This is a genomic window from Pontibacter aquaedesilientis (assembly GCF_014773225.1).
In the GTDB taxonomy this organism is placed as follows: domain Bacteria; phylum Bacteroidota; class Bacteroidia; order Cytophagales; family Hymenobacteraceae; genus Pontibacter; species Pontibacter aquaedesilientis.
The window spans coordinates 57,672-173,014 of record NZ_JACXAJ010000002.1; the positions used below are offsets into that span (position 1 = coordinate 57,672).

94 protein-coding genes and 1 other RNA gene (2 of these 95 cut by a window edge) are annotated in these 115,343 nt (G+C 50.6%); 45 read left to right on the forward strand and 50 right to left on the reverse strand.

The window, feature by feature from the left end:
* The 6 genes from H9Q13_RS05215 to H9Q13_RS05240 all read left to right on the forward strand — a co-directional run.
* A protein-coding gene (locus tag H9Q13_RS05215; protein WP_191182729.1) for an amidohydrolase family protein crosses the window boundary here: on the forward strand, positions 1–42 show its 3' end. 1,179 nt of this gene lie to the left of the window's left edge; only the last 42 of its 1,221 coding nucleotides appear in the window; its start codon lies off the left edge, out of view; its stop codon occupies positions 40–42.
* Positions 43–269: 227 nt separating this feature from the next.
* Complete coding sequence (locus H9Q13_RS05220; protein WP_191182730.1) at positions 270–1,328, forward strand: class I fructose-bisphosphate aldolase; 1,059 nt, start codon at positions 270–272, stop codon at positions 1,326–1,328.
* 183 nt (positions 1,329–1,511) lie between these two features.
* Positions 1,512–2,411, forward strand: coding sequence for an acetyl-CoA carboxylase, carboxyltransferase subunit beta (accD, locus tag H9Q13_RS05225; RefSeq protein ID WP_191183326.1), 900 nt, complete (start codon positions 1,512–1,514; stop codon positions 2,409–2,411).
* A gap of 275 nt (positions 2,412–2,686) precedes the next feature.
* A complete protein-coding gene (locus H9Q13_RS05230) occupies positions 2,687–3,448 on the forward strand; it encodes an OmpA family protein (RefSeq protein ID WP_224744098.1) in 762 nt (253 codons plus the stop codon).
* 328 nt (positions 3,449–3,776) lie between these two features.
* Positions 3,777–4,442, forward strand: coding sequence for an OmpA family protein (locus H9Q13_RS05235; protein ID WP_191182731.1), 666 nt, complete (start codon positions 3,777–3,779; stop codon positions 4,440–4,442).
* A 68-nt stretch (positions 4,443–4,510) separates the two neighbouring features.
* The gene (locus H9Q13_RS05240) at positions 4,511–4,909 is read left to right on the forward strand and encodes a hypothetical protein (RefSeq protein WP_191182732.1); all 399 of its coding nucleotides are present in this window, start codon (positions 4,511–4,513) and stop codon (positions 4,907–4,909) included.
* Here the strand turns inward: H9Q13_RS05240 and H9Q13_RS05245 are convergent.
* Positions 4,906–5,568, reverse strand: a complete 663-nt coding sequence (locus H9Q13_RS05245; RefSeq protein ID WP_191182733.1) for a DUF2238 domain-containing protein — start codon at positions 5,566–5,568, stop codon at positions 4,906–4,908. The two genes, H9Q13_RS05240 and H9Q13_RS05245, sit on opposite strands and share 4 nt — an antisense overlap.
* A gap of 125 nt (positions 5,569–5,693) precedes the next feature.
* Complete coding sequence (locus tag H9Q13_RS05250; protein ID WP_191182734.1) at positions 5,694–6,386, reverse strand: MBL fold metallo-hydrolase; 693 nt, start codon at positions 6,384–6,386, stop codon at positions 5,694–5,696.
* 202 nt (positions 6,387–6,588) lie between these two features.
* Here H9Q13_RS05250 and H9Q13_RS05255 point away from each other — a divergent pair, with 202 nt between their 5' ends.
* Positions 6,589–7,296, forward strand: coding sequence for an endonuclease III domain-containing protein (locus H9Q13_RS05255; RefSeq protein ID WP_191182735.1), 708 nt, complete (start codon positions 6,589–6,591; stop codon positions 7,294–7,296).
* Between the two features lie 101 nt (positions 7,297–7,397).
* Here the strand turns inward: H9Q13_RS05255 and H9Q13_RS05260 are convergent, their stop codons facing one another.
* The 4 genes from H9Q13_RS05260 to H9Q13_RS05275 form a co-directional block, all read right to left on the reverse strand.
* A complete protein-coding gene (locus tag H9Q13_RS05260) occupies positions 7,398–7,619 on the reverse strand; it encodes a hypothetical protein (protein ID WP_191182736.1) in 222 nt (73 codons plus the stop codon).
* 41 nt (positions 7,620–7,660) lie between these two features.
* Positions 7,661–7,978, reverse strand: a complete 318-nt coding sequence (locus H9Q13_RS05265; RefSeq protein ID WP_191182737.1) for a hypothetical protein — start codon at positions 7,976–7,978, stop codon at positions 7,661–7,663.
* A 206-nt stretch (positions 7,979–8,184) separates the two neighbouring features.
* Positions 8,185–8,691: a hotdog family protein gene (locus tag H9Q13_RS05270; protein ID WP_191182738.1), complete on the reverse strand. Its 507-nt coding sequence runs from the start codon at positions 8,689–8,691 to the stop codon at positions 8,185–8,187.
* Positions 8,692–8,801: 110 nt separating this feature from the next.
* On the reverse strand, positions 8,802–9,701 hold the full coding sequence (locus tag H9Q13_RS05275) for a S66 peptidase family protein (protein WP_191182739.1): 900 nt from the start codon (positions 9,699–9,701) through the stop codon (positions 8,802–8,804).
* Positions 9,702–9,866: 165 nt separating this feature from the next.
* Here H9Q13_RS05275 and H9Q13_RS05280 point away from each other — a divergent pair, with 165 nt between their 5' ends.
* Positions 9,867–11,393, forward strand: a complete 1,527-nt coding sequence (locus H9Q13_RS05280) for an AbgT family transporter (RefSeq protein WP_191182740.1) — start codon at positions 9,867–9,869, stop codon at positions 11,391–11,393.
* Between the two features lie 73 nt (positions 11,394–11,466).
* On the opposite strand, the gene H9Q13_RS05285 is transcribed toward H9Q13_RS05280, so the two are convergent.
* Positions 11,467–12,069 carry a porin family protein gene (locus H9Q13_RS05285; protein ID WP_191182741.1) on the reverse strand — a complete coding sequence of 201 codons (603 nt, stop codon included), beginning with the start codon at positions 12,067–12,069 and terminating at the stop codon, positions 11,467–11,469.
* Between the two features lie 145 nt (positions 12,070–12,214).
* Positions 12,215–12,601, reverse strand: coding sequence for a RidA family protein (locus H9Q13_RS05290; protein WP_191182742.1), 387 nt, complete (start codon positions 12,599–12,601; stop codon positions 12,215–12,217).
* A gap of 273 nt (positions 12,602–12,874) precedes the next feature.
* Between H9Q13_RS05290 and H9Q13_RS05295 the strand changes: the two genes are divergently transcribed.
* Together H9Q13_RS05295 and H9Q13_RS05300 are read left to right on the forward strand one after the other, a co-directional pair.
* The gene (locus H9Q13_RS05295; protein WP_191182743.1) at positions 12,875–13,855 is read left to right on the forward strand and encodes a radical SAM protein; all 981 of its coding nucleotides are present in this window, start codon (positions 12,875–12,877) and stop codon (positions 13,853–13,855) included.
* Between the two features lie 246 nt (positions 13,856–14,101).
* Positions 14,102–14,623 (forward strand): gamma carbonic anhydrase family protein, encoded by a 522-nt coding sequence (locus H9Q13_RS05300; protein ID WP_191182744.1) that lies wholly within the window; start codon positions 14,102–14,104, stop codon positions 14,621–14,623.
* A 9-nt stretch (positions 14,624–14,632) separates the two neighbouring features.
* Here H9Q13_RS05300 and H9Q13_RS05305 read toward each other — a convergent pair whose 3' ends face one another.
* Entirely contained in the window at positions 14,633–15,970 is a 1,338-nt protein-coding gene (locus H9Q13_RS05305; protein WP_191182745.1) for a hemolysin family protein, read from the reverse strand.
* A 207-nt stretch (positions 15,971–16,177) separates the two neighbouring features.
* On the reverse strand, positions 16,178–16,489 hold the full coding sequence (locus H9Q13_RS05310) for a hypothetical protein (RefSeq protein ID WP_191182746.1): 312 nt from the start codon (positions 16,487–16,489) through the stop codon (positions 16,178–16,180).
* Between the two features lie 498 nt (positions 16,490–16,987).
* Here H9Q13_RS05310 and H9Q13_RS05315 point away from each other — a divergent pair, with 498 nt between their 5' ends.
* Positions 16,988–19,183: a protein-disulfide reductase DsbD family protein gene (locus H9Q13_RS05315; protein ID WP_191182747.1), complete on the forward strand. Its 2,196-nt coding sequence runs from the start codon at positions 16,988–16,990 to the stop codon at positions 19,181–19,183.
* Between the two features lie 121 nt (positions 19,184–19,304).
* On the opposite strand, the gene H9Q13_RS05320 is transcribed toward H9Q13_RS05315, so the two are convergent.
* The 3 genes from H9Q13_RS05320 to H9Q13_RS05330 all read right to left on the reverse strand — a co-directional run bounded on the left by H9Q13_RS05320 (position 19,305) and on the right by H9Q13_RS05330 (position 21,109).
* The gene (locus H9Q13_RS05320; RefSeq protein ID WP_191182748.1) at positions 19,305–19,913 is read right to left on the reverse strand and encodes a superoxide dismutase; all 609 of its coding nucleotides are present in this window, start codon (positions 19,911–19,913) and stop codon (positions 19,305–19,307) included.
* Between the two features lie 87 nt (positions 19,914–20,000).
* Positions 20,001–20,444: a nucleoside deaminase gene (locus H9Q13_RS05325; protein ID WP_317173884.1), complete on the reverse strand. Its 444-nt coding sequence runs from the start codon at positions 20,442–20,444 to the stop codon at positions 20,001–20,003.
* A 116-nt stretch (positions 20,445–20,560) separates the two neighbouring features.
* Entirely contained in the window at positions 20,561–21,109 is a 549-nt protein-coding gene (locus H9Q13_RS05330) for a hypothetical protein (RefSeq protein ID WP_224744099.1), read from the reverse strand.
* A gap of 210 nt (positions 21,110–21,319) precedes the next feature.
* On the opposite strand from H9Q13_RS05330, the gene H9Q13_RS05335 reads away from it, so the two are divergent.
* The 3 genes from H9Q13_RS05335 to aspS all read left to right on the forward strand — a co-directional run bounded on the left by H9Q13_RS05335 (position 21,320) and on the right by aspS (position 25,393).
* The gene (locus H9Q13_RS05335) at positions 21,320–21,763 is read left to right on the forward strand and encodes a DUF937 domain-containing protein (protein ID WP_191182750.1); all 444 of its coding nucleotides are present in this window, start codon (positions 21,320–21,322) and stop codon (positions 21,761–21,763) included.
* 705 nt (positions 21,764–22,468) lie between these two features.
* Positions 22,469–23,386 (forward strand): glycerophosphodiester phosphodiesterase, encoded by a 918-nt coding sequence (locus H9Q13_RS05340; RefSeq protein WP_191182751.1) that lies wholly within the window; start codon positions 22,469–22,471, stop codon positions 23,384–23,386.
* A 249-nt stretch (positions 23,387–23,635) separates the two neighbouring features.
* Positions 23,636–25,393 carry an aspartate--tRNA ligase gene (gene aspS / locus H9Q13_RS05345; protein ID WP_191182752.1) on the forward strand — a complete coding sequence of 586 codons (1,758 nt, stop codon included), beginning with the start codon at positions 23,636–23,638 and terminating at the stop codon, positions 25,391–25,393.
* Between the two features lie 133 nt (positions 25,394–25,526).
* Here aspS and H9Q13_RS05350 read toward each other — a convergent pair whose 3' ends face one another.
* From H9Q13_RS05350 to nuoK, 4 genes are read right to left on the reverse strand one after another with little or no spacing between them, the layout of a single operon-like run.
* Positions 25,527–26,918, reverse strand: coding sequence for an NADH-quinone oxidoreductase subunit N (locus H9Q13_RS05350; protein ID WP_191182753.1), 1,392 nt, complete (start codon positions 26,916–26,918; stop codon positions 25,527–25,529).
* Positions 26,919–26,951: 33 nt separating this feature from the next.
* The gene (locus tag H9Q13_RS05355) at positions 26,952–28,412 is read right to left on the reverse strand and encodes a complex I subunit 4 family protein (RefSeq protein WP_191182754.1); all 1,461 of its coding nucleotides are present in this window, start codon (positions 28,410–28,412) and stop codon (positions 26,952–26,954) included.
* Between the two features lie 12 nt (positions 28,413–28,424).
* Entirely contained in the window at positions 28,425–30,386 is a 1,962-nt protein-coding gene (gene nuoL, locus H9Q13_RS05360) for an NADH-quinone oxidoreductase subunit L (RefSeq protein WP_224744100.1), read from the reverse strand.
* 45 nt (positions 30,387–30,431) lie between these two features.
* On the reverse strand, positions 30,432–30,761 hold the full coding sequence (gene nuoK / locus H9Q13_RS05365) for an NADH-quinone oxidoreductase subunit NuoK (RefSeq protein ID WP_191182755.1): 330 nt from the start codon (positions 30,759–30,761) through the stop codon (positions 30,432–30,434).
* A gap of 318 nt (positions 30,762–31,079) precedes the next feature.
* Between nuoK and H9Q13_RS05370 the strand changes: the two genes are divergently transcribed.
* The gene (locus tag H9Q13_RS05370; RefSeq protein WP_224744101.1) at positions 31,080–32,129 is read left to right on the forward strand and encodes a DUF6929 family protein; all 1,050 of its coding nucleotides are present in this window, start codon (positions 31,080–31,082) and stop codon (positions 32,127–32,129) included.
* 57 nt (positions 32,130–32,186) lie between these two features.
* Here the strand turns inward: H9Q13_RS05370 and H9Q13_RS05375 are convergent, their stop codons facing one another.
* The 14 genes from H9Q13_RS05375 to H9Q13_RS05440 form a co-directional block, all read right to left on the reverse strand.
* The gene (locus tag H9Q13_RS05375; RefSeq protein ID WP_191182756.1) at positions 32,187–32,705 is read right to left on the reverse strand and encodes an NADH-quinone oxidoreductase subunit J family protein; all 519 of its coding nucleotides are present in this window, start codon (positions 32,703–32,705) and stop codon (positions 32,187–32,189) included.
* A 4-nt stretch (positions 32,706–32,709) separates the two neighbouring features.
* The gene (locus tag H9Q13_RS05380) at positions 32,710–33,219 is read right to left on the reverse strand and encodes a NuoI/complex I 23 kDa subunit family protein (RefSeq protein WP_191182757.1); all 510 of its coding nucleotides are present in this window, start codon (positions 33,217–33,219) and stop codon (positions 32,710–32,712) included.
* A 73-nt stretch (positions 33,220–33,292) separates the two neighbouring features.
* A complete protein-coding gene (gene nuoH, locus H9Q13_RS05385; RefSeq protein ID WP_191182758.1) occupies positions 33,293–34,354 on the reverse strand; it encodes an NADH-quinone oxidoreductase subunit NuoH in 1,062 nt (353 codons plus the stop codon).
* Positions 34,355–34,357: 3 nt separating this feature from the next.
* Positions 34,358–35,338: a 2Fe-2S iron-sulfur cluster-binding protein gene (locus H9Q13_RS05390; RefSeq protein WP_191182759.1), complete on the reverse strand. Its 981-nt coding sequence runs from the start codon at positions 35,336–35,338 to the stop codon at positions 34,358–34,360.
* A gap of 206 nt (positions 35,339–35,544) precedes the next feature.
* Positions 35,545–36,891, reverse strand: a complete 1,347-nt coding sequence (nuoF, locus tag H9Q13_RS05395; RefSeq protein ID WP_191182760.1) for an NADH-quinone oxidoreductase subunit NuoF — start codon at positions 36,889–36,891, stop codon at positions 35,545–35,547.
* A gap of 63 nt (positions 36,892–36,954) precedes the next feature.
* Positions 36,955–37,482, reverse strand: coding sequence for an NADH-quinone oxidoreductase subunit NuoE (nuoE, locus tag H9Q13_RS05400; RefSeq protein ID WP_191182761.1), 528 nt, complete (start codon positions 37,480–37,482; stop codon positions 36,955–36,957).
* A gap of 123 nt (positions 37,483–37,605) precedes the next feature.
* Complete coding sequence (nuoD, locus tag H9Q13_RS05405) at positions 37,606–38,856, reverse strand: NADH dehydrogenase (quinone) subunit D (RefSeq protein ID WP_191182762.1); 1,251 nt, start codon at positions 38,854–38,856, stop codon at positions 37,606–37,608.
* A 15-nt stretch (positions 38,857–38,871) separates the two neighbouring features.
* The gene (locus H9Q13_RS05410) at positions 38,872–39,378 is read right to left on the reverse strand and encodes an NADH-quinone oxidoreductase subunit C (protein ID WP_191182763.1); all 507 of its coding nucleotides are present in this window, start codon (positions 39,376–39,378) and stop codon (positions 38,872–38,874) included.
* A 5-nt stretch (positions 39,379–39,383) separates the two neighbouring features.
* Complete coding sequence (locus tag H9Q13_RS05415) at positions 39,384–39,938, reverse strand: NADH-quinone oxidoreductase subunit B (RefSeq protein ID WP_007655226.1); 555 nt, start codon at positions 39,936–39,938, stop codon at positions 39,384–39,386.
* Between the two features lie 80 nt (positions 39,939–40,018).
* The gene (locus tag H9Q13_RS05420; protein WP_191182764.1) at positions 40,019–40,393 is read right to left on the reverse strand and encodes an NADH-quinone oxidoreductase subunit A; all 375 of its coding nucleotides are present in this window, start codon (positions 40,391–40,393) and stop codon (positions 40,019–40,021) included.
* Positions 40,394–40,538: 145 nt separating this feature from the next.
* Positions 40,539–40,721, reverse strand: coding sequence for a hypothetical protein (locus tag H9Q13_RS05425; RefSeq protein ID WP_191182765.1), 183 nt, complete (start codon positions 40,719–40,721; stop codon positions 40,539–40,541).
* A 418-nt stretch (positions 40,722–41,139) separates the two neighbouring features.
* Positions 41,140–42,774, reverse strand: coding sequence for an L-glutamate gamma-semialdehyde dehydrogenase (pruA, locus tag H9Q13_RS05430; protein ID WP_191182766.1), 1,635 nt, complete (start codon positions 42,772–42,774; stop codon positions 41,140–41,142).
* Positions 42,775–42,892: 118 nt separating this feature from the next.
* On the reverse strand, positions 42,893–43,594 hold the full coding sequence (locus H9Q13_RS05435; protein ID WP_191182767.1) for a YjjG family noncanonical pyrimidine nucleotidase: 702 nt from the start codon (positions 43,592–43,594) through the stop codon (positions 42,893–42,895).
* A gap of 137 nt (positions 43,595–43,731) precedes the next feature.
* Positions 43,732–44,118, reverse strand: a complete 387-nt coding sequence (locus H9Q13_RS05440; protein ID WP_191182768.1) for an ArsR/SmtB family transcription factor — start codon at positions 44,116–44,118, stop codon at positions 43,732–43,734.
* Positions 44,119–44,216: 98 nt separating this feature from the next.
* Here H9Q13_RS05440 and H9Q13_RS05445 point away from each other — a divergent pair, with 98 nt between their 5' ends.
* Both H9Q13_RS05445 and H9Q13_RS05450 read left to right on the forward strand, forming a co-directional pair.
* A complete protein-coding gene (locus H9Q13_RS05445) occupies positions 44,217–44,864 on the forward strand; it encodes a carboxypeptidase-like regulatory domain-containing protein (RefSeq protein ID WP_224744102.1) in 648 nt (215 codons plus the stop codon).
* 243 nt (positions 44,865–45,107) lie between these two features.
* Positions 45,108–46,454 (forward strand): NAD(P)/FAD-dependent oxidoreductase, encoded by a 1,347-nt coding sequence (locus tag H9Q13_RS05450; protein ID WP_191182769.1) that lies wholly within the window; start codon positions 45,108–45,110, stop codon positions 46,452–46,454.
* A gap of 138 nt (positions 46,455–46,592) precedes the next feature.
* Here H9Q13_RS05450 and H9Q13_RS05455 read toward each other — a convergent pair whose 3' ends face one another.
* A complete protein-coding gene (locus tag H9Q13_RS05455) occupies positions 46,593–48,932 on the reverse strand; it encodes a M1 family metallopeptidase (RefSeq protein ID WP_191182770.1) in 2,340 nt (779 codons plus the stop codon).
* Positions 48,933–48,995: 63 nt separating this feature from the next.
* Positions 48,996–49,589 (reverse strand): HupE/UreJ family protein, encoded by a 594-nt coding sequence (locus H9Q13_RS05460; RefSeq protein ID WP_191182771.1) that lies wholly within the window; start codon positions 49,587–49,589, stop codon positions 48,996–48,998.
* A 219-nt stretch (positions 49,590–49,808) separates the two neighbouring features.
* Between H9Q13_RS05460 and H9Q13_RS05465 the strand changes: the two genes are divergently transcribed.
* Positions 49,809–51,032: a lactonase family protein gene (locus H9Q13_RS05465; protein ID WP_191182772.1), complete on the forward strand. Its 1,224-nt coding sequence runs from the start codon at positions 49,809–49,811 to the stop codon at positions 51,030–51,032.
* A 13-nt stretch (positions 51,033–51,045) separates the two neighbouring features.
* Here H9Q13_RS05465 and H9Q13_RS05470 read toward each other — a convergent pair whose 3' ends face one another.
* The 6 genes from H9Q13_RS05470 to H9Q13_RS05495 form a co-directional block, all read right to left on the reverse strand.
* Positions 51,046–51,885, reverse strand: coding sequence for an alpha/beta hydrolase (locus tag H9Q13_RS05470; protein ID WP_191182773.1), 840 nt, complete (start codon positions 51,883–51,885; stop codon positions 51,046–51,048).
* A 204-nt stretch (positions 51,886–52,089) separates the two neighbouring features.
* A complete protein-coding gene (locus tag H9Q13_RS05475) occupies positions 52,090–52,386 on the reverse strand; it encodes a hypothetical protein (RefSeq protein ID WP_191182774.1) in 297 nt (98 codons plus the stop codon).
* Positions 52,387–52,527: 141 nt separating this feature from the next.
* The gene (gene clpB, locus H9Q13_RS05480) at positions 52,528–55,146 is read right to left on the reverse strand and encodes an ATP-dependent chaperone ClpB (RefSeq protein ID WP_191182775.1); all 2,619 of its coding nucleotides are present in this window, start codon (positions 55,144–55,146) and stop codon (positions 52,528–52,530) included.
* A gap of 249 nt (positions 55,147–55,395) precedes the next feature.
* Positions 55,396–55,776: a GxxExxY protein gene (locus H9Q13_RS05485; protein WP_191182776.1), complete on the reverse strand. Its 381-nt coding sequence runs from the start codon at positions 55,774–55,776 to the stop codon at positions 55,396–55,398.
* Between the two features lie 86 nt (positions 55,777–55,862).
* Positions 55,863–56,546, reverse strand: a complete 684-nt coding sequence (gene nfi, locus H9Q13_RS05490; RefSeq protein ID WP_191182777.1) for a deoxyribonuclease V — start codon at positions 56,544–56,546, stop codon at positions 55,863–55,865.
* Positions 56,547–56,706: 160 nt separating this feature from the next.
* Positions 56,707–57,390, reverse strand: a complete 684-nt coding sequence (locus H9Q13_RS05495; RefSeq protein ID WP_191182778.1) for a hypothetical protein — start codon at positions 57,388–57,390, stop codon at positions 56,707–56,709.
* A gap of 163 nt (positions 57,391–57,553) precedes the next feature.
* On the opposite strand from H9Q13_RS05495, the gene H9Q13_RS05500 reads away from it, so the two are divergent.
* A complete protein-coding gene (locus tag H9Q13_RS05500; protein ID WP_191182779.1) occupies positions 57,554–58,237 on the forward strand; it encodes a dienelactone hydrolase family protein in 684 nt (227 codons plus the stop codon).
* Between the two features lie 169 nt (positions 58,238–58,406).
* Entirely contained in the window at positions 58,407–59,024 is a 618-nt protein-coding gene (locus H9Q13_RS05505) for a phosphoribosyltransferase (protein ID WP_191182780.1), read from the forward strand.
* A 9-nt stretch (positions 59,025–59,033) separates the two neighbouring features.
* Here the strand turns inward: H9Q13_RS05505 and H9Q13_RS05510 are convergent, their stop codons facing one another.
* Positions 59,034–60,365: an SGNH/GDSL hydrolase family protein gene (locus H9Q13_RS05510; RefSeq protein ID WP_224744103.1), complete on the reverse strand. Its 1,332-nt coding sequence runs from the start codon at positions 60,363–60,365 to the stop codon at positions 59,034–59,036.
* Between the two features lie 144 nt (positions 60,366–60,509).
* Positions 60,510–61,346, reverse strand: a complete 837-nt coding sequence (locus tag H9Q13_RS05515; RefSeq protein WP_191182781.1) for an SGNH/GDSL hydrolase family protein — start codon at positions 61,344–61,346, stop codon at positions 60,510–60,512.
* A 281-nt stretch (positions 61,347–61,627) separates the two neighbouring features.
* Here H9Q13_RS05515 and H9Q13_RS05520 point away from each other — a divergent pair, with 281 nt between their 5' ends.
* Positions 61,628–63,856, forward strand: coding sequence for an NADP-dependent isocitrate dehydrogenase (locus H9Q13_RS05520; RefSeq protein ID WP_191182782.1), 2,229 nt, complete (start codon positions 61,628–61,630; stop codon positions 63,854–63,856).
* Positions 63,857–64,479: 623 nt separating this feature from the next.
* Here H9Q13_RS05520 and H9Q13_RS05525 read toward each other — a convergent pair.
* Together H9Q13_RS05525 and H9Q13_RS05530 are read right to left on the reverse strand one after the other, a co-directional pair.
* Positions 64,480–67,428 (reverse strand): M16 family metallopeptidase, encoded by a 2,949-nt coding sequence (locus tag H9Q13_RS05525; RefSeq protein WP_191182783.1) that lies wholly within the window; start codon positions 67,426–67,428, stop codon positions 64,480–64,482.
* Positions 67,429–67,560: 132 nt separating this feature from the next.
* Entirely contained in the window at positions 67,561–69,459 is a 1,899-nt protein-coding gene (locus tag H9Q13_RS05530) for a DNA polymerase III subunit gamma/tau (protein ID WP_191182784.1), read from the reverse strand.
* A gap of 353 nt (positions 69,460–69,812) precedes the next feature.
* On the opposite strand from H9Q13_RS05530, the gene H9Q13_RS05535 reads away from it, so the two are divergent.
* Positions 69,813–72,614: a T9SS-dependent M36 family metallopeptidase gene (locus tag H9Q13_RS05535; RefSeq protein WP_191182785.1), complete on the forward strand. Its 2,802-nt coding sequence runs from the start codon at positions 69,813–69,815 to the stop codon at positions 72,612–72,614.
* A 163-nt stretch (positions 72,615–72,777) separates the two neighbouring features.
* Here the strand turns inward: H9Q13_RS05535 and cfa are convergent, their stop codons facing one another.
* Positions 72,778–73,899, reverse strand: a complete 1,122-nt coding sequence (cfa, locus tag H9Q13_RS05540; RefSeq protein ID WP_191182786.1) for a cyclopropane fatty acyl phospholipid synthase — start codon at positions 73,897–73,899, stop codon at positions 72,778–72,780.
* A 530-nt stretch (positions 73,900–74,429) separates the two neighbouring features.
* Here cfa and H9Q13_RS05545 point away from each other — a divergent pair.
* The 6 genes from H9Q13_RS05545 (at position 74,430) to ssrA (ending at position 78,769) form a co-directional block, all read left to right on the forward strand.
* Positions 74,430–74,990: a fasciclin domain-containing protein gene (locus H9Q13_RS05545; protein ID WP_191182787.1), complete on the forward strand. Its 561-nt coding sequence runs from the start codon at positions 74,430–74,432 to the stop codon at positions 74,988–74,990.
* An 84-nt stretch (positions 74,991–75,074) separates the two neighbouring features.
* Positions 75,075–76,223, forward strand: coding sequence for a CHRD domain-containing protein (locus H9Q13_RS05550; protein WP_191182788.1), 1,149 nt, complete (start codon positions 75,075–75,077; stop codon positions 76,221–76,223).
* 75 nt (positions 76,224–76,298) lie between these two features.
* Positions 76,299–76,715, forward strand: coding sequence for a c-type cytochrome (locus H9Q13_RS05555; RefSeq protein ID WP_191182789.1), 417 nt, complete (start codon positions 76,299–76,301; stop codon positions 76,713–76,715).
* 32 nt (positions 76,716–76,747) lie between these two features.
* On the forward strand, positions 76,748–77,296 hold the full coding sequence (locus H9Q13_RS05560) for a YceI family protein (protein ID WP_191182790.1): 549 nt from the start codon (positions 76,748–76,750) through the stop codon (positions 77,294–77,296).
* A complete protein-coding gene (locus H9Q13_RS05565) occupies positions 77,280–78,182 on the forward strand; it encodes a DUF5777 family beta-barrel protein (protein WP_191182791.1) in 903 nt (300 codons plus the stop codon). Before H9Q13_RS05560 ends, H9Q13_RS05565 begins: the two co-directional genes overlap by 17 nt.
* A gap of 217 nt (positions 78,183–78,399) precedes the next feature.
* Positions 78,400–78,769: a transfer-messenger RNA gene (ssrA, locus tag H9Q13_RS05570) on the forward strand.
* Between the two features lie 198 nt (positions 78,770–78,967).
* Here the strand turns inward: ssrA and xylA are convergent.
* Together xylA and H9Q13_RS05580 are read right to left on the reverse strand one after the other, a co-directional pair.
* A complete protein-coding gene (gene xylA / locus H9Q13_RS05575) occupies positions 78,968–80,299 on the reverse strand; it encodes a xylose isomerase (RefSeq protein ID WP_191182792.1) in 1,332 nt (443 codons plus the stop codon).
* Between the two features lie 33 nt (positions 80,300–80,332).
* Positions 80,333–81,817, reverse strand: a complete 1,485-nt coding sequence (locus tag H9Q13_RS05580; protein WP_191182793.1) for a xylulokinase — start codon at positions 81,815–81,817, stop codon at positions 80,333–80,335.
* 312 nt (positions 81,818–82,129) lie between these two features.
* Between H9Q13_RS05580 and H9Q13_RS05585 the strand changes: the two genes are divergently transcribed.
* The 3 genes from H9Q13_RS05585 to H9Q13_RS05595 all read left to right on the forward strand — a co-directional run bounded on the left by H9Q13_RS05585 (position 82,130) and on the right by H9Q13_RS05595 (position 84,392).
* Positions 82,130–82,666 (forward strand): YceI family protein, encoded by a 537-nt coding sequence (locus tag H9Q13_RS05585; protein WP_191182794.1) that lies wholly within the window; start codon positions 82,130–82,132, stop codon positions 82,664–82,666.
* A gap of 134 nt (positions 82,667–82,800) precedes the next feature.
* Positions 82,801–83,736 (forward strand): ring-cleaving dioxygenase, encoded by a 936-nt coding sequence (locus H9Q13_RS05590; RefSeq protein ID WP_191182795.1) that lies wholly within the window; start codon positions 82,801–82,803, stop codon positions 83,734–83,736.
* 32 nt (positions 83,737–83,768) lie between these two features.
* Entirely contained in the window at positions 83,769–84,392 is a 624-nt protein-coding gene (locus H9Q13_RS05595; protein WP_191182796.1) for an alpha/beta hydrolase, read from the forward strand.
* 137 nt (positions 84,393–84,529) lie between these two features.
* On the opposite strand, the gene H9Q13_RS05600 is transcribed toward H9Q13_RS05595, so the two are convergent.
* Positions 84,530–86,113 carry a hypothetical protein gene (locus H9Q13_RS05600; protein WP_191182797.1) on the reverse strand — a complete coding sequence of 528 codons (1,584 nt, stop codon included), beginning with the start codon at positions 86,111–86,113 and terminating at the stop codon, positions 84,530–84,532.
* A 432-nt stretch (positions 86,114–86,545) separates the two neighbouring features.
* On the opposite strand from H9Q13_RS05600, the gene H9Q13_RS05605 reads away from it, so the two are divergent.
* The 14 genes from H9Q13_RS05605 (at position 86,546) to H9Q13_RS05670 (ending at position 110,640) form a co-directional block, all read left to right on the forward strand.
* On the forward strand, positions 86,546–88,966 hold the full coding sequence (locus tag H9Q13_RS05605) for a glycoside hydrolase family 2 protein (RefSeq protein WP_191182798.1): 2,421 nt from the start codon (positions 86,546–86,548) through the stop codon (positions 88,964–88,966).
* 24 nt (positions 88,967–88,990) lie between these two features.
* Entirely contained in the window at positions 88,991–90,145 is a 1,155-nt protein-coding gene (locus H9Q13_RS05610) for a galactokinase (protein ID WP_191182799.1), read from the forward strand.
* Positions 90,146–90,196: 51 nt separating this feature from the next.
* Positions 90,197–91,222 (forward strand): UDP-glucose--hexose-1-phosphate uridylyltransferase, encoded by a 1,026-nt coding sequence (locus tag H9Q13_RS05615; RefSeq protein WP_191182800.1) that lies wholly within the window; start codon positions 90,197–90,199, stop codon positions 91,220–91,222.
* 104 nt (positions 91,223–91,326) lie between these two features.
* Positions 91,327–92,904: a sodium:solute symporter family transporter gene (locus tag H9Q13_RS05620; RefSeq protein ID WP_191182801.1), complete on the forward strand. Its 1,578-nt coding sequence runs from the start codon at positions 91,327–91,329 to the stop codon at positions 92,902–92,904.
* Positions 92,905–93,267: 363 nt separating this feature from the next.
* The gene (locus H9Q13_RS05625; RefSeq protein ID WP_191182802.1) at positions 93,268–94,539 is read left to right on the forward strand and encodes an exo-beta-N-acetylmuramidase NamZ family protein; all 1,272 of its coding nucleotides are present in this window, start codon (positions 93,268–93,270) and stop codon (positions 94,537–94,539) included.
* A gap of 596 nt (positions 94,540–95,135) precedes the next feature.
* The gene (locus tag H9Q13_RS05630) at positions 95,136–98,243 is read left to right on the forward strand and encodes a SusC/RagA family TonB-linked outer membrane protein (protein WP_191182803.1); all 3,108 of its coding nucleotides are present in this window, start codon (positions 95,136–95,138) and stop codon (positions 98,241–98,243) included.
* An 11-nt stretch (positions 98,244–98,254) separates the two neighbouring features.
* The gene (locus H9Q13_RS05635) at positions 98,255–99,844 is read left to right on the forward strand and encodes a SusD/RagB family nutrient-binding outer membrane lipoprotein (protein ID WP_191182804.1); all 1,590 of its coding nucleotides are present in this window, start codon (positions 98,255–98,257) and stop codon (positions 99,842–99,844) included.
* A gap of 12 nt (positions 99,845–99,856) precedes the next feature.
* On the forward strand, positions 99,857–100,660 hold the full coding sequence (locus tag H9Q13_RS05640; RefSeq protein ID WP_191182805.1) for a DUF4397 domain-containing protein: 804 nt from the start codon (positions 99,857–99,859) through the stop codon (positions 100,658–100,660).
* A gap of 206 nt (positions 100,661–100,866) precedes the next feature.
* Positions 100,867–102,408: a glycoside hydrolase family 10 protein gene (locus tag H9Q13_RS05645; RefSeq protein ID WP_191182806.1), complete on the forward strand. Its 1,542-nt coding sequence runs from the start codon at positions 100,867–100,869 to the stop codon at positions 102,406–102,408.
* A 10-nt stretch (positions 102,409–102,418) separates the two neighbouring features.
* A complete protein-coding gene (locus H9Q13_RS05650; RefSeq protein ID WP_224744104.1) occupies positions 102,419–103,033 on the forward strand; it encodes a peptidoglycan recognition protein family protein in 615 nt (204 codons plus the stop codon).
* A gap of 292 nt (positions 103,034–103,325) precedes the next feature.
* Positions 103,326–105,182, forward strand: coding sequence for an outer membrane protein assembly factor BamB family protein (locus H9Q13_RS05655; protein ID WP_191182808.1), 1,857 nt, complete (start codon positions 103,326–103,328; stop codon positions 105,180–105,182).
* 50 nt (positions 105,183–105,232) lie between these two features.
* Entirely contained in the window at positions 105,233–106,045 is an 813-nt protein-coding gene (gene murQ / locus H9Q13_RS05660; RefSeq protein ID WP_191182809.1) for an N-acetylmuramic acid 6-phosphate etherase, read from the forward strand.
* A 229-nt stretch (positions 106,046–106,274) separates the two neighbouring features.
* Positions 106,275–107,801 carry a sodium:solute symporter gene (locus H9Q13_RS05665; RefSeq protein ID WP_191182810.1) on the forward strand — a complete coding sequence of 509 codons (1,527 nt, stop codon included), beginning with the start codon at positions 106,275–106,277 and terminating at the stop codon, positions 107,799–107,801.
* Between the two features lie 13 nt (positions 107,802–107,814).
* The gene (locus H9Q13_RS05670) at positions 107,815–110,640 is read left to right on the forward strand and encodes an FAD-binding and (Fe-S)-binding domain-containing protein (protein ID WP_191182811.1); all 2,826 of its coding nucleotides are present in this window, start codon (positions 107,815–107,817) and stop codon (positions 110,638–110,640) included.
* Between the two features lie 71 nt (positions 110,641–110,711).
* Here the strand turns inward: H9Q13_RS05670 and H9Q13_RS05675 are convergent, their stop codons facing one another.
* The 3 genes from H9Q13_RS05675 to H9Q13_RS05685 all read right to left on the reverse strand — a co-directional run.
* Entirely contained in the window at positions 110,712–111,455 is a 744-nt protein-coding gene (locus H9Q13_RS05675; protein ID WP_191182812.1) for a DeoR/GlpR family DNA-binding transcription regulator, read from the reverse strand.
* 404 nt (positions 111,456–111,859) lie between these two features.
* On the reverse strand, positions 111,860–113,035 hold the full coding sequence (locus tag H9Q13_RS05680; protein ID WP_191182813.1) for an acyltransferase family protein: 1,176 nt from the start codon (positions 113,033–113,035) through the stop codon (positions 111,860–111,862).
* A 90-nt stretch (positions 113,036–113,125) separates the two neighbouring features.
* Positions 113,126–115,343: the 3' portion of a glycoside hydrolase family 3 N-terminal domain-containing protein gene (locus H9Q13_RS05685; RefSeq protein ID WP_191182814.1), read on the reverse strand. Its footprint extends 830 nt past the window's final position; the window shows 2,218 of its 3,048 coding nt (coding positions 831–3,048); the start codon falls outside the window, past its right edge; its stop codon occupies positions 113,126–113,128.

Genomic DNA, 115,343 nt, shown 5'->3' on the forward strand with positions numbered 1-115,343 from the left:
GTAATCATTAATGGGAAGGTGGTAAGCGAAGAGTGCCGTTAAGGCTATGCCTGCGCTCCTGCAGGGTGTGATGTTTTTGGTGATCTGTACAAAGAGAAATTTATGAGCAATTGGGGTAACCTTTGGGGCTAGACTCCGGTATGTGCTTGCGATAATTTGTTTCGTTTAAAGCAAGCCACCCCAGTTAAATTCGCGGTAGGCAGATATGAAGCAGCTATTATATTCAATTCCCGATTCTAATACTTCCCTTTATTTTAAATCAATAAAAAATGTCGTACGAGAACATCGTTTCCCTACTCGGATCTGAAGCAGAAGGTCTGCTGCAGTATGAAAGCAAAGCAATCTCCAAAGACCTGATCCATGCCCCCGGTCCTGACTTCGTCGACCGGATATTTGCCCAGTCGAACCGTAGCCCGCAGGTATTGCGCAGCCTGCAGCAGCTGTTCAACCATGGTCGCCTGGCCGGTACAGGCTACCTGTCCATTTTGCCGGTAGACCAAGGTATAGAACACACCGCAGGTGCCTCCTTTGCCCCGAACCCGATTTACTTCGACCCGGAGAACATCATTAAACTGGCCATGGAAGGCGGATGCAATGCGGTGGCGACCACTTTCGGTAACCTGGCCATGATGTCGAGAAAGTATGCGCACCGCATTCCGTTTGTGGTGAAGATCAACCACAACGAACTGATGACCTACCCGAACAAATATGACCAGATCATGTTCGGCTCCGTGGAAGAAGCCTGGAACCTGGGTGCCACCGCTGTAGGTGCTACGATCTACTTCGGTTCGGAGGAATCTTCGCGCCAGATCATGGAGGTGGCCGAGGCTTTTGAGAGAGCGCACCAGCTAGGTATGGCCACTATCCTGTGGTGCTATACCCGCAACAATGCCTTCAAAAAAGACGGCGTGGACTACCATGTAGCCGCTGATCTCACGGCGCAGGCCAACCACCTGGGCGTAACGATACAGGCCGATATCATCAAGCAGAAGCTTCCTGAGAACAACGGCGGTTTCAAGGCGATCGGTTTCGGCAAGACGCATGAAAAGATGTACACCGAACTCTCATCCGATAACCCGATTGATCTGGCCCGCTACCAGGTGGCTAACTGTTACATGGGCCGTGCCGGCCTGATCAACTCTGGCGGTGAGTCTAAAGGCGAGTCAGATCTGGCGGATGCCGTGCGCACAGCCGTTATCAACAAGCGGGCGGGCGGTATGGGCCTGATCTCCGGCCGTAAGGCATTCCAGAAAGACATGAAAGTTGGCGTGGAGTTGCTCAACGCGATCCAGGACGTATACCTGGCAAATGATATTACACTTGCATAAGCTGTAGCAGAACTGCCGATAATTAACTAATTTTATGGCCTGCTTTAGAAAACGCCTTTAACTGGGCGTGCTAAAGCGGGCCATATTGCTTTATATTTTGCTGGATATAAGTTATTTGCAGTAATTTTGCAGCGGTAAGCAGAACAACCATTTAAAGTGCAGCATGCACGACCGAAAATTATGATGCCTTGGTTTAAACGAGTAGAGAAAGGAATTATCACGCCAACGGAAGAGAAAAAGGAAACTCCGGACGGCCTGTGGTATAAGTGCCCCGAATGTAAGACGGTTACAAGCATGGCGGAGCACCGTAAAAGCCTGAACACGTGCGTAAAGTGTAACCATCATGACCGCATAGGTTCCAAAGAGTATTTTGCTATCCTATTTGATGATAACAAGTTCACGGAACTGGATGAGAACATGACTTCTGGTGACCCCTTAAACTTCGTGGACTCCAAACCATACCCGGAGCGCACAGCGGCAACGCAGCGTAAGACCGGCCTGAAAGACGCCGTGCGCACAGCCTATGGCAAGTCTGGAGGCCTGGACATTACCATCGCCTGTATGGATTTTGCCTACATTGGCGGTTCTATGGGTTCTGTGGTAGGTGAGAAGATCGCCCGCGCCATAGACCATGCCCGCAAGACCCGTACGCCTTTCCTGATGATTTCTAAGTCTGGTGGTGCCCGTATGATGGAGGCAGGTTTCTCATTGATGCAGATGGCCAAGACCTCTGCCAAACTGGCATTGCTTTCCGAAGAAAAGTTACCTTACATTTCGTTGTTGACAGACCCAACAACCGGAGGAGTAACGGCATCTTATGCCATGCTGGGTGACTTCAATATAGCTGAGCCTGGTGCGCTGATTGGTTTTGCAGGCCCGCGTGTGATCAAAGAAACAATTGGCAAGGACCTGCCCAAGGGCTTCCAGAGTGCGGAGTTCGTGCTGGAGCATGGCTTCCTTGACTTTATAGTGGACCGCAAGGAACTGAAGCAGCGACTGAACGACCTGCTGGGCATGCTGGTTGAAACAGGAGACCAAGGCGGCATCGAGGCGAAGCCTGAAAGGGCCGCAAAGACTTTGTAAGAATTGCACCCGAAAATAGAACCAACAAAAGCCTGTTATCGCACGATGACAGGCTTTTTTGATCACATTAATCCAAAACCGGATAATTTGCAAGGCTGACTGTAGGAGGATATTATAAACTTTTTACGGCAAGAGAAGTAATAGTTGTCGTAAAGCACAATATAGTGCCTATGTTTGGCATTAGTATTGCAAAGACGATAAAAGCGGAATTTTAGTCCGATCTTTTCACTACTATTATCAAAAAAACAATTAAAAATTAAACACAATCCGACACTATGAAATTAGTAAAACTATCGTTGACATCCATGCTGGCCGTAACCATGTTGTTCTCTTCATGCCAGGGCACACGCCAAACTACTTCCGGCACAGGTGATACATCTACTACGACAGGCAATAAAACCGAAACAAGCACGACCGGCACTGACAAGCCAGGTATGAACAAAACCACTAAAGGCGGTATCATTGGAGCCGGTTCAGGTGCTGTGATCGGTGGCGTGATCGGTAACAGAATGGGTAACACGGCTGCTGGCGCTATTATTGGTGCTGCCGTTGGTGGTGCTACCGGTGCTGTAATTGGCCGCCGCATGGACAAGCAGGCCGAAGAGCTGGAGAAAAGCATGGAAAATGCCAAAGTGGAGCGCGTAGGCGAAGCCATCCGTGTTAACTTTGACTCTGGTATCCTGTTCGCCGTGAACTCTGCTGAGTTGAGTGCTTCTGCCAAGAAGGATATCGATAAACTGGCAGAGACGCTGAAGAAGTATGAAGGCACTAACATCATTATTGAGGGCCATACTGACAACACAGGTAGCCGTGAACTGAACCAGGGACTGTCTGAGCGTCGTGCGCAGGCGGTTGCAAACTATGCCCGTACCCGTGGCGTTGACGCGTCGCGTATGCAGGCCAAAGGCTACGCTTTTGACCAACCAATAGCCGATAACACAACCGCAGAAGGCCGTCAGCAGAACCGCCGTGTAGAGGTGATCATTGTCGCCAGTGAAGAGTTGAAGAAAGCTGCTGAGAGCGGTGAGCTGAAATAAGTAAGCTGAAGTAAATCTTTTGAGAGAGGCGTCTGTCGGGTATACCTGGCAGACGCTTTTCTTTTAAACTTGTTATATCCCGATATTCCTCTTTAAAGTGCAACGGGCACTATCAACGTGTGTCTTGGTAAACTTGATATTCTTAAGGCCGTTAACGTATACTATATAGAAAATATAAGTAGCTGATCATCAGTTGTAACTATTCTGGCTGTAATGCCCCTCACATTCAATGCACACCAAACTCTATATATAGATACAACATTTTACCGCCATTTGAGTATTAAGCTCTTGATCTGAGAACATTAAACAGACCATAAAATTTAAGACTATGAAGAATATCAGAATTTATCTTGCAGTGCTTGCCATATTTGGCTTTTTGTTTACCTCATGTAATGCCAGCCGTACTGCCAAAGGCGGTGCGATCGGTGCCGGCTCAGGTGCCGTAGTGGGTGGCGTAATCGGTAAAGTAGCCGGAAACACAGCAGCCGGTGCCATTATAGGCGCTGCCGTTGGCGGTACAGCCGGTGCCCTGATCGGTCGCCGCATGGACAAGCAAGCCGAAGAGCTACGCCGTGACCTTGAAAATGCGAAAGTAGAGCGTGTTGGCGAAGGCATCAAAATCACTTTCGACTCCGGTATCCTGTTCGATGTGAACTCTTCTGATCTGCGTTCTAATGCACAGGCCGACATTGCGCGTCTGGCAACGACACTTAAAAAGTATGAAGACACCAATGTGATTGTGGAAGGCCACACCGATAACACCGGTAGCCGAGAGCTGAACCAGCGTTTGTCTGAGCGCCGTGCACAATCAGTGGCCAACTATGCTGCCGCGCAGGGTGTTGCCCGTAACCGTATCACGACACAGGGCTGGGCTTTTGACCACCCGGTAGCAGACAACTCAACGGCAGCTGGCCGTCAGGCTAACCGCCGTGTGGAAATTGCCATCTTCGCGAACGAGAAGATGAAGAAAGCCGCAGAAAGAGGTGAATTGTAAATCGAAATAAATAACCATCAAGCCAGTTATACCGAACAGGTATAGCTGGCTGATTTTTTATAAGAGCCATGAAAAGAATCATATACCTGGGCGCCTTCAGCATGCTGATAGCCTTGGGAACTACCGCTTGCGAGCGAATGGACCGAAACACCGAAGCCGACCTGGAGGCCAATGCACCTGTAGAGCGGGAGGTGGAGAAAGAGGAGCCGGTATCAGTGCAGGATGCCCTGCGTGCTGATGCCAAATTAGCCCGCTCTATGGGGCTGGAGAAATTTGCAAACTATATGAAAGGCCGTCAGGCTTACTACCAGCAGTTTGAAGAGGTGAAGTACGAAGATGACTTCGTGAAGATCAAGATGGAAGATGACGAACTCAAAATCGAGACAGCTCAAGGCAAAGCCAAGTTTGAGGAGGACGAGTACAAAATTAAGACCGACACTTACAAGAAGAAAAGAGAATTGAACTAATGATTAGCCGGGCCTTGGCGCTTTTGCTTACGAACCAGGAGCGCCAGGCCCATGGCTATTATTCCACCCACAAGCGCCAGCGCCATATCCTTTTGCGCATCCCAGATATCACCCTGCATACCTAGGTAGGCCATTCCCTGCGCATCGCCCTCATAAACCAAATCGGCCACAATCCATTCCACCACTTCATAGACCGCACTCAGCGACAATATAAGCGATAAAGAGAGCAGACAACTCAGAAACACACTCGCTTTGAAGCCACGGACCGCAATTTCGTAGAGTGGGTACGTGAGCAGCAGCCCGAAACCGAAATGCACCAGCCGGTCATAATGGTTGCGGCTGGCGTTAAACTGCTCTTTCATCCATTCTCCGAAAGGATTATCGGCATACTGGTAATAACTGCCATACACATGCAGCAGCAAGAAAAGAAAGATCAAGGTATAGCTCGTGTCAGAGAAGCGGAAGATGTTGTAGAAAGCCACCAGTATGACGACCATCGAGAGCGTGAGTGAGTTTTCGAGGAGCCAGTTGAGTTTGTCGGGTGTCGTAATGCCGGTGTAGGCCCAAAACACCATAAACAGGACTGCATACGCCATATGCAATGGCTTTTGCAGAAAAGGGGCTTCCTTCTGGCGATTTGCTGACATCGTGAGCGTCATGTGCTTTTAGTTTTAGTGCATTGTTGCAGCATTAACCTAAAAGTAATACACATGTTTAGTGAAAATTGATACAAGGCATAAGCACTTAAGGATGGCTATACCTGTTTGGGCCTCACCGGAATGGCTTATGCCAAGAGCTCCTTCTGGTAGAACACCAGTCTGATCGGGTTGTCGGGAGGGTTTTGGGTAGGGTCGCAGTGGTAGCCAAACATCTCTACCCCGTTCATGAAAGGCAGCAGTTTTTTATAATAGGTATGGCCCGTGTTTTCTGTATGGAATGTGATGTCGTGGTAGACGCAGGTGGGCAGCGAGCGCATGCGGCTTAGCCGATCAAACAGAACCTCTGGTTTGCCCAGGTCGCCGGAGTACACAATACGGGAGTCTTCTTCTTCAAAAATATAGGCATAAGACTGTAGTCCTTCTGAGTGCTGTCCGTACGTGTCAACTGCCTTTATTCCATCAAATTCCTCTAGAGGCATAAATTCTGCATACTTGTCGGGGTCTTTCACCTGGATCTTCAGGAACTCGTAGATCTGGTTTTTGAATTGCTCTGATGGATATAGGATAGTAGGCGGCGCAGCCCGGTCGACAATGCTCCTGTGGAGCAGCACATTGGCTAGGCTGCCACTATGGTCGTTGTGGAGGTGAGTGAGCAGAATATATTGAACGCGGTGAATCAGGTTTTTCTGTACCAGTGTTTGGTATACCGTAAAGCCGCAGTCTATGAGCAAGCATTCGTCCCTGAATGCTAACATAGCAGCTGAATTGAGATAATCCACGTCAAAAGCACCACCTGTCCCTAAAAATTTAATTCGCATTGGATTTTTTCTTTACCTCCGATCGATGTTAAAACTACAGGTATAGCGCGACTAGGAATAATTGGTTGTATTATTTGTATTCTTTCTTGAAAAACTAAGGAGTTTTAGTGACTTTCTGGAAGCCAGAAATAAGTTGCGGTTGGTAAAAACGAAGGCAAGTCAGTGGCCGTTTAAAGGAGGCCAGCCAGACTTAAAAACAACTATGGAAGGACATGAACTGCCCGCAGCAGAAAAAGCCCTGATTACTCATGAGATACTCAACCAGGAGTATAAGCGACTGGAGCTTAACCCGCGCCGCAGCCACATGCAGGAGCTAATCTCTACCATGCTCTCGCACCGCACCAACCATGCCGACGAGCAAAAGGCTTATTATACCATGCTGGATCGCTTCGGCGATTGGGAAGGCGTATTGAACGCTCCGGAGGATGAACTTGCCGAGGCGGTGAGTACTACCCGCTATCCTTTGCAGAAAGCTCCGCAGATACAGCAAACCCTGCGCATAATAAAAGAGGAGCGGGGCGAAATGAATATCGACTTTCTGGAAGATTTGCCCATCGAGGAAGCCATGGCCTGGCTGACGCGTCTGCCCGGCGTAGGGCCGAAAACGGCAACTTTGCTGCTGCTGTTCAACTTCAAAAAGCCGGTGCTGCCCGTCGACACGCATGTGTTTCGGGTGAGCCAGCGGGTAGGGATGATCGGAGCCAAAGTAACGGCCAACAAAGCCCACGACATTCTGCTGGAGATGTTGCCAAAAGATGCCACCGAGCTGTTTAACTTCCACAAGCACTTGTTCTGGCACGGGCAAAGGGTCTGCACCTGGTCATACCCAAGATGTGAGAAATGTGTGCTAAATGGGATCTGTAATTACTATAATCAGGTAAGGGTGAAGGGTGTGGATCGGGCTGCGTAACGGACTTGTGCAGCATATGGGTGAGGCAAAGCCGAACATAAATGCTGCACGTGGTTGGCGGATGCTATTCTTCTAATAGAAGCAACTATAATTAGAAGTAACTATAATCTTCTTGCTTTTCTAGTATGAGTAAGCTCACTTATATACTCTTGAAGACGTCGTTCTGATTCTCTAGCATTTTCTACTAAGCTTTCTAATTTGTCTTCTTTTGTTTTTGGACTATCATGCCAAGGGTAATGAAGCAATCCTATTTTCATGATAAAGCTATCGAAGTCTGCTTGAGCTTTATCTATATCTTTTTCTATTTCATATATTGTTCTCATAAAGCTAATTGGGTTACGTGAAAAGATTTGGCTTTATTAACTTACGGTTCATGAAGAGTACCAACCATAGTATAAATGCCCTTCGTTAAAGATGTGTCCCAAATTATTGGGTATATAGTGTCTCCACGAACTTGGTATGTTAACCATGTTGTTGGAGTAACAGATATATAATCTTGATTTTCCTTTATATCTCGGGAGAGAAGCTGAACTATACCTTCGTTACTTAAAGTAATTTTAATAATAGCACATATATTCTCTTTAAATACAAGTGAAACCTTCATGCTAGCTTCAGGAATCTCATACTTTATTTCTTCATTATAGATACTATCATAGTAGCTGCTTCTGACAAAGTTCTTCATGTGCTTTAGCTTGATAACCTTACTTAAAACTTCATCATAACTTTCACCGAAGATTTGCTGAATTTGAAATTGCTCTTGGGAAAGAACTATAGAGGGAAATAAGGTAAGGACTAAAACAATACAGTAGCGGTACATTCTATTTAAGTTATTTACTAATCAACTATATCTCTTTTATAATTTATTGACATACTTAGAGCCTAAGCGAATCAATTTTGTATTATAGCTTTAGCAATACCTTCTGCTGCGTAACGAGCAAATTTATCGTTGTTCTTAAAAGTTGCTACTCTATCACCATTCTTGATTTTCAAACGGGCTATAGTTTCCCCCTTCTTATCAAGTAATGTAACTGTTAAAACTTGAAACCCACCATCTCCAAAATGGATTGGGTGCAACTGTATAATACCAGTTGTTTCAGTTGAAGCTTTACTCATTGGAATTGAGTAATTATCTTTTAATGTATAATACAAATCGTCGCGTAACTGAAGGTCACTAGATGATTGCCCTTTATTGATTACTTTTCTCTCATAGTCTCCACTACTTTTTTGTAATTCTTCAACTGAACCTGTTTCGTAGGCAAAATCTATAATCCAATTATTAATGCTTTTGAGTTTCGATGATTCATAGACTTTAGAATTTACAGATGCACATGAAGAAATGCAAAGCAAAACTGCTGCACTTAAGCAAAACACTACTTTATGGTACACTTTACTCATTTGATTTTTTAGTTAATTTTTTAATTATGAAGTTAAATTTCTTTTATAGCTAGTTACCGCCAACTACTGTGTAAACGTCATTGTGACGTTTATCCACCTAATATAGCATGTTATGTGTAATAAACATACTCCAGCCTAACCCCACTCTCTCCAACTTCTAGCCTAGCCTTTCTCCCACAGACCAAGGCCAGATTATCCGGCTCGTGGCCAGTCGGGAAACCGTAGCAAACAGGGTAATTATATTTAGCAGTATGTTCGGCGATGATCTCGTAAGCATCTTTGCCGAAAGGAATGGCATTGTCTTTCATGAGGCTGAAGTGGCCCACGATGAGGCCGGCGAGATCTTTCAATTTACCGGCACGGTCGAGGTGCACCATCATGCGATCGATGCTGTAGAGGTACTCATCCACGTCTTCCAGAAACAGGATCTTGCCCTTGGTCGTGAAGTCGGAACTGGTGCCAGAGACATTGTGCAGCAGTGCCAGGTTGCCGCCAATCAGTTCGCCTTCGCCAGTACCGTTACGGTTAAAGGCATGCGGCGCGGCACTGTAGCTCAGGTCATCGCCAAAAAGCACGCTTCGCAAACTGTCGAGCGCAGCCTCGGTGCCGCTCGGGAAAAGCAAGGGCATGATGCCGTGCACACTTTCTATACCTAGGTTGTGGATGTGGCAAAGGAGGGAAGTGATGTCGCTGAAGCCGACTACCCATTTCGGATGCTTCTGAAAACGGCTGAAGTCTACCTGATCGAGGATGCGGGTGGTGCCGTAGCCACCACGGGCACAGATGATGGCCTTGATATCGGGGCGGTCGAGGGCCTGTTGCAGGTCCTGCAGGCGCAGGGCATCATCACCGGCAAACACGCCATATTGGGCACCTACCGTGGGGCCTACTTCCACTTCAAGTCCCCACCCTTGCAGGATTTCGATGGCGGCGGCAATTTCTTCGCGGCTAATGAGTCGGGCAGTGGCGATAATGGCGATTTTGTCGCCGGGCTGAAGTGGTGTAATCATAGTAATCTAATTTTTGATGATAAACGAAGGTATAGCTTTTTGCTAAAATTTGCGAGGCTGCAAAATTTTGGGCAATTTCGGAACCCCGTTTGCTTTGGCCTCTGCTATCCGGCACCTGTACCTAAGCTGCCGCTGCTTGGACGGGAACTTTAAACTAACCTTTTTATGACTGAACTTCAGAAAAAAAAGTCGGGAATTGACAAGTTCCTGTCGGTGGTGGAGCGAATCGGTAACGCGCTGCCGCACCCTGCCACGCTATTTGCTGGCTTCGCGCTGCTCGTTGTCATCCTCTCCTGGGTAGCCAGCCTCTTTGACCTGGCGGTAACGCACCCTGGTACCGGCGAGACCATAACACCGGTTAACCTGCTTTCGACAGAGGGCCTGCACATGATCCTGACCAAGATGGTGACCAACTTCACCAGTTTTGCGCCGCTGGGCACAGTGCTGGTGTCGTTACTGGGTATAGGTATAGCCGAAGGCACAGGCCTGATCGGTGCGGTACTACGCTTGGTTGTTTTGTCATCGCCTAAGAAACTGCTCACGTTCGTGATCGTGTTTGCCGGCGTTATCTCCAACACCGCTTCTGAAGTTGGTTATGTGCTTTTGGTGCCATTGGCGGCGGTTATCTTCCTGGCGGCCGGCCGTCACCCGCTGGCTGGTCTGGCGGCAGCTTTTGCTGGTGTGTCGGGTGGTTACAGCGCTAACTTGCTTTTGGGTACAATCGATCCGCTTTTGGCCGGTTTGTCTACAGAGGCGGCCCGTATCATTGACGCGGATTATACCGTGAACCCAGCGGCCAACTATTACTTCATGTTCGTTTCTACTTTCCTGATCGCTGCTTTGGGAACCTGGGTAACGGAAAAGGTGGTACTGCCACGACTTGGAGAGTATACCGGCGACGAGAAGCCACAAAGCATCGACAGACTCAACAAAGACGAGAAGAAAGGCCTGCTATACGCGACAATCGCCATCGTGGCGTCGATTGCTTTTATCCTGGGCGGTTTGCTTCCGGAAGAAGGTTACCTGCGCAACCCGGATACGGGAGAGGTGCTGAACTCACCGTTCATGTCAGGTATAGTAGCCTTCATTTTCCTGCTTTCTGCCATTGCAGGTATAGCCTATGGCGTTGGTGCCAAAACGATCAAGAATGACAGCGACGTGATGCGTGGTATGTCCAAGTCCATGGAAACGCTGGGCTCTTACATCGTGCTGGTGTTCTTCGCGGCGCAGTTCGTGGCCTATTTCAACTGGACCAACCTTGGCCTGATCCTGGCAATCAACGGGGCTGATGTACTCAAGACGATGGGACTGAGTGATATTCCGCTGATGGTGATGTTCATTTTGGTAGCGGCTGTCATCAACTTGGTAATGGGCTCTGCTTCAGCCAAGTGGGCTATCATGGCGCCGGTGTTTATACCGATGTTCATGCTGCTGGGCTATACCCCGGAGTTCACGCAGGTGGCTTACCGCATCGGCGACAGTGTGACCAATATTATCTCCCCGATGATGTCCTACTTCGCCCTGATCGTGGCCTTTATACAGCGCTACGACAAAAACGCAGGTATAGGTACCGTTATCTCAACCATGCTGCCATATTCTGTAGCCTTCTTTATCGGTTGGGTTATCCTTTTGATTATCTGGATATTGGTTGGCTTACCGATTGGGCCAGGGGCGGAAATGTACATGCCTTAACCGATTCAATCAGACCAATAAAAAAGCGCCCGTGCAGACTTATGTTGCACGGGCGCTTTTTTATACTTTTACTTTAAAACAGTTTCAGCCCCAGGCTGAGCAAAAATTGCTGGTTGGCCAGATTGTAATTGCTTTGGTCAGATTCGTTTTGATAGTTGCGGCTGATATGCTCGTAGCGCAGGTCGACGGTCATCCTTTTAATGTCGAGTCCTATACCTGCCTGATAGCCCCAATCTGATTTTTCCAGGAAGCTCTTTATATCCTGATCGTCTTGGCGGGCACTCAACAGCGTAGAGGCCACCGGCCCTGCCTGAATGCGCACTATGTTGCCAAAGGTTATGCCTGCCATAATAGGTACGTCCAGTCTGTTGAATTTGAGGTCAGCCACTTGGTTAGCTAAGGTAGCGTCAGGTCCTGACTGCAATCGCCCCCCTGTCTGGGTAAAAATGGCTTCAGGTTGTATAAAGAAGCCCATAATGTTTAGGCGGGCATAAGCTCCGGCATGATAGCTTGTCACAGATTCCTTTTTAGCATACTCTGATGGGTTGCTGATCACGTCCTGCACATCCACACTCGATGAACCAACACCAGCCTTCACACCACCGGTAACAGTCTGTGCCTGGGCTGCCGTACCGATAGCAATAAGAGTAAATATAGTTAGTAAAGGAATCTTCATTGTTGTCTTCTTAAATTTAACCTTGGCTTATACATGCTTTCAAAGCAAAAGTATAACGAATTGCAAATAGCTAGTTAGTACGTAGCCTGATAAATATAAACTTTAGTGTGCGGTCTTCTGTGCTGCTGACTTTCAGCTTGGGGTATTAAACGGGAAGTACGGCTGTGGCTTCAATTTCTACAAGTAAGTCCGGATTGATAAGCGCCTTTACCTCTACCATGGTAGTGGCTGGTTTTATGTCCTGGAAGAACTCGCCATGAGCGCGGCCAACTTCTTCCCACTGGCTGATGTCAGTGACGTAAATGCGGGTACGGATCACGTCTTGCAGTGTAGCTCCGGCCTGTTGTAATGCCTTCTCAATCTTCTTGAGCGTATACCTGGTTTGCTCATACGGGCTACCTATACCTGTTACCTGGTCGCCATCGGTTGCGGTGGTCCCGGCTACTTCTACTACATTACCAATGCGGACCGCGCGACTATATCCTACGATGTCTTCCCATACGGCGCCAGAGGATATGTTTTGTCTTTTCATAAGTTTAAGAATTTGAGAGTTTGGAAGTTATAAAGTTTTGAATTTAGAAGTCAGAAAGGTGAAAGGTTTTGTAAGGACAGGTTGTGACCTGTCCGAATCGTGCACCGGAATTATTTAATCAACCATTAAACAATTCAACAATTTAACCCTCCTTCGGTCAATAATAAACACATTCATATCACTGATTTATCTTAGGGGTGGCAAATTCATCGGGCTTCCTATACCTGATACTCCCGCATAATCCTTAATTTTGAGTTTATACTGCTCCACCGAATGCGTCTGAGATCTAAACCTGTGCTTTGCAACTACTACGTTACGTACCGCTGTAACGCAAAGTGCTCGTTCTGCGACATCTGGGAGAAGCCTTCGCCTTACATTACTTTGGAGGACGTCGCCCAAAACCTGCGTGACCTGAAACGGCTGGGTGTGCAGGTAATCGACTTCACAGGCGGTGAGCCCTTGCTGCACCGTGAGATAGACCAATTTCTGGGGATGGCGCACGATATGGGCTTCATCACCACGCTTACTACCAACGGGCTGCTATACCCTAAACTGGCCGATCGGCTCAAAGGCAAGATAGACATGCTGCACTTTTCGCTGGACTCGGCTCACAAGCAAGAGCACGATACCGGCAGGGGCGTGGCCTGCTTTGACTTTGTGATGGAGTCGATACAGGTGGCGAAGCGGCTCGGGGAGCGGCCCGATATCCTGTTCACGGTGTTTCGGCACAATCTGGACCAACTGGAGGAGGTATACCGCACCATCACGCAGCCCAATAAACTCATGCTGATCATCAACCCGGCCTTCGAGTACAACGATGTGGCCGTGGGCGAACAGCTAACAGAAGAAGAACTCAACTACCTGACTGCTTTCGGCAAACGCAGGGGCGTATACCTGAACGAGGGCTTTGTACAGCTACGACGCGATGGGGGCAACCATGTGGCTGACCCAGTTTGCAAAGCAGCCAGCACCACGTTGGTGATCTCGCCTGAGAATGAACTGGTGCTGCCCTGTTACCACCTGGGCACCAAAAGTTTCCCGATAGAAGGCCAACTGCATGCGCTATACCTGAGCCAGGAGGTGGAGGCGCTGAAAAAACTGGAAGGAAGACTGCCTGCCTGCGAAGGCTGTACCATCAATTGCTACATGCAGCCCAGCTTCGCCGTAGAAATAAATAAATACTTCTGGAAGGCCCTACCAAGCACACTCAGGTATAACCTAAGCAAAGGCACCTGGAAGAGGCTTTTGAATTGATGAATGGTTAAATTGTTGATTGTTAAATGGTTAAATTGCTGATTGTTGATCGTTTAGTGTACGACTTGGGCAGGCCGGTTTCGTTGTTCGTTACCCGTTGTTCGTTATTCGGCAAGAATCACCGGGAAGGTCGCTACTTGCCCTCATAACGTACCACTAACTCAGAACTCAGAACTCGTGACTCTTAAACTCTCTAACTTCTAAACTCTCAAACTTCCAAACTTTCTAACTTCTAAACTAAAAAATATGCCTGTAATACTTCCTGTGAAAGGTATAGCGCCTCAGTTGGGTGCTGACTGTTTTGTTGCTGAAAACGCCACCATTGTGGGCGATGTGGTACTAGGAAAGGAGTGCTCGGTGTGGTTTAATGCCGTCATTCGGGGCGATGTGAACGCCATCCGTATCGGTGACAAGACCAACATCCAGGACGGTGCCGTAATCCACTGTACCTACCAGAAAGCGGCCACCACCATCGGCAGCAACGTGTCGATCGGTCATAATGCCATTGTCCATGGCTGCAGCGTGGAAGACAATGTACTGATCGGGATGGGGGCTATTGTAATGGACAATGCGCTTGTGCAGAAAAACTGCATTGTGGCAGCCGGAGCCATCGTGCTGGAAAACACCGTTTGTGAGTCGGGCTACATCTACGCAGGTATACCTGCCCGAAAGGTGAAGCAGTTGAGCCAGGAGCAGATCGACGGCCTGGACAAAGTAGCCAACAACTATGTGATGTATAGTGGCTGGTTTACAGGGCAGGAGGTATAGCTGTCTGAATTAGAGCGTTGGAGGTTCTGACTGCGGCTCAATCTGATATTGGAAATCTTCCCGAATGGTAAAGAGCACCCACTCCACACGGCGGTCAGATTTTTCCAAAACCCGGATTTCGTACTCATTGAAATCCGCCATTTCGTTAAGGTCGTCTGGTATGTGGCCATAGATCATGGTGACAAGTCCGCCTACGGTTTCGTAGTCATCGCCCTCCGGAAGCGGGAAAGGCAGGTAATCGTTGGCATCGGAAATAGGGGCGGCACCGTTCACCCGGTACTCAAAATCACTCACGCGCTCTACAACCGGTACCTCCTCATCGTACTCATCCTGAATCTCGCCTACGAGTTCCTCAATGATGTCCTCGATGGTAACGATGCCCGAGACACCGCCAAACTCGTCGGTAACGATGGCCATGTGCATGTGGCGGCGCTGGAACTGCTGCAGGAGGCGCGGAATTTTCTTGGTTTCAGGCACGAAGTAAGCCGGTCGCATGAGTTTCTCGATAATGATCGGTTCGTTCAGGCGCATCATGCTCAGGATATCCTTTACGTAAAGCACACCTACAATATTGTCGATGGCCCCATCGTAAACCGGCAGCCTGGAGTAACCTTCCTCAAAAATCACCTCCATCAGCTCAGGCTCAGGTATGGTTAAGTCGATCGCCACCATGCGGGTGCGTGGCACCATGACCTGCTTGACCATACGCTCATTGAACTCAAACACATTCTCCATAAGCTCATGCTGCGAGTCTACCAGCAGGCCCCCCTCTGCGCTTTGCTCAAACAGCAGGCGCAGTTCTTCGGGGGAGTGCACTTCGGAGCCATGCACAGGACGTATACCCATCGAGCGCAAAACTAAGTTGGCAAAACCGTTGAGAATCCAGATAAATGGCCGGAACAGGTAGTAGAAAAAACGGAGCGGCAGGGTAACGGCTAAGGTGGTAGCCTCAGAGCGCTGTATGGCAAGCGATTTAGGGGCTAACTCACCAAACACGATGTGCAGCACCGTAATGATGGCAAATGAGATGGGCAGCGCGATTTTGTGAGCCAGGGCCTCAGTACCCTGAAATCCGAAAAACTCCATGACGTTGATCACGATCTCGGACACAACGCTCTCGCCGATCCAACCCAGTCCCAGCGAAGCAAGCGTTATACCCAGCTGCGTAGCCGACAGGTAAGCGTCGAGGTGGGTGAGCATGTGTTGGGCCAGTTTGGCCATAGAGCTTCCCGCCTGCGCACGCAGCTCAATCTGTGAAGCCCTCACTTTAACAATCGCAAACTCTGCGGCCACAAAGAAACCGTTGAGCAATACCAGAAATATAGTGAGTAGGATGTTCAGAACCATAGCGTGTCTTAGCAGTTTTGCTGCCTGCAGCGTAAAATTAAGCTAAAATACGTGCTTTTGCTATATATGTACAAGCTATGTGAAATAATACCTACCAAAGGCAGAAAATTATGGTGTGCAAATAGAAAGCAGGCGTGCAAAACCAGCAACAGTGAAAACATAAAAGGTGTCGTACGACACCTTTTATGTTTGACACTTCTCAGGCAATCAGGAAAGAGTGCGCATAATGGGAGCCTGGGCGGTGTAAAACAACTCGCGGGCATTCTCCGGCGAAAGACGGTCAAGGAAAATGGTTTTGGCCTCTTTTTCGGAGATCAACTTGTATGCATGGCCTGAGGAAGTGTCCTGGAAGGGATTGCAAAAGGAATAAATATACTGGTTGGAATAGGTCTTATACACGATGTGGAAATTGTGACGCTCGTCTTGAACGAGTTTGATAGCTTTAAACAAATGACCAAACTCTTTCCCACACTCGGTTTTGATAGCAGAAGATTCCTGTGGCTGCAAGTCTGTATTCATAGTTTGGCAGATAGTAGTTGTGAATAATCGTATAGGAATTATACACATCGCAAGTCCTATAAATTCCTGCAAAATGCCAGATAACTCGTTTTATCCGTGAACGGTTATAATCTTGGTGTGAAAGTGTTTTTGTTGATTATCAGTTGTTTAGCTATGTTTAAGATGGTTGATGGCATGGTTGGCTGGTAGGGTCCTCCTATGGTTTGAGTAGCAGCAGAACGCGGGGGGTGGAGTTGGCTAGCAACGATATTTTTTATTCCCTTAAGAGCCTGTATGTGGGGTGGCTTGTTATTTGTAGCAACTGAATGCATATTGGAAGGTATACGGAAGCTTTATGTCTGCGGAAAGGTAGAGTATGGGCTCTAAGGTATCGCATTCAGCTAAAAATCCATACTTTTGTAGTTACAAAGCGCTTATATTGGCCTGCCAGCAAAAGGATTGGCTGCCAGTTGGAGAGGCTCTCATTTATGCCCGACATACTACATGAAATATACCCTTATGAAAAATAACCTGAGGCAGCTGCTGACCACCTTGTTGCTGTTGCTGACAGTCACTGTTGTGGCGCAGGCGCAAGTACTGAAACCGGCCACCTGGAGCTATGATGTTTCTAAAAAAGAAGTAGCAGTAGGCGATGAGGTAGAACTGATCTTCAACGTTAAAATCAACAAAGACTGGTATCTCTACTCCTCTGACTTCGATCCGGACCTGGGGCCTATGGTCACCGAGTTTAAGTTTGAGAAGCATCCTTCCTACCAACTGCTGGGCAAAATCAAGCCGGTTAACCCGAAGAAGAAGTATGATGACCTTTGGGGAGGCGAGTATACCTATTTTGTGGGGACGGCACAGTTCAGGCAGAAGGTAAAAGTGTTGCAGCCCGACCTAGTGATTAAAGGGGCCTATGAATACCAGGTATGTACCGATGTCGATGGGAAGTGTATTCCGTTTGACGATGACTTCAGCTTTACCAACAACCAGATAAAAGTAACCGCAGCTATACCTACGGCTACGCCCTTAGAAAAAATAGAGCAAGCGCCGAAGGAGGCTACTACGCAAGCCACTGCCCCCGATGGGCTCGACACGGCCGTACCAGCCATGCTTCCCGAAGACTCTATGCTGGCCGCTGCCGATGCCCTTACGCCTGTCGAGGATACGTTTGCGATCAAGGAGAGCGAAAGCACGACACCTGCATTAAAGGATTTTACGGGCGAGGAGGAATCCAAAGGCAATATCTGGACTTTCATGCTGATCGCCTTCGGCTCCGGATTAGTAGCATTGCTTACACCCTGCGTGTTCCCGATGGTGCCGATGACGGTGAGTTTCTTTACGGGCAGCAGCCAAAACCGGGCGCAGGCCATCGGCAAGGCCCTGCTCTATGGCGTGTCCATTATTGCCATTTATACCGTGGCCGGTACGATTGTGGCCAAACTGTTCGGCGCAGACGGGGCTAACTTCCTCAGCACGCACTGGCTGCCTAATGTGCTTTTCTTCGCTGTGTTTGTGATATTCGGTATGTCTTTTTTAGGCTTGTTTGAGATCACGCTTCCAAGCTCTTGGCTCAACAAAGCCGATGCACAGGCCGATAAAGGTGGTATACTGGGTGTGTTCTTTATGGCCTTTACCCTGGTGCTGGTGTCGTTTTCGTGCACTGGCCCAATTGTGGGAAGTATTCTGGTAGCCTCTGCCGGCGGCGAGACCCTGCGCCCAATCGCGGGTATGTTCGGTTTCTCGCTGGCTTTTGCGCTGCCCTTTACCTTGTTCGCTATTTTCCCGTCGTGGCTTAGCGGCCTGCCCAAGTCTGGCGGCTGGCTCAACTCAGTGAAGGTGGTGTTGGGTTTCCTGGAACTGGCCCTGGCGCTTAAGTTTCTGAGCATTGCCGACCAGGTATACCACTGGGGTATTCTGGATCGGGAGGTATACCTGGCGCTTTGGATCGTGATCTTCGCTTTAATGGGCTTCTACCTGCTGGGTAAGCTCAAGTTCTCCCACGATTCTGATCTGCCTTACATCAGTGTGCCGCGTGTTTTCATGGCCATCGCGACGTTTGCTTTCGTGGTATACCTGATTCCGGGTATGTTCGGGGCACCGCTTAAGGCGCTGTCCGGTTACCTGCCGCCGCAGTCTACCCACGACTTCGACATCAATGCACTGGTGCGCCAGAGCGGGGGAGGAAACTCAGCGCAGTATACCTCGGCTAACCAACTGTGCGAGCCGCCCAAGTATGCTGACTTCCTGCACCTGCCGCACGGCTTGCAGGGCTACTTTGATCTGGAGCAGGCCAAGCGTTGCGCCGCCGAGCAAGGCAAGCCTATCTTCATCGACTTTACCGGCCACGGCTGCGTGAACTGCCGCGAGATGGAGGCCAATGTGTGGTCCCATCCGGAAGTGCTGAAGCGCCTGCAGGAGGACTATGTGATAGCCGCTCTCTATGTAGATGACAAAAGCGAATTGCCTGAAAGCGATTGGTATGTGAGTGAGTACGACGGCAAAGAGAAGAAGACCCTGGGCAAGAAATACGCTGACTACCAAATCACGAAGTTCAACGTGAATGCCCAGCCCTACTATGTGCTGATGGACGAAAATGAGAACATGCTGGTAAAGCCCATCGCCTATGACCTGAGCGTGGAGAACTTCATAGCGTTTCTGGATGCGGGAGTGGCTGCCTATAACAAGCAACAGCAAGTCGCCAAAAAGTAGCAATATATAGGCACAAAAGCTACGTGACATAAGGTCGATATAAACAAGAAAGCCCCACCTTTTCAGGCAGGGCTCTCTTGTTTTAGAGGAAGTCTGACGTCTATTATCTGGCGTCTAAAAACTACTTCGCTTCGTTGAATCGCTTGGTTACTTCTTCCCAGTTCACCACATTCCAGAATGCGCTGATGTAATCCGGGCGACGGTTCTGGTAGTTCAGGTAGTAAGCGTGCTCCCATACGTCCAGACCCAGGATCGGCTGACCCCCGCAACCTTCAGCGAATGGCATCAGTGTGTTGTCCTGGTTCGGCGTAGAGCAAATCTCCAGCTTACCGTCTTTCATGCAAAGCCAAGCCCAACCAGAGCCGAAGCGGGTAGCAGCGGCAGCGTTGAACTTCTCCTTCATCTGATCGAAAGAGCCGAAAGCCGAGTTGATGGCATCTGCCAGCTCACCGGATGGCTGCCCGCCACCGTTAGGCGAAAGCACAGTCCAGAACAGGTTGTGGTTGTAGTAACCGCCGCCATTGTTGCGAACCGCCTTATTGTCTTCTTTCACATTTCGCATGATCTCCTCGATGCTCATGTTTTCCATCTCAGTGCCCGCTATTGCCTTATTCAGGTTGTCGGTATAAGCCTGGTGGTGCTTGGTATGGTGTATTTCCATCGTGCGCGCATCAATGTGTGGTTCCAGCGCGTCGTAGGCGTAAGGTAGTTTCGGTAATTCGAAAGCCATAGTTTTATGTGGTTTTATATGTGAAAAATAGCATGCGTACAGATTTATTGGTTTACGTATGCGTCTAAAAACTGAGTTTAAATTTAGTTATTTTCTTTTAGCAGAAAAAAATGTCGCCATCAGATCGGCACATTCCTGCGCCATTATGCCGCTTACCATCTCGGTTTTGGGATGCAGCAAATTGCCAACTCTCCTATACCCGCGTTTGGGCTCCGAAGCACCGTATACCACCCGCTTCAACTGTGCCCAATAGCTGGCCCCAGCGCACATCACGCAGGGCTCTATGGTTACGTACAGGGTGCAGTCGTTGAGGTATTTGTTGCCCAGGTACTCAGCAGCGGCGGTAAGAGCCAGCATTTCGGCGTGGGCCGTTACGTCGTTGAGTTTCTCCGTTTGGTTATAGGCCTTGGCGATGATGCGGTTATTGCTCACCACCACGGCCCCAATCGGGATCTCTCCCTCCGCAAAGGCATACTGTGCCTGCCGGAAAGCCTCCTGCATAAAGTGCTCATCGCTATGTATAGAAAGTATATCCAAGGTATAGGTATAGCTAGTGAAAGAACAAGTACTGTTGCCAGTTGTTGCTCAAGGTACAAAAAAAAGCCCCTCCGGAAAAGGAGAGGCTTTTTTGAAAGGGCATAAACCCGTTATTTTATCTTGATAGAACCCATAATCTCACGGGCTGGGTCCTGCCAGTCATTCTTCATTACAAAAGGCAGATGCATCGAGAATACCATCAATTGGTTGCCCTGTATGGTATATTGCATGATGCTGTACTTCTGCACCGGCGCCAGGTTAGTCGCCTTTCGTTCATCGGCCATCACCGACACAAACTCAAACACGATGTAGTCGCGCCCATTGATATTAGTCACCTCATCACGAATGAAGTCTACCTTGGTAAAGCGCTCCAACAGATTGGCTTTGTAGATCTCACGCAACATGTGCAGATCCTGCGCCCCAAACTGCGACCTTTTCTGCGTCATGCTAAAGTCCACCTGCCCATTGGGGCTTGTGTATACGGCTACCGGTTTGTTAGCAGCAGGATATTTTCGGGCAATGCCGTCATCGGGCATCGGTGTGAAGTCGCGGGGCAGTAGCAGGCTCACTTCTTTGGTGATCTGGGTTTTCTTCAGTTTGGTGTCAGCCAGGGCTACACCGGCAATAAGGATAATAACTAGAAAGGCTAAGTAACGCATGTTCATTGGTTTCGGTAGAGCAAAGGTATCAAATAATCGGGTCTGGCGTATTTAGAAGCAATTATTTTGCCAAACATCCTGATGGCACTTTAAACAGGTGTATTGTGCTGTTTTACATCTTCTGCTTTTAGAAGCCGTTATATTTTAACAGGCGCCTTACCTTTTGAGCGTCGGTTAATACTATTGATTACTCACTTAAAACAGAAAGCTATGTTAGACAGCATCATCAACAGTGTGAAAGGACAACTCACCGGCGAGTTGCAAAATCAATTCAAATTGGATCCGGGGCAGGCCAACCGCTCTGTGGATTTGGCGAAGGAACACATGACCGAAGGCTTGAAGAAAGAAGCCACCGGCGGAGATTTTGGTGGTATCATGGATATGCTGAAGGGAAAGAAATCGCATGAGGACAATCCGGCCACCAATAACATGATCCAGAGCTATGTCAACGATCTGTCTGCGAAAGTAGGTATACCGGAGTCGATGGCCAAGCAGGTAGGACCGTTTGTAATATCGTTCCTGATGGGCAAGATATCCGGCAAGGTACAGGCAGAGGGCATGGGGCAAAGCGATGTGATGGGGATGCTCGGAGGCGGCCTCAAAGACAAGCTTACCAAAGGCATGGGCGACAAGTTGGGAGGCTTGTTCAACTAGCTGAAAAAGAGAGAAGCCATACCTAGCAGGTATGGCTTCTCTTTGTGTTGTGTCGTGGTTTTTTTGTTGCGGATCGGCAACTTACTTACATCTCACCTTAAACAAGTATGCCTGTAATTGCCAGACGGGCCGGCAATATCTATAATCAACTTATACCTTTGAAATCTTATTGGAGGGTAGCGCTGTGATAACTACTGCACCCGGAATAAAGTTTCTGGAGTAAAGCTTATTTTTTTTGCTGTCTGATTTTTGATAATGAATACTTCAGCTAAGAAGATTTTGGGCTTGTTTTCGGTGGTATTCTTTCAGGTAAATTAAGGTGTGATAAGATAACTTACCCTGAAATGAGGCGCGAAGATACTGCAAATTCTGATCGTATTGCTACAGATTATTTTATCAGGGGTAAATTATTTTAAAAAATGACAACAGTGCTTCAAAAAACACCTGCTTCCCTTGCCTAACAGCGTCGCAATGGACTATTCCGTCAGATTATACCTTACTAAATAAGGGCACGCGTCGCTCATATCAAAATGAAATATACTAACCCATCACTTTTATCGACCAAGACCAGTAAAGTACACATTTTACCCATAATCATTCTTCCTGATTTATCTTTTCGGTAATTTTGCGGCATCCAATTGAAATCATAGCTGCGGTATACCCTATGTTGTTGGCTATCAGCGATATTTTCTAAACCAGGCCCGAATGAAGTCAGATACTAAACAAAAAAGCGCTGCTGTGCTATCCCTTTTCAGTTTTAAAAATGCAATCAGACTGCTTTCAGGAATCGTCATAATCTTACTGGCGGTATACGGCTATGGCCTGTTACAGCCAAAGGCGGGCGGGTATTCCCCGAATATACTCGTGATGGGGCATGCCGGCTCCGGGTTCTTCTCGCCGCTTAATCCCTTCAATCCGTTGCCCTCCAACAGCATGGCCTCCATCGTGAAGGCGATGGAAGAGAACGGTGCCGATGGGGTTGAGGTGGACGTGCATGTGAGCAAAGACGGTATACCTATACTTTACCACGATACCAGACTGGAGACAATGAGCGAGGGGGCAGGCATGATTGAAGCGCTGTCAGCGTCCAAAGTAATAGGCTTGAGGTATAAGGGGGGCTTTTTCTACGATCTGTTTCACACAGAAAACATCATCACCCTGGAGGACATGCTGCAGCTGTTCCAGCAATATGAAGATTTGCCCTACTTGCATATAGACGTTCGAAATCACGATGAGAACCGTAACGTCTTCTATGCCCAGTCGCTGCTCGCTTTATTGCGCAGGTATGAATATCCGTTGGAGAAGCTGGCCTTTATTTTTCCGGATGCGACCCTGCTCAACACCATCAGGGAACAGGAACCCCAAGCGGTTCTGCTGTTGGATGCCGGCAGCGACTTTGATGTGTCGGTAAAAGAAGCGCTTTCCCATAAATTGCATGGCGTCGCAGCCAACGGCAAGCAGGTCACGAAAGAACAAGTTCAGCGCGCCAAAGAGCAGGGGCTCCAGGTGGTGCTCTTCGGCGGAAAGTCCGGCAGCAGCATTGCCCATATGCTCGACATGGGCCCTGATGCCATACAGGTAAACAACGTGAAGCGCATGCGTGCCTTAGTTGACGGCAGGTAGCATAAATCTATCCTATCAACAGCAGGAGCAGCGCAACCAATATAATTGCTAGGGCAATGGCACGGATGGAGGTCAGATTCAATTTCATGGAGTATCTACAAAATACGGGGTGGATCCTGCTGTTTAAAACGTGTTAAGGCAGGTAAGGGATGATCGCGTTCAGATTATACCTTCTGAAGCCGTGGTTTTTCCGCGCACGGCAGCGAAACAATTATTACTTTTGCGCTAGATCATCATTAAAAAGACAATATGCTCCGGACACATACTTGCGGCGAACTAAGGATAGACAATGTAGGCGAAGAGGTTATACTGACAGGCTGGGTACAACGCCTGCGCGATAAGGGCGGTATGCTCTGGATCGACCTGCGCGATCGCTACGGCATTACACAGCTCACTTTTGAGGACGGCCTGACACCAGCGCACCTATTTGAGCAGGCGCGTGGCCTCGGCCGCGAGTACGTGATCAAGGTGATCGGGAAAGTGATCGAGCGCTACTCCAAAAACGATAAGATACCGACAGGCGACATTGAGCTGCACGTTTCGAAACTGGAAGTGCTGAACGCAGCCAAGCTGCCTCCTTTCATGATTGAGGATGAGACGGACGGCGGTGACGACCTGCGCATGAAGTACCGCTACCTCGACCTGCGCCGTACGCCTGTGCGCCGCAACCTAGAGTTGCGCCACCAGATGATGCGTGCCGTGCGCTCCTACCTGGACGAGCAGTATTTCATTGAAGTAGAAACACCTGTGTTGATCAAGTCGACGCCAGAAGGTGCCCGCGACTTCGTGGTGCCGAGCCGCATGAACCCGGGTGAGTTCTACGCCCTGCCACAGTCTCCGCAAACGTTTAAGCAGTTGCTGATGGTGTCCGGGTTCGATAAATACTACCAGATTGTGAAGTGCTTCCGCGACGAGGACCTGCGTGCCGACCGTCAGCCGGAGTTCACCCAGATCGACTGCGAACTTTCTTTCGTGACGCAAGAGGACATCCTGAACACGTTTGAAGGCCTGATCCGTCACCTGTTCCTAAAAGTGAAGGGTGTGCACATCGAAAAGCTGCCGCGCATGACGTATGCCGACGCCATGAAGTTCTATGGATCGGACAAGCCGGACACCCGCTTCGAAATGCGCTTTGTCGAGCTGAATCCGCTGGTGAAGGATAAAGGCTTTAAGGTATTCGATGACGCCGAACTGGTGGTAGGTATAAACGCCAAAGGTGCCGCCAGCTATACCCGCAAGCAACTCGACGAGCTGACCGACTTTGTGAAGCGACCGCAGATTGGTGCCACTGGTCTGGTATACGCCCGCGTGCAGGAAGACGGCACGGTCAAATCCTCTGTCGATAAGTTCTATACCGTAGAAGATCTGCAAGCTTGGGCCGCAGCTTTCGACGCCGAACCAGGCGATCTGATCCTGGTATTGGCCGGTGGCAAAGACAAAACCCGCAAAGCCTTGAACGAGCTTCGCCTGGAGATGGGAGAGCGACTTGGCCTGCGTGACAAGAACGTGTTCTCACCGCTGTGGGTAGTGGACTTCCCGCTACTGGAGTGGGACGAGGACAGCAACCGTTTCCATGCCATGCACCATCCGTTCACATCGCCTAAGCCAGAAGATTTGGAGCTAATCGACGACCGTCCTGGAGACATCCGCGCTAATGCTTATGATATGGTGATTAATGGGGTTGAAGTAGGAGGGGGCTCTATCCGTATCCATGACCGCCGTCTGCAAGAGCAGATGTTCCGCTTACTGGGCTTCTCTAACGACGAGGCCAAAGCCCAGTTCGGCTTCCTGATGGACGCCTTTGAGTACGGTGCGCCGCCGCATGGTGGTATTGCCTTTGGCTTCGACCGACTCTGCTCACTCTTTGGTGGGTCTGACTCTATCCGAGATTACATCGCCTTCCCTAAAAACAACTCAGGCCGCGATGTGATGATCGACGCACCTTCTCCGATTGCTGATGCGCAGCTGGATGAACTGCATATTAAAATGAAGAATCTGCCTTCGTAAGGTATAGGTTGATATAATTTAGTAAGAAGGCTGTCCGGTAAGGGCAGCCTTTCTTTTTTTACCCGCATTTGATAGCAAAAAAAAGCGGCTGCCCTTTTCCAGAGCAGCCGCTTTCCATATTATGAGCTATACCTTACAGCACATCACTCAAAAGCGCTGGTGCTATACCTAGCAGTATGGTCAAAACCGAAATAATGATCAACATGATATTGATAAAGCTGGTTGACTTGATTGGCGAGTGCCCTTCCGCAACAGGGTGCAGGTACATCGTAATAATCACGCGGAAGTAGTAGTATACACCCACGGCAGCCAGAATTACAGCTACCACGATCATCCACATCATATTTGGTTGTTCCACCAAGGCAGAGAACACGAAGAACTTGCCGAAGAAGCCAGCTGTCATCGGGATACCTGCCAGCGACAACATCGATACCGATACGGCAAAGGCAAGCAGTGGATTTGTTTTGCCTAATCCATTGAAGGCTTCGTAATTTTCACTCTGACGCTGTCTGGCTACAAGCTGCAACACACCAAAAGCGGCGATGGAAGCTGTAGAGTAAGCAAACGAGTAGAACAGGATAGCCGATTGGGAGAATTCGTTGAAAGCCAGCAGTGTCATCAGTAGGTAGCCTGCGTGCGAGATACTGGAATAAGCCAGCATACGCTTCATGCTTTGCTGCACCACGGCTCCTACGTTACCAATAAGGAGTGTCAGTACGATAATAGCCACCAGCGTTGGCATCCAGCTGCCGTAAGAAGCGGCAAAGGCAGAATCCATCAATTTGTAGAAAGCAGCCACACCCGCCGTCTTCACTACGGTGGACATGTAAGCCGTCCATACCGTTGGCGTGCCTTCGTATACATCAGGAGTCCAGAAGTGGAAAGGAGCGGCAGATACCTTGAAAGAGATACCGATGATGATCATCAGCACACCCAACATAAACATGATGTTGTTCACCCCAGCAGTACCCATGGCTTCAGCCGAACCGGCAATCTCAGCAATGTTGAAAGTACCTGTCGCACCATAAATCATCACGATACCAAAGAGCAGTATACCTGTGAAGAACGAGCCCATCAGGAAATATTTTAAGGCTGCTTCTGCGGAGCGCATACTTCCCTTATCGCTGCCCGCAAACACATACATGGCGATGGATAGAATCTCTATACCGATGAACAACATCAGCATGTTGTTGTAGCTCACCATCATGATGGCGCCTACGAGCGAAAACAGAATCAGGGCGTAAAGCTCGCCCACGTTTTCGTCGTTGCGGGTGATGTAGTGCTGCGTGAAGGGTAGGATGAGGAGCGTCGACAGCACCATGATGCCCGTGAAAGCCACCGCAAAATTGTCGATGGTGAGCATGTTGCTGAAATAGCTTTGGTTCTGGTCCCAGTCAAACAGGTTAACGCCGAAGACAACCACCAAAAACAGCAGGGCCATCGGCAACAGGATTCTTTTAGATTTCAGGAAGCCGGCAAAGAGGCTTATAATCCCAAATCCAGATAGAAGTATAATCGAAATCATGTCGTTCTAATATCGTTTCTTTTATCGTGCGGACTATCGGTTGATAATGCTCAGCAGCTGTCCAACCGCAGGCTCAGAGATGCTCAGGAAAGTATTTGGGAACAAGCCAATCCAGAAGACCATAACCACCAGCGGAATCAGCACAGCTTTCTCCTGGAAAGTAAGGTCAGCGAAGCCTTCAGTGGCTTCTGACTTCGTGCCGAACATCACGCCCTGGAACATACGCAGCATGTATACCGCGCCCAGAATGATGGTCAGGCCCGCTACTGCGCCAAAGTAATGGTTGTACTGGAACACACCCGACAGCAACAGGAACTCCCCGATGAAGCCGTTTGTGAGAGGAAGCGCCACAGAACCCATCAACAGAATCAGGAAGATGATAGAAAGCGCTGGCGTGGTCTGCGTGATACCGCCCAGGCTGGCAATCTCTCTTGTGTTGGTTCTGCGGAAGATGATGTCGATGATGAAGAACAAGCCCACTACGTTGATACCATGGCTCAGCATTTGAATCACACCGCCTTGCAGCCCTTGCTCGTTCAGGGTAAAGATACCCGCCGCAATCAGGCCAACGTGCGCAATAGAAGAGTAGGCAATCAGGCGCTTCATGTCGCGCTGACGAATGGCGATAACAGACGCGTATACGATGCCGATAATGGAAAGCACCAGCACGAGGTCAGCCCACTGGCTTACGCCCATTGGCACAACTGGCAGCAACCAGCGCAGCACACCGTATATACCCATCTTCAGCATGATACCAGCCAGCAACATCGTCGCCTGTGTAGGAGACTCAGTATAAGTGTCTGGCTGCCAGGTATGGAAAGGGAATACCGGCATTTTGATGGCGAAGGCAAGGAACAGGAACCAGAAAATCCAGCTTTGTGTCGCGCTGTCCAGCGTCAGTTGGTAGAAGGCGTTCACGTTAGACGAGTGCGCTGCTATACCTGTGCCAGCCGTCTGGAAGTACAGGTATACGAAAGCGGCCAGCATGAAAAGCGAACCGAAGATCGTGTACACGAAGAACTTAAACGTCACCGGTATTCTGCGGGCACCGCCCCAGATGGCAGCAATGAAGTAAATCGGGATGAGGGCCACCTCCCAGAAGAAGTAGAACACAAAAGCGTCCATGGCCACAAACACGCCGATCAGGCCTGTCTGCATAAAGAGCACCAGCGCATAGAAAACGTGTGGGTCTTTGTAATCGTGCTTGAAAGAGGAGAGCACGATAAGCGGAATGAGGAAAGTCGTCAGAAGCACCATCAGCAGGCTAATGCCGTCCATGCCGATGGTGAAGCCTATACCTGCACGCTCCACCCAAGGTATATCGAGGGCGAACTGAGTGGTGGCGTCCGGAATAAAGTTTACGGTTGCAAACAAAGCAATGGCAAACTCAACTAACGTTGCTATAAAAGCCACTTTCTTGGCACCTTGTCCTTTGATAAGCAACACCAGCAGTGCAGCGAGGGCAGGCCAGAAAAGTAATAGAGCTGTAATCATCTTCTTAGAACCTTAACCGATAAAGAAGTTTAAAAATAGAATCAGAACAATGCTGGCCACCATCACAAGTACATAGAAGCCAATCACGCCACTCTGCGTCAGGCGGAGCATACGGCCGCTCGCCATCACCAGTTTGCCGAAGCCATTCACGATGCCGTCCACCACGATCACATCCACGAATTGGTGGAAAGCCGATGACAAGGCCATCACTGGACGCACAAACACCGTGTCGTAAATCTCGTCGACATAGTATTTGTTGTAAATCAGGTTTTGGATAGGAGACAGGCGCGTTCCCTCAGGAGCTGGCACTGTTTCTTTCTTCACATACATCACATAGGCAATGATAATCGCGATAACCGCTACTGCTACAGAAACAGCCATCAGGATATATTCGGTAGCGTGGTCGATGTGCGGTGCTTCCAGTGCGGCCCCATTGGCCTGGCGTGCAAAGTCATAGATAGGCGACAGGAAGTTACCCAAGGTATGTGTATCGCTGAAAACAGCTGGCAGACCAATAAAACCACCTATTGTGGAAAGGATAGCCAGTACAATCAGTGGAATGGTCATGGAAGCTGGGGACTCGTGCAGGTGCGAACGCTGCGCCTCCGTGCCTCGGAATTTGCCGAAGAAAGTCAGGAACAGGAGGCGGAACATGTAGAACGAGGTCATGAACGAAGCCAGCAGGCCCAATGCCCACATCAGTTTATTATGCTCAAACACATGCGCCAGTAATTCGTCTTTCGAGAAGAAACCAGCGAAAGGAGGTATACCTGAAATCGCCAGCGTACCAATCAGGAAGGTGATGAACGTAACCGGCAGCCATTTGCGCAGGCCACCCATGTTGCGGATATCCTGTTCGTTGCTCACCGCGTGAATCACAGAGCCAGCACCCAGGAATAGGAGGGCCTTAAAGAAAGCGTGCGTGAGTACGTGGAAAATTGATGAAGAAAAAGCCATTACACCGAGCGCAAGGAACATAAAGCCCAGCTGCGAGACAGTAGAATAGGCCAGTACTTTCTTGATGTCATTCTGCGCCAGACCAATGGTAGCGGCCAGCAGGGCAGTAGCCAGACCAATGATGGCGATAAATTCCATCGTAGTCGGGGCCAGCACATACAGCACGTTCGAGCGAAGCACCATGTAGATACCCGCCGTCACCATGGTTGCAGCGTGAATCAGGGCTGAAACAGGCGTAGGACCTGCCATCGCGTCAGGAAGCCACGTGAAGAGCGGAATCTGCGCACTCTTACCCATCGCACCTACAAACAAAAGCATGGTAATGGCGATCATCACACCGCTGTCAGTCAGGCCTGTCATCTGCGAAGCGGACAGGAACACCTCTGGGTAGCTCACACTGCCAAACGTGATGAAAATAAGGAAAATACCCAACAGGAAGCCCAAGTCACCGATACGGTTCATAATGAAGGCTTTCTTGGCGGCATTGTTATAGTTGGTGTTCTTGTTCCAGAAACCGATCAGCAGGTAAGAGCAAAGACCAACGCCCTCCCAGCCCACGAACATCATCACGTAGTTAGAGCCCATCACGAGCAGCAACATCGAGAACATAAACAGGTTGAGGAAGGAGAAGAATTTGCCGTAGTTTTCGTCGTGGCTCATGTAGCCCGCTGAATACACGTGGATCAGGAAACCGATACCTGTCACCATGAGCAACATCAGCAAGGTAAGCTGGTCGATCATGAACGAAAAACCAATCTCGAGGGTACCTACCGTGAACCAGTTGTAAAGGTCAACGATGTACGGACGACTGCCATTGGAGGTGAAGTCGATGAACAGGTATACCGAGATCAGAAACGAGGCCAGCACGGTGCCAGCGCCCAACAGACCTACAAGGGCTTTGGGCAATTTGCGGTTGCCGAGTCCGTTAATCAGAAAGCCTATGAACGGCAGGAGCGGCACAAGCAAACACAGCAGCGCCATTTCCTGATTGTTGATGGGCATTACTACTTCTTGCATTTAGCGTATGATTTAGTTAAGCTATTCAGGTTAAATGAATGAGGATTACCACTTGAGGTAGTTGAGCAATTGGACGTTCGTAGAGCGGATATTGCGGTAAATCATTACGATGATGGCCAGGCCAACCGTCACTTCCGCTGCCGCCACCGCCATGATGAAGAAAACAAAGATTTGTCCGTTCGGGTCAGAGCGATAAGACGATAAAGCAACCATCAGTACGTTCACGGCATTGAGCATCAGCTCGACACACATAAAGATAACGATGGCGTTTCGTCTGGTGAGAACGCCGATTACGCCAATGGCGAAAAGGGCCGTGCTGAAGTATAGGTAAAATTCAAGCGGGATGGTTCGGATAACCTCTGGCATTTGGTTCATCGTCTAGTTGCTGAACGTATTACTGGTAAATTACAATTCTGAAATCAAGTCGCAAAGTTATCCCCATTTTTGTAAAATCCATAACATATTTCTAATCTTCTTGGGGAGTTTCCTCCTGAACCAACCTTCTCAAAAGATTTATATTTTGTTGATGACGGGTATGTCGTGTTATGTCCTGGCTTATGCCTTGCCAAGGCTTTTCATCGGTATAGATCCTTTGAAAAAAATTGCTTTTCGTCAGGTTATGTTCCCTAGGCGTATGTATACCTTACATGTATTGTTCTGCCATTGGCTATACCTCATTTTGCGTTTATTTCTATGAATCGACTTACAGGCTTCTTGTACCTTGCTCTATTGGCAATCTGGTCATCTTCCTGTCAGCAGCCGGCCACTTTACCAGGCAATGAGGATGCTATACCTGAGAGCAACCTGAAAGCCACGATCACACAGTTGTTGCGCTACGACACCCTGCCCTCTGCCTCGGGCCTCGAACTGCTGGGCAATCACTATTATGTCGTCGGGGATGATTCGCCCTACCTGTACCGTCTCGACAAAAACTTTCAGGTAGAGTCACAGGATGCTATTTTCAAACCAGAAGGATTTGTGAATGGCCGTATTCCTAAGGCTGATAAAGCCGACTTGGAGGGGATGACGCTTTTGCAGCACCAGGGCAAGCCTTACCTTTTGATGATGGGATCCGGATCTGCCCCGGCCCGCCGCAAAGCGTACCTGTACAACATCTGCGGCGATGATATTTGCCGGGAAGGGGCCGGAACACACGCTGCTTATACCATTGACTTGAATCCGCTTTACCAACAGCTCGAGCACGAGGCTGATATGTTGGGCGGTAGCTTGCTCAACATCGAAGGCGTAGCAGCAGGTCACGGCAAGATATACCTGTTGCAGCGGGCCATCGGTACCGGACAGAATGTGCTGATTTCGTATCGCTTGTCAGAGTTTATACCTTACCTACTTAGTGAGTCTGGTGCCCAACTGCCACAGCCCGAACTCAGCTATTTCTGCCTACCTGAACTCAACATGCTGCAAGCTGGTTTTTCGGGGGCTTATGTGTATGACGACAAACTGTTCTTTACAGCTTCTTTAGAAGATACCGATAATGCTTATGGCGATGGCGAAGTACTCGGTAGCTACCTAGGCTTTATCCCTTTTTCTTGGATTGGCAAGCAGGATACCTTGGATGCACCTGCCACGCTTATCCTGCAGGCAGATGGCAAGCCTTATACCGGCAAAGCGGAATCAGTGGTTGTGCGCAAGCGGGAAGGAAAGACCCGATATAGGCTGGTGGTGGTTTCGGATGATGATAGGGGCGGGTCGGATTTGCTGGAGGTGCTGTTGGATGTGGAGTAATAAAAAAAGCCAGCACTTTTCGCGCTGGCTTTCTTAATTCCTAAAGCTATACCTGGATTAGAAGTTCTGCTCTCCTGCTTCTCGTTTACCAATCATTACGGCACCTACCATCGATACCAGGAAAAGCACCGCCACTAACTGAAATGGCAACATATATTTTGTGAAAAGCACTTTACCCAGGTTCTCTACCATACCTACCTGCGAATTGTAGGTGGCTGGGTCCGGGTGTCCAAGCGTTACATCCTTTAGGGCAGCCACTACCACTACAAATAGCAGACCTCCTGCAACAGCACCCGCTATCTTGGATATAATACTGCCTTTTACTGTACCCTGCACATTTTTCCCGGTATTGATGAACATCAGCACGAACAGGAAAAGTACCATGATGGCACCGGCGTATACTATGATATTCACCGCCGCCAGAAATTGTGCGTTCAGCAAGATATAATGCGCTGAAATAGTGAAAAATGTCAGAATGAGGAAGATAACGCTGTATACCGGGTTTTTGGCGATAACCACCATGACGGCGCAAAGCAGCGTTAGCGAAGCAAAGAAGAAAAACAGACTTTCTGTCATCGGATTATTTGGTTTCAGTGGTTTTTAACGGTTCTACCAAGCGGTCTTTGCCGTAAATGAATTCGTCACGCTCGTAACGGGCAGGGGCCAGTTTATCGTCCTGCAGAAAGATGGCAGCTTTAGGACAAGCCTCTTCACAAAGACCGCAGAAAATACAGCGCAACATGTTTACCTCATAAGTCACGGCGTATTTTTCTTCGCGGTACAGATGCTCCTCACCTGCCTTGCGCTCACCAGCCGTCATCGTGATGGCTTCAGCCGGGCAAGCCACAGCGCACAAACCACAGGCCGTGCAACGCTCAGCACCGTTTTCGTCGCGCTTTAGCACGTGCAAACCGCGCCAGATTTCGCTGCGCTGGCGTGTCTCTTCCGGATAGTTGATCGTCGCTTTCTTCTTGAAGAAGTGCTTTAACGTTATTCCCAAACCTTGAGCGATAGCAGGCAGGTACATGCGCTCCGAGAGCGTCATTTCCTTTTGTGCTACGTTCTTTTTTCTATTTGATAGTGGTTCCATTGTATCTCGATGATGATTGCTGTCTGTGTTGTCTGTCTATAACAGCGTCAGGCAAGGCAGCATTCAATTGTCGTTATCCTTTTGTAAAATAGTCATAGAGTAGAATACCACCGCCCGTAAGCAGGATATTCAGGATGGCCAGCGGAATCAGGATGTTCCAGCCTAGCTTCATCAACTGGTCGTAGCGGAAACGCGGTAACGTCCAGCGTACCCACATAAAGAAGAAGATGAAAGCAAAGATCTTCGCGAACATCACGCCAACGCCTAGTATTGTCACCACGTTGTTGCCCAGAACCGGATCGTCAAAGGCATTGCGCAGGTTCTCCATGAACGGGAAGTTATAGGCTCCGAAGTACAGCGTTGCCATCACAGCCGAAGCTACGAATATGTTGATGTACTCGGCAAACAAGTACATACCCAACTTCATCGAACTATACTCGGTGTGGTAACCGCCAATTAGTTCGGCTTCCGATTCAGGTAAGTCAAATGGTGTTCTGTTCGTCTCCGCGAAGGCACAGATCAGGAAAATCAGGAAGCCGAGTGGTTGGTACCAGATGTTCCAGTTAAAGCCCGCCTGTTGCTCTGCAATTACTTTCAACGACAGGGAGCCGCTCAGCATCAGCACCGCTATCAGCGACAGACCCATGGCCAGTTCGTACGAAATGTTCTGAGAAGCCGCACGGATAGCGCCCAGCAAGGAGAACTTGTTGTTCGATGCCCATCCACCAATCATCAGACCGTACACACCCAGCGACACCACACCGAAGATGTAAAGCACACCGATGTTCACGTCAATGGCAATCAGGTCGAAGGTTGTTTCACCTAGGATGAGTGTGTCGCCAAACGGGATGACCGCACTCGACATAGCTGCCACGAGCATCGCAATACCAGGGCCCAGAATGAAGAGAACTTTGTTTGCTCTGGCAGGTATAAACTCTTCCTTGAAAAACAGTTTTCCAGCGTCAGCCAGGGGCTGCAGCAAACCGAACGGGCCTGCTCTGTTTGGACCTACACGGTCCTGAATGAAAGCAGCAATCTTACGTTCAAAATAAGTAGAGTAGGTCGCAATCAGTAGGGAAATACCGAAAATGGCCAGAATGTAGATGCCTTTGTATATGAGAAGTACAGAATCCATGCGTTATTCCGTTGGCATTTTTTTAACAGTAGATTTAGGTAGGTTCGGCACAATTGGCACATTCACCACAGGCAGTTCGTAGTGGTTAGCAGAAATGACAGACCCACTATCGATGTGACGTGGTCCTTCAATGGTCCAGTCGCTCATTTCCTTTTTGTCAAAGCGGCAGGTGTTGCAGATGAACTCCTCCACCTCCGCGTACTCGTCCTTGCGGGCTGTTACACGCAACACGGCATCACCACGTGACCAAAGCGTTACTTTACCGCTACAGGTAGGGCAGTCGCGGTGCGCGTTCAATGGTTTGGTGAACCAAACACGGTTCTTAAAGCGCCATGTCTTGTCTGTCAGGGCTCCCACCGGGCACACATCGATCACGTTGCCTGAGAAATCGTTATCGATCACGTTCTCGATGTACGTACCAATCTCTGCTGCGTCGCCACGGCCCAACACGCCATGTACACGCTTCTCCGTAATCTGGTCAGCCGTGTAGACACAACGGTAGCACAGAATGCAACGCGTCATGTGCAGCTGGATGTAAGGACCCAGGTCCACTTTGTTGAAAGTACGGCGCGGTTCTTCGTAACGTGTTGCGCTCACACCGTGCTCATACGATAGGTTCTGCAGGTCGCACTCACCAGCCTGGTCGCATACTGGGCAGTCCAGCGGGTGGTTGATGAGCAACATCTCCACAATACCCTTGCGGGCATTCAGTACTTCTTCGTTGGTTGTGTTTTCCACTACCATGCCGTCCTGTACCGGTGTAATGCAAGAAGCTACCAGTTTCGGCATAGGGCGCGGATCACGGGCAGAACCCTGCGTTACCTTCACAAGGCACACACGGCACTTACCGCCACTGCCTTTCAGCGGGGTATAAAAACACATGGCAGGAGGCACTACATCACCACCGATCTTACGGGCGGCCTGCAGGATGGTAGTTCCATCTTCAACCTCTACCTCGATGCCGTCAAATGTTATTTTAGCCATCTTTTAATTCGTTATTCGTTATTCATTGCCCGTTTTTCGTGAAGCGTTGCAACAAACGATTTAAGCTATACTTTCCTTTTCAGGATGATTTATTATTCTTTCTCTTTGTCATCCTGAAAGGATCTTGTTGGCGAGTAGCACAAAGGCTTAACCTCCCTTTTACTAAGTTTCTTTCAGAATGACAGAGTAGAAGATATTGTCTCAGTCTAAACAGTAGCTGCCGCTAACTGTCCTCTGTACACCGCACCTGGAGCCGTAGCTTCCTGCGGATGTTTGATGTGCCACTCGAACTCCTCCCGGAAGTGACGGATTGCGCTGGCTACAGGCCAGGCAGCTGCGTCGCCCAGCGGGCATATCGTATTTCCTTCAATCTGCTTGGCTACGCTTACCAACAGGTCGATATCCTGCTGATGGCCGTGGCCATGCTCAATGCGGTGCAACACGCGCTCCATCCAGCCTGTACCTTCACGGCAAGGGCTGCACTGTCCGCATGACTCATGGTGATAGAAACGGGCATAGTTCCACGTGTTACGCACGATGCACTGGTCTTCATCAAACACGATAAAGGCACCTGAACCCAGCATAGAGCCGCTCACAAATCCACCGTCAGATAGCGATTCGTAGGTCATGAGGCGCTGCTCTCCGGTAGCCGTTTTCATAATGAGGTCGGCAGGCAGAATCGGAACAGAAGAGCCTCCCGGCACAACGGCCTTTAGTTGCTTGCCTTTCCAGATACCGCCGCAATACTCGTCAGAGTAGATAAACTCCTCCACCGGAACACCCAACTCAATTTCATAAACGCCCGGACGGTTAATGTTACCGCTCGCAGAAATCAGTTTAGTACCTGTGCTTCGACCTACACCAATCTTAGCGTATTCAGCACCGGAATTATTTACAATCCACGGCACAGACGCAATTGTCTCCACGTTATTTACCACCGTTGGCGACTGGAACAGACCTTTCACCGCTGGGAATGGCGGCTTGTTACGCGGATTGCCACGCTTGCCTTCCAATGACTCCAACAGGGCTGTTTCTTCTCCGCAGATATACGCACCACCACCCGGCGCTACATGCAGATCCAAATCATAACCTGAACCCAGGATGTTCTTGCCAAGCAAGCCAGCTGCATACGCCTCGGCGATTGCTTTTTCCAGAATGCGCAGGATGAACAATAGCTCACCACGGATGTAGATATAAGAAGTGTTCGCACCGAGGGCATAGCTCGATGTGATCATACCTTCGATCAGGGCATGCGGGTTTTTCTCCATGAACACACGGTCCTTGAAAGTTCCCGGCTCCGATTCGTCGGCGTTGCAAACCAGGTAACGCGGAACACCCTCCGGCTTAGCCAAAAAGCTCCACTTCATACCGGCCGGGAAGCCAGCGCCACCACGACCACGCAGGCCTGATGTCTTCACTTCTTCCACCACCTCGTCTGGGGTCATCGTTTTGATGGCTTTTTCTACCGAACGGTAGCCGCCATGCTTGCGATACACCTCCAGGGTTTCGATACCTGGTACGTTAATATGTTCGGTTAATATCTTGATTCCCATTGTAACAGGATATATAGCTCGGCAGTCGCAGTGTTAAGGCGATCTGCCTGATTTTTTAATGAATTACTTCGCCCACTCAGGCGTTTCCACCTCTTTGTTGCGCATCATTTCGATGAACTGGTCCACTGCTTCTTCGCTGTCCAGATTCTCGTAGTAGGTTTCGCGCACCTGCAGCATCGGGCCGGTACCGCACGAAGCAAGGCATTCCACCGGCTTCAGGGTAAACATGCCGTCAGCCGTTGTCTCGCCTTCCTCGATGTTGAGCTTTTGCTTGAATGTCTCAATCATCTGGTCGGCACCGCGCAGGCAGCAAGGGCCTGTTCGGCATACCTCGAGCACGTGCTTGCCAACCGGCTTTAGGTTGAACATGGTATAGAAGGTAGCCACCTCGTATACCTCGATTGGCTGTATGTTCAGGATTTCGGCAATCGCGTCCATCGCTTCAGGGCTCACCCAGCCATTGTTCTCCGCCTGCGCAACGTGCAAGGCTGGCAACAGGGCAGACTTCTGGCGTCCTTCCGGGTAATGGCTGATATAGCGCTGAATCTCAGCAAGGGCCTTATCAGAAAACTTAAATGCGTCTTTTATCATTTGTCAGTTAACAATTAACAGTTAACAGGAATTTTTTCAGTAAACAATTAACAGTTATCAGTAATCAATCTCCTCTTTCAGTATTCAAATAATGTTTACTGAAAACTGATTACTGTTCACTGTCTAGGCGTCCAGTTCGCCGGCAATCACATTTAGGCTACTCAGCGTCAGGATAGCGTCGGCCAGCTGACCGCCCTTAATCATCTCGGTGTAAGCCTGATAGTAGATAAAGCAAGGCCTTCTGAAGTGCAGACGGTACGGTGTTCTACCGCCATCGCTGATCAGGTAGAAGCCAAGCTCGCCGTTGCCGCCTTCCACACTGTGGTATACCTCGCCTTTCGGAGCGTCAATCTCGCCCATCACAATCTTGAAGTGATAGATAAGCGCTTCCATGCTGGTGTATACCTCTTGCTTTGGTGGCAGGTAGTAGTGCGGGGCATCGGCGTGGTAAGAACCCTCCGGCAGGTTTTTGTAAGCCTGCTCAATGATTTTTAAACTCTGCCATACCTCTTCGTTTCTTACCAGGAATCGGTCGTAGGTATCGCCTTTTTCGCCAACCGGAATTTCAAACTCGAAGTCCTCGTAAGATGAGTAAGGGTTCATCACGCGCACGTCGTAGTCCACGCCGGCAGCACGCAGGTTAGGACCCGTGAATCCGTAGTTCAGGGCACGCTCAGCCGAAATGGCACCCACACCCACCGTACGGTCGATGAAAATACGGTTACGGGTCAGCATTTTCTCAAACTCCGCCCATACCTTCGGGAAGCGCTTCAGGAACTCACCGATCAGGTGCAATGCTTTTGGAGAAAGGTCACGTTCCATACCGCCGATACGACCCATGTTGGTCGTCAGACGGGCACCGCATACCTCTTCGTAAATATCATAAATGTGCTCACGCTCCTGCATCACATACAGGAAGCCGGTAAAGGCGCCGGAGTCCACACCCAGGATCGAGTTACAGATCAAGTGGTCGGAAATACGGGCCAGCTCCATCATGATCACGCGGATGTACTGCGCACGCTTTGGGATCTCTATACCTAAAAGCTTCTCGACTGTCATGTGGTACCCCATGTTGTTGATAGGGGACGAACAGTAGTTCATGCGGTCAGTGAGCGGTGTAATCTGGTAGAACGGTCTGCGCTCGGCAATCTTTTCGAAAGCACGGTGTATGTACCCGATGGTCGGCACGGCGTCCATGATTACCTCCCCGTCCATCTGTAAGATGTTCTGGAAGATACCGTGCGTTGCCGGGTGCGTCGGACCCAGGTTCAGGGTCGTCAGGTTCTCGTTCTTTTTGTCCTGCAGTTTCAGGTCGCGGTTGTCGCGAAACTCCTGCAACTGGTCAGTATCAGCTGTTTTATTATCAGTAGCCATAGTGGTTTATCTGGCTTAGCGTCCGAAATAAGTATCGATTTTGTCTTCCCGCGTCTGGTCTTCCAGCGGATACTGCTTGAGCATCGGGTGGTATTCCATCTCCTCGATGTTGAGGATGCGAATCAGGTTCGGGTGACCGGTAAAGATGAAACCGTAAAAGTCATAGGCCTCACGCTCCATCCAGTTGGCGGTGGCGTAAATGTTGGTCAGCGTCGGCAATACCGGGTCCTCTGCAGGTACAAACACCTTAATGCGCAGACGGAAATTATGACGCAGACTGTGCAACTGGTACATCATGCACATCTCCCGGCCTTTGTGGTCCGGGAAGTGTATACCTGCCATCGTGGTCAGGAACTGCACCTGCAGGTCCTTGTCGTCATACAGGTATTGAATCAGGGCGATGATGTTCTCACGGTTTGTCGTGAAAGTCATGATGCCATCCGGGTTGTAGGCATCTACGATGTTCTCTTCACCGAACTGCGCTATCAGTTTACCGAGTACGTTTTCGTTCGTAAGCTCCATGCTGCTTATTTAATGTTGTAAGAAGCCAAAAGTGCCTGATATTCAGGTGAGTGTCGGCGGCGTAGTGATTCGTTCTTAGCCAAATCCTGCACACGCATCAAGCCGTCCAGAATCTGCTCTGGTCTTGGCGGGCAGCCCGGTACGTACACGTCTACTGGTACCACGCGATCTATACCCTGCAGGACAGAGTATGAGTCGAAAATACCGCCTGACGTAGCGCAAGCACCCACGGCCACCACCCAGCGTGGCTCCGCCATCTGCTCGTATACCTGCTTTACAACAGGTCCCATCTTCTTGGCGATGGTACCCATCACCAGCAGAATGTCGGCCTGACGTGGCGAGAAGCTTGGGCGCTCCGAACCGAAACGGGAAATATCATAGGTAGAGCCCATGGTCGCCATAAACTCGATACCGCAGCAAGAAGTGGCAAAAGGCAATGGCCAAAGCGAGTTCGCACGGGCCAAACCAATCACTTTCTCGAAGGAAGTGGCAAAGAAACCAGCGCCGCTATGGCCCTCTGGTGCCTCTACCATGTTTATATCTTTATTTGTATCGCTCATGTTTCTGAAATTCTGAGTTTTAATCTGCATTTACCCCTGAAAAAACACTGTTAACCCTATAAAAGTTTAACAGCGCCAAACTACTTGAGAATGCCTTTTTTGATCTCGTAGAAGAAACCTGCCAGGATCACACCAAGGAACAACATCATCGGCAGAAAGCCTTCCAGACCGAACTCGCGGAAGTTCACTGCCCAAGGGTACATGAAGATAATTTCAATATCGAACAGCACGAACAGGATGGCCGTGATAAAGTACTTGTAAGAGATCGGCGTACGCGCATCGCCCACCGACTCCACACCACTTTCCCAGGGGTTGTCTTTTACCTCACTTTTTCTTTTCGGACCAAGTAAATGGGTCACCACCAGCGCGAAAATAACGAAGCCGAGCGCTGCCGCAAATTGTATCAAAATAGGAAGATAGTCCGACGGTAGATACTGAGTACCAGTAGTTTCCATATTGCTGTAATGCTTTATTGAAATTTGGGAGCAAAATTAGGTATAAATAGCCAACAATCAAAAGACTATATCCAATGTAAATGGCGTTTAAAATTGTTCTAAAGTAGAATGGGCCGGGGTTAATGCAATTCCTGTTGTTCTTGTATTATGTATAGCCGATGTTGTTGGTGATTGTGGGGGAGGTATCAGGTATAGCGGAATGTGTGTTGCAACACGAGTTGTTGCTACTAGATTCAGGTATAGTGACTGGCTTTTTTTTATAGCATGGCTTGGCCAGCCGGGAAGCTGTTTCGCCTGTGCGGCTGGCACTCACTTTTTGTCTTGACACAAAAAGTAAGCAAAAAAGTAAAGACGCTCCAAACTCGCTGAACGCTCAAACAGTGGAGCGTCGGTAAAGTGCACTTGGCTCAAGCTATACCTTTGTAGTGTCAGTACAAGTTAGCTGGCAATGCGTGCCGGTGATTGGTAACAGTCATTAAAAAGTTTATACTTGAAAATAGGCAGCTGCAGAAGAAGTCTCCCTTTGAAGGGGGGAGGGGGATGTTAATCTTGCACATCAAGCTAAGCATAATATAGCAGCGGCAGGTTCCCCGCCTTGGCTAAGGAGGGGCTAGGGGTGGTTCGGCCCGGTACACTGAAACAAGATATTATAAAGCATATACATTCATTTTACTGTTATTGGCCTAAAAACAAAAGCACCACGCCCTTACGAGCGTGGTGCTTCCTGTTTCAGGTATAGCTATACCTTATTTATTCTCACCCAGGAATGGGTAACGGTAGTCTGTTGGCGTTACGAACGTCTCTTTGATAGAGCGGGCAGATACCCAGCGCAACAGGTTCAGCATAGAGCCGGCCTTGTCGTTGGTACCGGAAGCGCGGGCGCCACCGAATGGCTGCTGTCCTACCACGGCGCCGGTTGGCTTGTCGTTGATGTAGAAGTTACCGGCTGCGTTCTCCAGCATCTTCGTAGCAAACTCAGCGGCATAACGGTCGCGGCTAAAGATGGCACCTGTCAGGGCGTATGGCGAAGTAGAGTTTACCAGTTCCAGCGTCTCTTCGAAGTTGTTCTCATCGTACACGTAGATGGTAATCACCGGTCCGAAGATCTCCTCGCACATCGTTACATACTGCGGGTTATGCGACAGCAGCACAGTTGGCTCAATGAAATAGCCTTTCGATTTGTCGTAGTTACCACCGGCAATTACTTCCACTTCGTTGCTCTCCTTGGCGTTGTCGATGTACTTGGCGATCTTGTCAAATGACTTCTCGTCGATAACGGCGTTGATGAAGTTTGAGAAATCCTCTGGCGGACCCATTTTGAAGGTCTTCAGGTCTTCTACCACATAGTTTTTCACGTCTTCCCACAGGTTACTCGGGATATAAGCGCGTGAAGCGGCAGAGCATTTCTGGCCTTGGTATTCGAAAGCACCACGCACGATACCGGTCGCTACCTGCTTGGCGTCTGCCGAGTTGTGCGCCACGATAAAGTCCTTGCCGCCTGTCTCGCCTACAATGCGTGGGTATGACTTATACTTATGGATGTTTGTGCCGATAGTTTTCCAGATGTGCTGGAATACGCCGGTGCTGCCTGTGAAGTGGATACCCGCGAAATCAGCGTGGTTAAAGATCACTTCGCCAGTCGTTGGACCGTCTACATACACCAGGTTGATGACGCCATCCGGAAGGCCGGCTTCGCGGAACAGCTCCATGATCATCTGCGCTGCATAGATCTGCGTGTGAGCAGGCTTCCATACCACCACGTTGCCCATCATGGCAACAGAGGCTGGCAGGTTACCGGCAATGGCCGTGAAGTTGAATGGCGTCAAAGCGAACACGAAGCCCTCCAGCGGACGGTGCTCCATGCGGTTCCATACGCCAGGAGAAGACTCCGGTTGCATGTGGTAGATCTCAGTGGCATACTGCACATTGAAGCGCAGGAAGTCGATCAGTTCGCAGGCAGCGTCGATCTCCGCCTGATAAGCATTCTTCGACTGGCCCAGCATGGTGGCGGCATTCAAACGCGCTCTCCACGGGCCAGCCAACAGCTCAGCGGCTTTCAGGAAGATAGAAGCACGGTGCTCCCAGCCCATGGCAGCCCACTCTTCCCGAGCGGCAAGTGCCGCATTGATAGCCTGTTCCACGTGTGACGCGTCGCCTTCGCTGAAGTGACCCAGGATGTGCTGGTGGTCATGCGGCTGAAGCATCGGCTTCTTGTTGTCAGTGTATACCTTGTCGCCACCAATATACATTGGCACGTCAATCTCTTTCGACTTAAGTTCTTTATAAGTGCGCTGCAGTTCCTCGCGCTCCGGAGAGCCCGGTGCGTACGATTTTACAGGTTCGTTTACTGGTGTAGGTACTCTAAAAAATCCTGTTGCCATCTTTTTTTGATATTTTACAGATTCAGAATAAGACATTCGCCAGACCGCGCGGGGCAGCCTGCTATACAAAGGTAAGGCGAATTATTTTATTTTCCGGCCTGTAACAGGTATAGCTTTGCTATAACATAGCCTGTAGCTCGCTTAGGCAGTGGATGTGGTAGGTAGGTTTGGGCGAGAGTTTGCTTTTGGTTTTCTCCGGATTGAAAAACACCTGATCCATACCTGCCAGACGGGCCCCGTCGATGTCACACTCCAGGTTGTCGCCGATCATCAGACAGTCTTGGGAGCGCACCTGAATGCGATCCAGGGCATGCTCAAATATGCGTTTGTCGGGTTTCTTATACCCACAGCACTCCGACGTCACAATCTCCCCAAAATAATCTGTCAGCTTAGAGCCGTTCATTTTGATGTACTGCACATCCTTGAAACCGTTGGTGATAATATGAAGTCCGTATTTTGGTTTCAGATATTCCAGCACCTCAAAGGTATAAGGGAACACAGCCGTCTTCTGCGGGCACAGGTCGGTGTAGGCTTCGGATATACCTATCGGCACTTGGTGTGGCTCCAGACCCAAGCCGGTCAGGGTTTTCACAAAGCGGGACTCGCGCAACTCTTTCTGGTCTATTTTGCCTTTGTTGTAAAGGTCCCAGAGGAGGTGATTGACAAACTTGTACTTTTTGTAAAAGGAGTCGCAGTTGAACTTGCCAAAGTCAGCCAGGCCAAACTCGTGGTACAAGGTATAGAGGGTCTCCTCGGAGTTCTTCTCAAAGTCCCACAGGGTGTGGTCGAGGTCGAAGAAGATGTGTTTGTATGGCTTCATAAATAAGGGGTCAGCTAGATAGAAACGACTTGGCGGGCGGTATGTTTAAAAATATATGCGGCAGATACAGGCTGAAGTATACTAAATGTGCTATATCACTGTTTAAACAAAAGAATCAGCGATTTGTCTTATAAGCATTAACTGTCTGTCCAGCGCCGGGTTTGCATGCGGTTAACGGCCAGTTCGCGGTTAGAGTACAGGATGCGATAGGTCTCCTGATCTTTTTGCAGAAAGAGGTCGCGCTCCAGGTATGCGAAAATCTGTTGAACGAAATCAGAGGCTTCATCCTTTAGAGAGTAGTATACCCACTGATCGAGTTTGCGGGACGTCACCAGGCCGGCATTGCGCAGGTAGGCAAGGTGCCGCGAAGTCTTGGTCTGGGTGAAGTCCAGTATATGCTCAAGGTCTGAGGTACACATCTCTTTGTTACGCAAGATCAGGTGCAGGATGCGCAGCCGGGAGTCGTCTGCGAGCGCCTTTAAAACCTGTTCCCCGAACGATAAACTAAAGTGTTTGAGCCTCATAATTGAACCGCGTGTCAGAACAAAATTAGCCAAAAGCTGCTATAATAAAATTATATGAAGTATTATTGTACTACATGAAGCTCATTTTACAACAACTCATGCTTAAGAATAAACGTGCTGCCGGATGGCTGTTGCCACTGGTAGTGCTTGCCTTTATATTATTGGGAACCACCGGCGAAGTGGCCGCGCAGGGCCACAAGCGGGTCGTGCAACTCACCGGTTTCGTAACCATCGGCGACAGCCTGTATGGTGTGGCCGGCGTGAACGTGTATGTGCCCAAGACCAGCCGAGGTGCCCAGACCAACGCCTATGGTTTCTTCTCGGTACCCGTGCTGACCGGCGACAGTGTCGTGTTCAGTGCCATAGGGTATAAAAAACAGTACCTGAAAGTACCGAAGAACTACCAGAGCCAGAGCTATTCCATTATCATGCAAATGCAGGAAGACCCGACGCAGCTGCCCGAAGTGCAGGTGTTTCCGTGGGCCACTGAGCGCGACTTCAGGGACGCGGTGCTGGCAGTGAAGGTGCCCGACGACGGAATGGCCATTGCCATGCGCAACCTGGACCCCAAAAGATTGGAGGAACTCTTCAGCGTGACGCCAATGGACGGAAACGCCAATTTCAGAAACTGGAACATGCAGAACGTGCAGCGACAGGAGCAGCGCAATATGTTCCCGACTGTGAGCCCCTTTGCTATTATCCAATTGCTCAATATGCTCAAGAACGGCGAGTTCAACAAGAAATAGCATTTTTGAATAGAAGTGAAAGCCCCGGGGCAGGTATAGCTATACCTGCCCCGGGGCTTTTTTGCTGACAGCGCAACCCCTTAATCATAAAAAGCTGCCACTACTCACATCAGCACCAGTCAAATTGCACTGAAAGTAACTAACATCAGAGGTCTGCGTTATCCCACAATATAGAAAGAAACGTATACTGAAATGGCCCGGAGGAGGCCATGCAAGTGCTAAACCAGAACATAAATTTGCCTTATGCTTGATGTAGATAAATTGTCGCTTAACATACCCGACACCACCAAACCGCGTGTCGTAATTATCGGTGGTGGATTCGGGGGAATAAACCTGGCTCAAAAGCTGAAATGCAGAGACTTCCAGGTGGTACTGCTCGACAGACAAAACTACCATGGTTTCTGGCCGCTGCTGTACCAGGTGGCCACCGCCGGTCTCGAGCCTGACTCTATTGCCGAGCCGTTGCGCAAAATGTTTGGCAGTGACGAGTTTGAGGATTTTCATTTCCGTTTGGTAAAAGTGAACGGCGTGAACCCCATTTCCAAGACGGTGCAGACCTTGGTAGGTGATCTGCCCTACGACTATTTAGTTATCGCTACGGGTACCAAAACAAATTATTTCGGCAACGAAGAAGTGAAGAAAAATGCCTTCCCGCTGAAACAGATTCCCCATGCCCTGAACCTGCGCAGCCAACTGTTGCAATGCTTCGAGCAGGCCAGCATGACCACTGACCCGGAACTGCAGCAGAGTCTGCTCAACTTTGTGATCGTGGGCGGCGGACCGACGGGTGTAGAGACAGCTGGAGCCTTGGCTGAAATGCGCAAGCACATCCTGCCAACCGATTACCCGGCTGTAGATTTCAGCAAGATGAACATTTACCTGATAGAAGGTATGGACCGGGTGCTGCCACCTATGTCGCCCGAGTCGAGTGAGAAAACACTGAAATACCTGCAGGAGCTCAACGTGAATGTACGGTTAAATGCACTGGTAGAGTCCTACGATGGGTATGTTGCCACCATCAAAGGCGGGGAGCAAATACAGGCGCAGACTTTGGTATGGGCCGCTGGCGTACAGGGTGCCCTCATCAATGGATTGCCAACCGAGGCCGTTGAGCGCGGCCGTATCCTGGTAAACCGCTATAACCAGATTGTGGGCTATGACGATATCTTTGCGATAGGGGATATTGCCCTGATGAAAACGGAAAAGTGGCCAAAGGGACATCCTGGCGTGGCGCAGCCCGCAATACAGCAGGGCAAGCTGCTGGCCAAGAACCTGAAGCGCCTGATCAAAGGAGACCAGATGGAGGAATTTGAATACTTCGACAAAGGGTCGCTGGCCATTATCGGGCGTAACCGCGCTGTAGCGGATTTGCCGAAAGACATCCACTTGAGTGGCTTCTTTGCCTGGGTAACTTGGCTGTTTGTGCACATCATGTACCTGATCGGTTTCCGTAACAAACTGGTCGTGCTCAGCAACTGGATCTATAAGTTCTTTACCTATGAGAATGGTACCCGCCTGATCATCCGTCCTTTTGTTCGGAAAGGAGACCGGGTGAAGCGGCAGTTTATCAACAAGTACAATATGGAGTAGTTTAATTGTTGATTGTTGGATTGTTAAATTGTTGATTATCTGTAATTAGAATAACAGAAAAACGCCCCGGATCATCTGGTCCGGGGCGTTTCTGTTTTATCTCTTGGAAGAGGTGAGTTAAATCAAGACTAGTAACCCTTAGCGATTAGATCCGCTATTGCCATTGCTGGTGCTGCGGCTTGTTTCCTGGCGCTGCTGCTGCATCGGGTTAGGCTGCTGCTGGCGGTTCTGCTTGAAAATGTCGAAGCGGGACGGGGCCATGCGGCGTGGGTAGCTGTTGTTGGACAAGTCGGTGTCTGCTGTCTGCAGGAACGGGTCCAGCGTGAAGCTAACCACTGGCTTTTCGGTCACAAACACCTTCGTTACCTCGTCGTTGTTGTAGCGCCAGATCTCGGCAGGTATGTTCACCACCTCGTCGGTGCCGTCTTCATACTCCATGCGCACGATCAGGGGCATCACCAGTCCGCCCAGGTTTTTGAAGCCTACTTCGTAGAAATTCAAGCCGGAGTCCAGTACTTTCTTCTCCTGGTTGGACAGCGAAGCGTAGAACTTCTGGTAACGGTCCTTGTCGGAAGCGGTGCTTGCCAGCGGGTCGTAGCTGTTGTAGAAATCAGCCAATTCCGGGCGCTCATCCAGCCTTGTTCTTTTGATGTCCTGCAGGTTGCGCTGCTGTGAAAGCGTCTGTGGGGCTTTGTTCTGTTGCTCACGCTTCTGGGCGCTCACAAAATCCGGGTTCTGCGAGTCGATGGTATACCATTTCACGCCTTCGATGGCAATGTCAGTGTGGTCGGTGGTATAGAACCAGCCTCTCCAGAACCAGTCCAGGTCTACACCCGAGGCGTCTTCCATGGTACGGAAAAAGTCGGCTGGCATGGGGTGCTTGAAAGCCCAACGGTTGGAGTACTCCTTGAAGGCATAGTCAAACAGCTCGCGGCCCATCACGGTTTCGCGGAGGATATTCAGGGCAGTGGCCGGTTTACCATAAGCGTTGTTTCCGAACTGCAGCACCGACTCCGAGTTGGTCATGATCGGCACCTGCGTGTTTTTGGCGCTCTTCATGTAGTCCACAATGTTGGCAGGCTCGCCACGACGCGACGGGTATCCTTTTTCCCACTCTTGCTCAGCCAGGTACTGCATGAAAGTGTTTAGGCCTTCGTCCATCCAGGTCCACTGACGCTCGTCAGAGTTGATGATCATCGGGAAGAAGTTATGGCCCACTTCGTGGATGATTACCGTGATCAGACCATACTTGGTATTAGCAGAATATGTGCCGTCAGCCTCCGGGCGGTAACCGTTAAACGAAAGCATCGGATACTCCATGCCGCCTACCGGGCCGTGCACCGAGATAGCCACCGGGTATGGGTAGTCAATGGTATGCTTGGAATATACCTTCAAGGTATGCGCCACCGACTCTGTAGAGTATTGTCCCCAAAGTGGGTTTGCCTCTTTCGGATAGTAGGACATCGCCAGTACGTTCTGGTTGCCCACTTTTACGTTCATGGCGTCCCAGATGAACTTACGGGAACTGGCCCAGGCAAAGTCACGCACGTTCTTGGCGCTGTATATCCAGGTTTTCTTGCTCTTGGATTTAGCTTTCTCGGCTTGCGTGGCTTCTTCCTGCGTCACGATCAGCATGGGCTTGTCGACTTTGGCAGCGTCGGCGAAGCGTTTCTGCTGCGCCGAAGTTAGTACCTGGCTGGCGTTCTGCAATTCGCCCGTAGAGGCCACAATATGGTCAGCCGGCACCGTAATGCTCACTTTGTAGTCGCCAAACGGTAAGGCGAACTCACCGGAGCCTAGGAATTGCTTGTGCTGCCAGCCGTTCACGTCGTCGTACACGGCCATGCGCGGGAACCACTGTGCCATCTCGTACAGGTAGTTATTGTCGCCCGGGAAGTACTCGTAGCCGCCGCGGCCGCCCAGCGCCTTTTGGTCGTTGATGAAGTTGAACCAGTCGATGCTGAAGGTATAGGACTGTTTTGGCTTAAGCGGCGTTGGCAGGTCGATCCGCATCATGGTGTTGTTGATGGTGTACTTCAGGTCTTTGCCGCCACGATCTTTCACCGCCTTTATCTTATACCCTCCGTCAAAGGCCTCACGCGTCATGTAATCAATCGCTGTGGTCGACATGCGGTCCTGCAAATTGCCTGTCTGCGTCAGGTTGCTCATCGACTTCGGCTCGTAGATGTTCTGGTCGAGTTGTACCCACAGGTATGTGAGCACGTCCGGCGAGTTGTTGGTATAGGTGATGGTTTCGGAACCGGTAACAGACTGGTTTTCGTCGTTGAGCTCTACCTTGATGGTATAGTCGGCGCGTTGCTGCCAGTACTGGTGGCCGGGGGCACCCGAGGCGGTGCGGTAAGTGTTGGGTGTCGGCAGCTCCTGCCCGAGCTGGCCAAATTTCGTATCCTGCGCCATGGTGGCCAATGGCCCGGCCAACAGTCCGAAAAATGCCAACCCTCTGATTATGTTTTTCATGGAAGGTATAAGGTGTGTTTAGATGAGTAAGGTATAGAGTGAAAGATGTAGAAATTTTAAGGACTAGAAAATATTGGTCTCGATCATCAGCACCAAGGCGATACCGGCGGCGGCACTGGAAAGCACCATGATCCAGTCGCGCTTTTTAGCCCGGAACAGGTTGATCATCAGGAAACCTACTACCAGCAAAATACTCACGATGAGTAACTGCCCCAGCTCAATGCCGATGTTAAAGGCCAGCAATTGCTGCCAGGTATCGCCGTTGCGACCCAACATCGACTTCAGGAAATTAGAGAAGCCCATGCCGTGAATCAGTCCGAACGTGATGGCCAACAGGTTATGGAAAGACCAGATCGGGTGCTGTTTGGAAGCTGCGCTGTTGAGCTTAAAAAAATTGATGACGCAGGTAAAAAGGATGGTGACAGGTATAAGAAACTCAATGAGTGCCGTATCGAATTTAATGATGTTGAACGTAGAAAGGGCCAAGGTGATGGAGTGGCCAATGGTGAAACTGGTAACGAGGGCCAGCACCTGCCGCCAGTCGCGCAAGGTATAGATGGCGCAAAGGGCCAGTAAAAACAGCATGTGGTCGTAAGCCTTGAAATCAAAAATATGATGAAAGCCCAGCTCGATGTAAGTGGAAAAAACCGATGACACAGTCAGGTGAATAAAAAGGTTGAATAACGGCTAAGCTGCAAATTAATGTTTAGCCGGGAAGTTTGCAAGAGCACATTAGCAGGTATAGGATATGATAAAAATGTCTGGGTATAGGTGTGGCAGGAAAATGGTCCGGTTTGATTAATGAGGATAGTGTGGGCTACTGGTTTTTTCTGTTTCTTAGGGTATTCAGCCGAAGTTTGATACATGATAAGGTATATGACACACAAGCAACGCAGCTACGGTAAGGTAGTTTTAGCAGTTATAGCACTCTTGCTGGCAAGCTGCAACTCTCCCCAGTCTGAGCAAAAGGCAGACAAAACAGCCGAAGTACAATCTGATGACGACATAGACACCTCCATGGTATACGTGGGCACTTACGCCAAACCCGAACAGGAAAGTATCTGGCTCTACAGGCTGAATACAGCAACTGGCGAACTCAGACGAGTGCTGGGTGTGAGGGCCGGTGAGAATCCATCTTACCTGGCGCTGGACAAAGACCAACGTTTTCTTTATGCCGTGAACGAAACGGGAAATTATCAGGGAGAAAAAAATGGGGCGGTCAGTGCTTTTGCTATTGATCAAAAAACGGGCGACCTAAAGCTGTTGAATAAAGTGCCTTCATATGGAATGGCACCTTGCCACATTTCGCTGGATGAGCCGAATAAAACGATAATGGTTGCGAATTACACAGGAGGTAATATAGTGGCCTTCCCTATTCAGGAAAATGGCACCATAGGGGAAGAACTTCCAATTATACATCCGCCGAACACCGGGTCAGGCCCTAACAAAGAGCGACAGGAGGCAGGCCATGCGCATTACATTGGTCCCAGCCCCGATGGAAGGTTTGCCTTTTCAGTAGACTTGGGTACGGATGAAATTCTGAGGTATAAGCTGAATTCCGAGCGGGCGGCAGTAACAACTGAAACCTATGGTAAATCTATTGCTTTTGCTGGCAAGCCTGGCGCAGGTCCGCGGCATATGATTTTCCATCCCGATGGCCGTTTTGCCTACGTGATCAACGAGCTTAACTCTACCATGACCGCCCTGGCCTATGATAGTGAGAAAGGTGAGTTCGCTGAGCTTCAAACCATCAGCACACTATCTGCTGATTACAAAGGAGACAACTCCTGCGCTGCTGTGAAGGTATCGGCGGATGGGAAATACCTGTATGGCTCGAACCGAGGCCATAACAGCATCGTGGTATACGCTATCGATGGTGGAACGGGCAAACTGACGCTGGTGCAGCACCAAGCTACAGGCGGCGACTGGCCTCGTGATTTCACGCTCGACCTGACGGGCAATGTGATGCTGGTTGCTAATGAGCGATCCAATTCCATCGTTTCCTTCAAAGTAGACAAAGCCAGTGGCCGGTTAACGCCAGCGGGGTATGAAGTGAAGGTGCAGAAACCAGTCTGCCTACAGGTGGTGCCGGCGTTTTAATAGAAAGCTATACCTATTTTAATGCTCGTACTTTCTGGAAGAACAGGAGGTGATACTCCAGGGCGTTTCCCCAGTAGGCCCAGGAGTGGGTACCCGGTCGCTCTGTGTATTCATGCGGCACTTTTTCATACACCAGTCGGCGGTGCAATTCACGGTTGTCCTCTATCAGGAAATCATCCACACCGCAATCGATCATAAAATGCACGCCACTTTGCTTCAGTAGCGGCACCATATGCACAATGGAATTGGCTTCGTATACCTGCTGATTCTCTGTTTTCGGTCCGAGCACCGCCTCTATACTGGGCAATAGATTTTTGCGGTCTATACCGGCTACGTTTAAAGAGCCGCTCATGCTGCCGGCTGCCAGGTATAACTCCGGGTGGCGAGTGGCCAGGTATAGCGCCCCATGTCCGCCCATGCTCAGGCCAGAAATGAAGCGACTGTTTCGCTCAGGAATAGCCCTATACCTGCTCTCAACTTCCTTTCGCAGTTCGCTGGTGATGAACGTTTCGTACTGGCTGGCTTTGTCAACCGGGCTGTCATAATACCAACTGCCATACCCGCCATCAGGCGTTACAATGATGAGCTGGTACTTATCGGACATATTCTGTAGCAGGTCTTTCTGAGGCGGCACTTTGAGCCAGTTGCTGAAGTTGCCGCTGTAGCCGTGCAGCAGGTATAGCACCGGGTAAGGGCCGTTCTTTTTCTTCTTATAACTGTCCGGTGTCACCACCCCCGCTTTCAAAATTTTCTGCATGGAAGGGCTTTGGATGAGCAGCGTATCCACCTTGGCTTGGGCGGAAAGTGACGTGAGAAAAAGGAATAGGAAGAAGGTATAGAAGCTCTTTTGCATGGTCTCAGGTATAGCGTAACTGCAAATTAAAAAATTTGGTCGTATCCCGTGAATCAGGTATAGCGAATAAGCAAGACAAATAAAAAAGGGCAGCAGCTATCTGCCGGATGGGCTAGCAGTGTGAAGAATCACAACATCCGTTACTTCAACCAGGCAGAAAAGAAGCAGGTCGGGACGTAGGTGCAAGGCAATGGTTACTTGTGCTTATATAAGATAATCCCGGCACACAATAAAGTACACCACTACTAATGTAAGCAGGCCAACTGCCAGGAAAAGGCGACTGTAGCGTTGTCCTCTGTCGGTGCTGAACAAATGCCTGGACAACAACAAAACGCCCATGAGCTCCAGGGCAAATGCGATGATGGTGGTGTAATGGAGGGAGCCAAAACCGGCAGGGGGGAATCTTAGAACACTGAAAATGGACAACAGCATACCGCCAGCGATCAGGCAGGTACCGACCGTTCTCAGGTTTATCCTTAAAAATGCTTTTTTATCCTGCATGGATATATTATGTTTTTTTAGATATAGGGAATATTGCATAAAAGGTTTCATGCAGTTCCCTGTAAGAATGAAAAACAAAAAGGCCTCCCAAACTGGAAGGCCTTTTGCTCAACTAAACTTTACTCTTATTACACAATCTGCTTACCCTTGGGTGGGTAATTCAATGTTCACATTATTGAAACGAATCTGTCCGTTGTCTAGTACAGCCTCTACCACAGAATCTTTATTTACGTGGCCGGCCAATATCTCTTTGGACAGTTCGTTGAGCACCTGACGCTGCAGCACACGCTTCAGCGGACGGGCACCGAACTGCGGATCGTAGCCCTGCTCGCCCAGGTAATCCAGTACCTCGTTGGTGGCAATGAGCTGTATACCTGACTCTTCCAGACGCTCCTGGATGTGGCCGAACTGGATCGTCACGATCTTGCGAATATCCTCGCGGCTCAGCGGACGGAACATCACCAGCTCATCAATTCGGTTCAGGAACTCCGGTCTAACGGATTTCTTGAGCAACTCGAACACTTCATCCTTGGTCTGCTCCAGCATGTCGTCCTGGTTGAACGGCGTCATCTTCTCAAAATTCGCCTGGATGATCTGCGAACCGATGTTGGAGGTCATGATGATGATCGTGTTCTTGAAATTCACCACACGCCCTTTGCTGTCGGTCAGGCGGCCATCGTCGAGCACTTGCAACAGGATGTTGAACACATCCGGATGCGCCTTCTCAATCTCGTCGAGCAGCACCACAGAATATGGCTTGCGGCGCACTGCCTCGGTTAACTGGCCACCTTCGTCGTAGCCCACGTATCCCGGAGGCGCTCCAATCATGCGGCTCACAGCGTGGCGCTCCTGGTACTCGCTCATGTCGATGCGCACCATGGCGTTCTCGTCGTTGAACAGGTAGTCGGCCAATGCCTTGGCTAGCTCCGTCTTACCCACACCGGTTGTACCCAGGAAGATGAAGGAGCCAATCGGGCGTTTCGGGTCCTGCAGACCGGCACGGCTGCGGCGCACGGCGTCAGAAATGGCCTGTATGGCTTCTTCCTGACCTGCTACACGCTTGCCCAGTTCTTCCTCCAGGTGCAATAGTTTTTCGCGGTCGCTTTGCAGCATTTTGCTTACCGGTATACCTGTCCACTTGGCCACTACTTCGCCAATGTCTTCGGCGGTGACTTCCTCCTGTAGCATCGGGTTTTCGCCCTGCATTTGGTGTACCTGCTCCTGTAGTTCTTTGAGTTTCGCCTCGGCTTCCTGAATCTTGCCATAGCGCAACTCTGCCACACGGCCATAGTCACCGGAGCGCTCGGCCTGCTCAGCTTCCAGTTTATAGTTTTCGATGTTCTCCTTCGCTTTCTGAATGCCCTCAATGATCTGCTTTTCGTTCTGCCACTTGGCTTTCAGGTCGTCGCGTTTCGTAGATAGCTCGGCAATCTCTTTGGAAAGCACCGTTTCTTTGTCTTTGTCGTTTTCGCGGCGAATCGCTTCCCGCTCAATCTCGAGCTGCATGATGCGGCGCTGCAGTTCGTCCAGTTCCACCGGCAAAGAGTCGATCTCGATGCGCAGCTTAGCGGCCGCTTCGTCCATCAGGTCAATGGCCTTGTCAGGTAGGAAGCGGTCGGTGATGTAGCGGTTCGATAGCTCTACCGCCGCAATGATGGCGTCGTCCTTGATCCGTACCCCGTGGTGTACCTCATATTTGTCTTTGATACCGCGCAGGATCGAAATGGCATCCGGAACGCTTGGCTCGTCCACCATCACCGCCTGAAAACGACGCTCCAGTGCCTTGTCCTTCTCGATATACTTTTGGTATTCTTTGAGCGTGGTCGCACCAATAGCGTGCAACTCACCTCGCGCCAGGGCAGGTTTAAGCAGGTTGGCTGCGTCCATGGCACTCTCACCACCGGCACCCGCCCCAATCAGAGTATGGATCTCATCTATAAAGAGCACGATTTCGCCCTCAGCGTCCACCACTTCTTTGATCACTGCCTTCAGACGCTCCTCAAACTCACCCTTATACTTGGCACCTGCCACTAGCAGACCCATATCCAGGCTCATGAGGGTTTTATTTTTCAGGTTCTCGGGTACGTCACCGCTGACGATGCGCTGCGCCAAACCCTCTACAATAGCAGTCTTTCCCACACCGGGCTCGCCCAGCAGTACCGGGTTATTTTTGGTGCGGCGACTCAGAATCTGCAGCACACGGCGAATCTCCTCATCACGTCCGATCACCGGGTCAATCTTGCCGTTGCGGGCCATCTCGTTCAGGTCGCGGGCGTAGCGCTTGAGGGAGTTGTACTTTGCCTCAGCGTTCTGATCCGTCACTTTGGTGCCGCCGCGCAGTTCCTTAATCGCTTTTTTCAGGTCTTTCTCATTAAAGCCAACGTCCTTCATGATGCCGGCTACCTTATCACGGCCCGCCATGATGCCGAGCAGGATGTGCTCGATGGCTACATATTCATCCCCGAATTCCTTCAGGTAAGAAGTGGCCTTTTGCAATGCTGCCGCGGCATCGTTGGCCAGATATGGATTCCCGCCGCTCACTTTGGGGTAAGCCGCTACCGTCTCGTCCAGCTTGGTGTGCAGGATGTTGCCGTTGATGTTCAGTTTCTTGAGTAGAAAATTAGTGACGTTCTCGTCCGTCTCCAGAATCGCTTTTAAAATGTGCCCGGTTTCGATCGCCTGCTGCTGGAAGCCGCCTGCTATCTCAGTGGCCTTTTGAATGGCCTCCTGGGCTTTGATGGTATAGTTATTAAAGTTCATAGCCTTTGCTGTTTTCCATTAGTATTAGTTCTACGGGCACAGCAGCAAAGGATACACCAATGGGATTTAAAGGTGATTTTTATGAAATTATGGCAGGATTTGGCAAATTGAATGAATGTAATTGCGCCAAATTGTCTGAATCAGAATTTTTAGGATTTAAAAGGATGGGCAGGGCTGATAATGTCTTGTCTCAATTAAGATCGAACTGATTTGGTTGAAGGATGAATAGTGATTTAGAAGGCTTTGTAATTACTGCTTGGGTTTGTTATTGAATATCTTTTTGTATTGTAGGCTGAGTGCTCCGAAATTTATGAGGAGTCCGATGGGGAAATTGTAAGCTACGGTATAATTTTTTGCTTGAGCCAGATGGATGTCCTCTAAATTGACGATAGCTTTTAGCTCTACCACCACTGTATCTTCCACAATAAAATCCGCTCTTCGGGTACCCACTTCTATACCATCATAAAAAATCGCTTGTTCCTTCTCTCGTTCAAAGCTCAATCCCGCTTTTTGGAGTTCAATTGCTAGGCAGCGCTGATAAATTACCTCCTGAAACCCACTCCCAATGGAATTGTGGACTTTCATAGCACTACCAATAATCTTGAAAGTAATATCATCAAATTGTTGCATCGGTATATCGCTAAAACCAAATGATTCTTAATTCACGAAAAACATTATCAATCCTGAAAATCCTTTTAAATCCTAAAAATCCTGATTCAGACAAGCTTTTTAAACACCGCCGCAAAATGGTCAGCCAGCCTTGTTGGCTCCGGAAGTTTATGCTTCACGGCACAGGCCAATGCAATTTGAGTCGCAAACTGCAGGTCCATTAAGTGGCCGGGGGAGACGAATACGGGCTTTACGTTGTCTTTGGTGCGCAGTACGTTGCCAACCACTTCCCCTTTATACTCCAGCGGTGAAAGAGCACCTTTGTGCAAGGCCGGTTCTTTATACCTGCCTACCAGTACTTTTTTGGCTACGCCGATAGTCGGTTTGTTCAGGTGCAGACCCAAATGGGTGGCTATACCCAGGCGGCGGGGGTGGGAGATGCCATGGCCGTCCACCATGATCAGATCTGGCTTTTGGTGCAACTTTTCGTAAGCCTTGAGCAGGTTAGGCGCTTCGCGGAAAGACAGGAAACCGGGAACGTAGGGCAGCTCTACTTCGCCGTAATGCCATACCTTCTCCAGCACTTCCAGGCTTGGGTAAGAGAGCAGCACAAATACCGATAAAATGTGGTCTTCGCCTACAAAGGAAGAGTCGCAGCCGGCAATAAGCCTCAAGTCGAAATCAGGCTTTTGGATGATGATGCGCTCCTGCATTTGGCGCTGCTGCTCGGTCAATCGCGCCAGTATAGCTGGATCCGGGGCAGGCTGGTCGAAGCGTCGGTAGTAGGGCATGTGTTTGAATTTTGAATGAGTGATTGAGTGAATGAGTGAATTTTTATTATCGTAATAATTGGGAAGAGATAAGCTGTGGTCTTGTACGAATCCAGACAGAACCTGATCTTTTCATTTAAATTATTCCACTCAATCACTCATTCACTCATTCAAAATTATCTTAAGCGCTGCAAGGGTAGATAAGTTTAGTGAAGAGGAGTCGCCATTGCCCGTCTACCTGCCCGAAGTGAAACTCAAATGAAGTGGCCGTATGAAGCACCGATTTTTGAAGGAGTGGGAGGGAAGACTTTACGCGATCGATCTCTTGATTGGATAGGCTGGCGTAATCCCAGTAACCGCTTCTCTGAAACTTGTCTGGTGAACCTGCAAAGCAACCCTCCTTGCTATACCCTGATTGGCCCTTCTCATAGTCCATATCTCCACAGTCGAAGCGGGGCCATACCTCTTCCTTCAGGTCACACTCTTTTACTTCTTCGCGCACCGTGAAAAACGATCTGTCCTGGAAATCCCGCCTGAAACGCCGGATGTCCGTAACGTGTGTCATTTTGGGCATGGCCCCAGGCTGCTCGATCACCCATACGCCGTAGTCGGGATGTATGAACTGGTTAAGGACAGTGGTGTCCGAATTATGCAGTGCCGTTAGGAATTGCGTAAAGGCTGTCTTAAAGCGGATAGAGTCCTGACCAGGCATCGTGTTTCTGCGTAGGTGCTCCTCCTGTACTTCCTCCAGTCGCTTTTCCTCTTCCGATTCGGCGGTAGCCAGGTTTTGTTCTTTGGAACCACAGCCTGCCAGCCACAGCAAAGCTACCAGGCAGGCAATATAAAAATTACAATAGCAAAGCATGATCGATGTATGAAGGTATAGCTCCTATACGCTCGGCAAGTCAATTAGATCGGTAACCTGCCTGGCATGGAGGTATACCACAAACTTTCAACTATTGCTATACCGGGTCGTAAATTAAATGATTGAGGTACAGTGTGATAGCAAATTATGAAAGCAAGCGATTATGGCAAATTATCTTTTTAATGACAGTGTGCGCATTGAGGTGCAGCATGCTCAGTTGACCGGAGACCTCGTCGTTCCGGAAGGGGCAAAGGGACTTGTGGTCTTCTCGCATGGCAGTGGCAGCAGTCGGCTTAGTTCACGCAACCGGTTCGTTGCCGAGCACCTGCAGCGCTCAGGCTTTGCCACCTTGTTGTTCGATCTGCTGACGCAGGAGGAAGACCAACTGCGCGAAAACCGATTCGATATACAATTGCTGACCAATCGGCTGGTGGACGTGGTGAACTGGCTGCAACATAACCAGCACACCAGGGAACTGCGCATCGGTCTGTTCGGGGCAAGCACCGGCGCGGCATCTGCCTTGAGTGCTGCAGCGGCTATGAGCGGAGACATCATCTATGCGGTGGTGAGCCGCGGTGGACGCCCTGATCTGGCGGGCCCTCTGCTGCATGATGTGCAGAGCCCGACTTTGCTGATTGTGGGCGGACTCGATGAGGAGGTGCTGGACTTAAACAGACAGGCGCAGGATCAGATGCAATGCATCAAGGACCTGGAGATTGTGCCCGACGCAACACACTTGTTTGAGGAACCCGGAGCGTTGGAGATGGCGGCGCAGCTGGCCACCGACTGGTTCAGGAAATACCTGGAGGCAGGCAAACAACACCCGCTGCACCAGGATAGGCCTTAGTGTTTAATTTTGAATGAGTGAATGAGTGATTGAGTGAATGCTTTTTCTGAAATGATTGTGAATCGATATGTTGTGATCGTGTACGCATCCGAACTAAACCGGATCCTCTGACTTTAATTATTCCATCCATTCACTCAGTCACTCATTCAAAACTCAAAATTCTCCAGGTATGGAATATATCAGAAATAGGGAAGAGGCAGCGGAGTTGTTGGCCGATCGGCTTGAAAAGTACAAAGGCCGAAAGGGGGTGGTGCTAGCTATTCCGAGGGGTGGCGTGCCGGTAGCGGCTCCCATTGCAAGGCGGCTGGGCATGCCCTTGGAAGTGACTGTCTCTAAAAAGATTGGACATCCGTTTAACCCCGAATTTGCCATCGGCGCCGTGAGTCTGGAGGATGTAGAGGTGGACGACAGAATAGATGTGCCGCATGAGTACATTGCGGCCGAAACAGAGCGTATACGCCAAAGCCTGCGCAAAAAATACCAACTCTTTATGGGGAACAGGCAACCAGTCGAACTCAGAGACCGCCTTGTCATTATTGTGGATGATGGCATTGCCACTGGCAAGACACTGCTGTCGACCGTGAACATGGTGAAGAAACAGCAGCCTCAGATGCTGATCGTGGCTGTGCCTGTAGCACCTAGGTCAGCCATCGAGCAATTCGAGTCCATTGTGGACGAGGTGGTATGTTTGCTCGTACCGCCTTTTTTCCAGGCAGTAGGGCAGTTTTACCAGGAGTTTACCCAAACAAGCGACGAAGAGGTGATAGAATTGCTGCGGAACCAGTAACAAATTAGCCTACAAATCGACAAGCAGGTGACGAAGGAACACGCGGTTGGTCAGGGTTGCCCGCACCAAATACAAGGCGGCTTCCTTAAGATCGGAGGGGTTGATAGAGCTCGAATAATTTCCTTGCCCATCTGCCTCGGCCTCAAACGAACTTATCAGTTTTCCGTCCAGGGTATAGATCGCAATATTGAATTTCTCGTTGGGTTGAAGCGCCCACATCTCTAAAGTTACCGGATCGCCTTGCGTACGGGTCGGGTATACCTGCATGTTTTCAATCTCAGCTCTGGCTAGGTCCACGGCAACCACTGCCGACAAGCTGGCAGTGCCGTCAAAATCTACCTGACGCAGTCTGTAGTAATTGGTGCCGGCTGGGGCTTCATTATCGTCGAAGGTATAGGTTCTGGAGAGCGAGGTGGTGCCTGCTCCATCTACCCGTCCAATTGGTTCGAAATTTTTAATGTCCTGTGAGCGCTGTACCTCAAAATAGTGGTTATCCTGCTCCGAAGCGGTGGTCCAGGAGAGCCTTGTGCCATTTTTGGTAGCCATGCCTTTAAAGCTTTGCAACTCTACCGGAAGCGGTATGATGATCTCATCCATAATGGCATCGAACCAGCGCTGCGCCATTTTCTCCATCCCACTCGTATTGGGATGAACGCCATCGTACGTATCTGCCCCTTGTCTCGCATTGAAGCCTGTGTTTTGGTCTACCAGAATGACGGGTGGGTATAGCTCATTTTGCCCAGCTGCCAAAAGCTCGATACGTTCGTTCAGCCTCTCAATATTTTGGGCAGCAGTAGGTCCTACCCGCTGATCATAAGCGGGAATCAGTTTGGCTATGAAAATGGTGGCCTCCGGGGATTCTGTCTTTATCGTTCTGATCACCGCCTTCAGTTCTTCCACTGTCTCATCTATATCGTGGCTCAAGAACATGTCATTCGTTCCCAGATGCATCAAAACGATATCCGGTTTATAAGCCCTGGCCCATTGCCCGATATTTCCTTTGCCGTCTCTGCCGTAAAGCACCTGATCGGTCGTCCAGCCCCAGTGGCCTTCATTCCTGTTGCTGAATGTCTGCCCTTTGTAAGTAGCGAAAGAGGGAGTGCCGCCATTGTTTTCAGTGTGGGAGCCAACAAACTCGAAGTTTAGCCCCGCATCAATCAGCTTTTGCCACAGCGGGTACCGATAGCTTACATACTCCATGTCCCCTTGCGTGATGGAATTGCCCAGCGGCATTATCTTAAGTGGGGTAGACTGGGCTAATGCTTCTAAACTGATGACTACGCTCAGGAGGAGGCTAAAGCTGAGAGTTCGTTTTCCGAAACGGAATAGTAAAGAGAGCATATAAATAAAGCTAAGTGAAAGGTAGAACGTCAGTTATAGGAACGGCCATCGCCCTGTGGGGTTCTGTCTATAACCGTGCTCTGTGGCAACCCTTGCGCTGGATGCCTGACTCAAACGACCGGCTTTCTATCTGCTCTCGCTTTGCTATAATTTTTCCTTATTGGCCATAATAGCGTCGAACCAGCGTTTGGCAATCAATTTTTCTCCTTCCGAGTTTGGGTGAAGAGCGTCGTAGGTATGGGTATCAGGATTAAAGCCGGTATACATGTCAACCACAATGATGGGAGACCTGGAAGTGGAAAGTCGGGAGGCGAGTTTAGGTATGAGGTTATTGTACTGCTTCGAGGAATCCACGTTGGCGAATTGCGCAGGTATAGGGGTAACCTTGGCCATGAAAATAGCGACCCCATCGTTGTCTGCCCTAAGCTGGTTTACAACCCTTTCAACTTTGCTGATCGTGCTGTCAAGGGGTTGGCTGTGGATGAGGTCGTTGGTGCCCAGGTGCATTAGCACCACATCCGGGGTATAGCCTTGCAGCCATTCGCTTAGTTTGCCTTTGTCACGTTTGTAAGGGGTAGGGTTTTTCTTTCCGTACAGCGTTTCCTGCAAGGTCCAGCCCCAATGGCCCTCGTGTTTGTTATTGAAGGTCTTGCCCTTGTATACTTCCCCCATTGCAGGAGAGGCAACATCCGCCCCGTGTTCTGTGCCCGCAGCCGCACGATCCCAATTGGTGTCCAACGACCCTACATATTCAAAATTGAGTTCAGCGTCGACCAGCATTCTCCAGAGTTGGTAGCGGTAGCTGGGGTTTTCTGCGCTGCCCTGTGTAATGGAATTGCCCAAAGCCATGATCTTCAGGGTTTTCTGGGCTTCAGGTTTAGGTGAAAACTCTTCGGCTTGATCTTCGGTGCAACTGGTTGCCAGTAAGGTAATCAGAATTAGGAATATTCTTACTTGATGCGATTTAATAATAGAAAACATAAATTATTGCAAGTTCTAATGAGATGAGCGTAGCCCTTAAAAACGGAAAGCATAAGATTCGGTTGCAGAGCTGTTGCATGGCAGCCTTACAATTGTACAATTCTGTTTGAGAGGTGGGTGGCAAAGCAGTGCAACGGAAAGAAAGCCGAAGCTTAGCCGATATCAAAAAGACTCTTATATTTGCTTCTTGAATCAGTGAGCCGAAAACAGCAGTCTGATCAGCGCATCGATCAGGCTGATAAAACATGTTTATGGAACTTAATTATTTATAACAGAGCCAAATGACGACAAAAGCTTCTAAAATCATCTATACCATTACCGATGAGGCGCCAGCCCTGGCTACGCGTTCGTTCCTTCCGATCGTGCAGGCCTTCGCAAAGGCAGCCGCTATCGAAATAGAGACAAGAGACATTTCACTTGCAGGCCGTATTATTGCCGCGTTCCCGGAAAACCTGAGCGAGGCGCAAAAGCAATCGGACGACTTAGCTTACCTGGGCGAACTGGCCAAGACGCCGGAGGCCAACATCATCAAGCTACCAAACATCAGTGCATCGATCCCACAACTAACGGCAGCTATTAAAGAGTTGCAGTCACAAGGGTACAACATACCTGACTACCCGGCTGACCCCAAGAACGATGCTGAGAAAGATATCAAAGCGCGTTATGCGAAGATTCTGGGTAGCGCCGTAAACCCTGTGTTGCGCGAAGGCAACTCAGATCGCCGTGTAGCAGATGCCGTGAAACAGTATGCTAAGAAGCACCCACACTCGATGGGTAAGTGGTCTTCTGACTCCAAAACGCATGTGGCCCACATGACTGGCGGCGACTTCTACGGCACAGAGCAGTCTGTCGTGGTTGACGAAGCCACCGATGTGCGCATCGAGTTTGTTGGAGCCAACGGCGAAACCACCGTGCTGAAAGACAAAGTAGCTCTGAAGGCCGGTGAGGTAATGGACTCGTCGGTGATGAGCAAAAACGCCCTGCGCTCTTTCCTGGAGAAGGAAATTGCGGAGGCTAAGGAGCAAGGCATCCTGCTGTCATTGCACCTGAAGGCAACCATGATGAAAGTGTCTGACCCGATTATGTTTGGCCACGCGGTAACGGTGTTTTTCAAGGAGACTTTTGAGAAGCATGGTGCCACGTTCAAAGAACTGGGTGTGGATGCAAACAACGGCCTGGGCGATGTGTATGCGAAAATCCAAAACCTACCATCCGAGAAGCGTGCCGAAATCGAAGCCGATCTGAAAGCAGAGATGGAGAAGCGTCCTGAACTGGCGATGGTAAACTCTGACAAAGGCATCACCAACCTGCACGTGCCAAGCGACGTGATCATCGACGCCTCTATGCCGGCGGCTATCCGTTCTTCTGGTCAGATGTGGGGGCCGGACGGCAAACTGCACGATACGAAGGCGATCATTCCGGACCGCTCTTATGCGCAGATCTACCAGGAAGTGATCCAGTTCAACAAAGAGAACGGTGCTTTCGACCCGACGACTATGGGCACAGTGCCGAACATCGGTTTGATGGCACAGAAAGCCGAGGAGTATGGCTCGCACGACAAGACCTTTGAGATGGCGGCCGCTGGTACGGTACGCGTGGTGGATGCCGAGGGCAATACGCTGATGGAGCAGAAAGTAGAGCAAGGCGATATCTTCAGAGCCTGTCAGACCAAAGACCTGCCTATTCAGGACTGGGTGAAGCTGGCGGTAACAAGAGCCCGTATCACGAACACGCCAGCTATTTTCTGGCTGGATCCGCAGCGCGCCCATGATGCCAACCTGATCAAAAAAGTAGAGCTATACCTGCAGGACCACGACACGAACGGCCTTGAGATCAAGATCATGTCGCCGGTAGAAGCTATGCGCTATACCTGCGAGCGTGCCAAAGCAGGCAAAGACACCATCTCGGTTACGGGCAACGTACTGCGTGATTACCTAACTGACCTGTTCCCGATCCTGGAGCTGGGTACCAGCGCCAAAATGCTTTCAATTGTTCCGTTGCTCGACGGCGGTGGCCTGTTCGAAACAGGTGCCGGAGGATCTGCACCGAAGCACGTAGAGCAGTTCGTAGAAGAGAACTATCTGCGTTGGGATTCATTGGGCGAGTTCCTGGCATTGGCCGTTTCTCTGGAAGACCTTGCTTACAAAACCAAGAACGAGAAGGCAGAAGTACTGGCCGAAGCCCTTAACAAAGCGAATGCTGAGTTCCTGGAGAAGGACAAGTCACCGGCCCGTAAAGTAGGCGGCATCGACAACCGTGGCAGCCACTTCTACCTGGCCATGTACTGGGCACAGGCACTGGCCGAGCAGACGAAGAACCAGGAGCTGAAAGACAAATTCTCTGGTTTAGCGAAAGAGCTGACCGACAACGAGCAGAAGATCGTGGACGAGCAAATCGCTGCCCAAGGCAAACCAGTTGACATCGGCGGTTACTTCCACCTGGATAATGCAAAAGTGGACGAAGCGATGAGACCGAGTGAGACGCTGAATGCTGCGCTGAACAACTTCTAAATAGAAGCTTAAAGTTTAAATAAGAAAGGCTGCCTGAGCGATCGGGCAGCCTTTATTTGCTGTACCAAACATACCGTAGGTATAGCAGCCTCGTCTACAACAAGCCTTGGTAGCTATGGTTATACCTTGTTCTCCATTTTTATGAATCAGCGAGCTTCAGAAGTACACCTAGGTTCTACACTATTTTTTAACCTTGCTCTTTCGGATTTGCAATCCGAAAGTACCATAGCCGCGGATTTGTAATCCGCTTAGCAAAGGCAGACACTACTGGCAGGCAGGCGGATTGCAAATCCGCATTTAACCAAGTTCCGGATTGCAAATCCGGAACAGCATTGAGTAACAGCAGTAGTAAACAATCAGCTGTGTTGATAAATTTGAAAGTAATGGAAGCGGTAGGTCAGTCGCTTCCATATCTAAGGTATAGCAATCGGGCTTAGTGCCTAACTCCCCCCGCTGGCGCGAGCTTGCAGCTCGTGCCATTTCCTTACCACGCAGCTACCAAATAGTACGAGCTGCAAGCTCACACTAGCAGTAGAGGTGCATTAAAACAAAAGCGGCAGCCCAATCAGGCTGCCGCTTCTTTCTAGTATCTAACGTCTAATATCTAGCTTCTAACTTCTAAACTAGTACCCAAACACCTGCTCCAAAGTCAGCTGCTTCACTTTGCCGTATTTCTCCAGCTCCTTGAAGTTCAGACGGTCTTTCGAGCCAATCACCAGGATCGCCTGTGGCTGGCCGCTCACAAACTGCTTCTGGAATGCCTGCAATTGGTCGAAGGTCAGGCTGTTGGCGCTTTCGTACACGTCTTTGCGGATGTCGTAGTCCAGGCCGAGGCGCTTGGCACGCTCGTAGTCGAACAGGATAGATGACTTGGTGATGCGCTCCGAAGAGATGCTGTTGCGCAGCGAAGCCTTTGCAATGTCAAAGTTGGCCTCCGCCAGCGGCATGTTCGTCAGGAGCTCCTGCATACCTGCCATGGCCTCCGGTAGCTTGTCTGACTGCGTACCGATGTACGACATGATGTAGTTCGAGCGGTCTTTCTTGGCAGCGGTGCTGTAGCTGGAGTAGGCAGAGTAGGCCAGGGCCTTCGACTCACGCAGCTCCTGGAACACGATTGAACTCATACCTGCACCGAAGTACTGATTATACAGACGGATAGTCGGCACCAGATCTTTGTTGAAGGCGTCTGCCTTGGTCAGGAACATCAGCTCGGCCTGCACCATGTTGTAGTCCACCCAGTAAACAGTTGGCTGCTTGATGTCGAGTTCGGCGTATACCTTCTCGGCTGGAACCGGCTTCAGTTTGGCTGGCACAATATGACCGGCATTAAGCGTCGCTACCAGTTTGTCTGTTTCACGTGGGCCATAATAGAGCACGCGGTGCTCGTAGGTTGGGATGCTCTTGATGATGTTCACCAGCTCCTGCGGCTTCACGGCCTTCAGTTCTTTTTCTGACAGTACCGTCGTGAACGGATTCTTAGGGCCATACTTGGCGTAGTTTACCAATGCCTGGTTCAGAATTACGCCTTTGTTCAGCTTCGCGTCATTACGGGCCTTCAGTATGCCCTGCACCATGTCGTCGAGGGCTTTCTGGTCAGCTTTCGGGTTTTGGAGGGTATTCTCAAAGAGGGCCAGGGCCTTCTCGAAATTCTCATCGAGTCCAGACAGCGTTACATATACCTGGTCGCCGGAAGTGGATACATTGAACGAAGTGCCCAGTTTGTAAAACTCCTTCTTCAACTCCTCAGCTGTGTACTTGTCGTTGCCCAAGAATTTGAGGTAGTTCACGGCCATACCCAGTTTCTGGTCGTTGTTAGTGCCCATGTCCAGAATGTAGTATAGCTGGAACAGGCCGTTCTCAACGTTCTTGGTGTATAGCAGTGGAATGTTGTTCTTCAGTTTCGCTTCTTTGATATCAGCCTTGTAGTCTACAAATACAGGCGACAGCTCAGAAGTTTCACTTGCCATGAATGTTTTGTAGTAATCCGACTGCGCATCACGGTTAACCGGCACTGGCGTGATGGATGGTTTCTCTACCTTCTGGCCGGCGGCATTCTTGTCGGTGCGCTTGTATACCAGCACGTAGTTGTTGTTGAGGTACTTGTTCGCCACATTCACCACGTCCTGCTTGGTTATTTTGTTGAACGCTTCGCGGCGTTTGATGTAGTCGCCCCACGGAATATCATAGATAAAGGCCGTCACGAAAGCATCGGCACGATCGGAGTTGCTCTCATACGCTCTCATCTCCGTGATTTTGTTGTCGTTGATAATGGCCGGAATGAGGTCGTTGTCGAACTTGCCCTGCTTCACCAGTTCTATCTGGGAGAGGAGCATGTCCTTTACCTCATCCAGGCTTTGGCCCTGGCGCGGCGAACCGCCCAAGCGGAACACCGAGTAGTCTTTCATCTGGTTGTCATAACCGTAGGCCTGCAGTACCTTCTGCTGTTGGTTTAGGTTCAAATCGATCAAACCGGCCTGGCCATTGTAAAGGATGTTGCTGATCATACTCAGCACCAAAGCATCCTGAGAGCTAACACCCGGAAAGCGGTAGGCGATCGACACGTTCTCGGCGCTTGGGCCCGTCACTTCTTTCACAATCGGTTTTGCGATAGGCTGCTCCTGTGCAACGGTAAAGGCAGGGGCCGGGGCTTGCTTCAACTTTCCGAAGTGCTTATCAATCACACGAATGGCTTGGTCAAAATCAATGTCACCGCTTAGCGCCACGGCCATGTTGTTTGGCACATAGTAGGCATCAAAGTATTTTTTGATCTCCGTAATGGAAGGATTCTTCAGGTGCTCGATGGTGCCGATAGTGGTTTGGGTACCGTATTGGTGTTTCGGGAACATGGCCGCATTCAGCGTTTCCATCACCTTCCAGCCATCGTTGTCCAGGGTGCGGTTTTTCTCTTCGTATACCGCTTCCAGCTCCGTGTGGAACAGGCGTGGCACCAGCTCGCCGAAGCGGTGCGCCTCCAAGGCTACCCAGCGCTCCAGTTGGTTGCTTGGGATGTCGTTGGTGTAGACAGTCTGCTCAACAGAGGTATAGGCGTTGGTCCCTTTGGCTCCGATCGCGCCCAGTATCTTGTCATACTCGTTGGCCACAGCATAGGTAGCCGCCACGCCCGAGATGGAGTCGATCTGGTGGTAGATCTTTTTGCGCATGGCCGGGTCGGTAGTGTTGCGGTGCTGCTCGTAAAGCGCCTCAATCTTATCCAGCTCTGCTTTCTCTTTTTCCCAGTCCTGCGTGCCGAGCTTTGTAGTGCCTTTGAACACCATGTGCTCCAGGTAGTGGGCCAGGCCGGTGGCATCGGCAGGGTCGTTCTTGCTGCCCGCTTTCACGGCTATAAAAGTCTGGATACGCGGCGCGTCCTCATAATCCGTCAGGTATACCTTCAGACCGTTGTCCAGGGTATAGACACGGGCGTTGAGCGGGTCGTTGGGCACGGTTTCGTACTTGTATTCCTTCTGAGCCGTCGCTGTTTCGGTGGCCGATTGCGACTGGTAGGTTTCGTTTTTACATTGCGTGAACACGAGGGCAGACGCAACCAAAAACAACGATAATCCTTTTTTCATGGGTTTGTTTTTAGGGTATAGGGAATAAGGTATAGCAGCACCTTGTCAGGTGACGAAGCTTTTCGTTCAAAAACCTCATCACCTGAAAAGGTGTTTTAACTATAACTTTACAAATATAAAATTTTTCCTGAATTAGAAATCAGTATCCAGGCCGAAGCGCTGTTTCATATCGACGAGCACCGGATATTTCTCGGCGAGGTAGTTGAATTTGTCCTGCGAAGTGTAGAGCTTGTTTCCTTCCTGTATCTCCATTACTTCGGCCTTCAGCTTGATACTGCGGTTTCCGGTCTCTTTTTTCAGTTCGCGGAGTATTTCCGGGCGCAGGCTGGTGAACTGGTCCATCATCACGTGGTTTTCCAGATGCAGGACGATCTCATTGTCTTCCCCGATGTGGAACTGGCGGTTAAGCAAGGTATACTCCATCATGTTCTCCGCCTTCTTGCGGCGCAGAATGGCATGCCAAACCGTATTCAGTCGGGTAGGGTCTACGGGCACCACGGTGCCATAGCCGGTTTCCTCTTCCTCTTCGGCAACGGCTATATCGGCCACAGCGGCAGGCTGATTCTGGATGTCTTTCAGGCTAGGCAGTTTTCCCAGCTTTTTCTGGGGTGGCACAGGTATAGAAGGTCGCTGCATGGTTGGTGCCGGAGCTGTCTTGGCCTCAGGCGGCGACAGATGGGCATCCGGTGTAACCTGTTGTGGCTTGTGCGGCTGTTGCAGATCCTGCGAAGGCACCGTGCCCTGCTGGTTTGGCTGCTGCAAACCTACAGAAGGTATACCGCCGCCTTGCATGGCAGCTGATGGCACCGTGCCAGCCGTCGGCTGCTGCATAGCCGCCGAAGGTATGACAGGGGCACCTGCAGGTTTGGTAGCGGCTGGTGCCGGGGCTACTACCTTAGCTTTTTTTAACTCAGCTCCTTCCTGCGCAAAGCTAAAGGCCGCGTTGAGGTGCGCCATTTTCATCAGGCACAGCTCCACATGCAGGCGCTGGTTTTTGCTGCTCTTATAGTTGGTGTCGCAGACGCTCACCAAATTCAGTCCCGAAAGCAGGAAAGACACCGATGACTTCTGCGACTGCTCGGCATACCTGGCTTTGATGTTGTCCGATACCTCCAGCAGTTGCACCGTTTGTGGGTCTTTGCACACCAGCAGGCTGCGGAAATGCTCGCCTATACCTATAAGGAAGTTGTGCGCATCGAAACCGTTCTTCAGAATCTCATCAAAGAGCAGCAGCGAGCCCGACAGGTTCTGGTCCAGCAGGTGATCCGTGAGTCTGAAATAGTAGTCGTAATCCAGAATGTGCAGGTTCTCGACTGTGGCCTTGTAGGTTACGTTATGGCCCGAGAAAGTCACCATCTGGTCAAAGATCGACAGAGCGTCGCGCAGGGCACCGTCGGCTTTCTGCGAGATCAGATGCAGGGCGTCTGGCTCGGCCTGTATGTTTTCTTTTTGGGCGATGTTGCCCAGGTGGCGTACCATGTCCTCGATCCGGATGCGGTTGAAGTCGAAGATCTGGCAGCGCGACAGGATGGTCGGGATAATCTTGTGGCGCTCGGTGGTCGCCAGAATGAAGATGGCATAGGCAGGCGGCTCCTCCAGGGTCTTCAGGAAAGCATTGAAGGCCTGGTTCGAGAGCATGTGCACCTCATCTATGATGTAGATCTTGTACTTGCCGGTCTGGGGGGCGTAGCGCACCTGCTCTACCAGGTTCCGGATGTCCTCTACCGAGTTGTTGGATGCGGCATCGAGCTCATGTATGTTAAAAGAACTGTTGCTGTTGAAGCTGCGGCAGGACTCACATTCGTTGCAGGCTTCTACTTCCGGAGTGATGTTCTGGCAGTTAATGGTCTTTGCCAAAATACGGGCACAGGTTGTCTTGCCTACGCCACGCGGCCCGCAGAACAGGAATGCCTGGGCCAGGTGATGGCTGCTGATGGCGTTCTTCAGGGTGTTGGTGATATGGTGCTGCCCCACCACGCTATCGAACGTGGCCGGTCGGTATTTACGCGCTGATACTACAAAGTTTTCCATTACTACAAAGATAACGAATCTGAAGCTCAGATGGGAAAGCTTTTTATCCAGTAGTTTTCCAGAGGGTTATCCACCAAAGCCCGTCCGGGTTCAGGCTGAGTGATGTAAATGCACAGGTATAACTATGCGAAGTCTGCGTGCTGATCTGACTTGAATCGCCTGTAATGAATAGAGGTATATATTTAAATTCATATATATCTTTATTACAGTCAGTTGTGTAAATATATTGTTAAATAATTAAAATAAAAAATATTTAATTTTATACTTTAATCTATATAACTATCCTGATATGTCAGCGTACTCATAAGCCTGTGTGTACATAAAGTCTAATTTAACCTTAAACAAATCTACTTATGAAGCGAAATCTACGCTACGTGACGCAGCTGACATTGCTCATGATGTTGCTGCTAGGAACCAGCCTGGCTTACGGTCAGGGAAAAAGTAACCCTCAGAAGAAACCTGTCCCGCAGGTAGCGCTTGATCACATCAAGGCCAACAAGCAGAAGTTTAAGGTAAACGACAGAGACATCGCCGACCTGAAGCTCAGCAGTGAATCCAGGGGCAAGAAAAGCGGCGTAACGCACCTCTACATCATTCAGCAACACGAAGGGATAGAGATACACGGTGCCATCACGAACATGGCAATTGCCAGCGACGGGAAAGTAGTGCATATCGGCGAGAGGCTCTATAATGGCCTGGATGGGAAAGTGAACAGCAAGCAGCCAACACTGGACGCAGCCGGAGCCATCGCCGCTGCCGCCAGACATCTGGGCACGGCCATAAAAGAGCCATTGACTGTATTGGAGGCTGCCCATGGTAACAACCGGGAGGCCCTGTTATCGAAAGGTGGCATTTCACTGGAGCCTATACCTGCCAAGCTGGTTTACCAGCCCATGTTTGATGGCAGTCTGCGACTTGCCTGGGAAGTGTCCATCTACGAGCTGGACGCCCAAAACTGGTGGAACATCCGGGTAGACGCTAACACAGGTGAGCTTTTGGACAAGGATAACATGGTGGTGCATTGCCAGTTTGAGAACGACGGAGCGGGTGGCAGATTCCTGCACGAAACGCACAGCCACACGGCAGCCGCAGCTCCACTGGACGAAGACATGGATATGGCGCCTTATGCCCCAATGGCTGGCCCGCTAAACAATGGCAAGGCGCCTGGTGTGTATGAGGTTTATCCGATGCCGATCGAAAGCCCAAGCCACGGTTCCCGTAAACCCATGAACGCGGCTGCTGTCGTAGACGGAATGGCATCGCCTACTGGCTGGCATACCGACGACAAGAAGAGCTATACTATTACCAGAGGTAACAACGTGTATGCCTATGAAGACCCCAATAACACAGGCTTTATTGTCAGCAACTCCGACAACGGTTCCGATGTAGTGTACGGTTACAGCCCCGACGGCGGAACGCAGCGTGTGTTCAAGCATCAGTTTGACTTTTCCAAGGGTCCTGAATCCTACAAAGATGCGGCCATTACCAACCTCTTTTACTGGAACAACATCATCCACGACATGTGGTACAAGTATGGCTTCGACGAGGAAAGCGGTAACTTCCAGGCCAGTAACTTTGGCAAAGATGGTCTAGGCAACGATTATGTAATGGCTGAAGCCCAGGACGGAAGAAATGTTTCTACTATCCGCAACAATGCCAACTTCGCCACTCCTATAGATGGCAGAAGACCCAGAATGCAGATGTACCTTTGGAGCGGCGTGCCAGATCCGGACAAATTCAGGGTAACAGCTCCTGCGTCTATTGCCGGAAGCTACCCGACAGGTACTGCAGCTTTTGGGCCAGCCCTTACACCAACTCCGATTACCGGCAAGTTAGTGCTCGTAAACAGTGAGGGGGCTAACGCTGTGGAAGGATGCGGCGCGGTGCTAAATGCGGCCGCGGTGGCAGGCAACATCGCCGTTGTGTACAGAGGCTCGTGTGGTTTTGCAGTTAAAGTGAAGAACGCCCAAAATGCTGGTGCCATTGCCGTTGTGGTAATTAACAACACGTCGGGCGCACCAGGTAACATGGGTGGGGCAGATGCCACTATCACGATCCCTTCCGTCATGATCAGCGATGTGACCGGTGCCAGCATCAGAGCCTTGCTGGATGCCAACCAAGAGGTTGTGGTGATGCTGAAGGATGATGGTTCTGGCCCTGAAATTGACGGTGATTTTGACAACGGTATCATCGTGCACGAATACGGCCACGGTATTTCCAACAGACTAACAGGTGGTCGTAACACGACTTCCTGTTTGCCAACTCAGGTGCTTGCCAGCGGGCAGGTATTGACAACCGAACAAATGGGTGAGGGCTGGAGCGATTGGTTTGGTTTGATGATGACCATGAAGAAAGGCGATACCCGTGAAAAGATCAGAGGGATAGGCACCTATGCCGTAGGGCAACCAACAAATGGCCGCGGTATCCGACCGGCACCATACTCCACTGATTTCAGTGTGAACAACTATACCTATGGTGCCACCAACAACCCATCGCTCAGTGCTCCGCATGGCATAGGTTTCGTGTTTGCCACTATTCTTTGGGAGATGACCTGGGACCTGATTGATAAATATGGTTTTGATCCGGATCTCTACAACGGCAATGGCGGTAACAACATGGCCATGCAACTGGTTATCGATGGATTGAAGCTACAGCCTTGCTACCCGGGCTTCGTGGATGGCCGAAATGCCATTCTGTTGGCCGATCAGCTGAACAACGGCGGAGCTAACCAGGAGCTTATCTGGAGAGCCTTTGCCAGAAGAGGGGTAGGCTACAGCGCCAGCCAAGGATTGAGCTACTACAGGTTCGACCAGGTGGAGGCATTTGATCTGCCAGCTTCTATAGCCGCGGTCAACGTCAGCAACGTGCTTTCTCCTGCTGAGTTGGGCAACGACAAAGAGCTGCTGCTGAGCTACCCAAACCCATTCTCCGAAAGCACCACCATTAGCTTCAAAGCCAGAGAGTCTGGTCACACGGTGCTCAAGGTATATGATATAACAGGCCGCGAGGTGGAGACACTCTTTGAAGGTAATGTGAAGGGTGGTGAGACCTACAAGCATGAATTCAAAGCGGCTGGCCGGGAAAACGGCATGTACATTTACAGAATCGTAAATGGAGGTACTACCCGATCCGGTACCATGCTCCTGATCAAATAGCTTTTCTGATTAGGGGATAATTTAAAAATCCTGGCTGCAGCCCACATACTGCAGCCAGGATTTTTGCTTTTTATGCTGCGTGACGGCCACACAATGGAATCAGCTCCAGCTCAGGTATAGCGGGAGTTCATCAAGCAGGCAAATGGATAATCTTATGCCTATGCTACCGCACTGCATCATACCCGCCCAGTAGTCCTTTTTTGGAGAGCACAAACTGCCATAGCTGGTTGTTGCGGGACCGGAAAGAGCCGGCGCTGGAGAGCAGGTAGTAGGTCCACATCCGGTAGAAGCGCTCCCCATACTCGCCCTGTAGCTCGGGCCAGTGTTGGTTGAAGTTTTGGAGCCAGGCCAGGAGGGTAAGGTCGTAATCAGGCCCGAAGTTGTGCAGGTCCTCCACCACAAATGTGTGCTCCATGGCAGTAGACAATTGGCGCAGGGAAGGTATCAGGCAATTGGGGAAAATGTATTTGTCGATGAAAGGGTCGGGGGAGGTTTTGGAGAAGTTGACACCGATGGTGTGCAGCAGGAACAGGCCGTCGTCCTTTAGGCAGCGGGCCGCCGTTTGCATGTAAGTGCGGTGGTTTCGGTAGCCGACGTGCTCAGCCATACCGATCGATACCACATGGTCGAACTGCTCCCGCACGTCGCGGTAATCCTGCAGCCTGATGTCTACCGGCAGCCCTTGGCAGATCTCTCTGGCCAGTGCCGCCTGCTCACGCGAGACGGTGACGCCAACCACTTCGGCACCATACCTTTCTGCCGCGAACCTGGCAAAGCCACCCCAGCCGCAGCCAATGTCTAGCACACGCTGCCCAGGCTGTAGCCGTATTTTGCGGCAGACCAGGTCGAGCTTGTTTTCCTGTGCCTGGTCCAGGTTGTCAGCGTTTTTCCAGTAGCCGCAGCTGTAGATCATGCGTTTATCGAGCATGAGTTGGTAAAGCCTGTTGCCGATGTCGTAGTGCCGTTGCGCATTGCGTGAGGCTTTGCGCCTGGTTTGCAGGTTGAGCACTTTGGCGATCAGTACTTCCAGCACGGTCCGCCAGCCAAACCGGGCTTGCTTGTACAGGTCGGCCCGTATCGCCCGGAAAACAAATTCATCGATGCGCTCACAATCCCACCAGCCTTCCATGTAGGACTCGCCAAGCCCCAGAGAGCCCTGGGTGAGCACCCGCTTGAAGAAGCGCCCGTCATGCACCTGCAGGTCCCACGGGTCGGGGCCATTCACTTTGATATTGGCGGTTGCCAGCATGGCGGTTACTTGCCGCTGTAGGCTTTGCTGTTCCATGGTGCTCAATAGGAGGTGTAAGTTTGTGACACAGAATGTATTATACCTGTTTTGACTTTGAACGGAAACACGCTATGATGGTTGATTTTGTTAGCCCATACCTGTTTTGGGACCCTTATTGCGGCTTGCAAAACGGTGGTTTCGGTCGGGTTGACCTGTCTGCAAAAGGTTGCGGGATGAAGCCATGAATTTTCAATTTCTGCTGGTAGTCTCTGCGCAATCCGAATCAGCTTTAGCGTGTAGGTAACATGCCGGTTAGCATGCCTAGTGTCAAGGGTTTGGAGCTGTGCATACTTGGCTTTATTCAGGAAAGCTTTGCTTAAGGTTGATAGGTATAGGCCTGTGTTTTTGCAAACAAATCCATTCGGGTTGCTCCTCGTTTACGCTTTGTTAAAAAAAATATAAATAAATAATCTACTGAATAATAGCGTGTTGTTGTATCTGTATTAACTTTTTCTAATATTTTTTCAGGTACCGGAAATCCAGTTGCGCTGGCAGGGGCGTAAGTGAGACATAACAATATACAAAACATGAAAAAGTTAATCTTATCGGTAATGTTCGTAGCTGGTGTTGCAGCATTATCTCCAGTAGTTGCACAGAGCAACAAAACAGTAATGGTAGGTGGTGAGACCATGTACCCGACTAAGGACATCGTGGACAACGCCGTGAACTCCAAAGACCACACAACGCTCGTGGCAGCAGTAAAGGCAGCAGGCCTGGTAGAGACACTAAAAGGAAAAGGTCCTTTCACAGTGTTCGCTCCTACGAACGATGCTTTCGAAAACCTTCCGGACGGTACAGTAGAAACCCTGCTGAAGCCAGAGAACAAAGCAACCTTAACGAAAGTGCTTACCTACCATGTAGTACCAGGCAGACTGGATGGCTCTAAAATCATGAGCGAGATCAAGGCCGGTAAAGGCAAAGCTACTTTCACAACTGTGAGCGGTGGCAAGTTAATGGCTACCATGAACGGTGACAGAAACATTGTGATTCAGGACGAGAGTGGCAACAAAGCCAATATCTCTGTTTATGATGTGCACCAGTCCAATGGCGTGATCCATGTGTTGGATAAAGTAATGCTTCCGAAATAATCAGTTAAACACCTCTTCTAATAGCTATACAGTTCCGCTGTATAGCTCTAATTTCCTCACCCTTCAATCCATTTTATTTTCCCGATGAAAAATTTATCAATAGCTAACAAGCTACTTGCCTCCGCTGCCCTTTTCGGTATGGTGATTACAGGAACCAGCTGCGACGACGACAAAGAAACCATGACCCCTGCCGCAGACATGGTTATGATGAACAACATCATGCTGAGCAGCCAGCAGGAAGTACCGGCAAACACTTCCAACGCGTCTGGAACATACTCAATCCAGTACGACAAAACGAGTAATCAGCTGGCCTATACCATCAATTACTCTGGCATAACGCCAACAGCCATGCACTTCCATAAAGGAGATCTGGGTGTAGCAGGTGGCGTAGAAGCTGAAGTGGTAGGCCCTTTCAGCTCTGGCATGAAAGGAAACATCAAACTGACAGAAGCCCAGGAGGCAGACTTGCTGGCGGGTAAGTTTTACCTGAACGTACACAGCGCCACTTTCGCTGCCGGTGAACTAAGAGGCCAGGCGGTTTCGGAAGACAAGGTTGTGTTGAGCAACATCAAGCTAAGCGGAAAGCAAGAGGTTCCGAGCAACGCTTCTGCCGCAACCGGCACGTTCAATGGCCTGTATGACAAGAAAAGCAAAATGCTGGATTACACTATCGTTCTCAACGGGGTTACTTCCGCCGGTATGCACTTGCACAAGGGCGCTCCGGGCGCTAACGGTGACGTGGTGATGGCCATCGCTAACATGAAAGGCATGACGGCTGCTTTCACTGCTGCTCAGGAAGTTGACCTGCTGGCAGGAAACCTATACCTGAACGTACACAGCGCGGGTCAGCCAGGTGGCGAGATCAGAGGACAAGTGGTTTCTGATCAGAAAGTGGTATTCGCAAACAGAATCACAGGTGATCAGGAAGTTGGCCCGACCAATTCAGTTGCCAATGGCACTATCTACGCTGTGTACGACAAGTCTAACAAGAAACTGACTTACACCATCACGTATACTGGCGTGGCCCCTACAGCCATGCACTTCCACAAGGGTGCAGCGGGTACCAATGGCGGTGTAGAGGCAGAGGTAGTTGGACCTTACTCGTCTGGCATGACAGGTTCGGTTACCCTGACAGCTGCGCAGGAAGCAGACTTGCTGAAAGGCTTATGGTACCTGAATGTGCACAGCACTGCTTTTGCAGGCGGTGAGATCCGTGCTCAGTTAGTAAAGTAAAGCTCATAAACTCAAAGGGCATTGATTCAGCAAAAGATCAATGCCCTTTTTTTACCATAACACGATTTGCTTTAAATGGAAACAAGCTTACACGTTCAGAGAGGGTATTTAAAAACACTCGTTTATTCCCTGGGTATAACATTAGCTGTAGGGGTAAGTGCCTGTACCTACGACAGGGCTCCTGAAGCAGTCCCGAATACGCTGCAGGTGAGTTATCAAATAGATATCAAGCCTATCATCGCCACTAATTGTTACTCTTGCCACACTGCCAACTCTACCGATCCGCACAAGGCTGGCTATGCCTTTTTGGATAACTATGAAGAGCTGAAGAGCTATGCCTTACGACCTAGCAACGCAAGTCCGAATCTTACAAAGCTTCAGGCCCGGATCAGGTTTGTGGAAACACCCGGCATGCCCCTGAAAGGACCAATGCCGGAAGATGATATTAAGAAGATTGAGGCATGGATCAAGGCTGGCGCACCCAACAACTAGCCCAATCATTTACATTTTTTAACACCATGCTTATGAAGCTATACCTGCTTACTCTTCTTTTCTTGCTCACCGCTTTTTCTGGTGTTAAGGGGCAGGACCTGTACTATGCCAAAAAGGTGGAAACAGGGTTTTTCTCAGAAGCCAGGTTTGAAAACATAGAAGCTGCATCAAATGCAGGTATATCCGTCCTGAATACCCGCTCCGGAGAGATCGCCTTCAAAATTCCCATTCGCTCGTTTGTGTTCGCCAACGGCTTGATGCAGGAGCATTTTAACGAGACCTACCTCGAAAGCGACAAATACCCCAACGCTACTTTCAGCGGCAAACTGGTCGAGCGTATTGACTTTGCTATACCTGGTTCTTACCCTGTAAAAGCAACGGGCACACTCACGGTACATGGCGTCCCGCAGAAACGCACAATAGCCGGAACTGTACAGGTGTTGGGAAACAGCATTGTGCTGACAGCAAATTTCTTAGTGCCGGTGGCAGACCATGAGATAGACATTCCGAAGGACAAACTTTCCAATATATCCCAGGAAATAAAAATAAACCTAAAAGCAAGTTATGAGCCTAAGAAATAAACTATGGTTGGCAGTTTTGCTAAACCTGTTCTTTTGCACGGGCTCATTTGCGCAGGACCAGGAACTGTTGGCCTTGTTAGAGGACAGTGTGGCAGATAACGGGCAGGACGTTTTTGCAACGTTCAAGACTACCCGCATTGTGAACAGCCACTCCATCGAGACTGTGAAGCACCGGGGTCTGGACTTTCGGGTAACACACCACTTCGGAGATGTGGCCGGAGGGGCAGGCGGCATACATTCACTGTATGGGTTGGATCAGGCATCTGACATACGCATTGCTTTTGAGTATGGCATCAACGATAAACTGACCGCCGGATTTGGGAGGAGTAAGGTTAACGAGTTGTTGGATGGCTACCTGAAATACAGGCTGCTTTCTCAGACGCTGGATAACCGCCTACCAGTATCTGCCACAGTGATGTTGGGTGGTGCCCTTAACCCTCAAAAAGCAAGCGAAGGAGGATATAACAGTCTGGAGCAGCGGTTGTCTTATACTTTTCAGCTGTTGCTGGCCAGAAAGTTTGAGCGGATTTCGGTTCAGCTCATGCCTACTTTGCTGCACAGAAACTATGTGTTTGGCCCGGATGAAAAAAACGATGTGTTTGCGTTAGGAGTTGGGGGCAGATGGAAAATGACCAAACGCTTTGCTTTGCTGGCAGACTACTTTTATAGCTTCCATGATGATAGAAGAACTGGGACTGTCGAACAATATAACCCTTTGGGTATCGGAATTGAGATTGAGACAGGAGGGCACGTTTTTCACATGTTTTTTACCAACAATGCAGGTATAGCGGAAAGCAACTTCCTGTCTAACACGAACTCATCCTGGCGAAAGGGCGAGTTCAAGTTTGGCTTCAATATCTCGCGTGTATTCAATATAGGCAGCTAATGTGCAAGTTTAGAGATGCTGACGATGTATCCGGGCACCTAAGTTGTGCAACATAATAGGGAGGCATTGGCAATGAAATTAGTCCGGGCTAATGAAACCCGGCAAGAAGGAAATTTGTTTTAGGTGAGAGAACTGATAGAAGTGTGCCGCAAATTTGTATATTTGTGGTATACTTCTTGAAGTATAAGCCGTAGAAAAACGACGTTCTTTAACTTATGGGGTAGACTGGAATTGACAGCTTGTGCAGATTGCGTGTAAGCATGTCGGGTGATGAACGTACCACCTGTTAAAAATCCGTTCGAACAATAACTGGCGAATATAACTACGCCATGGCTGCTTAATCTAGGTATTAAGCACTAGCCATAGTCTCGTGCAGGTTTCGTGAATCTGCTTGCACATCAGAGGCTTCGACTCGATTGACTAGTCTGTGTAAGGGTGCGGTACACAGGCGAAACAAAGCATCTAAGGAGTGCGCATAAGTCTGACTTATACTTGCAAGCTCCCGACAATCCGAATAAGTCTAAGCATGTAGAAAGCCCGTTGATTTCCTTGTCTGGACCAGGGTTCGAATCCCTGCTACTCCACCACCCTAAGCGAAAAGCCTTGTAAGTGTATCACTTGCAAGGCTTTTTTTGTTTGAAGAATTTTTCTCTCAGAATGATATTTGCTTATTGACAGGTATACAAATCGTATAAAGAGTGCTGATGTATCATGCCTCGAATCATTCAGTAGTTATTTCTCGTCCTCACCATATAAGTTTGTCTAAGGTTGCAGAAAGCTTCCTTTTAAATAAACCGGTTAATCAGATTCTCCAGGTATTCCTGCCGGCCGCTTCTCGCCTCAGGCTCGCCATGCGTAATGGCGTAATCGCGTAACGCCTCCATAGTCAGCTTGCCCTGCTCAAACTCCCGGCCTTTGCCACTGTCAAAGGAGGCGTAGCGTTCCTGGCGCAGCTTTCTGTAATCGGAGTTTTGCAGGATGTTGTCTGCCGTAATGAGGGCACGGGCGAAAGTATCAGCACCGCCAATATGGGCGTAGAAAAGGTCTGCCGGGTCGGTGGAGTTTCTCCGGATCTTGGCGTCGAAGTTAATGCCGCCGCCCTGCATACCGCCTACTTCCAGCAATACCAGCATGGCCTCTGTGAGTTCGTTGAGGTTGTTCGGGAACTGGTCGGTGTCCCAGCCGTTTTGGTAATCGCCGCGGTTGGCGTCTATAGAACCGAGCAGTCCGGCGTCGGCTGCCACTTGCAGCTCGTGCTGGAAGGTATGACCGGCCAGTGTGGCGTGGTTCACTTCAATGTTGAGCTTGAAATCGTCGAGCAGGTCGTACTGGCGCAGGAAGCCGACAACGGTTGCGGCATCATAATCATACTGGTGCTTGGTTGGCTCCATGGGCTTTGGCTCGATGAAGAAGTTTCCTCTGAAACCCTGGCTGCGGGCATAGTCTTTGGCGGTGTGCAGGAAACGGGCAAAATGCTCCTGCTCACGTTTCATGTCTGTGTTGAGCAGCGTCATGTAGCCCTCGCGTCCTCCCCAGAACACATAATTCTCGCCACCCAGCGCAATGGTGGCATCCAAAGCAGCCTTCACCTGGGCGGCCGCATGCGTCAGCACATGAAAATCCGGATTGGTGGCCGCACCGTTCATGTAGCGGCTATGCGAGAACACATTGGCCGTGCCCCAAAGTAACTTCACGCCAGTTTCTTTCTGCTTTTGCCGGGCATATTCTACAAGCGTCTGTAGCCTGCGTTCGTTCTCCCGGATGTCGTTGCCAAAGTCCACCACATCCACGTCGTGGAAGCAATAGTAGGGCAGGCCCAGTTTGGTGATGAACTCAAAGGCAGCGTCCATTTTGTCCTTTGCTCTGCCGATCACGTCTTGCTTTTGGTTCCAGGTATACTGCAGGGTAGGTCCACCAAAGGGATCGGATCCATCGGCATTGAAGGAGTGCCAGTAGGCCACGGCAAAGCGCAAATGCTCTTTCAGTGTTTTTCCGGCTACCACACGGCTCTCGTCGTACCAGCGGTAAGCCAGCGGATTGTCAGACGCCAGCCCTTCGAATTTGATGGTGCTTATACCTTTGAAATATTCTGTTGGAGATCCTGTCGTGTTGGCCATAAGGTATAGGTGTTAGCTGATTTGCGGTTAAGGTTATGCTTCGTTCAGATGTTTTTCGAGCAAGGCTTTCCATTCCTGGTATACCGGCTCGTATTGGTCAATGGCTTGGGGCTCTACAATGCGCAGCCTTTTGCTATTGGCAAAAGCTTCTTTTTCAGAGGCAAAAGCCTTCACGCCGATGCCGGCCCCCAGCGCCGCGCCTATGCTGCCATCGCTCAGGTATAACTCGACGGGCACGTGGGTGGCGTTCACAAACGCTTCGGTGAAGAGGTTGCTCTGGAAGAGATTGGCCTGCCCAGCCCGGATAATGCCGGGGTTCATGCCGTTCTCGCGCAGGATGTCCAGTCCGTAGCGGAAAGCAAAGGCTATACCTTCCTGCGCTGCCCGGAACAGATGGGCCTTGGAGTGGAGGTTGAGGTCGATGTGGTGAAAGTGCGTGCCGACGATCTTGTTGTGGAGCATGCGCTCGGCCCCGTTTCCGAAAGGAATCACGCGCAGGCCTTCGCTGCCGACAGGTATAGCAGCAGCCATCTCGTTCATGTCCGCATAGCTTATACCTGAGCCGGCAACCTGTTTCATCCAGCGGTTCAGGCTGCCGGTGCCGTTGATGCAAAGCAACATGCCCAGCCTTTTCCGGGAGTCGCTGTAATTAACGTGGGCAAAGGTATTTACCCGCGATTCCGGGTCGTAGAGCAGCTTGTCGCTCACGCCATAAATCACACCCGAAGTGCCGGCTGTGGCCGCTACCTCGCCGGGTTGCAGTACATTCAGCGACAGGGCATTGTTGGGCTGGTCGCCCGATTTATAGGTGACGGGTATACCTGCCTGCAGGCCAAGCTCATCGGCTATGTGTTGCTGAACCCTGCCGTGCTCTGAGAAAACAGGGTGAATGGCAGGTATAAGCTCTCTGTCGAATTGGAAGTAGCCGAGCACGTCGCTGGAAAGTTCGTTCTCCTGAAAATCCCAGAAGACACCCTCTGACAAAGCCGAGACGCTGGTGGTTACTTCGCCTGTGAGGCGCATGCCAACGTAGTCGCCCGGTAGCATGATCTTGTCGATGTTTCCGTACACCGCCGGTTCATTCTCCTTTACCCAAGCCAGTTTGGAAGCCGTGAAATTGCCCGGGGAGTTGAGCAGCCGGGTCAGGCTCCGTTCTTCCCCGATGGCTTTGAATGCTCTATTGCCGATTTCCACCGCCCGGCTGTCGCACCAGATAATGGCGTTGCGCAGGGCTTTCTGTTCTTTGTCCACCACCACCAGGCCGTGCATCTGGTAGGCTATCCCTATCGCGCCAATGTCTTTGGGGTTATACCTGCCTGTTGCGTGTGCTTTCAGGATGGCAACTTTAGCGTGCTCCCACCACATCGCTGGGGCCTGCTCTGCCCAACCTGCATTGGGAGCCAGGATGCCCGATTCTTCCTCCGGGTGCTGGGCCGAAGCCAGGCAAACCTGCGTCTGGGCATCCACTACCGACACCTTGATCGAAGAAGTACCTATGTCTATACCTAGTAGGAGCATATTATGTAGCGATTCATGTTGATGGCCAAGGCGCTGAGACACCTTGCAAGCCCGGCTCTGGCCTATCCATACGGGTATAGCGTGTCAGTTGGCTGGGTTTTTCGGCGTCTTTCAAGTTGATAAGATATAAAAAACGGGCGAGCTTTCAGCTGCCGATGGCCGTATCTATGTCTTGATTTATCAAGCGTGTATCCAAGTAGATAGTTATGCTGGCTGAACCTTTTACAAATAATTAATGTATATACATTAAAGGTTTATACATTTGTTGTAAATTTGAACCGGAATCATCATTAACCTTAAAAAATAAGAATCATGGCAAACGTAAAATGGGCAGTAGACCCGATGCACAGCGAAGTACAGTTCAAAGTAAAACACCTGATGATCACCACCGTGACAGGTTATTTCGAAAAATTTTCGGTTGAGGCAGAGAGCGAAGACGAGGACTTTAACGGAGCGGGCAACATCGTGTTCACCGCCGATGTGAACTCCATCAGCACCAACAACGAGCAGCGCGACACGCACCTGAAGTCAGCAGACTTCTTTGACGCGGAGAAGCACGATGAGATCCGTTTTGTGGGCAAGAGCTACGAGCAAAACGGCAATGGGGAAGCCAAACTGCATGGCGACCTGACCATACGCGACATCACCAAGCCGGTAACCGTGAACGTGGAGTTTGGCGGCACGGTGGTAGATCCCTACGGTCAGCACAAGGCCGGATTTACTGTAACAGGAAAGATCAGCCGCAAAGAGTTTGGCCTGACCTGGAACGCCGTGACCGAGGCCGGAAGCGTGGTCGTGAGCGATGAGATCAAGCTACAGGCCGAAGTGCAGTTGGTGAAGCAGGGTTAAGGTTCCACATTGTCATTTCGAAGGCCATGAGAAATCTGGATAATCAATAATTTCCAGGTTTATCGCCAGCGTTCGGCATGGCATATAATTTTCAGCTTCCCGTATACCTTATCATTCGCTAAATCTTTATCATCATGGAAGACAGAATCTTAGGAATTCACCATATCACGGCAATCGCTGGTTCGGCCAAAAAGAACCTGGACTTTTATACCAACGTGTTGGGTCTGCGCCTGCTTAAGAAAACGGTCAATTTCGACGACCCCGGCACCTACCACCTTTACTACGGCGATGAGGAGGGCAGCCCGGGTACGATCCTGACGTTTTTCCCTTACGAAACAGCCCGCCGTGGCAAGGCCGGCACAGGGATGGCCACGCACATCGGTTACGCCGTGCCCGAGGGTAGCTTCGACTTTTGGATGAAGCGATTCGAGGAGAATAACGTTGACTTCGGTCGTCCGTCGGAAAAGTTCGGGGAGCAGTATTTGCCGTTCCGCGATCCGGATGGCTTGTTCCTGGAATTGGTTATCCCTAAAAACGCAGATAACCGCAAACCTTGGGAAACCGACGAGGTGAAAGCCGACGTGGCAACGAAGGGCTTCCACAGCGTAACCCTGACCTTGCAAAAGGCGGATAAGACAGCGGCGATCCTGACCGATATCTTCGGTTATACCTTGCAGGACCAGACCGGCAGCAGCTACAGGTATAGCACCGACGCGGTAGAGGGAGCCAACATCATCGATATCGTGGAAAATCCGAGTATCGACCGTGCTGTAGGCGGTGCGGGTACCAACCACCACATTGCCTTCCGGGTGAAGAACGAGGAGGTGCTGATGAAATTCCGGGAGAAGGTAGCCAGCAGAGGGTATAACATCACCGAGAAGATCGACCGCAACTACTTTTATTCTCTTTATTTCCGGGAGCCGGGCGGCGTGCTGTTCGAGATCGCGACGGACAACCCGGGCTTCGCCATAGACGAGTCGGTAGCCGAATTGGGCAAAAAGCTGTTGCTGCCGCCGCAGTACGAGCCGCAACGCGCCCAGATAGAGGCGGTGCTGCCGCGTTTGGACTAGGCGGCTATACCTACTAACTAAACCAAGCGCGCATGTATACACACGAAAAGAAAGTCCTGACGCAGGGCAAGCCACTGGAACAGTCAGGCAAAGCAATCATCCTGATCCATGGGAGAGGAGCGACTGCCGCCAGCATACTGCCATTGGCGCATGAACTGGGTGCGGATGACTTCACATTGTACGCACCGCAGGCTACCAACAACACCTGGTATCCCTATAGCTTCATGGTACCCGTGGCACAAAACCAACCCGCGCTGGACTCGGCGCTGGCGTTAATCGACGAAACGGTGAAAAGCATAGAGGCCCAAGGTATAGCCAGCAAGGATATCTACCTGCTGGGCTTCTCGCAGGGTGCCTGCCTCACGGCTGAGTATGCCACCCGAAATGCCAGGCGCTATGGCGGTCTGCTCATCTTGACGGGTGGCCTGATCGGTCAGCAACTGGACACGGGCCACTATTCCGGAGATTTTGAAGGAACCCCGGTATTGATCACAACCGGTGACCCGGACCCGCACGTGCCGGTAAGCCGTGTAGACGAAACCGTGCAGCAGATGGAAGGGAGGGGAGCCACCGTAACCCGCCAGGTATACCCGGGCAGACCGCATACCATTTTGGAGGAAGAACTGGCGCTGGCCCGGAAGGTACTGACTAGCTGAGGTATGATCTGATTGGAAACAAAAAAGCTGAAAGCACCGCTGTGGATCGCTTTCAGCTTTTTTGTTTTAATGATTGACAGGTACGGACAGGAAGCTGCTGTGAAAAGTTGCCTGGCCCTTATTGGCCAGGTATAGCCTTAATTCTGACTCTCATACCCAAAATCCTTGAAGGTTTTGGAGATGTTCTCGTCGGAGGCCTTGTTCTTGTTTTTCCAGTTGGCGTCGAGTTCCAGGGCCACCAAGCCTTTCAAATTCATAAGCGCCACGAAGTCGTCAGCGTCCTTTAAGAACTCCGGTTTGCGGCGCGACGATTTGAGGGCGTACTTCCGGGCAAACACATCGCCCTTGGTCTGCAGTTCGTTCCGTTTCTCGATGATGTAGTTCAGACGTTCTACCAGGTCTTTGGTGGAGCGGCCGATTACCTCTGTCGCTTCCAGCGTGCCGATGGTCATAACGGTAGTGCCGCCAATGGTCGTGATTTTCTTGCTGGTGGCCGGCGTCTCCACAATCACGGGCGCGATACCGGTAATGGCACCCATCGAGGCATTGGCCAGCGAGCGCCCTTTCTTGCCTTTGCGGGCACGGTTGTACTTCTTTTTGAGGTCCTTTTCGGTTTCCTTGAGTTGCTCCATCAGGTCCCAGGCACGTACCAGCGAAGCGCGGTATTCATTGTAAAGCTTCTGGTCCTTCTCGCCTTCATTCACGGCATTAAGGATGGTAAAAGACACGGTGCGTTCATCGCGTTTGTTGGACTTGTCCAGCACAAAGAACGTGATGTCAAACGCCAGCGAGTCCAGGGGGTCGCGCACAAAGTCATAACCCGGCTTCCAGATAAACTCATATTGCGAGGGCGTGTTCTTCACCAAGGCGCCTACCGGAACGGTGGGGTTGGTCGAAATGAAGCTGAACGAAGCAATGTCAGCCTCACCGTTCGGGTCGTAGATCTGAAATTTCAAATTGACGGTAGCGTCCTCCTTGTAGACAAAGCGCTTCTGGGACGGAATCATCTGCAAGCTAGGGGGCAGGTCCTGCTGCGTCACTTCCACTTTAAAAGAGCCTTTGGTGCGGGCCTTGGCAGGCTGGTCTTCTACGTAAAATTCTACTTTGAGTGGGTTGTTGCGCAGCCGGTTGAATTGCGTGAGCGAAGGCTTCCAGGTAAATTCGCCCTGAGCCGACAGCTTGGCGCCTTCCGGCATGCCATCAGGTATAGCCACGAACACAATCGGGTCATCGTCCTCATCTAGCACTGCCGACGACTCGATGGTGTAGGTGTTTTGAGCATTATAGCGAACGTAAAGTGGCTTGAGCTCCCCCACAACAGGCGGGCGATTCACGTGGGCTACCTTAAAGTCTATCACCTGGCTGGCGCTTTCTCCGCTGGCATGGCTGGCCTTGAAAATGATCTGCAAATTGCGCTCCTTGCTCAGGCGGTCTACAAAGTCGTAATTGGGGATCCACGAAAAGTGGCCCAGCGAATCGAACGAAATGCCCTCCACCATGCCTTGCGTAATGGCATAGGTATACAGGCTGTCGGTGCCGCCCGTTGCCTTCAGCGTAAACTCCAGCTTTTGCCCTTCCTTCAAGATGTTCCAGCCCGGCGTTTCAGGGAACGAAAGCTTCAGGGCAGGGCCTTTGGCCTTTTTCCTGGAAGAGGCATCCTGGGCAGTTACCTGGGTGATGAGCAGTAGAAAAACAGAAAAAAGAAGGAGACTCTTTCTCATAAAGAAACGGGATGCACAATTCGGGTGAATAGAAGCCCCTAAATTAGTAAAGTATTGAGCGTTAAACAAAGTGGTTAAATTGCAAAACAGCAAAAAACCGCTTACGTAATGTGGCTAGCCGATGTTTAGCCATTGGTATAGTGTAAGTGTAGGGTTAAGAGGGCTATTTTTAGTGGGCTTGAATGAGGGTAACGCCTGTTGGCAATCGCCTTGCGCTTTAGGAATAAGCCCTGGTTTGGGGAAGCGGTACTAGTCTGAGGCTTTGCAAGGAACCGCCTGCAGTTTAACAGATATATTGTTACATTTACTGGTGGCTGTACTGGGCGGCATCCAAGTAGTTGGTTCAACCGTACTATCATCTCTCCAAACACCGGGGCTAAGCGTCTTGCATATTTTCTGACTACAGTCAGGTTGGCCGCTAAAAGAAGAAACATGCTGAAACATCTCCTATACCTTGTTCCCTTCACTTGCCTGCTATTGCTGGCAGGCTGCTCCGAAAAAATCAACGGAAAGGCAGCCACGAGCGGCACTCAGACGGAAACCGTGCAGAATTTTAACGAGGACTGGGGTTTTGTGCTGAACCTGGATACCAGTAATTTTCTGTCCAGACTGCCCGAGTTCGCCAGCGGCCAGACTTCCTGGGAACAAGTGACACTTCCGCATACCGCCCGTCTTGAGCCAATCCAAAAAAAAGAGCAACAATGGCAGGGCACGGCGCTCTACCGCAAACTGTTCAGCCTGCCCGTTACCGACAAAGGCAAGCACATCGCCATACAGTTTGAGGCGGCCATGCAAGTGGCCGATGTCTACCTTAACGGCAAGCATGTGTTTCGGCACCTGGGCGGCTACCTGCCTTTTTATGTCGACATTTCGGACCAGGCCCGTTTTGGGGAGGAAAATGTGCTACTCGTTTTATTAAACAATGAGGACAATCCTGTGGTGCCGCCCGGCAAACCCATCGCCGACCTCGACTTCAACTACTACAGTGGTCTATACCGCCATGTATACCTGATAACCGAGGACAAACTGCACATCTCAAACGCCATTGCGGCAAACCGTGTGGCAGGCGGTGGCGTGCTGCTGCACTATGAAAACGTAAACTCCAAAAACGCCACACTGCTGGTGCAGACGGAGATAAAAAACGACCACACCGAGCAGCGGGAAGGCCAGGTGCGTCTGGTGCTTTCAGACAAGGACGGCCAAAAAGTGGGTGAATCGCTCTCCGAACCGATTTCTGTAGCATCCAATCAGTACGGTACTTTCCGGCAGCAGATAGACATCACGAATCCCCGGCTTTGGTCGCCGGACCAGCCATACCTTTATACCTTGTCAGTTGAGTTGCTGCGGGATGGGCAGGTGTTGGAGCGACAGCAGATTAAAACCGGCGTCCGGACAATCCGGTTTGCGGCAGACGGTTTTTACCTGAACGGCGAGAAGCTATACCTGCGTGGCACCAACCGTCACCAGGAATACCCCTACCTGGGCTACGCCCTGTCGGACAACGCCAACTACCGTGATGCCTGGAAGATCAAAGAAGCGGGGTTCAACTTCGTGCGCCTGTCGCACTACCCGCAGTCTCCCGCCTTTATGAAAGCCTGCGATGAACTGGGGCTGCTGGTGATGGACGCGATACCTGGCTGGCAGTTCTTCGGCAACGAGGAATTTCAGAAAAACAGTCTGCAGGATGTGCGCGACATGGTGCGCCGCAACCGCAACCATCCCTCCATTATCTTATGGGAGGCCTCTCTGAATGAGTCCGCCATGACCAAAGAGTTTATGCAGAAAGCGCACGATGCCGTGCATGAAGAACTTCCTTTCGGCGAAACCTATACCTGTGGTTGGCTCGATGAGGTATACGATGGGTTCATACCTGCCCGCCAGCATGGCAAGGCACCTCATTATTGGAACAAGTATGATAAGGGCAAGCCGCTTTTGATAGCGGAGTATGGCGATTGGGAGTACTATGCCCAGAATGCCGGTTTTAACCAGAAAGAGTTTGCCAACCTGAAAGAAGAGGAACGTACCTCACGGCAGTTGCGCGGTGCCGGTCAGAAACGCCTGTTGCAACAAGCCCTCAACTACCAGGAGGCGCACAACAGCAACCTGCAGGGGCCGGCCGTGGGCGATGCCAACTGGCTGATGTTTGACTACAAGCGGGGCTACGCCGACGACATCGAGTCTTCCGGCATCATGGACATTGTGCGTCTGCCCAAATTCGCCTATTACTTTTACCAGAGCCAATCTGGGCCCGACCTCCGGGACCAGGCTACTTTCCATAAGCCCATGGTATTTATCGCCAATTACTGGAACGATCCGGAACAGAAAACAGTGAAGGTATACAGCAACTGCGACGAAGTGGAGCTCCTGCTGAACGGAAAGGTAATTGCCCGTCAGAAACCGGATAAGGATGCGAATGCCACACACCTGACCCATCCGCCCTTCACGTTCGTGGTGCCACAATATGCCCCGGGCACACTTACCGCCAAAGCCTACATCGGCAATCGCCAGGTGGTGCAGGCAGAGCAAAGAACGCCCGGTAAACCTGCTAAACTCATACTTCAAATTGATAGGAGCGGCAAAGAATTACAGGCCGGTCAAAACGATATTGTATTTGTGTACGCCAGCATCACGGACAGAAACGGAACAGTTGTACCGGATGCCATGCACAATGTGACATTCAGCGTGGAAGGGGATGCGGAAATAGTGGGAGAACAGCTCGTTCAGGCAGAGGCAGGTATAGCGGCCATTGTGTTAAAAGCCGGGAAAAACGCCGGCACCATCCGGGTACGGGCACAGGCCGATGGCATGAAAGCGGGAAGCTATACCTTGAAATCGGTTCCGAAAGAAAAGTAAGAAGAACACTTTGCACAACTCAAGATGCTACAAGAGATAAAAGATAAGTTTAAGGCTTTGTACAGTCAGGAGCCGGTCGTGGTGCGATCGCCGGGGCGGGTGAACCTGATTGGCGAGCACACCGATTACAACGACGGGTTTGTATTGCCAGCCGCTATCAACAAGGAGATATACTTTGCTGTGGCATCCAACCAGACCAACACCTTCCGGGCCTATGCTTATGACCTGCAGCAAGAGGCAGAGTTTGACCTGAACCAGGTACAGCCCTCCGACAGCAGTTGGGCCAACTACCTACTGGGCGTTGTGGCGCAGCTGCAAAAAGCCAACTTCGACGTAAAGGGCTTCGATCTGGTGTATGGCGGCAACATTCCGATCGGGGCAGGACTTTCTTCATCGGCGGCCGTAGAGTGCGGCCTGGCTTATGCGCTCAATCATATCTTCGGGTTTGCTATACCTAAGTTTGATCTGGTGAAGATGGCGCAGCAGGCGGAGCACGAGTACGCTGGCGTGAAGTGCGGCATCATGGACCAGTTCGCCAGCATGTACGGTCGGCAGGACTACGCCGTGAAGCTTGACTGCCGCTCGCTCGATTTTGACTACTACCACCTCGAGATGGCCGACTATCGCATTGTGCTTTGCGACACACAGGTGAAGCATAACCTGGCGTCTTCTGAGTATAACACCCGGCGGCAGGAGTGTGAGGCAGGCGTAGCCCATCTGCAGCGGCACTATCCGGAGGTGAAAAGCCTGCGCGACGTAACCGTGGCCATGCTGGAGCAGCACCAGGAGGAGTTTGAGTCTACCGTTTACAAGCGATGCACCTATGTGGTGCATGAGAACATCCGGGTAGAGGAAGCCTGCCGGGCATTGGAACAAGGCGACATGAAAACCTTTGGCGAAAAAATGTATGCCTCGCATCGGGGCCTGCAGCACAACTACGAAGTGAGCTGCGAAGAGCTGGATTTTCTGGTGGACCAGGCAAAAGATATGGATGCGGTGCTGGGTGCCCGCATGATGGGCGGAGGCTTTGGCGGCTGCACCATCAACCTTGTGCAACTTGATGCGCTGGATACTTTTACCCAGCAAATGGAAGAGGCCTACAAACTGCAGTTTGGTATCCACCTCAAAACCTATGTAGCCGAGATTGTGGATGGCAGCAGCCTGGTGGAGCCGAGCTAACGATTACATGACAACGCCCTGCCGGGCATCACCTTTATTTACAGTATACCCATGCCTACTTTTGATTTAGCAGAACACCCGCACCGCAGGTATAACCCGCTCACCGGCGAGTGGGTGCTGGTCTCGCCGCACCGGTCCAAGCGACCCTGGCAAGGCCAGCAGGAAGAAACGGTTTGCGATGAACGCCTGGCTTACGACGAAACCTGCTACCTATGCCCTACCAATACCCGAGCCAACGGCGAACAGAACCCGGATTACCCCGCTACCTATGTGTTTGATAACGATTTCGGGGCACTGCAGGAAGCTACGCCAGTTGGGTCTTTTGAGAAAGGGGGTCTGATTCGGGCAGAGAGTGAGCGGGGCATCTGCCGCGTCATCTGCTTCTCGCCGCGCCACGACCTCACGCTGGCCGACATGGAAGTAGCTGACATCCGCAAAGTAGTAGACCTGTGGCAGCAGCAGTACCTCGAATTGGGCAGCCTGGACTTTATCCGTTACGTGCAGATATTCGAGAACAAAGGCGCTATCATGGGCTGCAGCAACCCGCACCCGCACGGACAGATCTGGGCACAGAGCACTGTACCTGTAGAGCCTGCCAAGGAAACAAAACAACAGGAGGCCTACTTCGAAGTGAACCGGCGCAGCCTTTTGCAGGATTATCTGACTCTGGAACTGGAGGAAAAGTCCCGGGTTATCAGCGAGAATGACCACTTCGTGGCGCTGGTGCCTTTCTGGGCGGTCTGGCCTTTCGAAACTATAATTATCAGCAAACGGCACTTTCAGCACATCGGGCAGATGGACGAAGCCGAGAAAGACGCTTATAGCCACATAATAAAATCGGTTACCACGACCTACGACCGGGTGTTTGGTGTGTCCTTCCCTTACTCATCGGGCATCCACCAAAGCCCTACTGACGGGCAGGACTATCCGGGCTGGCACTTCCACATGCACTTTTACCCGCCACTGCTGCGCTCGGCCACTGTCAAAAAGTTTATGGTAGGCTACGAGATGATGGGCAATCCGCAGCGGGACATCACGCCCGAAGCGGCTGCTGACCTGCTGCGAAGCCTGTTGTAAGCCAATCAGCGCCTCAGTAAATTAGCCTTCTTGAAATAAGTGAGGTGCTTTTTGCCTTTAATCAAAACTAATATTATATATTAGCTATCCTAAATCATTATGCGATGAATTTTTCTACTCTCGATTTCGCCATTTTTATTGGCTATTGTGTGCTCATCATTGCGGTTGGTATCTGGGTGTCCCGCGAAAAGAAAGGACACATCAAAAACTCAACCGACTACTTTTTGGCAAGTAAGTCCCTGCCTTGGTGGGCGATAGGGGCCTCCCTGATTGCCTCCAATATCTCGGCGGAGCAGTTTATCGGTATGTCCGGCTCTGGTTTCGCTATTGGTTTGGGTATAGCCAGTTACGAATTTATGGCGGCGGCTACTCTTATCATCGTGGCCAAGTTCTTCCTGCCGATCTACATCAAAGAGGGTATTTTCACAATGCCGCAGTTCCTGAAGTTGCGCTACGATGACCGTATCCGCACGAGCTTGGCTATTTTCTGGATCATGCTCTACATTTTCGTGAACCTCACTACGGTGCTATACCTGTCGGCCTTGGCCCTGAGTGTGGTATTTGGTGTCAGTACCATGTGGGCGATCATAGGCCTGGCCGTAGTGGCCGTTTCCTACTCGATTTATGGTGGTCTGAAGGCGGTGGCCTGGACAGACGTAATCCAAGTGGTGTTCCTGATCATGGGTGGTCTTGTTACCACTTTCCTGGCACTTGACGCGGTAAGCGGCGGTGACGGTGCCCTGAAAGGGATGGGCATGCTACTGGAAAAAGCGCCCGAGAAGTTTGACATGATTCTGTCAGAGGAGAACCCATTCTATAAAGACCTGCCGGGTATGACGGTACTTTTTGGTGGTATGTGGATCGCCAACATCAGCTACTGGGGCTTTAACCAGTACATTGTGCAGCGTGCCCTGGCTGCTAAGAGCCTGAAAGAAGTACAGTGGGGCCTGGTGTTTGCCGCCTTCCTGAAACTGCTTATTCCGTTGGTAGTGGTAATCCCAGGTATAGCCGCCTTTGCGCTTAACGCCGAGATCAGCCGTTATGACGAGGCGTACCCTTGGTTGCTCAGCAACCTGGTGCCAACCGGACTGAAAGGCCTGGCCTTTGCGGCACTGATGGCGGCGGCATTGTCCTCGCTCAGCTCCATGATGAACTCGACAGCGACCATCTTTACAATGGATATTTACAAAGCGCACCTGAAGCCAGATGCCAACGAGAAGCAACTTGTAATCATTGGTCGATTGGTTAGTTTGGTAGCAATCATTATTGCAGTGGTGGTGGCAGAACCACTCTTGGGTGGCGAGGAGCAGATCTTCCAGTTCATTCAGAAATACACCGGCTATGTGAGCCCTGGTATTGTGGTGCTGTTTGTGTTCGGTCTGTTCTGGAAAAAAGCGACCTCCAATGCGGCCCTTGCCACGGCTATCGCTTCGGTGCCATTCAGTATCATCATCGACCAGTTATTCCCGGCCATGCCGTTCCTAGATCAGATGGGGCTCGTGTTCTTGTTGCTGGCTACCCTGATGGTGGTGTATTCGCTCTATGAGAACAAGGCACGGGGCATCATCCCGGCAAACCCGATCCAATACGAAAAAAGCCTGTTCAAGACCGATATGATTTTCAACGTGGCCTCTTTCGCTATCGTGCTGGCTTTGGGAGCTGTGTACATTATCTTCTGGTAAAATTCTTAATCAATCAGACTGTCTGAAAAGGCAGGTATGGCATCCGCTATACCTGCCTTTTTGTTTATGGGTAATTATCAGTTTGATAATTTAGAGGCTTTTGAAATGCGTTTTTTTGCGGATTTAATAAAATAGTGTGCATAAAATTTGGTTTTAAGAACTAAAATTGAGTTACTTAGTGTAGAGAAACGCAAGTATCGGCATATGGCAACCAAATGAATGCGCCTTTATGCTTTTATGAGTTTCTGAATCGGCCACCAAATAGCCGTAGGCGTCAGGTAGGAAGCAGGGGAGGATGGAGAACGCAAATCGAGCACGGCAAGCAGAAGCCAGGTTGTCGAACTATAATGTAATTGATAGACCATGCATACTTCCTTTCGACTGAAAGTGCTTTTCCCGGGGTTTATGTCGGTGCTACTCGCTGCGGCAGCCTGTAAGTCTCCGCAACAAGGGGTAAACGCCGCCGAAGCGCAAGCCCAACAGCCGCATACAGCCGAGGCGCACAGCCAAGCCATTGTGACCGGCGCAGACCAGACCGCGGCATACCTGCCTTACCTCAGAGGCAAGCGGGTGGGCATGGTGGTGAACCCGACTTCTGTTATCGGAAGAACGCTAAGCGTGGATAGCCTGCAAGCCTTAGGGGTTAACATTGTCAAGGTATTTGGCCCGGAGCACGGTTTCCGGGGAGATGCCAGCGCCGGTGTGAAGGTAGACGACAGCGTGGACCCAAAAACAGGTATACAGGTGGTGTCGCTATACGGCAAGCGCAACAAGCCTACCCAAGAAGACCTGGCCGATATCGATCTGATGATCTTCGATATTCAGGATGTGGGTGCCCGTTTCTATACCTATACCATCACCCTGCATCGTGTGATGGAGGCCTGTGCTGAAAACGGCATTGAGCTGATGGTGCTGGACCGTCCGAACCCGAACGGGTTTTTGGTGGACGGCCCGATTCTGGAGCCGGAGTTGAAGTCAGGTATAGGCATGAACCCGATCCCGATTTCACACGGCCTGACAGTGGGCGAGTTTGCCCAGATGGTGAACGGAGAGGGCTGGCTGGCCAACGGCATACAGTGCAAGCTCAACATCGTGAAGGTGATGAACTATACCCACGACATGCCTTATACCTTGCCAGTAGCGCCTTCGCCTAACCTCAACACACAACAATCCATTCTGCTATACCCCTCCATCTGTCTCTTCGAAGGCACCATCATCAGTCAGGGCAGAGGCACCTACTTCCCGTTCACGGTGCTAGGCAACCCAGACCTGAAAGACAAATATGCATTCAACTTCACGCCGAAGGGCATCAATGGGATGAGCGAGACGCCGTTGCACCAGGACCAGGCCTGCTACGGATTGGATCTGAGAGAATTCGACACGCAGGTTTTCCGGAACACTGGGAAGCTCAACCTGAGCTGGCTGATGGAGCTGTACAAGGCATACCCGGAGAAGGAAAAGTTCTTCGACTTCAAGCAAAGCAACCAGATCGGCAACTTCGACAAGTTGGCCGGTACTAAAAAACTGAAAGAGCAGATCATAGCCGGAGCCACGGAGGAAGAGATTCGCCAAAGCTGGGAGCCAGGTCTGAGCCAATACAAGCAGAAACGCGAGAAGTACCTGATCTATCCATGAGGCCAGGGTTGAGCGGGATGGTAAAATAGCAAGAAACCGCCAAAGCTCTGAAGAAATAGATGGGCTGCATGCATAATATGTTATGGGCTAAGCGGTTACTCGATGCGGTTGACAACTTATATTTTGATAGCGCTGCGTTGCTTTCTAACTGTTTGAATTAATTTGCCTGATTTTGCAGGTTTTGTAAATGATTGGACCTTAGGCAGGGTAGTGTAAATGCAGGTTTAAAAGCCATTAAAGCATGTTTGGTGCTATAATCTGTTCAATTAAGTTAAATTTTAAACTATTTATAAAATAAATTAAATTTATTATGCGTGTTTTTGCGGTTGTTCGTATAAAGAACACTTGCAGATTTGATCTCTTTTAATCAAAATCATTGCAATAACCTGTGTGCTGTTCGGGATTTTTACTAGCTTTAATGTAAGTTTAATATATTCCGAAATTCAAGTGAATCAATTTGGCAGGCTGAATTGCACTTTGCGAATGCTGTTTGCATAAGTGCCTGGCCGCTGGATTGCGAGGAATGAATGCTATGTTTCACCAAATAACCTATAATCAATCTACCCACCATAATCTTAACCATTAGCTACGCTGTTATGATGAAAAAATTACAATGTTACTTATGGGGAATGTGTTTTCTCCTGTTTCACTTTACAGTCAATGCGCAGAGCACGACTGTGACCGGCACGGTAACTGCCGCCTCCGACAACTCGGCCTTACCCGGGGTTTCTGTTGTAGTAAAAGGGACTACCCGAGGAACGGCCACCGGTGTGGATGGAGCCTACACCATTTCTGCAACACCCACTGATGTACTGGTTTTCAGATTTATTGGCATGCAGACAGTGGAACGAACTGTCGGTACGAACACTGCAATCAATATAGCGCTGAAGGCCGACTCCAAAAACCTGAATGAAGTGGTGGTAACCGCCCTTGGTATCAAGCAGGAGAAGAAAGCCCTTGGCTATGCCGTAACAGAGGTTAAAGGTGCTACCATTGCCCAGACCCAACGCGAGAACTTCGTGAACGGCCTGGCTGGTCGTGTGGCGGGTGTGGAAGTGAATGCTTCTTCTGGCCTGCCTGGTTCATCTTCTTCTATCGTGATCCGTGGCATCAGCTCCCTGAGTGGTAGCAACCAGCCACTGTTCGTGGTAGATGGTTTGCCGATCAGCAACAACACAACTTCTACCGGGGTGTTTGCTTCTTCTATCGGCGGCGGTTCCCGCTCTTTCGAAAACAGAGGCGTTGACTTCACAAACCGTGCAGCCGACATCAACCCAGAGGATATCGAAAGCATCACGGTTCTGAAAGGCCCTGAAGCCGCGGCACTTTATGGTATCGAGGCAGCATCCGGTGCTATCGTAATCACTACGAAGCGTGGTCAGGCCGGCAAAGCCCGTATCAACTACAGCAACAGCTTCCGTATGGACCGCATCGTGCGCTACCCTGAAATTCAGCAGAAGTACGACAGAGGTGCCAATGGCTATACCATTGAAGGGGACGAGAACCTGGCCTATTTTGGAGCGCCATTCCCGTCTGAAGTTCAGTTTTACGACAACGTGAAGAATTTCTTCCAGGACGCCTTCACTCAGAAACACAACTTGTCCTTTACAGGAGGAAACGAGTCCGCTCAGTACCGTATCTCCGGTTCCTATACCGATGCCGAGGGCTTTATCCCGAATACAGGACTGGAAAAACTGACGCTTTCTTCGGCTATTACAGCCAAGCTGAATAAGTTCCTTTCCACAGATGTGACGTTCGACTATACCCGTTCTGATAACGACCAGGCTTTTAGAGGTGCTGGTGGTCCTTTGTTGCAACTACTTCGTTGGCCTTCTAATGACGATGCCAGCGTATACCTGACGCCAAGCGGCAACAGAAGAGATTTCGGGGCCTATTCTATTGCCATAGAAAACCCATTCTTCAATGTGAACAAAAACATCTTCAACTCGCTTACTGACCGCTACAGACTGAACACAAGTCTGACTGCTGATGTAACGGATTGGATGAAGCTTGTAGGGCAGGCTGGTATTGATTACTATACTGAGAAAAACACGATCGTGCGTCATCCGGAATCCAATGCAGGCCGTTCATTCGGCGGTATTTTCGATCAGGCCGTGATCACGAACCGTAACCTCACATTCCAGTACTACGCGCAATTTACGGCACCAACGTTTTTCAACGACAAGTTGCGCACAGACCTGAAATTGGGTAGCACAGTATACGACTGGAATACCTTCAGCTCAGCAGCTTCTGGTGAGCAGTTCATGGCGCCAGACTTGTACTCGATCAACAACACGACGCTAACTACGCAGCGTGCCTACAACAACCTGACGCAGCGCCGCCTGGTAGGTGCCTGGGGTAGCTTCAATGCCAGCTACAACGACATGCTATACCTGACGTTGACGGGTCGTAACGACTGGACTTCTACACTTCCGGTGCAGAACAACTCTTTCTTCTACCCATCTGCCGCCATGAGCTTTGTCTTCACGGAGCTGGAGCCATTCCAGGGAATCAGAGAAGTGCTTTCTTTCGGTAAACTGAGAGGCTCTATCGCTCAGGTAGGTAAAGACGCCAGACCATACAGCCTGCGTCCGTTCTACGAGTCGGCACAGACAACGGGTGGTGGCTTCCGTTACGGTTTCACGGGTCCAAGCCTGAACCTGCGTCCTGAAATGACCACCTCTTACGAGTTCGGTACAGAGTTGAAGTTCTTTAACGATCGTTTGGGTATCGATGCGACTTACTTCAAAAAGAAGTCTGTTGACCAGATCGTGCAAAACCTGCGTCTGAGCTATGCGACAGGCTTTATCCTGATGACCTTCAATGCCGGTGAGATGGAAAACTCAGGTATAGAACTTCAACTGAACGGTACGCCAATCCAGAACAACGACTTTACCTGGGATGTGCTGATGAACTACACCAAGAACAACAGCAAGCTAACCAAGTTGCCTGGCGACGTGCAGGAGTTCTACAACTCTGACACCTGGTTGTATGGCAACGTGCGCGTAGGTTCACGTGTAGATGGCCCGTTGACAACTTTCACCGGGTATGACTACCAGCGCAACGACAACGGCGACGTGCTGATCAACCCATCTACTGGTTTGCCAATGCTGAATACCAGCGAGTGGAAAATAGTAGGTGACCGTAACCCGGACTTCAACATCGGCCTGACAAACACCTTCACTTACAAGAACCTGTCGCTTAACTTCCTGCTCGACATCCGCAAAGGTGGCGACGTGTACAACGCGACAGAGCACTTCCTGACTGTAAATGGTCTGAGCAAGCGCACGCTGAATAGAGAGGAGCCACGCATTGTAACAGGTGTACTGAAGGATGGTCTGGAAAACACGGCCAACCCAACGCATAACAACATTCCAATCGACCTTTACAGAAACTCAACTTACTGGGCTTCTATCTATCCGCACCACAGCTTCATTGAGAAAGACGTGAACTGGGTACGTCTGCGCGACGTGACCTTGAACTACCGCCTGCCTGCCAGCGTGATGCAGCGCGCCAAGTTCATCGACGATGTGAGCGTATTTGTGACAGGTACAGACCTGTTCCTGCTTACGAACTACTCAGGTCTTGACCCGGTAGCGAATGGCAACTCTGCTGCAGTGGGTGGTGCCGGTGGTACTGGCCTTGACTATGGTAACTTCCCGTTGCCAAGAGGAATTAACTTTGGAATTAGAGCAGGATTTTAATTAAGATAAAGATGAGAAAGATAGTTTTTGCTTCTCTTATAGCGGCCAGCGTGTTTTCGGCAACTGGCTGTAAAGATTACCTCGATGTAAACACAAACCCGAACGGTCCGGATGCCTTGTTGCAGCCGGAGCTGTTCCTCCCTCAGATACAGTCTGAAATGGCGGTAGCCGTGCAGTGGGACGGTCGTTTTGCCGGTCAGTATGTGCAGAACTGGGCTTCTACAGCTGCCAACAATGCACTAGACCTACATGCCAACCCGCTGTCTGACTCTTATGCACAGATGTGGAGAGCCGTGTACTGGAGCATGGGTTACAACCTGTCCGACATGATCGAGAGCGGTGCGCGCAGTAAGAAATACGACTTCGTGGGCGTGGGCCAGATCATGCGTGCTTATGGCTGGCAGAACCTGACCGACTATCATGGTCCGGTTATCATGAAAGAAGCCTTTGATTCTGACAAGCGAGTGTTCAACTTTGACGACCAGCAGGAGGTGTATCCAGAGATCAAGCGTCTGCTGGAAGAAGGCATCAAAAGCCTGGAAAGAACGGATGGTCTTGATGCTGCCAACTCTGGCCTGAGCAAAGGCGACCTGATCTACGCCGGTAACAGAGATAAATGGAAGAAATTCGCTAATGGTTTGCTGGCGATCAACGCCCACCGTCTGACGAACAAGGCTTCTTACGACCCGAACAAAGTGATCGAGTATGTGGATAAATCGCTTGCCAGCAACGCCGACAATGCCATGATCCGTTTCGAAGGGGCCGTAAGCTCTAACACGAACTTCTACGGACCGATTCGTAACAACATCGCTTCTTATCGTCAGACTAACTACATCGTAGGCTTGCTGGATGGCACCAACCCTGCGTTGAGAGACGAGAACCTGGCAGCGGCTGACCCTATATTCACAGGCCAGCACCTGAAAGACCCGCGTTTGACGGCCATGCTGGCACCATCGCCAGACGGTAAATACAGAGGGGTTCGTTCCGGTGCAGGTATAGTTGGTATTCCAACTGCCGAAATTCCGAACAACCTGTGGGGTGCCGTAGGTACTTCGACAGCACAGGTTCGTCAGATCTACATCTTTGGCAACGCAGCCCTATTCCCGCTGATGACTTACTCGCAGCTGCAGTTTATTAAAGCAGAGGCTGCCTGGATTGCCGGTAAGAAAGATCTGGCACTGGAGGCCTACAGAAAAGGCGTAACAGCCCATATCGACTTTGCACGCACCTATGCACCTGATCCGGCTGTATACGACCAGCGCAAGGCGACGTACCTGGCCAGCGAATCCATGATGCCGACCACGGCTGCCGGGCTGACGCTTTCTAAGATCATGCTGCAGAAGTATATCGCAACATGGGGCTGGGGCTTTATGGATACCTGGTCTGATATGAGAAGATACCACTACAACAAGGATGGCGAAGTGTACACAGGCTTTACCTTGCCAGAGGAGTTGCACGTGTCTAACCAGGGTGTGCCGGCTTACAGGGCGCGTCCGAGATACAACTCAGAATACATGTGGAATCAGGAAGCTCTCCGCGCCATGGGAGGTTTTGATGAGAACTACCACACTTATGAAACCTGGTTTAGCAAAAAACAATAAGCAGACATCGAGATGAAAAAGATATTTAAAAGAGCATTAGTGTTTTTAGCGGCAGGCTTCATGCTGGGAGCCTGCGAAAAGAATGCCATTCCTGAAGTGACAGAGCCGGTAGCGGAAGGCGCTTTTGTTAAATTTTTCTTCCACGTAGACGGTGCCCCGCGCACTAACTTCTTCCTGGACAGCAAAAAGGTGACAGGCGTAGCGCCGACGACATCTGGTATTGTGCTGGGCAATTTGTATGGATCTGCTTACCCTAGCAATGCCTATGCGCTGCTTCCTGCAGGAAATTACAAGATGAGCGCTGTGGACACTGTGGCCGGTAAAGGTACTGCCGAGACTCTGGCTAGTACTTCTGTGAGCCTTGCCAGCAACAAGCACTACTCTGCTTACCTGGTAGGGACAACAACGAGTTACGAAGTGTTTTTGGCTGAAGATAAGCTGCCTCCTGCCGACTATACCAAGATCTGGTGGAGATTCATGAACACGATGGCGAACATGCCATTTGCTGTGGATGTGTATGCTGTGCGTGCCGCAATTGCCGCAACTGAAACCAAGCCAGCTGAGCCAATGGAAATCATTGAGCTGGGTAAGAACCTGGGTTTCAAGCAGCATGGCTCTTACGTGGAGCTGAAGCCGGGTAGCTATACCTTCAAGGTATACCCAACAGGCACAGCCTATGATCCTGCCACAACGAAGCCTTATATCCAGAACGCGATCGTACTCGGAACACTTGGCCGTGTGTATACCACCCAGATCAGAGGTGCTTATGCCGAAACGCCTAAGACCAGTCAGATTGACTATTGGAGAGACAGATAATGCTGATTGGCCGGGGCCTCCGGTTCCGGCCAATTTTTTAGTTGCAATTACCCGGGTGATGCGGCGCTTCATTTGAAACCACCCGGAAAATCCAAGTTGAATAGATTAGTAGTACATTAGTTTTTTTTTCATTATGCTGACAGCCCTCCTTTACTAAACCTATCGGAGGGCTGTTTTTTATGCTACCATTTTACCTGACCTTCACCATGATCAGAAACTTTACCCTATTGCTTGCCTTGCTGCTCGGTTCTGCCAACCTGTTTGCGCAACAGACAAAGCAACCCCCGAAACGCGAGTTCAGGGGTGTGTGGATTGCCACCGTGCAAAACATCGACTGGCCCTCCAAACCCAAAGCTGGTGTAGACTCGCGGGAGCAAATGCAGGAGTTGATCGACATCTTCGACTCCCACCAAAAGACAGGTATAAATGCCATTATGCTGCAGGTGCGCCCATCGGCAGATGCTTTTTACGCCAAAGGGCGTGAGCCGTGGAGCATGTTCCTGACCGGCAAGCAGGGCACTCTGCCACAGCCGTTTTACGATCCGCTGGAGTTCGCTATCCAAGAAGCCCACAAACGCGGCATGGAACTGCATGCTTGGATAAACCCTTACCGCGCCTCCACCAGCCTCGTGGATTCGCTGGTTAGCCCGGAGCACATCTCACGCGTGCAACCGGACTGGTTCTTTACCTACGGCGACAAAAAATACTTTAACCCCGGACTGCCGGAGGTTCGCCACTACCTCGTGGATGTGATCATGGACGTGGTGCGCAACTACGACATCGACGGCATCCATTTCGACGACTACTTTTACCCCTACCCGGGCAAAGCGGCGCTGCCTGATTCCATCACGTACCAGTTGCACACGCAGGGTTTTAAAAACATAGAAGACTGGCGCCGCCATAATGTGGACCAGTTGATCAAAGATCTTTCTGAATCTATCAAGCAGGAGAAGAAACATGTGAAGTTCGGCATTAGCCCCTTCGGTATCTGGCGCAACAAGTCCCAGGACCCTGAGGGATCTGAAAGCAATGGCCTGTCAGGTTATAGCGCCCTGTATGCCGATGCCCGCAAGTGGGTGCAGGAGGGTTGGGTGGACTACATCAATCCCCAGCTGTACTTTCCGTTTGGCTATGCTCCGGCTCCATACGAAAAACTGCTGGACTGGTGGGCGGCCAACGCCAATGGCAAACATGTGTACATAGGCCAGGGCGCCTACCGGGCCATGGAAGACCGCGAGGGCTGGCGCGACCGTCAGCAATTGCCGAACCAGGTGCGCTATCTCCGCCAAAACCCGAGGGTGCAGGGCAGTGTGTACTTCAGCTCCCGCTCCCTGACCAACAACCTGGCCGGCTTCCGCGACTCTTTGCAGCACGACCTATACCGCTACCCGGCGCTGCAACCTGTGATGCCCTGGATGGGCACGGCAAAACCTTCGAAGCCCATGCAGCTGCGCGAAGACAAGTTTTTGTTCTTCTTTCCCAGATGGCGCAAATCGATCATGAAATGGGAATACCCGGATCAGGAAGAGGATGTGTACGGTTATGTGATTTATCGCTTTGATGAGAATGAACCCATTAACCTGGAGCATGCTCAGAACATCATCAAGATCAGTTTTGATGACTCCCTGCATACCTTCCATGACGAAACGGCTGAACGTGGCAAGACCTACCAGTATGTGGTGACTTCTATCGACAGATTGAAGAACGAGAGCGTTCCCTCTAATGTGTTCAGGAAGAAGTTGTTGTAAAGGCCGTGTGATGAAACTGGTGATCCTGCTCGTGCTAGTTGGCGCTTTTTTCAGCTGCCAGCGACCGGCTGCTGCCACAGAACCGCTCATACCCGAAGGGATAACCTACCTCACACGCGAGGCTTGGGGAGCCCATGCGCCTGTGCTGTCGATGCGACCTCATCAGTTGACTCGCCTAACTATCCATCATACGGCCACCTCACAGCTGCCCGACCGGACTTTGGCAGATAAGCTGCGAAGTCTGCAGAAGTTCTCGCAGCAGGAGAGTCCGTTGGCGGATGGGCGCATGAAACCGGCCTGGGCTGATATACCTTACCACTTGTATGTGGATGTGCACGGGGAAGTAGGGGAGGCCCGGGACCTGAACTATGCCGGCGACTCCAACACAAGCTATGACCCCGCCGGGCATTTACTGATCGTGGTAGAGGGCAATTTTGAAAAGGAAGACATTACGCCAGCCCAAATGAAAACCCTGGAAAAGTTGTTGCCGGCACTGGCCAAAAAGTATGGTATAACGGCCGACAGTCTAGGCGCTCACAAGGATTTTGCCGACACTGCCTGCCCCGGCGCACGATTGTATGGCGAGTTGCCGCACTTCCGGCGACTTTTGACCGGGCAGCAGTAAGAGTTCTGAATTCCATTTGGGCTTAACCGGGATCATCTGCCGAGCGATTTGCAGGTATAAAACCTAATAATTGCGTGTTTTTGCAGGTTTAAATAAAAAACATGCGAATTATTTTGAACTTTAATGAGACATTTCGTATTTTTAACTAAAATAAAGGGACAGTATTCGTTTTGCTCATGCGACTTTGTGCGGTTTTCTGCGCTAGTTCTCCAAGCAAAGGCCGCATGGGCAGGATGAGTACGTTACAGGTATAGCCTGATGGGTTCTTTTGTTTTACCAATGCCATAACCAAATGAATATACAAAGGTATGTAGCGCTCGTCGCGGTGATGCTGGTATGTAGTTTATGCCAGGCCCAGTCCTTTCAGTTCGCCTTTGTATCCGACACCCATATCGGCAATCCCACTGCTCAGGAAGACCTGGAGCGCACCATCTCCGATATTAATGCCAATCCCAATCTTGCGTTTGTCGTCGTAACCGGTGACATTACAGAATTCGGTTCTGATGAAGAGCTCCAGCTGGCCAGGCAAATCTTCAATACCCTTAACAAACCCTGGTACATCGTGCCAGGTAATCACGACTCCAATTGGTCGGAAAGCGGCAGCAACAGTTTTGGGGTAGTTTTCGGTGCAGAAACGTTTGCCTTCACGCATAAAGGCTACCTGTTTGCCGGTACGGGCTCTGGACCGAACATGCGTATGGGGCCGGGGCAAATCCCGCGCGAGAACATCGTGTGGCTCGACTCCGTGCTGACTCACATGCCCGATCCGAATATGCCGGTTGTCTTCCTGAACCACTATCCGCAGGACTCCTCGCTGAACAACTGGTACGACGTGACCGACCGCCTGAAAACCCGCAATACACAGCTGATCCTGCACGGCCACGGCCACAACAACCGTGCGTACCACTACGATGGTATACCTGCCGTGATGGGACGCTCTAACCTTCGCGCCAAAAATCCGGTGGGAGGGTACAATATCGTAACCTTTGCAGATGGGAAAGCCAGTTTCGAGATCCGGAAGCCAGGTATGGAGACCCAGCCAAAGTGGATGGAAGTGCCGTTGGTAAAACACGATTTCGCCAACGACCCAGTGAAGCACCACCGTCCTTCTTTTGCGGTGAACAAGCTATACCCGAATGTGAAGCTGGTATGGGAATTCCAAGACGACAGCGACGTGGGAGCAGGGACAGCCTCGTTCAAAAACCTGGTAATTGCCACCAACACAAGCGGGGAAGTGTATGCCCTGGATCAAAAAAACGGCAAGCGCAAATGGGCCTACCGCACCAACGGTAAAATTTACTCCACACCGGCTGTAGCCAATGGTTACGTAGTAGTGGGCTCCTCCGATAACAATATTTACTGCCTCTCTGCCGCCACGGGCAAACTGGTTTGGAAATTCGCAGCCAACAGGCCTGTGCTTGGTTCACCGTTGATTGATAAGGGTATAGTTTACATTGGAGCTTCGGATAGTCACTTCCGGGCTTTGAATTTAAAGAGCGGAAAGCTAATTTGGGACTTCGAACAGGTCAATAACTTTGTCGTAACGAAGCCACTGCTATACCAGGGCAAGGTGTATTTCGGAAGCTGGGGCAACGAATTCTACGCCCTCGACGCCCAAACCGGTCAGCTGTCCTGGAAGTGGAGCAACGGCTCCAGCAACCGCATGTTTTCCCCGGCCGCCTGTTACCCTGTGGCCGCCAATGGACGTGTCTTTATCGTCGCCCCCGACCGTTTTATGACCGCTTTGGATGCCAACACCGGTGAAGTGGTGTGGCGTGAGCAGCTCAAAGAAGGCCGCGTGCGCGAGTCGATGGGGATATCCAATGACGGCAAGCTGGTTTTTGTGAAGACAATGGACGGGCAGGTATACGGGGTGTCCACTTCGGCCAATGCCTTGCAGGTGGACTGGAAATCGACGCTGCAGTTGCCTTATGAGCTGGCACCGTCGGCTATCATCGAACACAACGGAATCGTATGGGTACCCTCACACGCTGGTATGGTAAGCGCTGCTGACCGCCAGAGTGGAGAAGTGCTTTGGAAATACAAGAGTTCAAACAGCCTCATGAACCCGGTGATGTCGCTTGGCAAAAACAGGGTGGTCGTGAGCACGATGGATGGGAAGATCGCCTGCCTGGAGTATACAAAGTAAGGTATAGCGCAGGCATTCGGTCATTTTAGAAGGAATTATAATTACACAAAATGGAAATTACAACCGAGAAAGACTCGAACTATAACAACTTGGAAAAGATGTCGGTGAGGGAAGTGCTGGAGAACATCAACCAGGAAGATAAAACAGTTCCCCTTGCCGTTGAGAAAGCATTGCCGCAGATTGAAAAACTAGCCGAAGTGGTAGCCGACTGCATGAAAAAAGGCGGACGATTATTTTACATCGGGGCCGGCACCAGTGGCCGTTTGGGCGTAGTGGATGCCTCGGAGTGCCCACCGACATTCGGCGTGCCGTTTGATATGGTGGTAGGCTTGATCGCCGGTGGCGACACGGCCATCCGCAAAGCGGTGGAGTTTGCCGAAGACGACGCCGAGCAAGCCTGGGAAGACTTGAAGGAATATGGCTTGGGTGAGCACGATGTGATCGTAGGTCTTGCCGCCTCCGGCACGACACCCTACGTGATCGGCGGTCTGCGCACAGCCAACGAGCATGGCCTGGCAACTGGCTGTATCGTGTGCAATACCGGCAGCCCGGTAGCCGCCGAAGCACAATACCCGGTAGAGGTAGTAGTGGGCCCTGAGTTTGTGACAGGCAGCACCCGTATGAAGGCAGGCACTGCGCAGAAACTCGTGCTCAACATGCTCAGCACCACCGTAATGATTCAGTTGGGGCGTGTGCGCGGCAACAAGATGGTGGACATGCAGCTGACAAACCACAAGCTGTACAACCGTGGTGTCCGCATGGTGATGGCGGAGACCGGCGCCGACGAGCCAACGGCTTCTGCCTTGCTGGAGAAGCATGGGAGTGTGCGGAAAGCAGTAGCGAGTGTGCTGGTTTCGAAGTAAAAGCCAAAGTTACCCTAGAGTAAATCATCCTCCTGCCCCCTTCGAAACCGAAGATACCGAGCTTGAATCGGGAGGGGCAGGGAGATGACATTTGTGCACTAAGTTCTCCGAGCAGCTAACATTGCCTACATTTCGACAAAACTTAGTAACTTACCATCATGTGCGGAAGCGAAAGGTAGAGGCAGAGGTGCTTTTTACCTTCTTTCGCTGATGACCAACTAATCAAACTATGTCTCCAATCGTTCTTCTGTCTTTCCTGATCGGCTATTTTGCGGTGCTGATAGGTATATCCTATTTTACCTCAAGAGGATCGTCCGACAACTCCAGTTTCTTTATCGCTAACCGCAACTCGAAGTGGTACTTTGTGGCTTTCGGTATGATCGGAACCGCCCTGTCCGGGGTGACGTTTATCTCGGTGCCGGGAGCGGTGGTGAACAGCAGCTTTGGCTATTTTCAGTTTGTGCTCGGCAACACGGTCGGTTTTGTGCTGATCGCTTTTGTGCTATTGCCGCTCTACTACCGGATGAACCTGATCTCCATCTATACCTATTTGGAGAAACGCTTCGGCTACTGGAGTTACAAGACCGGAGCCATGATCTTCCTGGTGTCGCGCACCATCGGTTCGGCGTTCCGACTATACCTGGTGGCCATCGTGTTGCAGCGTTTTATATTTGATGCCTGGGATGTGCCGTTTGTGGCCACAGTGGCCATCTGTTTGGTGCTTATCTGGCTTTATACCCACAAAGGCGGACTCAAGACCATCGTCATTACCGATACTTTGCAGACCGTGTTCATCATTGGGTCTGTTATTTTTTCCATCATCTTTATCGCCAACAGCCTCGACCTGAATGTGGTGCAGACTTTTGAGGCCGTGAAAAACAGTTCCTACTCCAAGATGATCTTCTGGGAGGATTTCCTGGGCACCAAGAGCCACTTCCTGAAGCACTTTATCGGCGGTGTTTTTGTAACGATTGCTATGACCGGCCTTGATCAGGACCTGATGCAGAAGAACCTGAGCTGCAAAAACATCGGCGAAGCGCAAAAGAATATGCTCACGTTCACAGGCGTTTTCGTATCGATCAATATCTTTTTCCTGAGTGTGGGTGCCTTGCTGTATATGTACGCCGAGGCCAACGGCATCGACGTGACGGCGCTGGCAACACCAGACCACCTGTTCCCGGAGATCGCCCTGAACCACATGGCCATGATTCCGGCTATTATCTTCATGCTGGGTCTTACGGCAGCTACTTTTGCCACTACCGACTCGGCCCTCACGGCACTTACCACCTCCTTCTGCGTGGACTTCCTGAACTTCACCAAAAAGGCTAATCACGACGATATCAAACTCATCCGTACGCGCCACTGGGTGCACGTAGGCTTCTCGGTGGTGATGCTGCTGGTAATCCTGGTGTTCAAGATCATCAACGATGACTCGGTGGTGAACGCTATCTTCAAAGCGGCCGGCTATACCTATGGCCCGTTGCTGGGTCTGTTTGCTTTCGGAATGGCCAACAAACGTGCCGTAGCCGACAAGCTGGTACCGTACATCTGCATTGTTTCCCCTATCCTAACGTATGTTTTCGATAGCAATTCAGTGGATTGGACGGGTTACGCCATGGGTTTTGAGCTGATTGTGGTGAATGCTGCGATTACGTTTATCCTGTTGCTGGTAACGAGTAAGCCTGGCGGCGGCATGATGATGGACGCCCTGGAAGAGGCCGAGCGTGGCCCCAAAGTAAAACAGACAACTTATTAAGCCTATACCTGCTATGAACATAGCCATGCTTTTGGAAAGCATTTTGCCAAAAGCGCGCATTCGGGCACGCCTGATTGATGTGGTGTCCTACGCTTCTGATGCGGGTTTTTATTACCTGAGGCCCAAGGCCGTGGTGCAGCCTGTGTCGGAGGAGGAGATCAAACAGCTTTTCGCTTTTTCGCAGGAGCATAAAACTCCCCTGACCTTTCGCACAGCCGGTACCAGCCTTTCGGGGCAGTCCATAACAGACGGCATATTAGTAGACCTGAGCCAGTACTGGAACAAAGTACAGGCGGAGAATGAGGGAGCGCAGGTACGGGTACAGCCCGGCGTGATTGGTGCCATCGTAAACGCGCATCTACGCCCGTTTAAGCGCAAGATCGGTCCGGACCCGGCCAGTATCAACTCGGCCATGATGGGCGGCATTCTTTCCAACAACGCCAGTGGCATGTGCTGCGGCGTGAGCAAAAATTCCTACCATACCACCAAGTACATTCGTTTTGTGCTGCCCAACGGGCAATGTTACACAACTGAGAAACAGATCGATTACCTGCGTTTCAGCGAAGAATGCCCTGAGCTATACCTGACGTTGCAGAAACTCAAGCAGCAGATACGCAACAACCCGGAACTGCACTACCTGATCCGGCACAAGTATAAGACCAAGAACACAGTTGGCTACTCCGTCAACGCGTTTATCGACTATGAGCACCCGCTCGACATCATGGCGCATTTGCTCATCGGGGCGGAGGGTACGCTGGGTTTTATCGCCGAAGCTGTGCTGCAAACCGTGCCTGATTATCCAGCCAAGTCGACGGCGCTACTTTATTTCCCCGACATCTACGCTGCCTGCCAAGCCATTGTGCCGCTGACAGAGGCGGGTGCCGAGGCCGTCGAGCTCATGGATCGGGCCTCGCTGCGCTCTATTGAGCACATGGCAGGTGTGCCGGCTGTTATCAAAACGCTGCCTGACACAGCCGCCGCTTTGCTGGTTGAATTTCAGGCGAACACGCATGAAGAGGTGCAGGAGAAGATTCTGAAATTCATGACGCTGGCACCAGAGCTGGCTTTACTGGAACAACCTGTTTTCACGACTGACCCGGTGGAGCAGGCTTTTTTGTGGAAAGTGCGCAAAGGCATGTTTCCGGCTGTGGGCGCGGTACGGGCCAGCGGTACCACGGTACTGCTCGAAGACATTGCGGTGCCGGTCGCTCAGCTCGGCGATGCCATACTCGATCTGCAGGAGCTTTTCCGCAAGCACGGGTATAGCAGCGCGATTATCTTTGGTCACGCCAAGGACGGCAATATTCACTTTGTGGTCACCCAGGCTTTTGATACGCCGGAAGAAGTTGCCCGCTACGATCGCTTCCTGAAAGAAGTGGTGAAGCTGGTAGTGAAGAAGTATGACGGCGCCCTGAAAGCTGAGCACGGGACCGGCCGGAACATGGCCCCTTTTGTGGAGACGGAATGGGGGCCGGAGGTATACCGGATCATGAAAACCCTCAAACAGGTAGTTGATCCTGAGAATCTGTTGAACCCTGGCGTCATTATCAACCACGACCAGAACGCCCACATCCAAAACCTGAAAGCCCTGCCGAAGGTGGAGGAAGAGGTAGACCGCTGCATGGAGTGCGGTTTCTGCGAACACAAATGCCCGAGCCGCAATATCACGCTCACGCCGCGCCAGCGCATTGTGGTGCGCCGCGAATTGCTCAACCTGAAACGGAAAGGAGAAAAGAAACAGCACAAAGAGCTCCTGAACCAATACCAATATGACGGTCTCGATACCTGCGCCGTAGACGGACTCTGCGCAACAGCCTGCCCGGTTGACATCAACACCGGCGATCTGATCAAGCGTCTGCGCCGTGAGAGCCACAACGGCTTCTCCAACAATGTCGCTTTGCTGGTTGCCAGGAACTTCAAGCCTGTGGTCTCGGTAGTGAAGCTTGGATTACAGGCTGGCGCGGGTGTGAACAAATTGCTGGGTGCAAACACGCTGGCCAGTCTGACAGAGGAAGTAAAAGACATGATTCCGGGCTTTCCGCTCTGGACGAAGCAATTAGCACCAGCGGCAGGTATAGATAAATCCATCGCCAATGCGCACTCAGCTGCAGACGAAGCAGCCGTTGTCTACTTCCCAACCTGTATTTCCCGCACGATGGGCACTGCCGGGTCAGGGAAGAAGAACATCATCGACACTTTTAAAAGCGTGTCAGATAAAGCAGGCATCAGATTCACGATTCCGCAGGAAGTAAAGAGCGCCTGCTGCGGACAGATTTTCTCGTCCAAAGGGTATAGCCAGGCTTTTGCCTACACGGCTAACGAAACCATTGAAAAGGTGTGGCTCTGGACTGACAAAGGCCGTTTGCCGCTCGTGCTCGACATTACCTCTTGCACCCAAACCCTGCAAAGTTGCCGCCCTGTGCTCACGCCGGAGAACAAGCAGAAGTTCGACAGCCTTAAGATCATCGATAGCATCGATTACATCGCGGACTTTATCTTGCCGAAAGCTACTGTGCTGCGCAAAAAAGCGAATGTAGTACTGCACCCGGTTTGCTCGCTGCAAAAAATGGGGCTGGAAGGGCGCTTTGTAGGTATAGCCAGGCAACTGGCCGAGGAAGTAACTGTGCCGATGCACGCCGGTTGCTGCGGTATGGCCGGCGACCGCGGCTTCTTAGTGCCGGAACTCACGGCCTCTGCTACCGCTCCTGAGGCGGCGGAAGTGAAACAGCGCGAATTTGACGGGTATTATTCGTCTGGCAAAACCTGCGAAATGGCCATGACGGAAGCCGTTGGTCGAAACTACGAGTCGATTATTTATCTATTGGATGAGTGTTTGTAGAATGCACACGTTGTAGCATAAAAAAAGAGGCCCTTACTTGAAAGGGCCTCTTTTTTTATATCGTATGATGATTAAACTGCCTCAATCACAGTTGCATACTCCCTTAAACTCGCGTCTTCCGGATTCAGATCGGTCACCAGGTAATGGATCGAGTTGAGGTCGCATACCTTCATGTTCTGGTCAGATCCGAGTTTTTCGGCAATACTCATGATAGCTGTTTTCTTGGCGGATCGGATCATCGCTTTCTTCACCTGCACCACTTCCCAGTCAGAGTCGGTGAGGCCATCTTCTACGGAGAGTGAGTTGGTGCCAAGTATGCAAAGGTCCACTTTGATCTCGGTGAGTTGGTTGACAACCTGGGCTCCGATCATGATGTGGGAATTTTTGGAGAGCTGTCCGCCCAGCAAAATCACGCTGATGTTTGGGCGCTCCGCCAGCTCCAGGGCCACCAGTGGGCTCACCGTAAAGAAGGTGCAACGCAGGGTGTCGGGTATCATGCGGGCCACTTCGATCATGGTGGTGCCGCCGCCTACGAGAATACTCATACCATCCTTCAGCAGGTTGATGACCTTGCGGGCAATCTCCTTTTTGGACTCCTTGGCGTATACCTCGGACTGGCTGAAGGGGTAATGGAAGGACTTCGACAAAGCACCACCATGCACCTTCAGAATCTGGCCGCTTTCTGCCAGTTCGTTCAAATCTCTTCTAACTGTATCCTCCGATACATTGAGCTTCAAACTCAAATCCGATGAAAGCACCTTGTTGTGCAGATTGATCTGCTTGATGATAAAAGCCTGCCGTTCTTCCTTAAGCATTCTGGTCGTATTTAATCTGTAAAAGTCAAATATAGATTTTTTTCTGAAAAAATGTTTGTCTGAATCAAGATTTACAGGATTTAAGGATTTGCAGGATTGGGGTCTGCTGCGACAGGTTGCAACCCAACACTGTCAGCTCAAGGTATAACATTCCCGATTTGTCATCTCGACAGAATGGAGAGATCTGGATTAAATTAGAGCAACGGCGCAATTTCAGGTTTTTCCCCAGGGTCGAAATGACAGGAAAACACTTATGTTCACGAAATCGGATCGCCCCTACAGGACACAATCCTGTTAATCCTTAAATTCTGTAAATCCTTGGGGTAGGGGCCCTATATTTAGATTCAGACAAAAAAGCCTGCCCCGTTTCCGGAACAGGCTTTTAAAATCAGGCAGGTTATACCTTATACCTTCACATAGATCTTTTTCCTGTCCATCCAGAAGCCAACCACCCACATGGTTAGCATGTAAGCCAGCGCGAACAGGAGCGAGGCCGTCTCCCCCTCTGACCAACTCAGGAACAGGTGGGTATAGAGCCACTTCTGCAAACTCATGTCATCAATTCTAATGAAGTTAAGTAGCTTGATGACCAGTGTGGCGAAGGCGAAAATAAAGAGCGGATTTTTACCAAAGGCTTCGAAAAAATAAGACCACTTCACAAAACCCAGCACTTCGATAACCAGCATCAGCGCAGCTATCAGCATCACGCTCAGGCCAACCGAGTGCAGCACGTAGGAGCTTGTCCAGATGGGCTTGTTGATCGGGAAGGCGAAGTCCCATACAAAGGCAATGGCCACCAGCGCGGCACCAGCCAGATTAAGCTTGAAGACCGTGCTCAGGTTGTTGCCGTTTTTCTGAATGAACAGACCGGCAAAGTAACCTGCCAGCACATTCACAGCGGCAGGGAGCGTACTCAGCAACCCTTCCGGATCGAACGGTAGGCCGAAGCCTTTGTAGAGGTTTGCCTCTGGTATGATCAGGTCGTCGAACTTGCGGGCGGCATTACCAGCGAGGCTATACGGATCAGCGGAATCACCGAAGAAATACATGACAGCCCAGTAGCCCAATAGCACGACCACGCTGAAGATGGCAGCCCCTCTCAACTTGAGGTAATGCACCGCCAGCGATGCGATGAAATAACAAAGCGCGATACGCTGCAGTACGCCCATAATACGAACAGCAGTGAAATCTTTCATCACAATAGTACCCTCCGGATCACGCGTGATAAAGGGGAAGAGGTTGAGGAATAGGCCGATCAGGAAAATAAGGGCGGTGCGCTTGAAAACTTTGCGCAGGAACACGCTGTCGGGTTGCGTTTCGAACTTGCGCATGCTAAAGCTCATGGCATTGCCCACCACAAACAGGAAAGACGGAAACACCAGATCGGTGACCGTGAAGCCGTGCCAGGCCGCATGCTTGAAGGGCGCGTAAATGCTGCCCCAACTGCCGGGATTGTTCACGACGACCATCAAGGCAATGGTGAGGCCGCGGAGAACGTCGAGTGAGAGGTAGCGCTTATACGTTTGAGATCTGAGTAAACCAGCATCTGTCAGGGGAGAGGCTGTCGAGAGTTTAGTCATGTGTAGAAGGCGGTTAAGGTATAGCGTATATCCTACAGGTATAAAAATATAGCTGTCCCGCTGCTGGCAGGACGGCTATACCTTCGTCCGTTACTTCACGGATGCCTCAGCAGGCTGTTTGTTTTTGCTCTTATCCAGGGCGTCGTACACCACTTGCAGCACGTTGGTGCGGGTGTTGAGTTTGCCGAGCTTGCTGTTCTCGCGGGTCGGGTTCACGCGGTTGCTCAGGAACACGTACACGAGGTTGTTCACCGGGTCGATCCAGGTATAGGTGCCCGTAAAGCCGGAATGTCCAAAGCTTTCCACAGGGGCGCTTGGGGCAGCGTTGCTGTTCTGCTCACCTGGCTTTGCCGGGCGGTCGAAGCCGATGGCGCGGTAGTTGCCCTGGTCACAGAACTGGCACTGGCTGTATTCCTTCACCACATTCTCGGCGATGTAGCGCTTGTTGGCGTATAGGCCGTCGTTCAGGTATAGGTGCATGAGTTTGGCTACGTCGTTGGAGTTGCCAAACAAACCCGCGTGGCCGCTAACACCACCCAGCATGGCAGCGCCCTCGTCGTGCACCGTGGCGTGCAGCAATTGCTTACGGAAGTGCGGCTCAAATTCAGTCGGAACAACACGGGATGCTGGATAATGCTTGTAGGGGTTGAATGTGAGCGTTGTCGCGCCCAGCGGTTTGTAGATGGAGTGCTGCAGGTATGTCTCAAAGCCTACACCGGTGATATTCTCTACTACCTTTGGGGCCAGAATAAACGACAGGTCGCTGTACACATAACCCGGCTTTTCGTTCAGCGGCGACTCCATGATCTCTTTGTAAATCTTATCGGCGTACTTGCGGTGGATGTACAGGTTGTTGGCCACTTTGATCGGGAACCTCCTGGTAGAATCCGTCTTGAAAGTGCGCCACTTGAAGTTGCCGTTTTTCTTCACTGTCTCTTTCCAGAACGGAATCCAGGACTTGAGACGGGCCTGATGCGTTAGAATGTCGCGGTAGTTCAGGTCGGCTTTGTTCGTGCCAGCCGCCATTGGCAGATAGGTACCTAACGTCTTGTTTTCGTCGAAACGCCCTTCGCCTTTCAAACGCATGAGTGCGGCCATCGAGGTGCTGATCTTGGTGACAGAAGCCAGGTCGTACAGGTCGTCGATTCGGACCGGTTGAGCTTTGTCGTAGGTATGGTGACCGAAGGCTTTGTGATAGATCACTTTGCCGTCTTTTGCTACCAGCACCTGCGCACCCGGCGCGGCTTCCTCACGAATAGCCTGGTGCACGAGCGAGTCTATACCTGCCAGGTCTTGTGATTTGATGCCTACGGCTTCGGGCATAGCGTAAGCCATGCGCCAGCCGCCGCGCGTCAGCAGACCATCATCAATCTTGAAGTTATTACTCACCGTAACCGGCAGTTTTCCTGTCGCGCCTATACCTCCGAAAATCATTTGCGAAACAAGGTCCTGCGTGGTGGCATTCTCCTGATAAGCGGCGATCACGGCATCGGCTTTGTCGAGGCTTTCCATTTCGGCAAGGCTATACACGTTGCCAAACACACTCACGATGGTTTTCTTGTTGCGGATAAGTTCTTTGAGGAACAGATTCATTTCGGCAGTGATACCGAAATTGCTACTGCCTGCCTTGAGCTGCAGCGAGTGCACACCTGCGATGATGAGGTTGTAATCCTTCAGTTTTTCCTTCATCGCCCACAGCTCTTCAATGGAGTTGGTCGGTTGCAGGAAGAAGGTGTCTACCTGGGTATAGCGGGCCAGATCACGCTGGAAAGCGGTTGCTTTTTTTGTGCCAATTGCCAATGCCGCTACTTTTAATGTGTCGAGTGTTTGGATCGGCAGGATGTGGTTTTTGTTACGCAACAGCGTGAGCGAGGCCTCTGTCAGCTGGCGGTTGAGGTGCTGCGCATGCGGGTTATTCAGGTCGGCAACCAGGTTTTTGGTTTCAATCGGCTCCCATTTGTCGAGGCCCACCCATTGCTTGGCGGCCAGTACTTTGCGAACGCGGGCATCGATCTCAGCCTGCGTGATCTCTTTGTTGGCAATGGCTTTCTTCACTTCTTCAATGGTCGTTTTTACGTCCATGGTGTTGAGCAGGACATCATTACCAGCCAACAGAGCTTTCACATCCACAATGCCCGGCGGATAGAACTTAGCCACCCCCTGCATGTTGAGTGCGTCGGTAAACACGAGTCCTTTGTAGTTCAGCTCCTTCTTAAGCAGGTCCGTTACGATTGGCTTGGATAGGGTAGAGGCCAGGTTGGGTGTGTTGTCAAGCACAGGTATGTTCATGTGCGCCACCATGACGCTG

What these genes read in the sequence shown, in the direction of transcription:
- H9Q13_RS05655 (WP_191182808.1), top strand. Translation starts at nt 103,326, where the DNA reads ATGAATATACAAAGGTATGTAGCGCTCGTCGCGGTGATGCTGGTATGT.
- H9Q13_RS05415 (WP_007655226.1), bottom strand. Translation starts at nt 39,938, where the DNA reads ATGAGCGATACAAATAAAGATATAAACATGGTAGAGGCACCAGAGGGC.
- H9Q13_RS05535 (WP_191182785.1), top strand. Translation starts at nt 69,813, where the DNA reads ATGAAGCGAAATCTACGCTACGTGACGCAGCTGACATTGCTCATGATG.
- accD (WP_191183326.1), top strand. Translation starts at nt 1,512, where the DNA reads ATGCCTTGGTTTAAACGAGTAGAGAAAGGAATTATCACGCCAACGGAA.
- nuoL (WP_224744100.1), bottom strand. Translation starts at nt 30,386, where the DNA reads ATGCAAGAAGTAGTAATGCCCATCAACAATCAGGAAATGGCGCTGCTG.
- H9Q13_RS05280 (WP_191182740.1), top strand. Translation starts at nt 9,867, where the DNA reads ATGACTGAACTTCAGAAAAAAAAGTCGGGAATTGACAAGTTCCTGTCG.
- H9Q13_RS05240 (WP_191182732.1), top strand. Translation starts at nt 4,511, where the DNA reads ATGAAAAGAATCATATACCTGGGCGCCTTCAGCATGCTGATAGCCTTG.
- H9Q13_RS05595 (WP_191182796.1), top strand. Translation starts at nt 83,769, where the DNA reads ATGTATACACACGAAAAGAAAGTCCTGACGCAGGGCAAGCCACTGGAA.
- nuoF (WP_191182760.1), bottom strand. Translation starts at nt 36,891, where the DNA reads ATGGGAATCAAGATATTAACCGAACATATTAACGTACCAGGTATCGAA.
- H9Q13_RS05260 (WP_191182736.1), bottom strand. Translation starts at nt 7,619, where the DNA reads ATGAGAACAATATATGAAATAGAAAAAGATATAGATAAAGCTCAAGCA.
- H9Q13_RS05590 (WP_191182795.1), top strand. Translation starts at nt 82,801, where the DNA reads ATGGAAGACAGAATCTTAGGAATTCACCATATCACGGCAATCGCTGGT.
- H9Q13_RS05275 (WP_191182739.1), bottom strand. Translation starts at nt 9,701, where the DNA reads ATGATTACACCACTTCAGCCCGGCGACAAAATCGCCATTATCGCCACT.
- nuoE (WP_191182761.1), bottom strand. Translation starts at nt 37,482, where the DNA reads ATGATAAAAGACGCATTTAAGTTTTCTGATAAGGCCCTTGCTGAGATT.
- H9Q13_RS05665 (WP_191182810.1), top strand. Translation starts at nt 106,275, where the DNA reads ATGTCTCCAATCGTTCTTCTGTCTTTCCTGATCGGCTATTTTGCGGTG.
- H9Q13_RS05290 (WP_191182742.1), bottom strand. Translation starts at nt 12,601, where the DNA reads ATGAAAAGACAAAACATATCCTCTGGCGCCGTATGGGAAGACATCGTA.
- H9Q13_RS05680 (WP_191182813.1), bottom strand. Translation starts at nt 113,035, where the DNA reads ATGACTAAACTCTCGACAGCCTCTCCCCTGACAGATGCTGGTTTACTC.
- H9Q13_RS05300 (WP_191182744.1), top strand. Translation starts at nt 14,102, where the DNA reads ATGCCTGTAATACTTCCTGTGAAAGGTATAGCGCCTCAGTTGGGTGCT.
- H9Q13_RS05620 (WP_191182801.1), top strand. Translation starts at nt 91,327, where the DNA reads ATGAATTTTTCTACTCTCGATTTCGCCATTTTTATTGGCTATTGTGTG.
- H9Q13_RS05265 (WP_191182737.1), bottom strand. Translation starts at nt 7,978, where the DNA reads ATGAAGAACTTTGTCAGAAGCAGCTACTATGATAGTATCTATAATGAA.
- H9Q13_RS05435 (WP_191182767.1), bottom strand. Translation starts at nt 43,594, where the DNA reads ATGAAGCCATACAAACACATCTTCTTCGACCTCGACCACACCCTGTGG.
- H9Q13_RS05250 (WP_191182734.1), bottom strand. Translation starts at nt 6,386, where the DNA reads ATGCGAATTAAATTTTTAGGGACAGGTGGTGCTTTTGACGTGGATTAT.
- H9Q13_RS05565 (WP_191182791.1), top strand. Translation starts at nt 77,280, where the DNA reads ATGAGCCTAAGAAATAAACTATGGTTGGCAGTTTTGCTAAACCTGTTC.
- pruA (WP_191182766.1), bottom strand. Translation starts at nt 42,774, where the DNA reads ATGGCAACAGGATTTTTTAGAGTACCTACACCAGTAAACGAACCTGTA.
- H9Q13_RS05340 (WP_191182751.1), top strand. Translation starts at nt 22,469, where the DNA reads ATGAAGTCAGATACTAAACAAAAAAGCGCTGCTGTGCTATCCCTTTTC.
- H9Q13_RS05555 (WP_191182789.1), top strand. Translation starts at nt 76,299, where the DNA reads ATGGAAACAAGCTTACACGTTCAGAGAGGGTATTTAAAAACACTCGTT.
- H9Q13_RS05375 (WP_191182756.1), bottom strand. Translation starts at nt 32,705, where the DNA reads ATGACAGAAAGTCTGTTTTTCTTCTTTGCTTCGCTAACGCTGCTTTGC.
- H9Q13_RS05485 (WP_191182776.1), bottom strand. Translation starts at nt 55,776, where the DNA reads ATGCAACAATTTGATGATATTACTTTCAAGATTATTGGTAGTGCTATG.
- H9Q13_RS05445 (WP_224744102.1), top strand. Translation starts at nt 44,217, where the DNA reads ATGCTTAAGAATAAACGTGCTGCCGGATGGCTGTTGCCACTGGTAGTG.
- H9Q13_RS05515 (WP_191182781.1), bottom strand. Translation starts at nt 61,346, where the DNA reads ATGTTTTCTATTATTAAATCGCATCAAGTAAGAATATTCCTAATTCTG.
- H9Q13_RS05650 (WP_224744104.1), top strand. Translation starts at nt 102,419, where the DNA reads ATGAAACTGGTGATCCTGCTCGTGCTAGTTGGCGCTTTTTTCAGCTGC.
- H9Q13_RS05500 (WP_191182779.1), top strand. Translation starts at nt 57,554, where the DNA reads ATGGCAAATTATCTTTTTAATGACAGTGTGCGCATTGAGGTGCAGCAT.
- nfi (WP_191182777.1), bottom strand. Translation starts at nt 56,546, where the DNA reads ATGCCCTACTACCGACGCTTCGACCAGCCTGCCCCGGATCCAGCTATA.
- H9Q13_RS05245 (WP_191182733.1), bottom strand. Translation starts at nt 5,568, where the DNA reads ATGACGCTCACGATGTCAGCAAATCGCCAGAAGGAAGCCCCTTTTCTG.
- H9Q13_RS05420 (WP_191182764.1), bottom strand. Translation starts at nt 40,393, where the DNA reads ATGGAAACTACTGGTACTCAGTATCTACCGTCGGACTATCTTCCTATT.
- H9Q13_RS05220 (WP_191182730.1), top strand. Translation starts at nt 270, where the DNA reads ATGTCGTACGAGAACATCGTTTCCCTACTCGGATCTGAAGCAGAAGGT.
- H9Q13_RS05615 (WP_191182800.1), top strand. Translation starts at nt 90,197, where the DNA reads ATGCCTACTTTTGATTTAGCAGAACACCCGCACCGCAGGTATAACCCG.
- H9Q13_RS05335 (WP_191182750.1), top strand. Translation starts at nt 21,320, where the DNA reads ATGTTAGACAGCATCATCAACAGTGTGAAAGGACAACTCACCGGCGAG.
- H9Q13_RS05370 (WP_224744101.1), top strand. Translation starts at nt 31,080, where the DNA reads ATGAATCGACTTACAGGCTTCTTGTACCTTGCTCTATTGGCAATCTGG.
- H9Q13_RS05320 (WP_191182748.1), bottom strand. Translation starts at nt 19,913, where the DNA reads ATGGCTTTCGAATTACCGAAACTACCTTACGCCTACGACGCGCTGGAA.
- H9Q13_RS05520 (WP_191182782.1), top strand. Translation starts at nt 61,628, where the DNA reads ATGACGACAAAAGCTTCTAAAATCATCTATACCATTACCGATGAGGCG.
- H9Q13_RS05230 (WP_224744098.1), top strand. Translation starts at nt 2,687, where the DNA reads ATGAAATTAGTAAAACTATCGTTGACATCCATGCTGGCCGTAACCATG.
- H9Q13_RS05255 (WP_191182735.1), top strand. Translation starts at nt 6,589, where the DNA reads ATGGAAGGACATGAACTGCCCGCAGCAGAAAAAGCCCTGATTACTCAT.
- H9Q13_RS05470 (WP_191182773.1), bottom strand. Translation starts at nt 51,885, where the DNA reads ATGCAAAAGAGCTTCTATACCTTCTTCCTATTCCTTTTTCTCACGTCA.
- H9Q13_RS05675 (WP_191182812.1), bottom strand. Translation starts at nt 111,455, where the DNA reads ATGCTTAAGGAAGAACGGCAGGCTTTTATCATCAAGCAGATCAATCTG.
- H9Q13_RS05310 (WP_191182746.1), bottom strand. Translation starts at nt 16,489, where the DNA reads ATGAATACAGACTTGCAGCCACAGGAATCTTCTGCTATCAAAACCGAG.
- H9Q13_RS05510 (WP_224744103.1), bottom strand. Translation starts at nt 60,365, where the DNA reads ATGCTCTCTTTACTATTCCGTTTCGGAAAACGAACTCTCAGCTTTAGC.
- H9Q13_RS05645 (WP_191182806.1), top strand. Translation starts at nt 100,867, where the DNA reads ATGATCAGAAACTTTACCCTATTGCTTGCCTTGCTGCTCGGTTCTGCC.
- H9Q13_RS05560 (WP_191182790.1), top strand. Translation starts at nt 76,748, where the DNA reads ATGAAGCTATACCTGCTTACTCTTCTTTTCTTGCTCACCGCTTTTTCT.
- H9Q13_RS05640 (WP_191182805.1), top strand. Translation starts at nt 99,857, where the DNA reads ATGAAAAAGATATTTAAAAGAGCATTAGTGTTTTTAGCGGCAGGCTTC.
- nuoD (WP_191182762.1), bottom strand. Translation starts at nt 38,856, where the DNA reads ATGGCTACTGATAATAAAACAGCTGATACTGACCAGTTGCAGGAGTTT.
- H9Q13_RS05495 (WP_191182778.1), bottom strand. Translation starts at nt 57,390, where the DNA reads ATGCTTTGCTATTGTAATTTTTATATTGCCTGCCTGGTAGCTTTGCTG.
- cfa (WP_191182786.1), bottom strand. Translation starts at nt 73,899, where the DNA reads ATGGAACAGCAAAGCCTACAGCGGCAAGTAACCGCCATGCTGGCAACC.
- H9Q13_RS05550 (WP_191182788.1), top strand. Translation starts at nt 75,075, where the DNA reads ATGAAAAATTTATCAATAGCTAACAAGCTACTTGCCTCCGCTGCCCTT.
- H9Q13_RS05440 (WP_191182768.1), bottom strand. Translation starts at nt 44,118, where the DNA reads ATGAGGCTCAAACACTTTAGTTTATCGTTCGGGGAACAGGTTTTAAAG.
- H9Q13_RS05585 (WP_191182794.1), top strand. Translation starts at nt 82,130, where the DNA reads ATGGCAAACGTAAAATGGGCAGTAGACCCGATGCACAGCGAAGTACAG.
- H9Q13_RS05355 (WP_191182754.1), bottom strand. Translation starts at nt 28,412, where the DNA reads ATGATTACAGCTCTATTACTTTTCTGGCCTGCCCTCGCTGCACTGCTG.
- H9Q13_RS05600 (WP_191182797.1), bottom strand. Translation starts at nt 86,113, where the DNA reads ATGAGAAAGAGTCTCCTTCTTTTTTCTGTTTTTCTACTGCTCATCACC.
- H9Q13_RS05630 (WP_191182803.1), top strand. Translation starts at nt 95,136, where the DNA reads ATGATGAAAAAATTACAATGTTACTTATGGGGAATGTGTTTTCTCCTG.
- H9Q13_RS05330 (WP_224744099.1), bottom strand. Translation starts at nt 21,109, where the DNA reads ATGCGTTACTTAGCCTTTCTAGTTATTATCCTTATTGCCGGTGTAGCC.
- H9Q13_RS05380 (WP_191182757.1), bottom strand. Translation starts at nt 33,219, where the DNA reads ATGGAACCACTATCAAATAGAAAAAAGAACGTAGCACAAAAGGAAATG.
- H9Q13_RS05235 (WP_191182731.1), top strand. Translation starts at nt 3,777, where the DNA reads ATGAAGAATATCAGAATTTATCTTGCAGTGCTTGCCATATTTGGCTTT.
- H9Q13_RS05530 (WP_191182784.1), bottom strand. Translation starts at nt 69,459, where the DNA reads ATGGAAAACTTTGTAGTATCAGCGCGTAAATACCGACCGGCCACGTTC.
- H9Q13_RS05305 (WP_191182745.1), bottom strand. Translation starts at nt 15,970, where the DNA reads ATGGTTCTGAACATCCTACTCACTATATTTCTGGTATTGCTCAACGGT.
- H9Q13_RS05390 (WP_191182759.1), bottom strand. Translation starts at nt 35,338, where the DNA reads ATGGCTAAAATAACATTTGACGGCATCGAGGTAGAGGTTGAAGATGGA.
- H9Q13_RS05450 (WP_191182769.1), top strand. Translation starts at nt 45,108, where the DNA reads ATGCTTGATGTAGATAAATTGTCGCTTAACATACCCGACACCACCAAA.
- H9Q13_RS05580 (WP_191182793.1), bottom strand. Translation starts at nt 81,817, where the DNA reads ATGCTCCTACTAGGTATAGACATAGGTACTTCTTCGATCAAGGTGTCG.
- H9Q13_RS05295 (WP_191182743.1), top strand. Translation starts at nt 12,875, where the DNA reads ATGCGTCTGAGATCTAAACCTGTGCTTTGCAACTACTACGTTACGTAC.
- murQ (WP_191182809.1), top strand. Translation starts at nt 105,233, where the DNA reads ATGGAAATTACAACCGAGAAAGACTCGAACTATAACAACTTGGAAAAG.
- H9Q13_RS05625 (WP_191182802.1), top strand. Translation starts at nt 93,268, where the DNA reads ATGCATACTTCCTTTCGACTGAAAGTGCTTTTCCCGGGGTTTATGTCG.
- H9Q13_RS05455 (WP_191182770.1), bottom strand. Translation starts at nt 48,932, where the DNA reads ATGAAAAACATAATCAGAGGGTTGGCATTTTTCGGACTGTTGGCCGGG.
- H9Q13_RS05270 (WP_191182738.1), bottom strand. Translation starts at nt 8,691, where the DNA reads ATGAGTAAAGTGTACCATAAAGTAGTGTTTTGCTTAAGTGCAGCAGTT.
- xylA (WP_191182792.1), bottom strand. Translation starts at nt 80,299, where the DNA reads ATGGCCAACACGACAGGATCTCCAACAGAATATTTCAAAGGTATAAGC.
- H9Q13_RS05475 (WP_191182774.1), bottom strand. Translation starts at nt 52,386, where the DNA reads ATGCAGGATAAAAAAGCATTTTTAAGGATAAACCTGAGAACGGTCGGT.
- H9Q13_RS05350 (WP_191182753.1), bottom strand. Translation starts at nt 26,918, where the DNA reads ATGATTTCGATTATACTTCTATCTGGATTTGGGATTATAAGCCTCTTT.
- H9Q13_RS05525 (WP_191182783.1), bottom strand. Translation starts at nt 67,428, where the DNA reads ATGAAAAAAGGATTATCGTTGTTTTTGGTTGCGTCTGCCCTCGTGTTC.
- H9Q13_RS05505 (WP_191182780.1), top strand. Translation starts at nt 58,407, where the DNA reads ATGGAATATATCAGAAATAGGGAAGAGGCAGCGGAGTTGTTGGCCGAT.
- H9Q13_RS05635 (WP_191182804.1), top strand. Translation starts at nt 98,255, where the DNA reads ATGAGAAAGATAGTTTTTGCTTCTCTTATAGCGGCCAGCGTGTTTTCG.
- H9Q13_RS05410 (WP_191182763.1), bottom strand. Translation starts at nt 39,378, where the DNA reads ATGGAGCTTACGAACGAAAACGTACTCGGTAAACTGATAGCGCAGTTC.
- H9Q13_RS05465 (WP_191182772.1), top strand. Translation starts at nt 49,809, where the DNA reads ATGACACACAAGCAACGCAGCTACGGTAAGGTAGTTTTAGCAGTTATA.
- nuoK (WP_191182755.1), bottom strand. Translation starts at nt 30,761, where the DNA reads ATGAACCAAATGCCAGAGGTTATCCGAACCATCCCGCTTGAATTTTAC.
- H9Q13_RS05670 (WP_191182811.1), top strand. Translation starts at nt 107,815, where the DNA reads ATGAACATAGCCATGCTTTTGGAAAGCATTTTGCCAAAAGCGCGCATT.
- H9Q13_RS05605 (WP_191182798.1), top strand. Translation starts at nt 86,546, where the DNA reads ATGCTGAAACATCTCCTATACCTTGTTCCCTTCACTTGCCTGCTATTG.
- aspS (WP_191182752.1), top strand. Translation starts at nt 23,636, where the DNA reads ATGCTCCGGACACATACTTGCGGCGAACTAAGGATAGACAATGTAGGC.
- H9Q13_RS05285 (WP_191182741.1), bottom strand. Translation starts at nt 12,069, where the DNA reads ATGAAGATTCCTTTACTAACTATATTTACTCTTATTGCTATCGGTACG.
- clpB (WP_191182775.1), bottom strand. Translation starts at nt 55,146, where the DNA reads ATGAACTTTAATAACTATACCATCAAAGCCCAGGAGGCCATTCAAAAG.
- nuoH (WP_191182758.1), bottom strand. Translation starts at nt 34,354, where the DNA reads ATGGATTCTGTACTTCTCATATACAAAGGCATCTACATTCTGGCCATT.
- H9Q13_RS05610 (WP_191182799.1), top strand. Translation starts at nt 88,991, where the DNA reads ATGCTACAAGAGATAAAAGATAAGTTTAAGGCTTTGTACAGTCAGGAG.
- H9Q13_RS05315 (WP_191182747.1), top strand. Translation starts at nt 16,988, where the DNA reads ATGAAAAATAACCTGAGGCAGCTGCTGACCACCTTGTTGCTGTTGCTG.
- H9Q13_RS05545 (WP_191182787.1), top strand. Translation starts at nt 74,430, where the DNA reads ATGAAAAAGTTAATCTTATCGGTAATGTTCGTAGCTGGTGTTGCAGCA.